Source organism: Paenibacillus alba, from assembly GCF_013204855.1.
Taxonomy (GTDB): Bacteria; Bacillota; Bacilli; order Paenibacillales; family NBRC-103111; genus Paenibacillus_E; species Paenibacillus_E alba.
Genome location: NZ_JABMKZ010000016.1, coordinates 57,672 through 155,673, shown reverse-complemented (window position 1 = coordinate 155,673; position 98,002 = coordinate 57,672). Strand labels below are relative to the sequence as shown.

Annotated in this window: 105 protein-coding genes and 1 pseudogene (1 of these 106 running past the window's edge); 16 read left to right on the top strand and 90 right to left on the bottom strand. The window is 44.7% G+C overall.

The features are described 5' to 3' along the window. Positions 1-225 precede the first annotated feature (225 nt). The 8 genes from HQN90_RS20500 to HQN90_RS20465 all read right to left on the bottom strand — a co-directional run bounded on the left by HQN90_RS20500 (position 226) and on the right by HQN90_RS20465 (position 6,178). Positions 226-990, bottom strand: coding sequence for a DUF4367 domain-containing protein (locus HQN90_RS20500; RefSeq protein ID WP_246362666.1), 765 nt, complete (start codon positions 988-990; stop codon positions 226-228). Further along, positions 983-1,564: a sigma-70 family RNA polymerase sigma factor gene (locus tag HQN90_RS20495; RefSeq protein ID WP_216855389.1), complete on the bottom strand. Its 582-nt coding sequence runs from the start codon at positions 1,562-1,564 to the stop codon at positions 983-985. The genes HQN90_RS20500 and HQN90_RS20495 overlap by 8 nt, the downstream gene beginning before the upstream one ends. An 88-nt stretch (positions 1,565-1,652) precedes the next feature. Further along, complete coding sequence (locus tag HQN90_RS20490; RefSeq protein ID WP_173222065.1) at positions 1,653-2,141, bottom strand: VanZ family protein; 489 nt, start codon at positions 2,139-2,141, stop codon at positions 1,653-1,655. A 36-nt stretch (positions 2,142-2,177) separates the two neighbouring features. Continuing rightward, positions 2,178-3,044 carry a VanY-A/VanY-F/VanY-M family D-Ala-D-Ala carboxypeptidase gene (vanY, locus tag HQN90_RS20485; protein WP_173222063.1) on the bottom strand — a complete coding sequence of 289 codons (867 nt, stop codon included), beginning with the start codon at positions 3,042-3,044 and terminating at the stop codon, positions 2,178-2,180. Between the two features lie 81 nt (positions 3,045-3,125). Beyond that, the gene (locus tag HQN90_RS20480; RefSeq protein WP_173222061.1) at positions 3,126-4,217 is read right to left on the bottom strand and encodes a HAMP domain-containing sensor histidine kinase; all 1,092 of its coding nucleotides are present in this window, start codon (positions 4,215-4,217) and stop codon (positions 3,126-3,128) included. Further along, positions 4,210-4,905 (bottom strand): response regulator transcription factor, encoded by a 696-nt coding sequence (locus HQN90_RS20475; protein ID WP_173222059.1) that lies wholly within the window; start codon positions 4,903-4,905, stop codon positions 4,210-4,212. Before HQN90_RS20475 ends, HQN90_RS20480 begins: the two co-directional genes overlap by 8 nt. A gap of 58 nt (positions 4,906-4,963) precedes the next feature. Next, positions 4,964-5,332, bottom strand: a complete 369-nt coding sequence (locus HQN90_RS20470) for a LytR/AlgR family response regulator transcription factor (protein ID WP_173222057.1) — start codon at positions 5,330-5,332, stop codon at positions 4,964-4,966. Positions 5,333-5,830: 498 nt separating this feature from the next. After that, on the bottom strand, positions 5,831-6,178 hold the full coding sequence (locus HQN90_RS20465) for a winged helix-turn-helix transcriptional regulator (protein WP_079415640.1): 348 nt from the start codon (positions 6,176-6,178) through the stop codon (positions 5,831-5,833). Positions 6,179-6,346: 168 nt separating this feature from the next. Between HQN90_RS20465 and HQN90_RS20460 the strand changes: the two genes are divergently transcribed. After that, positions 6,347-7,075 carry an SDR family oxidoreductase gene (locus tag HQN90_RS20460; RefSeq protein ID WP_173222055.1) on the top strand — a complete coding sequence of 243 codons (729 nt, stop codon included), beginning with the start codon at positions 6,347-6,349 and terminating at the stop codon, positions 7,073-7,075. Between the two features lie 29 nt (positions 7,076-7,104). Here HQN90_RS20460 and HQN90_RS20455 read toward each other — a convergent pair whose 3' ends face one another. From HQN90_RS20455 to HQN90_RS20425, 7 genes are all read right to left on the bottom strand, one after another. Next, complete coding sequence (locus HQN90_RS20455) at positions 7,105-8,778, bottom strand: methyl-accepting chemotaxis protein (protein ID WP_173222052.1); 1,674 nt, start codon at positions 8,776-8,778, stop codon at positions 7,105-7,107. 84 nt (positions 8,779-8,862) lie between these two features. Continuing rightward, complete coding sequence (locus HQN90_RS20450) at positions 8,863-9,630, bottom strand: polysaccharide deacetylase family protein (protein ID WP_173222050.1); 768 nt, start codon at positions 9,628-9,630, stop codon at positions 8,863-8,865. After that, positions 9,627-10,256 carry a YkoP family protein gene (locus tag HQN90_RS20445; protein WP_173222048.1) on the bottom strand — a complete coding sequence of 210 codons (630 nt, stop codon included), beginning with the start codon at positions 10,254-10,256 and terminating at the stop codon, positions 9,627-9,629. Before HQN90_RS20445 ends, HQN90_RS20450 begins: the two co-directional genes overlap by 4 nt. A gap of 61 nt (positions 10,257-10,317) precedes the next feature. Continuing rightward, positions 10,318-10,908: a sensor domain-containing protein gene (locus HQN90_RS20440; RefSeq protein WP_216855388.1), complete on the bottom strand. Its 591-nt coding sequence runs from the start codon at positions 10,906-10,908 to the stop codon at positions 10,318-10,320. Positions 10,909-11,133: 225 nt separating this feature from the next. Next, positions 11,134-12,921 (bottom strand): helix-turn-helix transcriptional regulator, encoded by a 1,788-nt coding sequence (locus tag HQN90_RS20435; protein ID WP_173222046.1) that lies wholly within the window; start codon positions 12,919-12,921, stop codon positions 11,134-11,136. Between the two features lie 151 nt (positions 12,922-13,072). Then, positions 13,073-13,513 (bottom strand): hypothetical protein, encoded by a 441-nt coding sequence (locus HQN90_RS20430; RefSeq protein WP_173222044.1) that lies wholly within the window; start codon positions 13,511-13,513, stop codon positions 13,073-13,075. Positions 13,514-14,074: 561 nt separating this feature from the next. After that, a complete protein-coding gene (locus tag HQN90_RS20425) occupies positions 14,075-15,019 on the bottom strand; it encodes a helix-turn-helix transcriptional regulator (RefSeq protein ID WP_173222042.1) in 945 nt (314 codons plus the stop codon). Positions 15,020-15,129: 110 nt separating this feature from the next. Here HQN90_RS20425 and HQN90_RS20420 point away from each other — a divergent pair, with 110 nt between their 5' ends. Continuing rightward, a complete protein-coding gene (locus tag HQN90_RS20420; RefSeq protein ID WP_173222040.1) occupies positions 15,130-16,323 on the top strand; it encodes an MFS transporter in 1,194 nt (397 codons plus the stop codon). On the opposite strand, the gene HQN90_RS20415 is transcribed toward HQN90_RS20420, so the two are convergent. After that, entirely contained in the window at positions 16,246-16,725 is a 480-nt protein-coding gene (locus HQN90_RS20415; RefSeq protein WP_173222038.1) for a hypothetical protein, read from the bottom strand. The two genes, HQN90_RS20420 and HQN90_RS20415, sit on opposite strands and share 78 nt — an antisense overlap. Before the next feature lie 133 nt (positions 16,726-16,858). Here HQN90_RS20415 and HQN90_RS20410 point away from each other — a divergent pair, with 133 nt between their 5' ends. From HQN90_RS20410 to HQN90_RS20400, 3 genes are all read left to right on the top strand, one after another. Then, positions 16,859-19,978: a hybrid sensor histidine kinase/response regulator gene (locus tag HQN90_RS20410; protein ID WP_173222097.1), complete on the top strand. Its 3,120-nt coding sequence runs from the start codon at positions 16,859-16,861 to the stop codon at positions 19,976-19,978. Positions 19,979-20,161: 183 nt separating this feature from the next. Then, positions 20,162-21,145, top strand: a complete 984-nt coding sequence (locus HQN90_RS20405) for an iron-hydroxamate ABC transporter substrate-binding protein (protein WP_173222036.1) — start codon at positions 20,162-20,164, stop codon at positions 21,143-21,145. Positions 21,146-21,298: 153 nt separating this feature from the next. Further along, a complete protein-coding gene (locus HQN90_RS20400) occupies positions 21,299-22,186 on the top strand; it encodes a hypothetical protein (RefSeq protein WP_173222034.1) in 888 nt (295 codons plus the stop codon). A gap of 78 nt (positions 22,187-22,264) precedes the next feature. Here HQN90_RS20400 and HQN90_RS20395 read toward each other — a convergent pair whose 3' ends face one another. The 14 genes from HQN90_RS20395 to adh form a co-directional block, all read right to left on the bottom strand. Continuing rightward, a complete protein-coding gene (locus HQN90_RS20395) occupies positions 22,265-24,832 on the bottom strand; it encodes an ABC transporter permease (RefSeq protein WP_173222032.1) in 2,568 nt (855 codons plus the stop codon). Next, the gene (locus HQN90_RS20390; protein ID WP_173222030.1) at positions 24,829-25,512 is read right to left on the bottom strand and encodes an ABC transporter ATP-binding protein; all 684 of its coding nucleotides are present in this window, start codon (positions 25,510-25,512) and stop codon (positions 24,829-24,831) included. Before HQN90_RS20390 ends, HQN90_RS20395 begins: the two co-directional genes overlap by 4 nt. A 95-nt stretch (positions 25,513-25,607) precedes the next feature. Beyond that, complete coding sequence (locus HQN90_RS20385; RefSeq protein WP_173222028.1) at positions 25,608-26,609, bottom strand: sensor histidine kinase; 1,002 nt, start codon at positions 26,607-26,609, stop codon at positions 25,608-25,610. Position 26,610: 1 nt separating this feature from the next. Then, entirely contained in the window at positions 26,611-27,294 is a 684-nt protein-coding gene (locus HQN90_RS20380; protein WP_173222026.1) for a response regulator transcription factor, read from the bottom strand. Between the two features lie 186 nt (positions 27,295-27,480). Beyond that, positions 27,481-28,632: a hypothetical protein gene (locus HQN90_RS20375; protein WP_173222024.1), complete on the bottom strand. Its 1,152-nt coding sequence runs from the start codon at positions 28,630-28,632 to the stop codon at positions 27,481-27,483. Between the two features lie 15 nt (positions 28,633-28,647). Continuing rightward, positions 28,648-29,274, bottom strand: a complete 627-nt coding sequence (locus tag HQN90_RS20370; RefSeq protein ID WP_173222022.1) for a hypothetical protein — start codon at positions 29,272-29,274, stop codon at positions 28,648-28,650. 10 nt (positions 29,275-29,284) lie between these two features. Further along, positions 29,285-30,097 (bottom strand): hypothetical protein, encoded by an 813-nt coding sequence (locus tag HQN90_RS20365; protein ID WP_173222020.1) that lies wholly within the window; start codon positions 30,095-30,097, stop codon positions 29,285-29,287. Positions 30,098-30,109: 12 nt separating this feature from the next. Further along, positions 30,110-31,264, bottom strand: a complete 1,155-nt coding sequence (locus HQN90_RS20360; RefSeq protein ID WP_173222018.1) for an SPFH domain-containing protein — start codon at positions 31,262-31,264, stop codon at positions 30,110-30,112. 193 nt (positions 31,265-31,457) lie between these two features. After that, positions 31,458-33,236 (bottom strand): RCC1 domain-containing protein, encoded by a 1,779-nt coding sequence (locus HQN90_RS20355; RefSeq protein WP_173222016.1) that lies wholly within the window; start codon positions 33,234-33,236, stop codon positions 31,458-31,460. A 53-nt stretch (positions 33,237-33,289) separates the two neighbouring features. Continuing rightward, positions 33,290-35,515, bottom strand: a complete 2,226-nt coding sequence (locus tag HQN90_RS39375) for an exosporium glycoprotein BclB-related protein (RefSeq protein ID WP_173222014.1) — start codon at positions 35,513-35,515, stop codon at positions 33,290-33,292. A gap of 13 nt (positions 35,516-35,528) precedes the next feature. After that, complete coding sequence (locus tag HQN90_RS20345) at positions 35,529-37,349, bottom strand: glycosyltransferase (protein ID WP_173222012.1); 1,821 nt, start codon at positions 37,347-37,349, stop codon at positions 35,529-35,531. Between the two features lie 481 nt (positions 37,350-37,830). Further along, positions 37,831-39,135: an RNA polymerase factor sigma-54 gene (gene rpoN / locus HQN90_RS20340; protein ID WP_173222010.1), complete on the bottom strand. Its 1,305-nt coding sequence runs from the start codon at positions 39,133-39,135 to the stop codon at positions 37,831-37,833. A 141-nt stretch (positions 39,136-39,276) separates the two neighbouring features. Beyond that, a complete protein-coding gene (locus tag HQN90_RS20335) occupies positions 39,277-39,642 on the bottom strand; it encodes a DUF779 domain-containing protein (protein WP_173222008.1) in 366 nt (121 codons plus the stop codon). Positions 39,643-39,657: 15 nt separating this feature from the next. After that, positions 39,658-41,178 (bottom strand): aldehyde dehydrogenase, encoded by a 1,521-nt coding sequence (gene adh, locus HQN90_RS20330; RefSeq protein ID WP_173222006.1) that lies wholly within the window; start codon positions 41,176-41,178, stop codon positions 39,658-39,660. A gap of 227 nt (positions 41,179-41,405) precedes the next feature. On the opposite strand from adh, the gene HQN90_RS20325 reads away from it, so the two are divergent. Continuing rightward, a complete protein-coding gene (locus HQN90_RS20325; RefSeq protein ID WP_216855387.1) occupies positions 41,406-43,166 on the top strand; it encodes a sigma-54-dependent Fis family transcriptional regulator in 1,761 nt (586 codons plus the stop codon). A gap of 362 nt (positions 43,167-43,528) precedes the next feature. Here HQN90_RS20325 and HQN90_RS20320 read toward each other — a convergent pair whose 3' ends face one another. Continuing rightward, entirely contained in the window at positions 43,529-43,990 is a 462-nt protein-coding gene (locus HQN90_RS20320; protein ID WP_173222004.1) for a phage tail protein, read from the bottom strand. Between the two features lie 516 nt (positions 43,991-44,506). Between HQN90_RS20320 and HQN90_RS20315 the strand changes: the two genes are divergently transcribed. Both HQN90_RS20315 and HQN90_RS20310 read left to right on the top strand, forming a co-directional pair. Further along, on the top strand, positions 44,507-45,397 hold the full coding sequence (locus HQN90_RS20315; RefSeq protein WP_173222002.1) for a hypothetical protein: 891 nt from the start codon (positions 44,507-44,509) through the stop codon (positions 45,395-45,397). A gap of 502 nt (positions 45,398-45,899) precedes the next feature. Next, a complete protein-coding gene (locus HQN90_RS20310; RefSeq protein ID WP_173222000.1) occupies positions 45,900-46,604 on the top strand; it encodes a DUF421 domain-containing protein in 705 nt (234 codons plus the stop codon). 258 nt (positions 46,605-46,862) lie between these two features. On the opposite strand, the gene HQN90_RS20305 is transcribed toward HQN90_RS20310, so the two are convergent. Then, complete coding sequence (locus tag HQN90_RS20305) at positions 46,863-47,276, bottom strand: winged helix-turn-helix transcriptional regulator (RefSeq protein ID WP_173221998.1); 414 nt, start codon at positions 47,274-47,276, stop codon at positions 46,863-46,865. A gap of 112 nt (positions 47,277-47,388) precedes the next feature. Between HQN90_RS20305 and HQN90_RS20300 the strand changes: the two genes are divergently transcribed. Further along, complete coding sequence (locus HQN90_RS20300; protein ID WP_173221996.1) at positions 47,389-47,862, top strand: SRPBCC family protein; 474 nt, start codon at positions 47,389-47,391, stop codon at positions 47,860-47,862. 168 nt (positions 47,863-48,030) lie between these two features. Here the strand turns inward: HQN90_RS20300 and HQN90_RS20295 are convergent, their stop codons facing one another. Next, entirely contained in the window at positions 48,031-49,770 is a 1,740-nt protein-coding gene (locus HQN90_RS20295) for an ABC-F family ATP-binding cassette domain-containing protein (RefSeq protein ID WP_173221994.1), read from the bottom strand. A gap of 510 nt (positions 49,771-50,280) precedes the next feature. Continuing rightward, the gene (locus tag HQN90_RS20290) at positions 50,281-50,781 is read right to left on the bottom strand and encodes a MarR family transcriptional regulator (RefSeq protein WP_173221992.1); all 501 of its coding nucleotides are present in this window, start codon (positions 50,779-50,781) and stop codon (positions 50,281-50,283) included. A 357-nt stretch (positions 50,782-51,138) separates the two neighbouring features. Here HQN90_RS20290 and HQN90_RS20285 point away from each other — a divergent pair, with 357 nt between their 5' ends. Next, positions 51,139-52,161, top strand: coding sequence for a nitroreductase family protein (locus tag HQN90_RS20285; protein ID WP_173221989.1), 1,023 nt, complete (start codon positions 51,139-51,141; stop codon positions 52,159-52,161). A 380-nt stretch (positions 52,162-52,541) separates the two neighbouring features. Here the strand turns inward: HQN90_RS20285 and HQN90_RS20280 are convergent, their stop codons facing one another. From HQN90_RS20280 to HQN90_RS20270, 3 genes and pseudogenes are all read right to left on the bottom strand, one after another. Then, positions 52,542-52,784 carry a hypothetical protein gene (locus HQN90_RS20280; RefSeq protein ID WP_173221978.1) on the bottom strand — a complete coding sequence of 81 codons (243 nt, stop codon included), beginning with the start codon at positions 52,782-52,784 and terminating at the stop codon, positions 52,542-52,544. Between the two features lie 183 nt (positions 52,785-52,967). Then, a complete protein-coding gene (locus HQN90_RS20275; RefSeq protein ID WP_173222093.1) occupies positions 52,968-54,641 on the bottom strand; it encodes a DUF6138 family protein in 1,674 nt (557 codons plus the stop codon). A gap of 675 nt (positions 54,642-55,316) precedes the next feature. Beyond that, positions 55,317-55,391, bottom strand: a pseudogene (locus tag HQN90_RS20270) (23S rRNA (pseudouridine(1915)-N(3))-methyltransferase RlmH); the annotation flags it as partial. Between the two features lie 276 nt (positions 55,392-55,667). On the opposite strand from HQN90_RS20270, the gene HQN90_RS20265 reads away from it, so the two are divergent. Further along, positions 55,668-55,949 (top strand): hypothetical protein, encoded by a 282-nt coding sequence (locus HQN90_RS20265; RefSeq protein ID WP_173221976.1) that lies wholly within the window; start codon positions 55,668-55,670, stop codon positions 55,947-55,949. A 51-nt stretch (positions 55,950-56,000) separates the two neighbouring features. Here the strand turns inward: HQN90_RS20265 and HQN90_RS20260 are convergent, their stop codons facing one another. Further along, the gene (locus tag HQN90_RS20260; RefSeq protein ID WP_173221974.1) at positions 56,001-58,274 is read right to left on the bottom strand and encodes a S8 family peptidase; all 2,274 of its coding nucleotides are present in this window, start codon (positions 58,272-58,274) and stop codon (positions 56,001-56,003) included. Continuing rightward, positions 58,267-59,448: an AAA family ATPase gene (locus HQN90_RS20255; RefSeq protein WP_246362664.1), complete on the bottom strand. Its 1,182-nt coding sequence runs from the start codon at positions 59,446-59,448 to the stop codon at positions 58,267-58,269. Before HQN90_RS20255 ends, HQN90_RS20260 begins: the two co-directional genes overlap by 8 nt. A 506-nt stretch (positions 59,449-59,954) precedes the next feature. Between HQN90_RS20255 and HQN90_RS20250 the strand changes: the two genes are divergently transcribed. Further along, positions 59,955-60,158 (top strand): hypothetical protein, encoded by a 204-nt coding sequence (locus HQN90_RS20250; RefSeq protein ID WP_173221972.1) that lies wholly within the window; start codon positions 59,955-59,957, stop codon positions 60,156-60,158. Positions 60,159-60,212: 54 nt separating this feature from the next. Here HQN90_RS20250 and HQN90_RS20245 read toward each other — a convergent pair whose 3' ends face one another. The 42 genes from HQN90_RS20245 to HQN90_RS20040 all read right to left on the bottom strand — a co-directional run bounded on the left by HQN90_RS20245 (position 60,213) and on the right by HQN90_RS20040 (position 86,839). Continuing rightward, complete coding sequence (locus tag HQN90_RS20245; protein ID WP_173221970.1) at positions 60,213-61,019, bottom strand: peptidoglycan recognition protein family protein; 807 nt, start codon at positions 61,017-61,019, stop codon at positions 60,213-60,215. Beyond that, the gene (locus HQN90_RS20240) at positions 61,016-61,516 is read right to left on the bottom strand and encodes a phage holin family protein (RefSeq protein WP_246362662.1); all 501 of its coding nucleotides are present in this window, start codon (positions 61,514-61,516) and stop codon (positions 61,016-61,018) included. The genes HQN90_RS20245 and HQN90_RS20240 overlap by 4 nt, the downstream gene beginning before the upstream one ends. Before the next feature lie 66 nt (positions 61,517-61,582). After that, on the bottom strand, positions 61,583-61,741 hold the full coding sequence (locus HQN90_RS20235) for a hypothetical protein (protein ID WP_173221968.1): 159 nt from the start codon (positions 61,739-61,741) through the stop codon (positions 61,583-61,585). Then, positions 61,738-61,953: a hypothetical protein gene (locus HQN90_RS20230; protein ID WP_173221036.1), complete on the bottom strand. Its 216-nt coding sequence runs from the start codon at positions 61,951-61,953 to the stop codon at positions 61,738-61,740. The genes HQN90_RS20235 and HQN90_RS20230 overlap by 4 nt, the downstream gene beginning before the upstream one ends. Beyond that, a complete protein-coding gene (locus HQN90_RS20225; RefSeq protein WP_173221966.1) occupies positions 61,953-63,356 on the bottom strand; it encodes a hypothetical protein in 1,404 nt (467 codons plus the stop codon). Before HQN90_RS20225 ends, HQN90_RS20230 begins: the two co-directional genes overlap by 1 nt. Positions 63,357-63,371: 15 nt before the next feature. Further along, positions 63,372-64,013: a hypothetical protein gene (locus HQN90_RS20220; protein ID WP_173221964.1), complete on the bottom strand. Its 642-nt coding sequence runs from the start codon at positions 64,011-64,013 to the stop codon at positions 63,372-63,374. Beyond that, entirely contained in the window at positions 64,010-65,188 is a 1,179-nt protein-coding gene (locus HQN90_RS20215; protein ID WP_338042357.1) for a baseplate J/gp47 family protein, read from the bottom strand. The genes HQN90_RS20220 and HQN90_RS20215 overlap by 4 nt, the downstream gene beginning before the upstream one ends. Further along, a complete protein-coding gene (locus HQN90_RS20210) occupies positions 65,175-65,522 on the bottom strand; it encodes a contractile injection system sheath initiator (RefSeq protein ID WP_173221962.1) in 348 nt (115 codons plus the stop codon). The genes HQN90_RS20215 and HQN90_RS20210 overlap by 14 nt, the downstream gene beginning before the upstream one ends. Then, on the bottom strand, positions 65,504-65,896 hold the full coding sequence (locus tag HQN90_RS20205; RefSeq protein ID WP_173221960.1) for a Gp138 family membrane-puncturing spike protein: 393 nt from the start codon (positions 65,894-65,896) through the stop codon (positions 65,504-65,506). The genes HQN90_RS20210 and HQN90_RS20205 overlap by 19 nt, the downstream gene beginning before the upstream one ends. Continuing rightward, entirely contained in the window at positions 65,893-66,681 is a 789-nt protein-coding gene (locus HQN90_RS20200) for a phage protein (protein WP_173221958.1), read from the bottom strand. The genes HQN90_RS20205 and HQN90_RS20200 overlap by 4 nt, the downstream gene beginning before the upstream one ends. Then, on the bottom strand, positions 66,674-66,991 hold the full coding sequence (locus HQN90_RS20195; protein ID WP_173221956.1) for a phage baseplate plug family protein: 318 nt from the start codon (positions 66,989-66,991) through the stop codon (positions 66,674-66,676). The genes HQN90_RS20200 and HQN90_RS20195 overlap by 8 nt, the downstream gene beginning before the upstream one ends. A gap of 12 nt (positions 66,992-67,003) precedes the next feature. Beyond that, the gene (locus HQN90_RS20190) at positions 67,004-67,492 is read right to left on the bottom strand and encodes a phage baseplate protein (protein ID WP_173221954.1); all 489 of its coding nucleotides are present in this window, start codon (positions 67,490-67,492) and stop codon (positions 67,004-67,006) included. Beyond that, positions 67,479-69,623, bottom strand: coding sequence for a phage tail tape measure protein (locus tag HQN90_RS20185; protein ID WP_173221952.1), 2,145 nt, complete (start codon positions 69,621-69,623; stop codon positions 67,479-67,481). The genes HQN90_RS20190 and HQN90_RS20185 overlap by 14 nt, the downstream gene beginning before the upstream one ends. A 51-nt stretch (positions 69,624-69,674) precedes the next feature. Next, positions 69,675-69,860 (bottom strand): hypothetical protein, encoded by a 186-nt coding sequence (locus tag HQN90_RS20180; protein ID WP_173221802.1) that lies wholly within the window; start codon positions 69,858-69,860, stop codon positions 69,675-69,677. After that, positions 69,841-70,131 carry a hypothetical protein gene (locus tag HQN90_RS20175; RefSeq protein ID WP_173221950.1) on the bottom strand — a complete coding sequence of 97 codons (291 nt, stop codon included), beginning with the start codon at positions 70,129-70,131 and terminating at the stop codon, positions 69,841-69,843. Before HQN90_RS20175 ends, HQN90_RS20180 begins: the two co-directional genes overlap by 20 nt. 13 nt (positions 70,132-70,144) lie before the next feature. Beyond that, a complete protein-coding gene (locus HQN90_RS20170; protein WP_173221948.1) occupies positions 70,145-70,540 on the bottom strand; it encodes a phage structural protein in 396 nt (131 codons plus the stop codon). A gap of 13 nt (positions 70,541-70,553) precedes the next feature. Continuing rightward, the gene (locus tag HQN90_RS20165) at positions 70,554-71,564 is read right to left on the bottom strand and encodes a DUF3383 family protein (RefSeq protein ID WP_173221946.1); all 1,011 of its coding nucleotides are present in this window, start codon (positions 71,562-71,564) and stop codon (positions 70,554-70,556) included. A gap of 5 nt (positions 71,565-71,569) precedes the next feature. Continuing rightward, on the bottom strand, positions 71,570-72,049 hold the full coding sequence (locus HQN90_RS20160; protein ID WP_173221944.1) for a phage neck terminator protein: 480 nt from the start codon (positions 72,047-72,049) through the stop codon (positions 71,570-71,572). Further along, positions 72,033-72,380 (bottom strand): hypothetical protein, encoded by a 348-nt coding sequence (locus tag HQN90_RS20155; protein WP_173221942.1) that lies wholly within the window; start codon positions 72,378-72,380, stop codon positions 72,033-72,035. The genes HQN90_RS20160 and HQN90_RS20155 overlap by 17 nt, the downstream gene beginning before the upstream one ends. A 5-nt stretch (positions 72,381-72,385) precedes the next feature. Further along, positions 72,386-72,859 (bottom strand): phage virion morphogenesis protein, encoded by a 474-nt coding sequence (locus HQN90_RS20150; RefSeq protein WP_173221940.1) that lies wholly within the window; start codon positions 72,857-72,859, stop codon positions 72,386-72,388. Then, positions 72,859-73,428: a phage gp6-like head-tail connector protein gene (locus HQN90_RS20145; RefSeq protein WP_173221938.1), complete on the bottom strand. Its 570-nt coding sequence runs from the start codon at positions 73,426-73,428 to the stop codon at positions 72,859-72,861. The genes HQN90_RS20150 and HQN90_RS20145 overlap by 1 nt, the downstream gene beginning before the upstream one ends. Continuing rightward, positions 73,403-73,783, bottom strand: a complete 381-nt coding sequence (locus tag HQN90_RS20140) for a hypothetical protein (RefSeq protein ID WP_173221936.1) — start codon at positions 73,781-73,783, stop codon at positions 73,403-73,405. The genes HQN90_RS20145 and HQN90_RS20140 overlap by 26 nt, the downstream gene beginning before the upstream one ends. Positions 73,784-73,834: 51 nt before the next feature. Beyond that, complete coding sequence (locus HQN90_RS20135) at positions 73,835-75,085, bottom strand: phage major capsid protein (protein WP_173221934.1); 1,251 nt, start codon at positions 75,083-75,085, stop codon at positions 73,835-73,837. Positions 75,086-75,089: 4 nt separating this feature from the next. Continuing rightward, positions 75,090-75,737, bottom strand: a complete 648-nt coding sequence (locus HQN90_RS20130; RefSeq protein ID WP_173221932.1) for an HK97 family phage prohead protease — start codon at positions 75,735-75,737, stop codon at positions 75,090-75,092. Continuing rightward, a complete protein-coding gene (locus HQN90_RS20125) occupies positions 75,679-76,935 on the bottom strand; it encodes a phage portal protein (RefSeq protein WP_173221930.1) in 1,257 nt (418 codons plus the stop codon). The genes HQN90_RS20130 and HQN90_RS20125 overlap by 59 nt, the downstream gene beginning before the upstream one ends. 13 nt (positions 76,936-76,948) lie before the next feature. Beyond that, positions 76,949-78,700, bottom strand: coding sequence for a terminase large subunit (locus HQN90_RS20120; RefSeq protein WP_338042356.1), 1,752 nt, complete (start codon positions 78,698-78,700; stop codon positions 76,949-76,951). Continuing rightward, positions 78,693-79,289 carry a P27 family phage terminase small subunit gene (locus HQN90_RS20115; protein WP_173221926.1) on the bottom strand — a complete coding sequence of 199 codons (597 nt, stop codon included), beginning with the start codon at positions 79,287-79,289 and terminating at the stop codon, positions 78,693-78,695. Before HQN90_RS20115 ends, HQN90_RS20120 begins: the two co-directional genes overlap by 8 nt. Positions 79,290-79,542: 253 nt before the next feature. Further along, complete coding sequence (locus HQN90_RS20110) at positions 79,543-79,893, bottom strand: HNH endonuclease signature motif containing protein (RefSeq protein WP_173221924.1); 351 nt, start codon at positions 79,891-79,893, stop codon at positions 79,543-79,545. 275 nt (positions 79,894-80,168) lie between these two features. Continuing rightward, the gene (locus HQN90_RS20105) at positions 80,169-80,711 is read right to left on the bottom strand and encodes a tyrosine-type recombinase/integrase (protein ID WP_173221922.1); all 543 of its coding nucleotides are present in this window, start codon (positions 80,709-80,711) and stop codon (positions 80,169-80,171) included. 688 nt (positions 80,712-81,399) lie between these two features. Then, on the bottom strand, positions 81,400-81,786 hold the full coding sequence (locus HQN90_RS20100) for a hypothetical protein (protein ID WP_246362660.1): 387 nt from the start codon (positions 81,784-81,786) through the stop codon (positions 81,400-81,402). A 93-nt stretch (positions 81,787-81,879) separates the two neighbouring features. Further along, complete coding sequence (locus tag HQN90_RS20095) at positions 81,880-82,107, bottom strand: hypothetical protein (protein WP_173221920.1); 228 nt, start codon at positions 82,105-82,107, stop codon at positions 81,880-81,882. 2 nt (positions 82,108-82,109) lie between these two features. Next, positions 82,110-82,367, bottom strand: coding sequence for a hypothetical protein (locus HQN90_RS20090; RefSeq protein WP_173221918.1), 258 nt, complete (start codon positions 82,365-82,367; stop codon positions 82,110-82,112). A 113-nt stretch (positions 82,368-82,480) separates the two neighbouring features. Next, positions 82,481-82,888, bottom strand: a complete 408-nt coding sequence (locus HQN90_RS20085; RefSeq protein ID WP_173221916.1) for a helix-turn-helix transcriptional regulator — start codon at positions 82,886-82,888, stop codon at positions 82,481-82,483. A 16-nt stretch (positions 82,889-82,904) separates the two neighbouring features. Beyond that, complete coding sequence (locus HQN90_RS20080; protein WP_173221914.1) at positions 82,905-83,063, bottom strand: DUF6906 family protein; 159 nt, start codon at positions 83,061-83,063, stop codon at positions 82,905-82,907. Further along, the gene (locus tag HQN90_RS20075; RefSeq protein WP_173221912.1) at positions 83,060-83,395 is read right to left on the bottom strand and encodes a hypothetical protein; all 336 of its coding nucleotides are present in this window, start codon (positions 83,393-83,395) and stop codon (positions 83,060-83,062) included. Before HQN90_RS20075 ends, HQN90_RS20080 begins: the two co-directional genes overlap by 4 nt. Next, positions 83,388-84,395 (bottom strand): DUF4373 domain-containing protein, encoded by a 1,008-nt coding sequence (locus tag HQN90_RS20070; protein WP_173221910.1) that lies wholly within the window; start codon positions 84,393-84,395, stop codon positions 83,388-83,390. Before HQN90_RS20070 ends, HQN90_RS20075 begins: the two co-directional genes overlap by 8 nt. A 327-nt stretch (positions 84,396-84,722) precedes the next feature. Further along, complete coding sequence (locus HQN90_RS20065; RefSeq protein WP_173221908.1) at positions 84,723-85,172, bottom strand: hypothetical protein; 450 nt, start codon at positions 85,170-85,172, stop codon at positions 84,723-84,725. Then, complete coding sequence (locus HQN90_RS20060; protein ID WP_173221906.1) at positions 85,169-85,525, bottom strand: hypothetical protein; 357 nt, start codon at positions 85,523-85,525, stop codon at positions 85,169-85,171. Before HQN90_RS20060 ends, HQN90_RS20065 begins: the two co-directional genes overlap by 4 nt. Then, complete coding sequence (locus HQN90_RS20055; protein ID WP_173221904.1) at positions 85,526-85,798, bottom strand: hypothetical protein; 273 nt, start codon at positions 85,796-85,798, stop codon at positions 85,526-85,528. Between the two features lie 22 nt (positions 85,799-85,820). Beyond that, positions 85,821-86,069, bottom strand: coding sequence for a helix-turn-helix domain-containing protein (locus HQN90_RS20050; protein WP_173221902.1), 249 nt, complete (start codon positions 86,067-86,069; stop codon positions 85,821-85,823). 144 nt (positions 86,070-86,213) lie between these two features. Then, a complete protein-coding gene (locus HQN90_RS20045; RefSeq protein ID WP_246362658.1) occupies positions 86,214-86,555 on the bottom strand; it encodes a hypothetical protein in 342 nt (113 codons plus the stop codon). 56 nt (positions 86,556-86,611) lie between these two features. Then, positions 86,612-86,839 carry a helix-turn-helix transcriptional regulator gene (locus HQN90_RS20040; RefSeq protein ID WP_173221898.1) on the bottom strand — a complete coding sequence of 76 codons (228 nt, stop codon included), beginning with the start codon at positions 86,837-86,839 and terminating at the stop codon, positions 86,612-86,614. A gap of 171 nt (positions 86,840-87,010) precedes the next feature. On the opposite strand from HQN90_RS20040, the gene HQN90_RS20035 reads away from it, so the two are divergent. The 3 genes from HQN90_RS20035 to HQN90_RS20025 all read left to right on the top strand — a co-directional run bounded on the left by HQN90_RS20035 (position 87,011) and on the right by HQN90_RS20025 (position 89,262). Continuing rightward, on the top strand, positions 87,011-87,400 hold the full coding sequence (locus tag HQN90_RS20035) for a helix-turn-helix domain-containing protein (protein ID WP_246362656.1): 390 nt from the start codon (positions 87,011-87,013) through the stop codon (positions 87,398-87,400). Between the two features lie 141 nt (positions 87,401-87,541). Continuing rightward, the gene (locus HQN90_RS20030) at positions 87,542-88,048 is read left to right on the top strand and encodes an ImmA/IrrE family metallo-endopeptidase (RefSeq protein WP_173221896.1); all 507 of its coding nucleotides are present in this window, start codon (positions 87,542-87,544) and stop codon (positions 88,046-88,048) included. A gap of 62 nt (positions 88,049-88,110) precedes the next feature. Beyond that, positions 88,111-89,262, top strand: coding sequence for a site-specific integrase (locus HQN90_RS20025; protein ID WP_173221894.1), 1,152 nt, complete (start codon positions 88,111-88,113; stop codon positions 89,260-89,262). Positions 89,263-89,349: 87 nt separating this feature from the next. Here HQN90_RS20025 and rlmH read toward each other — a convergent pair whose 3' ends face one another. From rlmH to HQN90_RS20010, 3 genes are all read right to left on the bottom strand, one after another. Then, on the bottom strand, positions 89,350-89,829 hold the full coding sequence (gene rlmH, locus HQN90_RS20020; protein ID WP_079415778.1) for a 23S rRNA (pseudouridine(1915)-N(3))-methyltransferase RlmH: 480 nt from the start codon (positions 89,827-89,829) through the stop codon (positions 89,350-89,352). 294 nt (positions 89,830-90,123) lie between these two features. Continuing rightward, the gene (locus HQN90_RS20015; protein WP_079415780.1) at positions 90,124-90,291 is read right to left on the bottom strand and encodes a CxxH/CxxC protein; all 168 of its coding nucleotides are present in this window, start codon (positions 90,289-90,291) and stop codon (positions 90,124-90,126) included. A 136-nt stretch (positions 90,292-90,427) separates the two neighbouring features. Then, entirely contained in the window at positions 90,428-91,651 is a 1,224-nt protein-coding gene (locus HQN90_RS20010; protein WP_173221892.1) for a S1C family serine protease, read from the bottom strand. 191 nt (positions 91,652-91,842) lie between these two features. Between HQN90_RS20010 and HQN90_RS20005 the strand changes: the two genes are divergently transcribed. Beyond that, positions 91,843-92,052 carry a hypothetical protein gene (locus tag HQN90_RS20005; RefSeq protein WP_173221890.1) on the top strand — a complete coding sequence of 70 codons (210 nt, stop codon included), beginning with the start codon at positions 91,843-91,845 and terminating at the stop codon, positions 92,050-92,052. Here HQN90_RS20005 and HQN90_RS20000 read toward each other — a convergent pair. The 6 genes from HQN90_RS20000 to HQN90_RS19975 form a co-directional block, all read right to left on the bottom strand. Continuing rightward, positions 92,021-92,821 (bottom strand): MBL fold metallo-hydrolase, encoded by an 801-nt coding sequence (locus HQN90_RS20000; RefSeq protein WP_173221888.1) that lies wholly within the window; start codon positions 92,819-92,821, stop codon positions 92,021-92,023. The genes HQN90_RS20005 and HQN90_RS20000 overlap by 32 nt on opposite strands. A gap of 60 nt (positions 92,822-92,881) precedes the next feature. Further along, positions 92,882-93,724, bottom strand: a complete 843-nt coding sequence (gene yycI, locus HQN90_RS19995) for a two-component system regulatory protein YycI (RefSeq protein ID WP_246362654.1) — start codon at positions 93,722-93,724, stop codon at positions 92,882-92,884. A gap of 18 nt (positions 93,725-93,742) precedes the next feature. Next, positions 93,743-95,032, bottom strand: coding sequence for a YycH family regulatory protein (locus tag HQN90_RS19990; protein WP_173221886.1), 1,290 nt, complete (start codon positions 95,030-95,032; stop codon positions 93,743-93,745). Beyond that, positions 95,029-96,861, bottom strand: coding sequence for a cell wall metabolism sensor histidine kinase WalK (gene walK, locus HQN90_RS19985; protein ID WP_173221884.1), 1,833 nt, complete (start codon positions 96,859-96,861; stop codon positions 95,029-95,031). Before walK ends, HQN90_RS19990 begins: the two co-directional genes overlap by 4 nt. 2 nt (positions 96,862-96,863) lie before the next feature. Then, the gene (gene yycF, locus HQN90_RS19980) at positions 96,864-97,583 is read right to left on the bottom strand and encodes a response regulator YycF (protein ID WP_173221883.1); all 720 of its coding nucleotides are present in this window, start codon (positions 97,581-97,583) and stop codon (positions 96,864-96,866) included. Positions 97,584-97,733: 150 nt separating this feature from the next. Then, on the bottom strand, positions 97,734-98,002 hold the end of the coding sequence (locus HQN90_RS19975) for a M23 family metallopeptidase (protein ID WP_173221881.1). 1,276 nt of this gene lie beyond the right edge of the window; the window shows 269 of its 1,545 coding nt (coding positions 1,277-1,545); its start codon lies beyond the right edge, outside the window — the gene reads right to left on this strand; it ends in the stop codon at positions 97,734-97,736.

Sequence of the window (98,002 nt, the reverse complement as noted above, 5' to 3'; positions counted from 1 at the left end):
TGGGGTATAGTAGTCATTGAGTAGGGCTCCTTCTTGGTGGTGTGGTAATCCCGAGAATACCCTACTTTTTTGTCATTTGCCTATACTCCAAATGTTGGTACACAAACTATTTTACTTCATCGATGAGCGGCCGAAAAAGATAAAAATGCCTGCACAATTGCAGGCATTTCCACTTTTTAACCGAATTCGCTCGGTAATTCCTGTATTTTCGCAGGCTTTTACGGATTATTTGCCTTTCGTCGATAAGGAGCCGATGATTTTACTCATGGCTTCAACATCGAAATCAATTCCTGAGTACAATTCGTAGGTAAACCCTTTATATTCCCAAATCACAATGCCATTCGCATAATAGACCTTTGTCCCTTTGATTGTTTCTGTTTTAACCTCATCTGTGGTGCTGATCCCATTATTTGCGCCCTTTGAAATCAGCAGTGAAATCAGATTTTTATCCTTCTCCTCATACTGCACCTCAACCATACTTTTGCCTTGAGATACTACGTTCATGAATGTATAGGTATCGGATAACCAGGTTGGCGCCGGAAAGTCAATTCCCATAACTTCACGGGCTTTGTCCAACGTCATGGCTGGCGGTGCTTCTCTTTCAATTCGCTCTGTTTCCTTGGCAGATTCGGGGGAAGGGTCTCCTACCTTCGAAACCGGCAGCTCTTTATCGTATTGTGTAATTTCCATATTCCCAACTTGAAAGCGTGCCATTATCGTATGAATCATATCCTGTGCGTAGGAGGTCGTCGAAAATACGCCACCCACACAAACTAATGCAGCGGCAGCTACAGCAATAGACTTCCACGAATTCTTTTTCATAGATATCCCATCCTTTTGTAGGTCAAATAATTGAATTTTTCCTGTTTCCATTTTATATTTTAAGCGATTAAAGATTCGCTCTTTATGAACGTTGTCCCCATCCATCTCGGCATGCGAAAGCAAGGCCGTTACCTTCTCAAATTCCTTTAAATTCCGTGTTTTATTCAAATTGGGCCCCTCCTGTATCTAATTCTTTATGCAGTTTGTTCAAACTTCGGTAGAGAACGACACCAATATTTGATGCACTTACACCCAGTAAGTCGGCAATTTCCGAATTTTTCAAGCCTGCTGCATATTTCATTGCAATGATGTTGCGTTCCCTGTCATTTAGCTTGGCTAATGCTACAAACAGGGCTTGATTATTATCATCTCGTATCACAATTTCTTCTGGAGAGGACTTGGGTAAAAACATATTCATAATTGAATCTAGTGAAAAAGCAGCTCTTTTTTTCTGTGATCGGAAATAGTCTGTCACTGCGTTTCTCGCAATCGCAAACAACCATACCTCGAAATTGGATTTCTCCGGTGAGAAGCTCTGGTATTTGGATATGATGACTTCAAATACATGACTGCATATATCCTCTGCCGCATAGTGATTGTTGATTCGATAGCAGATATACTTATAGACACGACTATAGTACGTCTCATATATTTGAGTAAATCGATCTGTCGTCATGATCCCATCATGTAGATGGCTTTTTTTATTTGGATAAACGCCTGCCTTCAACTGCGCAATCTCCAATGCTTTGCCCTCCCTTCACTTTCTTGATTTACTTTTGTGGGCCTCACATTAGTTAATACGTAAAAAGGTTGAAAGTATTAACAAGGAACTACCCATCTTTCTTTCTCGAACTTTTCCTAAAGATCATATAGCCTAGCAAGCCCCCGCTAACATTTAAAATGAGATCATCCACATCGAAGCTTCCAATCGACAAAACGAGCTGTGAGCATTCCAAGCATAAGCTTAGGCCCAAAGCTCGCATGAATACGCCTAGAAGTGATATTTGATGTTTTTGATCCATCCATACAAGAAATATCCCATACGGCATGAATATCGCAATATTCCCTAATAAGTTAATCAGATCATGGTTGGAGAGACTCTGAATATTACTGGATATGGATGCAAAGGGAACCACATTGGCCGTTTCCCAACGATCCTTGATGTAGCCAAGGTTGCCCAAGTTTCTCAGCAGCTGATGCCAGAGGAAGGGGATATCCATAGAGCTGAACTTAAATAGAATAATTTTGAATACGGCATACATATATACCGCATATAGAGCTGGCACTATGCTGTCTTTCACTCGTATCGCTGCTTTCATTCTGTATCCTCACCTTCTTGATCATCTTGTCTGCCATCATGGAAGTAGTGTCACAATGACACCATCTATATTGTTACCTGACATCTCATAGCGTTGATTGCTAGGCACATGGATGGTCGTACTCTTGGAAACAGGATAATACGTAATCTCGTATTTCTGGACTTTCACTGTCGTCGAAATGGTCTTCTGCTCTTTGATGAAATCCAAGTACTGTTCCAAGGTGAAATTCTTTTGCTGCATAATCAGGCTGTGCGGCAAACCTACATAGCGGAAATGCCAAGGTTCATACTGAATGCCCGTGATGGCCGTTTTGTCCTTGGGATAGCGCAAAATAAACCCATAGGTCCAAGCATTCTTTTTCAACCATTTCCCTTCAGGCGCTTGGTCCATTTCCTTCTGTGTAGATCCGATATCAAGAGCTAGTCCTAGATTATGCTCGCTATAGCCCGCTGGCAATGCGTAGTCCGATCCCATTTCTTTATACAGCTGACCTTGCTCCTTCTTATCTCGATAACCGCTATTGATCATAAAATGATCAATACCGTCTTTGTCAGCTGCCTGAATCATCTTCGTAAAGGGTTGCATAACACTCTGTGATAATCGAATCGTATCGTCCAGCAAGCCAAATCCTTTTATCAACTCTTTATGCTGAAAGAGATTTACCACATCCGTCGTTGTGCCTGCTTGATGGACCGGGTAATCCTTATTAATTAACACTAGATTTCCTTGATAAATCTGGTCTGGTGTTACCTTTATCGTTAGATCGCTCCCTTGAGAGGTCACCGCTTGTACCTCATTGTTAGTCTTGTCTGAATCCCCATTTATGACAACTTCCGCTTTCTGTTGAAAGGCTTCATAGCCCAAAAGCAAGCAGATAACAAGCCAAAAAACCCACTTCTTCATTTTTCGTTTCCTCCCTAACCTTGCTTCATTCAGGATAAGGAAAACTTTTTAAAAAGAAGTGGGCTAATCTTAAAATTTTTCTTAAATTTTCTGCGGTAAACGTACTTCAAAGAGGGTTCGAATCACGCTGCTTTGCACGGAAATCGTTCCACTATGCTGCTCTACAATATTTTTCGCTATAAATAATCCCAGACCTGTACTTCCCCCTTGATGCGTGCGAGCTTGGTCCCCGGTATAGAACATATCAAAGAGATGAGGCAGCTCATCTTCGGGAATACTATTCCCGTAATTGATGACTTGAACGACCACATCCCCTGCATCCAAATGGCCGTTAATATCTACGAATTGACCCTCTTTCCCATAACGGTTGGCATTCGTCAGCAGATTTTCAAATACACGCGCCAACAGCTCTCCGTCCCCCCAAATAGTCATAAGCGGCGTTATATGCAATCTCGCGATCAAATGATTATTCTCGAAAATGGGATACAACTCCTCATTTAATTGAATGAGAAGCTCGCTTAGATCAATTGGTTTCTTATCAATCGTCAGCATGCCATAATTCATTCTAGTAATTTCAAATAATTCATCAATCAACTTTTCGAGGCGTCGAGACTTCGTAAAAGCAATCGTCGTATAATGCTTCACTTGCTCTTTCGTTAATTGATCGTCTTGAAGAATAAAATCCAGATACCCGAGTACAGATGTCAGCGGCGTACGCAAATCATGGGCTAAATTCAAGACCAGCTGATCTTTGCTGCTTTCTGCAAAATCTCCCCGTTCTACCGCCTTTTGCAGCTTCTCGCTCGCCATGTTGATGTCTTCGGCAATATCCTTGAACTCGTCATTGGATGAAATTTGCACACGACTTTGGAAATCGCCATTGGCAAGGCGATGAATTCCCCTCGATATCTCATTAAAATACGCCGCATAGGGCTTAGTCAGGAAAAAGAAAAACAAAATCGCAAGCGGGATAAAAACAATCATAAAAAAGTTGAAATCCCCGATGTTGTATATCACTTGGCGTACTTTGGCTAATGGATTTTCTAACCGAACGCCTGCATAATAGAGCTGCAGAACCTTATAGATGATAAAAGTGACGCCGCCTGACAACAGCATGCTTAAACCTAATAATGCGATCATTTTAGATCGAAAGCTGCGCATCATGTTAACCATTGAACGTGTATCCCACCCCCCAAACGGTTTTGATTAATTTATTTTTATTCGTATCCTCACCAAGTTTCTTCCGAAGAGTACGGATATGCACCATAACCGTGTTCCCGCTCTCGTAATAAGCTTCGCCCCACACTTGCTGGAAAATATGTTCCGCACTAAAAACTTTCTTGGAATGACTAACTAACAGGTACAGAATATCAAATTCTTTGGGCGTTAACTCGATGTTAGCGCCATACAGAGTAACGGTCCGCTGATCGGCATCCAGACTTAATCCCCCTGCTTCCAATACGGCCTTATTGCCTGTCGTTGATTGGTTCAATTGCATGGACCGCCGCAGCTGAGCATTCACCCTGGCGACAAGCTCCATGGGGTTAAACGGTTTGGTCATATAATCATCCGCCCCCATGACCAAGCCCGTTATCTTATCCAAATCTGACGATTTAGCACTCAAAAAAATAATCGGGAGATGATATTGCTCGCGAATTTGCCGAGTCACTTCATGTCCATCCAGCTTAGGCATCATAATATCTAGAATCGCCAAATCAATGGGATGCGATCGAATCGCATGTACCGCCTCTTGGCCGTCCGCGACCTTAATCAGATGGTAACCCTCTTTTTCCAAATGCAAGGCTATCAAATCCGCGATCTCCGGCTCATCATCAGCGATTAGTATCGTCGTACGCTTCATCCAAATCCCGCTCCTGTATATATAGTCTGACCTGTCTTATATGGGTTTCATTCTTATTCTACCCGATTCCACCTTCGGAAAGTACCCTCTGCACCGTTTTGCGAAGTCGATCCGGCTCAACGGGCTTCACGATATAATCATAAGCATACACCTCAAACGCAGCTGAGGCATATTCCTTATAAGAAGTAACAAACACAAGTTTCTTCAGGCTGCCGCTCTCTCTTAATCGCTTGGCAAACTCAATGCCATTCTCTCGCGGCATATTAACATCAATAAATATCAAATCCACCTCATGCTTCTCCAAATACGAATATGCCGCCGTGGTCTCCTGGAAGCTTCCTACGATTTCGATCCCACTCAACTTAGCTAGCATTCGTTCCATAATCAAATGCATAGCCCATTCGTCATCAATAATAATTACCTTCAACTCATGCCCCTCTCCTGCCCCTGCTGCAAGAACATCTGAATTTGATTACATCAAGTATAAACTACCCCAATGATGGCAAAATGACAGATTTCTAGCTTGCTTCGCGAGCGGAGACTGTTTTTTTCGCCGGCTCAGAGCGGGGTGGAGGTTTGGCTGCCTCGGAGACTGCCTTTTTGGCTCACTCATCGCATCTTTTGCGCAGTTTCGCTCCTTTTTACGCCCGAGACTGCCTTTTCGGCAGGCTCAGGGACGGTTCACTGCTTTTCTGCCTCTGAGTCAGCCTTTTCGGCAGGCTCATCGCAGCTTTTGCGCAGTTTCGCTCCTTTTCACGCTCGAGACTGCCTTTTCGGCAGACTCAGGGGCGGTTCACTGCTTCTCTGCCTATGAGACTGCCTTTTCGGCAGGCTCATCACAGCTTTTGCGCAGTTTCGCTCCTTTTCACGCCCGAGACTGCCTCCGACAAATAAAGCAAGCCAAACATCCTTTAGGACAAATCACCTAAAGAACGTTTGGCTCGCTTGCATGAACATAGTCCTGATGCTTTCTGCCCCAGCCGCACATGCTGTCAAGAACGGCGGTCAGCGTTTTGCCATGCTCCGAAATACTATACTCGACTTTGGGGGGGATGTCGGGATACACAACGCGATCAATGAGCCGCGCATCCTCAAGCTCCCGCAATTGCTTCGCAAGCGTTCCTTGGGAGACATCCGGAATGAGGCGCCGCAGTTCGCCGAATCGTTTGGTTCCATCTATCAATAAAATAAACAAGATAAGCGGCTTCCATTTCCCTCCGATCATGTCCAGCGTCGTTAGGACTCCTCTAAGTCGTGGTTCCATTAAATCCATCGTCTTCTTCTCACCTCTACTGTTATCATACCCGCTCACCCGTCTCTTTCCTACCAATAAGTACGAAACTTCGTACCAAGTACGAATGAAGTGCGTACTTGGCAGTGCTCCATTTATATCGAATAATAAAGACACGAATCCTATCCAGTATGAAAGGGGACTGCATCCATGTCCACAATTTCTTTGAAAAACCAGCGTATCGTTATTATCGGGGGAAGCTCCGGGATCGGTCTAGCGACTGCCCAGCAAGCAATCGAACAAGGAGCCACCGTCGTCCTGGCAGGCCGCTCGAAAGAGAAACTGCTCCAAGCTCAGCAGCACCTTGGAAGCGATGCTGTCGAGATTTATCCATTAGACAATCGCGATGAGCAACAGCTGCAAGCATTTTTCGAGCATGTAGGCAGCTTCGACCATTTATTTACGCCGGGAGCCTCCTATGTCAGAGGTCCCATCTCATCCTCATCCGAGATCGCGCACAGCTGCTTCAATGCCAAGTTCTGGCCGCAATATAATGCGGTAAAATATGCATCTCCGCACATCAACCCAACTGGCTCGATAGTGCTTATGTCCGGTGCCTTTGGTCAGCGCCCTTTGGCGGATGGAGCCTCCTATGCGGCCTGCAACGGAGCTATTGAGAGCCTCGGCAAGGCGCTGGCCGTAGAACTGTCCCCGATTCGGGTCAATGTGATTTCCCCAGGAACCATACGCACTTCCTTCAACTGGGAAGGTGCGAAGCAAGAAGTCAGAGACGAGTCCTATGACCATTATACCAAAATCAATATTGTCGGTAGAGTGGGTACAGCCGCCGAAGCCGCGCATACGACTATTTATTTGATGACCAACAACTACACAACCGGAAGCACCTTGTTTCCTGATGGCGGTTATATATTGCGGTAGTGATCTATTTTAAGAGGTGCTGATCTATTTTAAATCGTAAAAATTCCAACCTCACGCTTCAATACCGCGGATAGCTGACGCAGCTCTCTCAGCTTCGTTGTCATTTCATCGACTGTCGCCAACTGTTCCTCCGTGGAAGCTGCTACTTCCTGCGAAGCGGATGCAGATTCATCAATGAGCTTCGAAGACTGCATGAGCGCTTTCAGGGAGTTATGGGACATGGTCGACAGCTCGTTGAATATACTTTGAATGCGCAAGGTGCTTTCGGCGGTTAAGTCCACCTTCTGTACGATCACTTCAAGTGATTCTTGGCCTTGTATCACCAAATCATTCTGCACGATGACCACCTCTTGGCTTGCTTTCATCGTCTTAACAGCTGTATTCGTCTCTTCTTGAATCTTGCGGACAAGCTCTGAAATCTGCTCAGCCGTTCGGCCCGAGCCTTCAGCAAGCTTACGGATCTCGCTTGCAACTACAGCAAAGCCTTTCCCTTCTTCCCCAGCGCGAGCCGCTTCAATCGCCGCATTCAGCGCGAGCAAATGAGTCTGGTTGGCTAATTCGGAAATCATGGTACTCATTTCGCCGATTTCGTTGGATCGGCTGTTCAGCTGTACCATGGCCTCGGTTGAGCTTTGGATCGAGCTAACCATTTTTTCCAAATTATCAACAGAGGCTCTATTGGCTTTCTGGCCAGATTGCACAGCTTCAATTAAAAGATGGGAATCTAGAACCGTTTTCACCGTTTCCAACTTCACTTCCTCGGAAATTTCCCCTGTCCGTTCCATCATCGCAAGAACTTGCCGAACATGTTCGGCTTGTTGTGTCGACCGATCGGCCATATCCGTAATAATCGTTGTGATCTGCTTCGATGATTCATTCGTTTGCTCTGCCGCCACCTGCAGCGTGCCTGCATGGCTGCTCAGATGGTTAGCTTCCATCGTAACATTCCCTACAATTGCTCTTAAGTTATCTAGAAACTGATTCATAGAAGAAGCTAATCTGCCAATTTCGTCCTTGCGTTTCATATGCAGCTTCTGCGTCAAATCACCGCCGTGCGCAACGAGCTCCTCAACATGGTTGTTGATTACACGCAAAGGCCGAACAATACGCCGAGTTAACAAAATAAAGAGCAACACCGTAAAGATAACCATAGCGATAATAAAACCGCCTATAATTAAATAGAGATTTTTCTTCATTGGGCTATTAATCTGGTTGAAAGACGTCGCCAAAACCAGCTTATATCCCGTATCACCAATCATCGTGAAGGCATAAACGTTCTCCATGTCCCCAGTCCCGCTAGTTTCCCCCGTTCGCATAATAAGCTGCCCTACTTGCTGCAATTGGGAGTCCGAATCCTCCATCATTGATTGCCCTATAACGAATTTAGGATTCTCACTTGCCGCATACCGACCTTCTTTATCTAAAATAAAGTAATATTCGCCAGCATGTTCTTTTACTTTTGCGAATACCTCATGGAATTCTCTACTTTGCAGTACTTGCTTAGTATCACTGTTATTCAGAAGTAAATTGTTTAATTTCGCGGAGGCAAGCTCCACTTGGTAATTTAATTTTTGTTCCACTTCATGGCCAACAATTTCATTAAACCTCGAAAATGTATATTGACATAGACCTGCGAAAATAAACACCATGTACACGATAACAGTGATCATAACGATCGTTCGAACTGATTTTTTCTTTTGCATGAATGCCTTTCCTTCCAATCTGGTATGAGATATCTTCTAGTCGTTTTGCGCTTTTGCAATCTTATCTCATTGACTGTTGTGAGCCTAAGAATGAATTTGGCCAGGTTGCTTGGTTCTAGCTCCAACCTCTCTCCTGCAGCGGGTTTCCTTGTTCAGCAGCTCATCCGCTCGCAAGCAGTCCAAGCCCTTGCTGCGAATTTCTTTCAGTACTTCCCTCAATCCGGTTATCATGTGCCGCGGCGCCTCTTCATCTGCTCCAAGCGTATCGCCGCTATCGTGAAGAACGATGATGGACCCGGGTTTAATCCTTTTCAACAACGTACGTTTCAATTGTTCCACGCTGACCGCTGGTTTCCAATCTCCGACCATGACCGACCACAGCACGATCCGATAAGACTTTCTCATCAGAAGGAGGTCGCCTAAATTAAGAAGCCCCCACGGAGGTCGGTAAAAGATGGGCCGCTCTCCAGTTAACCGCTCGACAATATTAGCCGTACGATCCGCTTGCTCCCTCCTATTCGTCCATGGGAACAAGAACCAATTAGAGATATGAACATAGTTATGAATGCCGATTTGGTGCCCTTCCCGGTGCATTCGCTGAATCAGTTCCGGGTATTTCTCGGCCTTGCTGCCCAGTACGAAGAAGGTGCCCTTTACTCCCTGTTCTTTTAATAAGTCCAGCACCTCAGGTGTATAATTAGGATGAGGCCCATCATCGAAAGTAAAGGCAATTCCTTTGGCTGCTTTTCCTTTGGAGAGGACACCCCATCCACATATTCGAGTAAGGATAAACGGAACAATCATATAGAGGATCATCACATCCATAGATAAAATCATTAACATTCGTATCATGAAATCGCCTCTTTCTTCCTTCGATTGTGCAAATCTTGCAAGTCATTATCCCGTAACGCAAAACGCTCCTTCAATGACTGCTTGCTGATTATCAGCATCAAGGGAGCCAGCTTCTCGCTGCTGTATTGGACTCGTTCTTTCCCCTCCGGATGCAGAATACGCAGGAGGAGGCGAAGATACGCCGCATAGAATCGTTGCTGCCATCTAGACTCAATAGGATGCTGCTCAAAGCCTATTCCATGAGTGATTCCCCGGTGAAGCAGCGTAATTCCCGTGATCGCCCGAACTTCCGATAGGTCGGTGTTGCTGTCGAGCTCTTTGCTAATTTGCTTCATGGCATCGCGAAGCATGCGGACCGTCTTCAACCCGGCACGGTCTGCCCCGAACGTGCGTGAAAGCCCCATGACCTGCCGATTATCCAGGTGAAGCTCCCCCACCCAATCTCCGGCCTGTATGCCATGCCCATCCTGACAAGCAATTCTCTTGCCGTGATGCTGCCTGACTACTAATTTACATATCCCATATCTCAACACAGACTTGCTTCGAAATCGGGTGATGAGATCAAACACGTTCTCCCACATCATCCAAAGAGACTGCAAAGGTATTTTCATAAGTGATGCTGCCATGTCATCTATTCCCACTCTCTATTTGGTTTGAATCATCGTACCCGCTAGAAACTTCCGGTTCTCATACTTTGTCAGTTAAACCTTTAGCCATACAGCGTGTATAGCCACCTATCATTTTTACTAAGCCATTGCCCAAATAATGACCAACCCCCATAAGTATTACGCCTACAAGCATTATGAGGAGTGCTTCTTTCAATGTTTGAATTGTCATCCCCATAATGGTTACGTCAATAAAGGAGTATAAAAATGGCGTTAACATGAACATCAGCGGCGCCACATAGAACAGAACGGCACAAAGGATACTGGCAATTCCAATCACGAATTTCAGCATCAGCCAGAAAATCGTTCTCCAATTACGCACATCCGACAATTCCGCTCTAACCTGCTCCCATAAGCTCCCTTCGCCCCTTCGGCTTGAGACCATGGCAATCGAGATATCAGTATAGACCTTGGTTTGCGTCCGTTCATACTGCACGAATGTCCGAGTGGAACGCAGCACATAATGGAGGATCGGAAGCCCCACTAAGGTGAAAGCCATCCCGATACCGAAGGTGATTCCCACCAAATAAAAGCAAAAGTAAAAAATTCCTGTCACAAAAGTAAGCAATAGAAATCTGAAGTTTCTCATGTACTTGCTAATGATTTGATTCATATCGTCTCTTCCTCTCAACTTGAATGATTCTTGCACCCTTACAACTGCTATGCTAGTGCTTATCGTGTCAAAACAGCTAGTGCCATAATGTCATGTGACATGAATTTTCGATCAGATAGCAAAAAACACCCTATCGTCCACTTCCGGGAAGGAAGGGAGAAGACAGAGTGCTTGCGTGGTGGTCTTGCTTTTATATGGTTATAGGTAATCAGTTATTAGTATCTGTCATTCCTCAGGTCCAAGTACTTTCTGTACCGCCTCTTCACGGTTGCGCACGCCCAGCTTCGCGTAGATCGTGGAGGCATAGTTTCTTACAGTGCCATCGGATAAATATAATTTGGCGGCAATGGATTTGTAGCGCAATCCTTTCGAGAGGCATTCCAGAATTTCGATTTCCCGCGGATTAAGACCATACTCGTTATTCTTTTCTTTGGACACCTGCGAAATCGGATGAATGTCATAGTTATCAATCAATACATTCGTAATATCCGGTGTAATTACTTTAGCGCCGCGATGCACGAGACGAATCGTTTCGAATAGCTCCTGCGGCTCCGTAGATTTAAGCAAATAGCCATCTGCTCCGTTACGCAAAGTTTCAACGGCCCTCTCCGTTTCTTGGAACGTTGTCAGGATCAATACGCGGACATCTGGCCACCTCAACTTCATTTGTTTGGTTGCCTCCACACCATCCATGTTGGGCATATGGAGGTCCATCAGCACCACGTGAGGTTGAATCTGCTCGCAGATATCAAGGGCAGCAACACCATCTTCAGCCATACCTACAATTTCGAAATCTTTTTCTCTTTCCAAAATAATTCGAAGACTCTCCCGGATATAGGGCTGATCGTCCACCAGCAATATCCGAACCTTGCCCTCCGGAATTTCCACAAGCCGTGGCAAAAGGCACGTCACCATCGTTCCTTCTCCCGGCTTCGAATAGATATGAACCTGCCCTTGCAGGTTGGAGGCCCGCTCCTTCATAGCACTTACGCCAAAGCCTGCTTGCAAGTCTTCTTTGCCTAATCCATTATCCTGCACTTCCAGCCTAATCTGCTTCTCCTCATAGTGCAGGTTCACCATAATGTCACTGGATTGCCCATGACGCACAGCATTGGTTAACGACTCCTGCAAGCATCTGTATAAGGTCATCTTCGTTTGCTTCGAAACCGAGTACGCCTCCCCGAACGTTCTGATGCGAACCTTCACCTTCGAGAGCGCTTGGAATTCATCCACTAAGTTCCCCAAAGATTGTATCAGAGGCAATGTATCCTGAGGCGCGCCGACTTGATGCAAGTATCGCCGGACTTCCTCCAGGCTATTGCGAGTCAACGCTAGCAAGGAGCCCACCTTACGCTCACCTTCAGGTGTGTTCACCTCGGAACGCAGCGTTTCCAACCCCATCATAATGGAAGTAAACGAATGACCCATCGTATCGTGCAGATCTTTGGATAAGCGATTCCTTTCTTCCAGCAGTGTCATTTGCTCCATTTGGGAGATATACTGCTCTAAGACAGCGTATTGATCTCTAATAATGTTATTTTGCCGATGATTCACCATGAGTAAATGAAAAGCAAACCCAAGCACGTAAGCCAAGCCAAAATCCAGGATCAAATTCACGGCATATTCTTGCTGCGACAACTCGGCTAACAAGAATGGAATCAAAACAATCGTAATAGGACCAGCCCAACGATAAGACTTCTGAGCGCTATTACTAGCGATCATAAAAGCGGGTGCCATAAAAACGAGATAAGAGTCCGGAAACAGATAAGCCAAATACAAGCAGAGACCTCCGGTAAGAAGCATCTCTGCGATAAGGTAATACATGTAATGGAGCTGCAGACAGATCCAGGGAGCTGAGAAAGCGATAATTCCCCATACAATAATAGCCCAGAAGATTATAGTGATATGCTCCGACACCAGTCCTACGGTAACTAGTATAGAAGCAAAGAATAAAATACGAATCAGGAACATCATCCAATCATACCAAAACCACATCTTAACAAGGTTAAACAATCCATTTCCCCCTAAACCCTTCGCTGACTTATCCCTTATTATATGGCAACCCTTTGAAGCCTACTAGTTACAAAAAGTCATAATAAGAGGTGACATTTATGCTTACGGCCTCGTTTTTGTATTTATTGCTATGAAGTCGTTCCTTCTCCTATCATTTCGGCGGTACTCTAGAAACATCCAACCTTAGCAATTCACCTGTCGTTGTATCAATGTAGGCGTAGCCCATAAAGAAACGGAAACACAAAAAGCCATCGCACGATTTCTCTGATAGATCCACTTCATTGTAGAAATATGGCTTCATAAAACGAATGTAATACAATTTAACCTTATCCCCATTTTTTAATTTGTTCATGAATACGGTTTTGGAACCATCTTTACGGCTTAAATTGTCCATTGCTGCTTGTGCGGTTTCGTCTGTGAACAGTGAGGGTATCGTTCTGTTTTCTGTCTTCACAATTTTGAGTTTAGTATCAGGAAGGTATAATGAAATGGCTTTAACAACCGTATAGTTGACATAATACCTATATCCTCCATAACCAATGAAAGTTAGTGCGAGAATGCCCAAGATGAGTAGTGTTTTTTGGTGTTTCACAATTCAGCTCCCCCAAAGAACAGCCGCATTCATTTGCTTTAGCCCTGGTTGTTCAATCGGGAAGTGCCCGGCCCCCTCTAACATTACATATTCTTTTTCACCTATATCCTATATTTACATTTTAGTCCAAATATAGCAGAACGCAAAAAAAAGCATCAAAGACATCGATATGCCCTTGATACTTCTCTTCAATACTCATCCAAATGACGAAACGATTGCATATAGGTGTGGATGTCCTCTTGGTCCAAACATCCGCAGATTGTGCAACTGCTGTCTGGTAAAACCTGCAATTGTGCATCTTTTTGCATGATAAAATGGCATCTAGCCTTAAATTCCTGCGATTGTGCAGGCTTTTCCAGCCAAATCCTGATTTCAGGCCAGAAACACTTCAAAAACCTGCATAATCGCAGGAATTTCCACTATTTACACGATTTCCTTGAAAAAGCCTGCATTTTCGCAGGTTTTATAGATTTCCAGACTCAGCAAGCAATAAGATTTGGTCAAGATAAGCCCATTATCCCAACCCACGCGGAGCCCCAATGACGTGTAGACATGCGTCTTTTATGAATACAATGCCAACAGCTCATGAAGCCTCTTCCGAATCGCTTCTTTCAATTCTGCCGGCCCTTCCAGGACCACTTCGTCTCCTAATCCAATTAGAAACTCCGTATAAAAAGGGATGTCACTGCGTGACACATCCCTATCAATCGACCCGCTTCCGTCTTCGCGCACATGCAGCATCGGAGCAAGCCACAGCTCAGCTTCGCAGCGCTGGATGCCGCCTCGGCTCAGCTCTGCGCGCAGCCGAACAGGCTCTCTCGGCGCGGCAGCCTCGCGCCGGCTGAGGCGGACGTCGCCTAGATCGAGCGGCTCCGTGCCGAACGGATCATCTACCGCCCCGCGAATCCGGTCGCACCGGAAAACGCGAAAGCCCTGACGCAGGAAGCAGTAGGCTGTGCAATACCAAAAACCGTTGTTTGCGTATAGGCAAACAGGCTGAATCCGGCGGCTGCCCGCCCCCTCCTCCTTCGACTCGTAGTCCACGACGAGCACCTTCTGGTGTACGGCCGCATCAAGAAGAATGGCCAAACAGGGGGCATCGCCCCGCCTTGTCGGTGTAATGAAGTCGACCCGGTCCTTCATACCGTCGATCCGGTCCCGGATGTCACCGGGCATATGAAGGTAGAACTTGCTCAGCGCCGCAGCGGATTCCGTTTCGAACGGCAGCGAGGAGTAATGACGCAGGGCGTGCACCGCAAAGAACATCGCTACGGCCTCCTCCTCCGTGAATGCGATGGGAGGCAGAACCCTCTCCCTGATCACCTGATAGCCTCCGTGCGGACCCACCTCAGAGTATAGCGGCACTCCCAGCTCGCTCAGCTCCTGCAAATCCCTTAAAATCGTGCGTGTAGAGACCCCGAACTCGTCGGCAAGCTCCTGAACCTTGAACCGCCTCTTCCGGTTGACCGTCATCATCAGTTCCATCAATCTTTTGGACTTGGGCATCCGGCTCAGCCCCTTTTATAGGAATATTTAAGTTTATGACAAGTTTTGTCACTATTATAGCTTACGATAGAAAATGTAAGCAACATTAAACCGTTTAGGAGGGGTCAACCATGCGTAAATATACTGTTCTCTTCTTCCTCATCATGTTCATGATTGGAACGGATACGTTCCTCATCTCGCCCTTGCTGCCGACGCTGCAGGTGCAATTCGGCGTGTCGACATCAATTGCCGGATGGATGCTAGGCGCCTACACACTCGGCTCAGCCGTCTTCGCCTTGATCGCCGGGCCTCTGTCCGACGGCTGGAACCGAAGAACCGTTCTGCTGAGCGGCCTGCTCGGATTCTCCGTCTCGACGATCCTGTGCGGCTTCGCGGATAGCTTCTGGACGATGTGCCTGTTCCGCCTCCTCGCCGGCATTAGCGCCGCATTCACGGCTCCGCAGGTATGGGCCTCCATTCCTGCCGTCATGCCAGCACCCAAAATATCGAAGACGATGGGCATCGCCTTCGCAGGACTTGCGGCTGCTCAAGCGCTTGGCGTGCCGATCGGGAGCTGGCTCGCGACCGCCCATTGGTCGGTTCCGTTTTGGACAATTGGCATTGCTTCGCTGCTGCTAGCCCCTGCCGCCTTCTACTTGCTGCCCGATATCAGGCCTGCCGCACGCTTAGGTGGTGAGCAGGTGTCCATCCTTCGCCGCTACATCCCTCTTATTCGGAGCGGCAAGGCAAGAAGCGGCTTCCTCGCTTACCTGCTCCTTCACTTGGGGAGCGGTACCGCTTTTGCTTTCGCCGGCAAATGGATCTATGACCGCTTCGAACTTCCGATCGGGCAGCTCGGCACCGTGATGATGTTCCTTGGTTTCGGCAGTCTCCTGGGAAGCATGGTTAGCTCTTACGCGGCCCGAAAGCTAGGAAATGCGAACACGGTTACGCTTGGGATGGCGATGCTCATGGTGCTATATGCGGTTATGCCTCATTTGCCAGGCCTTTCTGTTGTAACAATTGTCTATCTGATCATCTTCGCCACGCTTGGCGTGATCTTCCCGATTGTTATGGGGGCACTTACCTCCCTGAACGCCTCGATTCGAGGGACGATCTCCAGCCTAGCCAACTCGACCATGAACGGCGCGAACACGCTTGGTGCGTGGATTGCCGGCATGCTCTATGTCCAGTTCAGCGGATATGCCTCAATCGGCATTTTCTCAGCAGTTTGCTTGGCGCTCTCGCTAGGAATGTTCCTTATCGGAGGCGTCTTGGGGAAAGAAACAACCCGTAAACCCGAACAATCCGTACCCTCTTCCTAAACGCAGCAGGCAAAAAGCAGTCCGCAACGGCCATACGCCAACAGTGGACTGCTTTCTCGCTTTCTCTTTTGCTTGCTGTTTTGCTTGCTGTTTTGCTTGCTGTTTTGCTTGCTCTTTTGCCTTGTGCTCGCCTTGCTGTTTTGCCTTCTCTTTTGCCTTCTGTTTTGCTTGCTGTTTTGCTTTGCGCTTTGCCTTGCTGTTTTGCTTTGCGCTTTGCCTTGCTGTTTTACCTTCTGCTTTACCTTTCTGCTTTACCTTCTCTTTTGCTGCGATCTTGCCCTGTGCTCTGCCTTGCGATCTTGCCTTGTGCTCTGCGCTGTTCTGCCTTCTGTTCTGCCTTGTGCTCTGCCTTACTGTTCTGCCTTCTCCTTCACCTGCTCCTTCGCCTATTTTTGTCTCCATCTTTACCCGCTTTCCCCCGCGCCTCCCCCTCCTTTTCCCCCTGTCTCACTACCTTTTTTCGCGAAAATGGTATGAAGCCCTGCAAACCCCTGAATAAAGGAATAACACTATTGATGTCGAATTTTCGTGTATGATGATACGAATAAAAAACAAAACCACCCTAACCCATATAGCCACAATTGTCATATTTCTAAGCGTTCTCTTCGGCCTGCGAATGGTATGGTCAGAAATTTTCACGACAGCGAACCAGCCGGTTGTTGTCAATGGCGTGCTCGACCTGCGCGGCAAGAACTTAGACCAATCCCCTCCCATCGCGTTGAATGGCGATTGGCAATTCTACCCTGCGAAATTTCTATCTCATGAGGACGTACAATCAGCTGTTGACACCCCCCAGCTTCTTAAAGTTCCCGGAGACTGGAGACATGCCCTAACGAATAGCTCAGGTTCCTCGTATGGGTACGGAACGTATAAACTGCGTATTCTAATCGATCCCCCGAAGCAGCCCGTTGGCTTCTGGTTCCAAAGCATTCAGGCTTCATCTGAAGTCGAAATTAACGGAACTTTCTTAGGCGGTCTCGGTAAGATTGCCACGAATGCGGAGGAATACATCCCTCATAATGTTTCCTACACAGCTTCCTACTCTGTAGAAGGAACAACGGAGATCGAATTGCTGATTCGCGCAGCCAACTTCGATGAACCTTTTAACGGCGGAATTACACGCTCCATTCGTTTCAGTTCTCAAGCCGCGATTGACTATGTACGCTGGTATTCCATCGGCTTTCAACTGGTTACGTTTGTTGTTTTGCTGCTTCATGGTTTATATTCTTGCATTCTTTATGTATTCAATCCTAAAGAACGGATTTTACTCATTACCAGTCTGTTAACCCTGTCTGTCGGAATTGCCGTGATGGCGGGTCATGACAACATACTCATGCTATGGCTGCCAATTAATTATACATGGGCGATGAAGATCAGACTCTTTTTTCTCCTGTGGCAAAATGTATTTATCCTTCTTATGTTCAGAAGATTTACTTCGGCTCCCCCACGGAATAAATGGCTGCAAGCATACACCTTGGCACTTATCTGCCTGTCGGGAATCCTGCTAGCCGCTCCCGCTTCATGGGTGAATGGAATGGTCGATCTACGATTATTTATTGTCTTTTATATGTTTCCATTCGCTTGGTTTATTTATATCGTAGGAACGATGATCTTCAAAAAACAGACCGATCAAGACGTTTTCTTCTTATTGCTAACCGCCGTTGGCATAATATCCAACTTAATTTGGAGTATCGTGGAGTCGATTACGGACATAACCACCGTTTATTATCCTATTGATATTATTGCCGCTATCATCGGATTTTCGGCCTATTGGTTCAAGAAATACTTCCGACATTCCAGGGAAAACACCCAGTTAAACGAACAGTTAAAACAAGCCGATAAACGGAAGGACCAATTTCTCGCCAATACGTCGCATGAACTGAGAACGCCGCTGCATGGCATTATGAATATCGCACAAACTGTTGTGACCAAAGAGAAAGAGAAGTTGAATGAGAGCAGCCTTAAAGATATGGAACTGCTTATCACAATAAGCCGCCGTATGTCGCATATGCTTGGGGATCTTCTGGATGTCGCACGGCTTCAGGAACACCGCATTGTGCTGCAGCAGGAGCCCTTGCAGATTCAGTCGATCGTTCCTGGCGTTATCAGCATGTTGAAATTTATGGTAGAAGGCAAGCTCATCCAACTGAATACGGATATCATGGAATCGATGCCGCTGGTCATGGCCGATGAGAAAAGACTCGTGCAAGTTTTATACAACCTCTTGCATAACGCCCTCAAATTCACGGAAACAGGAACAATCTCAGTGTCCGCTGAGGTTCAGGAAGGACGTGCCCTCATCCATATTTCGGACACCGGAGTTGGCATGAATAAGGAAACACAAGCTCGAGTGTTTCTCCCTTATGAACAGGGCACAAGCGATGGGCAAGGCATCGGGCTTGGCTTAAGCATATGCAAGCAGTTGGTAGAATTGCATGGTGGTACGCTAACCGTTCGCTCCGAGCTGAATAAAGGCTCCGTATTCAGCTTTGATCTGCCCTTAGCAACGGTGTCGAATCTTTCATTGTCGCAGCACCCTCTTCCTAGCAGCCACACCGTGGATGGAACGGCTGATGGGCTTGCTGGGTTGATTTTTCAGGGCACCGCTATGGGCGAATTGGCCGCCTCCGTACTGATCCCGCCGCTTTTGAACGACAAGCAGATGAATATTCTTGCCGTTGACGACGACCCCGTCAATCTGAATGTGCTCGTTGGCATCCTTTCATCGGAACCATATACCATCACGACTGCTCATTCAGCTCGTGAAGTGTTGGAATTGCTCGGTACCCAGCAGTGGGATCTGCTGATTGCCGATGTCATGATGCCGCACATGTCTGGCTACGAGTTGACACAGCGAGTACGGGAACATTACTCCGTATCAGAGCTTCCGGTCTTGCTGCTTACCGCGCGTAGTCAGCCTGCTGACATCTACACCGGATTCACAGCGGGAGCCAACGATTATGTGACCAAGCCTGTAGACGCCCTTGAACTGAAATACCGAATCCGGGCGTTGACCACGCTGAAGCAATCTATCAATGAACGCTTGCGTATGGAAGCCGCCTATCTTCAAGCACAAATTCATCCGCATTTTCTGTTTAATACGCTGAATTCAATTATGGCACTCAGTGATATAGACACGGAGAAAATGCGAGATCTAGGCGTTGCTTTTGCAGCTTATTTACGAATCAGCTTTGATTTCCTGAATACAGGAGAACTCGTTGAACTATCCCATGAGTTGGAGCTTGCCAAAGCCTATTTATATATCGAAAAAGAGCGGTTTGAGGACAGATTGTCTATCGTCTGGGAGGTTGAAACGAACATCAACTTGCTTCTCCCCCCGCTTTCCATCCAACCGCTGATTGAAAATGCTGTCAAACACGGCCTCCTTAGTCAGAATAAAGGCGGTACCGTTCATATTCGAGTTACACGCCAGGACAACTTCACGCTTATTGAAGTGAAGGATAATGGCAAAGGGATGGAGCAGGACAAGGTCATTCAGCTGTTGAGCCCAACCATGAAGGGCAAGAGTGGAATTGGTCTCTCCAATACGAACCGGCGATTAATACAATTGTATGGCCAGGGCTTATTTATTTTCAGCAAGCCCAATGAAGGAACAACCGTTTCGTTCGTCATCCCTGATAAGAGAATGAAGTAGACTAATGCTGATATAAGACGACTCTTAAATTCATTAGGAGTCGTCTTATTCGTGTTGTTAGAGGTTGACAGCTATTCCCCCCACCTTTATAATGATCAATGGTATGATTATGATAATCATTATCAATATTCGTTTATCAATCAATCATCATTATTAGCACAAGATCCTAAAGGAGAGTCATCTATGAAAAAACTATTCATTCCGTTAACATTAGCTTCTGTCCTTCTACTTAGCGCATGCGGTGCCAACTCTACGAACACTGCTAACCATACAAGTAGCCCATCTTCGGCCGCACCTGCAAATTCGGCATCTCCATCGGCCTCCACCACGCCAGCTTCGAAATCCGGCACTTTGATCTACCAGTCTGAGGAAGGACCGGTTGAGGTTCCGAGCAATCCCCAGCGTGTCGTTGTCATTACTAGATTTCTAACAGGCAATGTTATGGCGCTTGGCGTGCCGGTAGTCGGCGTGGATGAAATGTCCAAAACCAATCCGAAATTTGAAGAGAAGCTGAAAAACGTTCAGGCCATTACAGACGAAAGTGTTGAGAAAATTATCGAGCTGCAGCCGGATCTGATTATTGGTCTCTCCGACATCAAGAATATTGACAAATTCAAGAAGATCGCCCCTACAGTCACATATACTTATGGAAAAGTTGATTACTTAACACAGCAGCTGGAAATCGGCAAATTGCTGAACAAAGAGAAAGAAGCGAAAGCTTGGGCTGACGATTTTAAAGCGCGAGTTAAAACGGCTGGAGAAAAGATCAAGGCGAAGATCGGTGAAAATGCCACCGTTTCCGTCATTGAAACATTCAATAAACAGCTCTATGTTTATGGCGATAACTTCGGCCGTGGCACCGAAATCCTCTATCAAGGAGGCTTCGGGCTTGCTAAACCGGAGAAGGTCCAAACAGCGACGCAGAAAGAAGGCTACTTTGCCGTATCGTCAGAAGTTCTGAAGGATTACTTTGGCGACTACGTCATTTTCAGCAAAAATGCCGATGAGGATAATTCGTTCCAGAATACCGAAACGTACAAAAACATTCCAGCAGTCAAAAATCAACGTGTCTATGAAGCCAACGCGAAGGCTTTCTACTTCAACGATCCGCTGAGCATGGAGTATCAGTTGGACTTCTTCATTCAGAGCTTTCTCGGCAAACAATAAATAATCGACTCAAATTACGAAAACAGAGCATGGCATTCAATTCGCCTTGCTCTGTTTTTTAGTTTAAGGTTACCTATAAACCTAAAAATATTGTCATATTTTGAAAGGTGCTGTAAGATGTAACTTACAACCGGACAAAGGAGAGAGTAATACATGAGAAAAAGCACACAACGAACATCCGTTATCTTAGCACTAGTTCTGCTCGTTGCCGTATTCGCATCCTTCACAGCTTTCGCAGCAAATGAAAAACGTTTCGATTTGAAAAATGGTAATTATGTAACGATTTCAAACGTTATTGAAACAAAAAAAACAAAAGACGTCGGCTATGGAGATACCTTGTACGTTGTGACTGCACCCGTAACCATTACCTTCCATGGCGAAATTACGGAAGAGGCATCCATTGCTAAATGGGTTGACGATGAAAGCCTTGACTATGTGGACATCAAGGATAACAAAGCTGAGCTCACCGAAGCTGTTAGATATGGCGTTTTCCCTGTGTTCAAGAATGAGACCCGCGATGATAATGCCCCTATTCTTCTTCAAGTTGTTGCTGGCACTGCGGAAACTACAAAACCGGTTACCAACCCTCCTATTGAAACAACGTCCCAATCTTTGCTTGCAGCTCCAACAGCAGCCAAAGTTTTGGTCAATGGCAAGAGCGTATCCTTTGAAGCCTACAACATTAACGACAATAACTATTTCAAATTGCGGGACCTGGCTTTTGCTGTCAATGGTACCGAAAAGAACTTTGAAGTGAGCTGGGACGCTGCCAAGAACGCAATCGCTCTCCTTTCCCAAAAAGCCTATACGCCAGAAGGCACTGAATTAGCTGTTTCTGGACAGCAAACCAGCAAAACCGTAACGGAAACAAAGGCCAACGTTACACTCGATGGCAAAGATATCAAATTTATTGCCTACAACATCGATGGCAACAACTACTTTAAGCTGAGAGATGTCGCTCAATTGATGAATATCGGCGTTACATGGGATGCGAAAGCTGGTTCAATCGGCATCGACACCAAAGCCGCTTATACCGAATAAGCCTTCCTAGAGGCAACTCATAAACAAAAGCAGATCTGTCCGCGTATCCGGCAGATCTGCTTTTTTAATGAACAAAATCTATAGATTCTCCTGTTTCAAAGCATCAATAATATTGGCTTTTTTCACTTTTGAACTCGCGTATAACATGGATAAGCTTACGATAACAAAGACAGCAGCAATCACATACAGAATGCTAGTCCAAGGCACTATGAAACCGTACGAGAAACTATGCATGAAGGATCGGTAGATCAGCACCATGATCACTCCGCTGATTGGAAGCCCATAGGTTAGGGCTTTGATTCCATAAAATATACTTTCATAGTTCATCATTTTGTTAAAGCTTTTGGGCGTCATTCCCACCGATCTGAGCATCGCGAACTCTCGTTTGCGAAGGGCAATACTCGTCGTAATCGTATTAAGAATATTTGCCATCGAAACCGCCGTAATCAACGCTACAAAACCATAAACAAATACGGATAATAATAAAATCTTTTGTTCCGAGCGCTGTCTATCTTGGAATAAGTTCATGACAGACAGATTATTCTTCATTTCTTCGATATCCTGCTGTGTTTTCAAAGGATCGTTACTATTCAAATAGAGTCCTGAATACGCTTTGGCATCCTTGCTCCTTTTCATTAACTGATCCAAGACCGGTTCGGAAACAACTAAATTAACTTGAAAGGTGCTTTGAATAATCCCCATTGGGAATTGATCTGTTACCGCGGCTACCTCCAGCTTGTTGATCGTTTCCTTTTCATCGAGATCTGTGGAGACAAGATCTAACATTTCCCCTGCTCGGCCATTGATCCCTTTCGTTTCGATAAACTTGCCCTTTTCATCTTTATAGGTCATGACATCAATCAATATGGCGGCTGGGCGATCGAGATTCGTTAGCTTCGTATAATCGATACCAACTTTTTGGGCATAGTCTTTCAGCTTCTCTTCACTCAAGGCATTTACGCCTATATAGTATTTATACAGACCATTATCATGAGGCAAATAGGTTTGCACGCTTTGAGGAATGACCCCCTCTTTCACCCAGGTGAAGGCACCAAATTGTTTGATCAGGCTGTACTCCGTAATGCCCTCCATCGAAACAATAGACGTCAACAAACGCTCGTCAATCGTTGACTCTTCGCCCTCCTTGTGAACCCCGACATCATAATTGTAGCCCTTTTGCGAAAGATCAAGCGATCTCTGCAGGTTGGAAGTGAAAAAAGACACGGATAGAAACAGCACAATACTAATAACAAGTGAAAAGACAGTGGCATAATATCTGCGCTTGTTTCTTTTTAAATTTTTCAAGCCAAACTCGGCTTCAATGCCGAATATAAGGTGGATCAGCCTCGATGTTTTCACCGTTTTACCCGTAAGCTTAATATCCATGGTTTGCCGAATCGCGTCGATGGCAGAAATTTTAGATGCTTTTTGGGCTGGAAGATAGGTTGAGACAAAAATAGTAATGATCGAGACCACACAGGTCGTGAGCAGCGACAAAGGTGTCACAACCAACGTTAACTTTTGGGTGACGTCTAGCGCATCTTCGAGTATCGAATTAATGAAGCGAAAAGTAATGCCGATGCCAATCATCCCGCAGATGAGACCTAAGGGAATGCTAATGACGCCAATCACCGCACCCTCGAAAAATACCGAGTTCCTCTTCTGCCTCCGCGTTGCTCCAACACTTGATAGCATCCCTAGATAACGCGACCGTTCCGAAACAGAAATCGCAAAAGCATTGTAGATTAAAGAGATAGAGCCAATGACAATAACCAGTACAACAATGACGAATAGTGAGCTATAGGTTTTGCTTAAGCCACCGCCCATTACCCCATAATAACGCAATAAAGAATCATTCGTTTTAAACGAACTGATGTTGTTTTTATTGGATAAGTCATTGGCATGGTCAAATACCGTGCTATCGACTTTCTTCACAACCACACTCGCATCAACCGTTTTGTTGGTATCCACCATACTTTCGTCTACATACGTAAGGGCCGTATAACCCGGCGCCCATGTCTGCTCCCACGCAGGACGCTTAATAAAACCTACAACCGTATATGTTTCAGTTGTTGTATGAATTAAAGTTTCCGTGCTAGCACCATTATTGAATCTTAATTGATCATTTTGATAAAGCTCTGTATCGTTAGGATCAGCAAGATTAGCGCGCTGCCCGACATCGAGGGTTAACCGATCGCCAATCTGGTAGGCGACTTTGGCATTCGTAGCAACAGCTTCCGAAAGAACGACCTCATTCGCTTGTTGCGGCAAACGCCCTTGACTCAATGCAATAGGGAAATTTGTAAAGCCTTGGGCATTAAACGCTTTGATGAACAAATAAGGCTTGTTGGTATTTTGACTTCCTGGCAGCAAGGCAAAGCCAAGTTCCTTGGATGTAATGAGCTGTTTGGTTACTTCATCCTGCTTGATCGCTTCGAGTTGATCTTTGTCGACGTCTTTGTAAATGACGTGCCATTCTCCTGTGTATTCAATCGTTTGCTTTTGCATCAATACCAAATACGAGGAGCCAAGCGTTATCACAGCCGTCACCATAGCCACGGAAATAATGACCCCGATCACGGTCACAAGCGTTTGTTTCTTATTTTTCAATAAATGTCTGAGCGTTAGCTTATGGATGATGTTCATGGTCGAATGACCTCATCTTTGGCAATCTTGCCATCTTCAATGGCGATAATTCGGTCAGCTTGCAGAGCAATGCGTTCATCATGCGTAATCATAATCAGCGTCTGATGAAAGCCTTTGTTGAACATCTTCAATAAGTCAATGATTTCGCCGCCATTTTTACTGTCCAAATTACCCGTAGGTTCGTCTGCCAGTAGGATAGCTGGTTGATTCATCAATGCTCTTCCAATTGAAACCCGCTGCTGTTGGCCGCCAGAAAGCTGGTTAGGCAAATGATTCAACCGGTCTTGTAAATTTAGCATCCGGACAATATGCTCAAATTGTTTTTGATCCACCTTATGTTCATCGAGCAAGAGCGGCAGCTGTATATTTTCTTCCACCGTTAGAATCGGCAGAAGATTGTAGAACTGATAAATCAAACCGATTTGTCTCCGTCTAAAAATGGCCAGCTGCGTCTCATTCAAGCTATACATGTCCGTCCTATCCACAAACACTTTGCCGCTAGTTGGTCGATCTACACCGCCTAGCATATGCAAAAGCGTTGATTTCCCCGAACCCGACGGGCCGATGATGGCGACGAACTCCCCCTTTTCCACTGAAAAGGATATATCGTCAAGCGCTTTTACCGCCGTGTCACCTTTGCCATACACTTTAGACAGATGTTCAATTCTTAGAATTTCCATGTTGAAACCTCCATAAGTTTGTCGATGGATGTAGTATATCTGCCTGAAGTGACTTTACAGTGACTTGAAAGTGACAGTCTAGTCACTTAACGCTGTTAGACGATTCGCTTATAGAATCGGATCCGAAATTGTGATCCCTTATCGACCTCACTCTGAACGTCTATATCGCCATTTTGCTTGGTAATAATGCTGTGAGCCATCGAGAGACCAATTCCACTGCTGCCCTCGCCAGCACCCTTGCCTTTATAAAAACGTTTAAAAATCGAAGTTATCTCCTCCTTGGAGATGCCTTTACCATTATCCTGGATACTAATCTCAGTAAATAGCGGGTTTTCTGAAAAGGAAATCACGATGGTTCCACCCACTTGCGTATGTTCCACACCATTCTTTAAAACATTGATGATAGCTTCCGTTGTCCAATTGAGATCACCTAGAAAAGAGACGTTGTCTTCGCCCGTTATGGAAATCGTTTGTTCCTTGATGTCTATCGGAATTAGAACGGGTTGCAGCGCTTTTTCAATAAGCTTGGCCACTATGACTTGATCTTTCTTGAACTGCACGGTGCCTGCATCGATCTTCGAAAGCTTTAAAAGGGAAGAAACAAGCCAATCCAGCCGTTCGAGTTGGATCCGAATATTGCGCGTGAACTCCGCTCTTTTGGCTTCTGGCAGTTGGGGGTCGTCTAACAGGTCGGCCATGACCATCATGGAGGTTAGCGGCGCTTTGAGCTGATGTGAGATGTCCGAAATGGCATCTGTGAGATGGATTTTGTCTTTATGCAAAAGGGCGCTTTGCTCCGACAGCATGACGGTTACTTTATAGATCGTATTTTTCAAAATACTGATTTCGCCTTCACGATTATCGCGGACATCCAGGGAATAGTCGCCTCCGCTAATTTGCCGTAAATAGCCAGACAGCTTCTCAATCTCGTGATATCTCACTCTTGTAAATAGGAGGCTGCATCCAATGAGCAAAATGGAAGTGATTAGAACGAGGACCACGGCAGCTAGGGACAAGAAAGCCGCGGCTATCAGCATAACCAGACTTATCGTAGACATCGACAAGAGTACGAGGCGGATCTCGTGATTACGCAGCATGCTACTCACCCACCTTATAGCCTAAACCGCGTACGGTTTTAATGAACGTTGGATCCTTGGGATCATCCTCTAGCTTTTCCCGCAACCTTTTGATGTAAACCGTTAACGTATTGTCATTGACGAAATCCCCGGCAACATCCCAAATTTGTTCTAAAAGCTGATTTCTGGAGAGGATCTGCCCGATATGGTTAACGAAAATCAGCAACAAGCGGTACTCCAATGCCGTCACTGGGATTTCATCCCCATGTTTATATACCTTGCCTTCCAATGTATTAATTCGAATATGATCTAATTCAATGATTGCTTTGGCTTGCGGCTGCTTCTGATATCTTCGCAACACCGTCTTAATTCGTGAGAGCAGCTCGCGAATGCGAAAAGGCTTGGTAATATAGTCGTCCGCTCCCATATCAAGCCCCATCACGACATTGACTTCATCATCCACGGCCGTCAGGAAAATGACAGGAATGTCGCTTTGCCCCTTCACCATTTTACACAACTCATACCCGCTTCCATCCGGCAGTGATAAATCGAACAGGCATAAAGCAAACTGCTCCAACTGCTCGGCTATCACCTTTTTCGCAGAGGCAACGTCATGGCACAGAACCGTGGAAAACTGGTCTTGCTGCAACGAATATTCGAGTCCAGACGCAATGGTCTTATCATCTTCCACCAATAAAATGTTCATTGGATCCTCATCCTAATTTAATATTTTCCAAAAATGACTCGTGACTTATGATTGTATCATATTAAAAAGGTTGCGGATTAGCAAAGTAGCAGGCTTTCGGCAAGCCTTTAATACAAAAACGCCTTTCCTGAAATACAAGAAGGGCGTTTCTGTTATATATTCTATGCACTTGCGGATACTCTCTCATCACATGCTGCTTTCTCGAATCTTACGATTTACAGCTCTTTCTATAATCAGCTTAACTTTTTTGAAATTTTCTACGTCTTTTTCGGTTTCCGTCATTTCTTTTTTAAACTCGTAGTTGATACAGCTTAGATTTTTAATCATTTTCACGGCATCTTCAAACTGATCATAAGATAGAGGAGTATTTATATATGGACTGGTCTGACGGCGTGCCTCTATAAGTTGATTATGCTGCATGCTGCTTTTATTTATGGTATTCCAAGTAATTGATTGAATAAAATATTTGACTTGTGGTCTAAGATTGCTAGATGGAACATGCATGACATCACTTTCACTTCCATCATTATTGCTCGTTGTAATCGTATAAAAGTTCAGACAATTATAGTTATTATGTCTTTCCTCCGAACTTTTAATCTTCGAATAAAGAATTCTCGATGTTGCGTAGTTGCTGATTTCATCACTCAGCAGATCCAAGTTCCCATTCATTTCATACAGCTCATTATCTGTCATGTAAATATACTGAACCTGAAAAGAAGCATATACTTCATGATCACCAAATTTTTTCGAAGTGTTCTTTGCATTGGGTGTTGAAATGAAATGCAGCGCAACAAGCTCCGACTCGTCAACCCCTAGATGTGTCCTGCAAAATTTCACGCCATGGTAGTGCATGGCCTGCTCCACTGTACTGGAAGCCTGCTCATACGAAAGTTCCATCGCATTGTATTCACTCAATTCGGCTTCGTGCATCGTAAGATCGGACTGATAGACAGTCAGCTTCTGTTCATGCTCTTGTATGAATTTCTTCGTCAACTTCCCATTTATAAGGTTGAAAAAAGCATCCACTTTCTTCTTCCACACAAAATAGGCAACCAGCATTAGAAAGACGACGCTCCAAAGAATGATAGAAACCACATCGGAAATACTGCTAGTGATCTTGAATCCCCAGATGATGACACTCATGACAAAAGCCAGGCTCATCCAACATCTCACCGGCTTCTTCGCTAAATTATCAAAGAAGCGGTTCCTCTTAACCTCAGGCTCCTTCTGGTTGAAGACAGGAACCTGTGTTGTCAAACTATTCTTAAGATAGGAAAGCTTGTCCGTTATAGACAGATCGTCGAATGAAACATCGGCTAAATGTTTTAATGTGCTCATAGAATCTCCTTCCGTCTAAATGGCTAACAAAGAATCAAAGTAACTTCTATCGCTTTCATCTAACTTCACAATTTTTAAAATCTGATGTATCTCTTCCACGTCAAGTTGAAAATTGTTCGCTTTCTCAAGAAGCAGCTTGCTGCTGCCACCTTGATGCATATTGAAAAGGTAGTACTCATAATAGTCTCGCTTAATTACAGCTTGCATAATATAATACAAACCTGTTCCACTGGATAAGACTTGAGCACTGTTTAAATAAGACTCTACCTTACGGACTTTATCGATGTGGAGTACACGCGGTTTTTTTCCTTCCAACATAGCAAGAGCCATATAATAAAAGACATTGGGATCTGTACAGTCATTTTCGGCCAGCTTCTTTAGAATATCGAATGAAAACTCATAATTCTGCGCATCGATATGACACATCGCCAGGGAAATCGCAATGGGAATATTGCCTTTATTATCCTCTAATTTCTCCTTATAGGAGGTGATGTAATTGTGCTTTGTTTGACTATCCATCTTCGCCAAAGCAGCCAAATTCTTGGGGATATAGGCGGTGCCACAAAATTCACAAACCTGATTAATGTCTATCGGCAGGTTTGCCCCACAATTGGGACAAGTATTTACAATAATCTTCGCCATAGGGTACCTCCTATTGAATTCTAACTTTATCCAATGCCACAATTTCGTTTAGAATGCGAGACGTCTTCTGGTAGATTTCATTGACGTTCTCTTGTTCGAGGTGATTTTGACCTTGTAAAACTTTAAGCCGGTCTCTCAATTCGTCGCAAGAAAAAACAACATCCCATTCTACCTCAGGCTTACCACTGCGTCCAAATACGCCCAGCGCCCTTGATTTAATCGTTAACTTATCATACAAAATCTTAGTTTTGCTGAAATCAAGGCTCTGATACTGCTCAGCCAATTGGTTGTAAGATAAAATGATATGGGATAACGTTGTCGCAACATCTCGGGTATTCGCCTTTTGCAACTGTTCATTGTCCAATTCGTTTGTTGAATGATCGGCTGCGTAAAGTATCGAAGCGTAAGCTATAACATACAAGGCGACACCTAACAATGCTAATACACTATACGTCGCGCTTATTTTTAATTGGGTCGTTTCTATAGCTGCGGGTAACTTGCGTACAAAATGATCCAGAGCACTACTCAAAGCGAATCTTGCATATATCCCTATTAACGTCAATTCAATAGCAGCAAACAACTGCGTCGTGGTTACAAGCGCTAGCTTATAAGGGAACCGGATGGATGAGGTGCTTCTCGCTATAAAGGCTTGATAGAAACCAAATACTTCAGCTGCACCTATGAAAATAACAACGAGCATGATGAGGTAGGTAGCAAATGAATTTAACGCCAATCCTACGACAATAATAAGGAAAAACACGAGTAATAATACGCAGGCTGCAACAACACTTGCCAGTATCTTAAAATACTTATCCTTACTCAATTCAACCACTCCTTATACTAAAGATGTGCCGCATTCAGGGCAAAACCTTGAGCCGGCCGTCAGTTCGTGACTACAACTTGGGCAGGAAATAATCCCGATTGCGGTTCCGCATTCTGAACAAAATTTAGCATTTTCCTTGTTCTCCGCGTTACATTTATAGCATGGTTTGGTCGATTGCATTTTTTGTCCGCAATCCGCGCAAAATTTGGCATCGGCTGAGTTAGCCGAATTGCAATGTTTGCAAGGAACACTTGTCTCTGCGGGTGATGGCACAGGCTGTCTTATCGTATTATTCGATATATTCGAAATTGCGCCTCCGAGCTGGCCCATCATGCCAAAACCTAAACCCATTCCGATACCCGCATTAGCCATTCCCGAGGTACCCTCATTTTTGGAGAAATTGCCCATAATCTCAAATTGTTTTTGCGTGGCATATCTAGCATCACCAAGAATATCAAACTCGGCTTTACGCTGGAGAATGCCATTAATAACTTCCATATCTTCATCCGGAAAATTAATAGAATTGACAAAAAAGTTAACCAATTCTATTCCGAACGTTAAGAAACCATCCTTCATATCATCCATACATAGCTGTGCGATTTCTCTTTGTTTGGTACGGATATCTAAGACCGATACTTTTTTCTCAATGATGTATTGCGCTAGAATCGTATCTACGCTATTAAGGACGATACCTTTGAAATTCGGCAGCAAATTTTGCACCGTGATGGTCGTCCCACCCTTTTGCGTGCCTATAATTTGGGTCAGAAATATGCTGTAGTCATTCACTCTCATGGTGTACTGTCCATTAGCTCTTGCATTAATTCTTACATGGTAAACCGGATCTACGATCTGAATCGGCGACTCCGTTCCCCACTTTAAATTCATATTCAACGTTGTGTTAATATAATAAATTTCCGCGGTAAAAGGAGTTTCATTACCAAATGGCAAATTGACCAGTTGGTTTAACAGCGGAATGTTTCCCGTTGACAAGGTATGGGTACCAGGCCCAAACAAGTCCAGCGCTCTTCCTTCTTTGACGAATATAGCAAGCTGGCCTTCACCGACGACTAGCTGCGCTCCCATGGTTAAATCTTCACTAGGATATTTGTAAACCAACCAATTCCCGTCCGCAGCTCCATCATACTTAATTCTATCAATTAGTGCCAAGCTAACCACCCCAATAATCAGCAAAATTTAACAAAAAGCAACAAATTTATACTATCATAATAACTACTAAAGTACCAGATTATAACAGTAGATAGTCCTACACTAAGCAAACAACCGGAATAGGCGTTAGCCATTCCGGTTGTTCTAATTCCCCTTATTTATCTGCGAGTACATACTTCTCACAATTGCAGATTTACTTGGATATTTCTTTTAATTGAATGCTGACTGGAGTTGCTGCATCGGTTTGTGTATCGTCGCCAAGCTGGCCGTACCCGTTATAGCCCCATGTCAAGAAGTTCCCTTCCTCGCTGACTGCACTGCTGCTCATAAAGCCTGCACTTATAAAGGCTATACGACCGCTGATCGCCAGTTCAGATGGGATCGAACTCTCGGAGTTAACGCCAAGCTGGCCTGCATTATTGGCTCCCCAAGTCCATACAGTACCGTCATCTTTCAGCGCCATACTATGTAGTGCGCCTGCGGACACACGTACCACCGAGCTAAGGTTTGCTGTTTGTATTGGCGTAAATCGGTCGGTGGATGTACCATCGCCCAATAAGCCCTTCACGTTGGTTCCCCAGCTCCATACGGTACCGTCATTCTTTACAGCCATGCTGTGATAAAACCCGGCTGATACCGAAGTAACACCACGCAGCTCTGCAAGGTGCACAGGGCTTAGGCGGTTCGTCTTAGTGTTATCGCCAAGCTGACCATACACATTAAAGCCCCAGGAGAACACTTCTCCATCATGGTTAATAGCTAGATTATGGAAGGCACCTGCAGAAATTGCAGCGATAGAATTCAAGCCTGCAACCTGTACGGGCAACGCTCTATTCTCCGTCGATCCGTCTCCGAGCTGCCCATACACGTTAAGGCCCCAGGCCCATACCGTTCCATCAGCCAACAAAGCCAAAGAATGTTGTTCGCCCGCTTGAACCGCTACAACATTGGTCAATCCTGGCACTCTTGCTGGAACAACTGTTGGGTCCAATGTGCCATTACCCAATTGTCCGGCATTATTGCCTCCCCAAGCCCATACCGAACCGTCTTTGGCAAGTGCTAAGGAGTGATCCTGTCCGACAGTCACGGCGCTGATCGTCGGCAGCCCCATGATTTGAATCGGCTTCTGACGATAAATCTCTTTGTTATCGCCAAGCTGGCCCTTATAATTATTTCCCCAAGCCCAAACGGAGCCATCTGGCTGTACCGCTAACGTATGGAGGGCATTGCCGCTGCCCATACTCATAGTCGAGCTGGTTTTTCCTTCGGTAAGTGTAGTAACCTTCAACTCATTACTCATTTTAGATACATTCCCTAACTGATCTTTAGCTTGTACCGTAAAGGTGTAATGCTGCCCCGCAAGCAATCCTTGAACGGTAAAAGCAGTTGTGCCATAAGTGACTTCCGTCACCAGAGCAGCGTCCTTGTAGATAGCATAAGCTGTAACTCCTGCATTATCTACCGACGGAGTCCACCCCAATCCAATGCTGTCTGACGTACGATGGGTAAGACGCAGTTCCGGAGTACTGGGTGTTTCCAGAGTGACCACTGGGAGCGTGCTAGCCATTATTGCGCTGCTTGGCATTGACACCGGCCCCCACGCATTCATGGCTTGCACCGTGAACGTGTAGCGTTGGCCTGCATTTAACCCTTTAACCGTATAATGAGTAAATCCAGCTGCGTTGAAGCTGTAAACATTTTCGTATACACTTGAGCCCACTGTATCGACCATCTTTACCTGATAACTGACATCCGCGTCAGAAGATCCCGCCACTGCACGCCAGGTCAAACTGATACTCGTGGAGGTAGTGCTGCTGACCGCCAAATGATCCGGTGCTTCCACAAGATCATGTCCTTCACTGTAGACACCCTCCGCATAGCTAGCAGCAATGAACGGACTGACAGTTTGAAGTATAAGAGCCAAGACGATAATTAAACACTTTTTCCCTATTGGAATCAGATTCCTTGCCATATTTAATCACTTCCTTTGGAACAAAATGGTATGTTCAGATTACTTCTCTCTATTTACTGAATCGTAATTCCGGCACTCGCATAACCTGCCACTGTATTTATCAAAGTCAGACCTGAAGCAGACGAACTAAACACTAACAATAAGCGTTCACCGGCAACAACCGGGATTGCTAACCCAGTGACTGTGCCATTGCTTATTGTTCCAAGAGCTACGATTCCAGTCAAAGAAGGGGCTAATGTGGACTGTGCCCCTGGAATAGCTGTAAAGGTGTTGCTATTTGCAGGCGCTTTATAGAGTTGTGCAGCAACTGTTACGGTAGTACCAACTAAGGACATGGCTGCCGTTGAACTAAAAAATCCGCTTACTGAAGTAATAGTACCTGAACGTGGAACAATAAACGCCTGATTCATTGCAGTTCCCGGACTTCCGGTAATATCTATTAATCCTCCTGTGACTGGGACCCCTGAGTATGAATTACCAAATCCGAGCAGCGCCATCTCGCCAGGTAATCCTCCTGCAACGGTTTTCATTGTAATCGGTATTCCTGAGGAGAATGGAATAATACTTGCTGCTCCTGCTGCTCCTGCTGCTCCGGTCGCTCCAGTCGCTCCCATTGCCCCCATTAACCCGGTTGCGCCGGTTGCTCCGGTTGCGCCTGTGACTCCTGCGCCGGTTGCCCCAGTTGCTCCTGCTGCTCCAGTTGCTCCAGTCACTCCCATTGCTCCCATTGCTCCGGTTGCTCCTGTCACTCCTGTGACCCCTGCTGCTCCAGTCGCTCCAGTCGCTCCCATTGACCCGGTTGCTCCGGTTGCGCCTGTGACTCCTGCTGCTCCGGTCGCTCCGGTTGCCCCGACTGCACCTGTTGCTCCGGTTGCCCCAATTGCTCCAGTTGCTCCGTTAGACCCTGTGGCCCCTATTGCTCCGTCGGCTCCCGTCGCCCCGTTGGCTCCAATTGCCCCCGTTGCTCCAGTTGCACCTGTAGCTCCAGTTGCTCCTTTAGAAACAATCAAAGTATAGTCCGTCAAATTGGATGGCAATCCCGTTGGATTGGTTACTGTAACGATGTAGATGCTGCCGTCATAAGCTACTGCTTGCCCTATGGCATACGCAGACGCCTGCAATGGATTGAACACTACTACTCCGTCAAAGCCAACTCCTGTAGCTCCAGTTGCGCCAGTTGCTCCTATAGCACCTGCAGCTCCAGCAGCTCCTGTTGGCCCTTGTGACCCATCGGACCCTCTTGAACCGGATTCCCCTTTCTCGCCTGGCTCACCCTTCTCACCTTTTTCTCCCTTATCTCCTTTTTCGCCATTCTCGCCCTTAGGACCGGCAGCTCCAACCTCCCCAGTCTTCGGGACACCACCACCTAGCACTTCTATGAAGGATGCTGTCTCTCCATTATGAATAACCGTCACCAACTGCCCAGTTGGTATAATTCCTTTACCTTCGTCTCCAAAGAAAACAGAATTACTATTCGTAGTGAATTTAACCTTTTGTCCGTTGCTGCTTAATACTTCAATTGCGCCGTTCGTCATGGAGACCACAGAGCCGCGAGTAATACGATCGGATACTGCACTATTGAATATTTCGGCATTGGATAAAATGACCGCAAATTGAGCGCGAGTGGTTACTTGTTTTGGTTTAAAGGTATTATCTGGGAATCCAGTTATTACTTTTCGGTTAACAGCAGCATTGATGTAGCCTGTTGCCCAGTCCGAAACATCTGCCGCGTCCGAGAATCCAACAGCTGTACCCTTCAGACCGTTTGCTTCTGCTTCCTTACCTGTAGCACGTATAACTAGACGGGTAATCCATTCACGATTTGCCCGCTCCCTCCCCCAAATGACACCGCTCGGCTTGACCTCTTCGCTGGCAATCACCAGACCATCGTCAATGGCTTGCTGTACCCAGGAAGTAGCCCATGAATCGACGGTGAATGGCAGGCTGCCGCTGCTAGCTTTAGGCTGCTCATACCCTATAAAACGAAGTACCATCAACACCGCTTCCTGATTCGTGATCGGACTATCCGGATTGAAGTTGCCCGACTCATCTCCGATGGCTACACCAAGCGCTGAAATTTTGGAGATATACTTATACGCCCATGAAGACTTGTCAATATCGCTATACGTAGCGGCGCTCGCCCGAGATGCAACACCGCCTAGAGATGGCAACAACGGTGTAATCAGTTGACTCATCAGCATGAAAGCTACCGAACTTTTATACACCAACTGCCTGCCATTCTTCTTGCCATTTGTTTGTTTGTTTCTCATTTTTTTCATACCATCCTGCCTCCTAATAAATTAAGTATTGCTGTAAATAGTTTCGATTGGCTGTGACACTCGGATTATCTGGCACATAACCACCCGCTATCTCATTGTGATAGTGGGCCTGTTCATAGAGACCCAGCCGGTCGTAGCAAACACACAGCTGTAAATGTGGCAACCATGTCCAGGAAGGTATATCCAGCCTGGCATTAGGCTCAATCGGCTTAGCAACTTCCGTAGCAAGCTTGTACCAAAAAACAGCGTTCTCCAACCGCTGCTCTGACAGCTCGTAATACCCTAGCTGGCAGCACGATTCCGCGCGGGGAAGTGCGTAAGCAAAGCCTTGAAGCACTTTATGCCTGGCTTCTTGTAGCCGACCTAGTTGCGCATAAGCTTCACCTGCACGTCGGCTAGCCAATATCTTGTCCTCGACCCAACCATCTGGCGATGCAATGAAGGTGTCATACTGCTCAATCGCTCGTTCCCATTGGCCGTGATCGTACAGCTCATTAGAAAAATAAAATAAATCCCGCGGAGAAAAGACCGCTTTCGCTTCCTTCATGTCCTCATAAATGAGAAGATTTCGTGTGGACTGCGTATGCTTCCGATCATGTGTTACGCCCATTTCGGCGTATAACACAATACCAGCTACATCCAAATATTCATGAACGAATCCAATCCAGCGAAATCCACAACTACGCTTTACTAGACGATTGCGCCGCAAACTTGCGGTTACACGCCCGTGTAGATCATGATCCAGATAATAGTGCATAGATACGGCATCAATATCCCATGAAAGCTCGGATATGATGGACTGAAGCGCTGCAGCATCTTCGGGCAGCAGATAATCATCTGCATCCATCCATAGTATGTATTCCTGAGTGGCAAGACTGAACGCATGATTCCTTGCTTTGGAGAAGTCATTCACCCACTCAAAATCATAAACCTGGCTGCCATACGAGGCTGCAATTTCTTTCGTCGCATCCTCCGAACCTGTATCCACAATAACAATCTCATCCACCAGGCCGCGTACGCTGGACAAGCAGCGATCCAGAGTTTTCTCTTCATTTTTCACAATCATACACAAGCTGACCGTGACCTTTCGTTTATAGCTGTACAAGGCTTTAGTTACATCAAAACCCCATTTGCTTATCGCCACAGCTCGATTCAACGTCAGTCGGTTATTGTACCAGTCCGGATCACCAAGAACTGCATGCGGTGGCTGCACCCAAAAAACAATACAGCCCTCAGCTATGTAAATATCGCTATTCATGGATAAGGCCCGATAACAAAGATCGTCATCCTCAAAAGACTCCACCTCGAACCTTTCATCAAAGCCTCCAGCCTTCTCAAAAAAATGACGCGGCATCATCATTAGCAAACTAACGAGTCTCGGAGTTCTGGTCCAGGTCATAGATTTGCCAATTGCCAGTAGATCCCCCATTTGATAGAGATGCTCGTAATTTTGATAAACAATTGGAATTCCCTGGGCACCGCTAACATCATTCATCATCGGGCCAACGATTGACGCATTCGGATGTTGGTCCAGACAGCCTGACAACTGCTCTAGCCATCCCTCATTAACCATGATCTGATCTCGCATGAAAACAAACCGGTCTCCTGAAGATGCGACCGCACCCTGATTATAAGCGGCAGCTACTCCCCTGCTTTTACGGTTATGGATGACATGCACGTTGTAGTCATGCTCAATATAGCGCGACACTTCCACGGACTCATACTCCGTAACAACAATTAGCTCATATGGGATCGACGTATACTGCTTAATTCGATCCACACATTTTAAGGTCAAATTAAAGTGTTGAGCCAGCACTATAATGCTAATTTTCATTCGCTTAGCACCATCCAATAATGTGAAGTAGTCTATCTAACTTACTCAGTATCTTTTTCCCAGGATAACGGGCCCTAAAGCAAATTTTCGCAAAAAGTAAGTTATATGGATTCTATCAAATCGTTCTCTCAAAAAACTCACATAAACTCAGTTTTTGATGAAAAATGTTCGCCTCTGATAATATGGAGGGATTATTTTTAGTTCATTACTCTTAACTGGTCAAGATTATCACACTCCAATGACTAAATAATGACAAACTTCGATACCATAAACGGTATTTACCTAGTTACTCGACAAAAAGTGAGCCTAAAGACACGTAATTTTGATCATGTTTTGTTGTGTATGGGGTTTGAAACTCAACCTAAATAAAGAAGATGAGATGCAGGGTTAAATACCTACATCACATCTTCTTCGATTTGTGTATGACTTTTGAGTAGTGGCAGCTCGACGCCTGATTTAGGCACCCTTTCTGTCTCACTCATCAAACTCGCGACTGATGATTTCTTCTCCTCATAGAGGACTGCAAGTTCATTTGCTCTCTATACTTGGTCACCGTTCTACGTGAGATCAGTAACCCCTCGCTTGCCAGAAGGGATGCAATTTGTTGATCAGATAACGGCGAAGCCGGCTTCTCTGATGAGATGCATGCCCGAATTCGCTCCTTGATGTAGATCGCCGAAACCGTTGTTCCGTCAGCCTGTTTAATAGAGGACGAGAAGAAATGCTTTAGCTCAAAAAGTCCCCACGGCGTTCGAATATACTTATGGCTAACAGTGCGGCTAATTGTTGACTCATGCACGCGCAGCGCTTCGGCAACCTGCTTCATGGACATCGGCCGAATAGAAGAGGAGCCTTTCTCGCAAAACCCCGCCTGCAACTGAAAAATAACGCCAGCCACCTTGAGCAGCGTCACCTTTCTTCGCTCAATACTATCGATCAGCCCTCTCGCCGCTTGCCAGTTTTTCTTCAAATAACGGTGGACATCCCCTGGGGCTATCTGCTCCATCATACTAAAGTAGGAACCACTCAGAGTGATGGCTGGCAGAAAACTGCTCTCAAGGAACACTTCGTACTTCCCTTCAACCTGCTTAAGCTGAAGATCAGGTATGATATAAGGCGTCTTACCCCTACTATATAAAGCCCCTGGCTTGGGTTTGAGCGAGCTTATTTTCTGTATGGCTGCTTTAATTTTCGCAAGGTCTGTTTCGTACTTCTCCGCTAGCTGTCGGAACCTTCCTTCTGCGATGCTAAGCAAATCATACTGGACTAGGTTAAAAACTAAAGGATCTCCCTCCAGCTCCTGCCGCAATTGAAGAATAAGGCACTCCTCTAATGTTGAAGCCCCCACACCATATGGCTCTAAGCCTTGAACGACGCCGACAGCCTCACGCACCCGACTTAAAGAAGCACCCTTAAAGTCAGAGATTTCCTCTATGGAATGGAGGAGATAGCCCTTATCGTCCAGATTGCCGATGATCCATTTGCACAGAGCTAGGAGAGCAGGATCAAGCTTCATATAGGTTAGCTGCTCAAGCAATACCGATTCTAATGTTGTCTCGCTTGAAAGATCGACATTGAGCCACCAATCTTGTTCAGAGCTGCCTGCATGGCGTATTATGGGGATATTCTTAACGGGTTGAAGCTCAATAAAAGGATTATCCATCGCTTGCTGCTTAATAAATTCATTCAAATCCATGGAGGACATATGCAGGATTTCCATAGACTGCCGCATCTGGGGCGTAAGCTGCAGCTTTTGTTCCTGCTCAGCGGTCAATAAGATTTCCATATGCATTCTCCTCCTTGGTTTTTGATTGCAAGAGCTTAACACTATTATATTCACTGGTTTCTGACAGAAGCTATAAGAAAATAAACCCTGCCCCTTCGCCATGGAAGGAAACAGGGAACTTGATCCTTGCAAATATAAAGCTTAGAAACCTAGCACACGCCGCTCCTCATCCGTGAACATCCTCGAGCGGGTCAGAAAACGCTGGCCTTCCGGCCCTTCAAGCGAGAACATCCCGCCTCTGCCAGGTACGACATCGATGATGAGTTGCGTATTCCGCCAATACTCGTATTGGGCCTTGCTCATGTAGAAAGGTGCGTCACCTATGTCCCCTAGCCATACATCGCTCTCGCCGATCAGAAACTCCCCTTGCGCGTAACACATCGGAGAGCTGCCGTCGCAGCAACCCCCAGATTGATGGAACATGACGGGGCCATGCTTCGCCTTTACCTTTTCGATTAGCGCTAGCGCTGTATCGGTAGCAACAACCTTGCTCACTTCCGTTGTCATCGTATCGCTCTCCTCTTAGAAGAAGCCAAGAGCGTCAGGGCTGTAGCTGACGAGCAGATTTTTCGTTTGCTGGTAATGCGAGAGCATCATCTTGTGATTCTCGCGGCCAATACCAGAGGTCTTATAGCCGCCGAAGGCAGCATGAGCAGGATAAGCATGGTAGCAGTTCGTCCATACGCGGCCAGCTTGAATGCCGCGCCCCATTCGGTAAGCCGTGTTCATATCGCGCGTCCATACGCCGGATCCAAGTCCATAGAGCGTGTCATTAGCGAGCGCCAACGCCTCCTCCTGATCCTTGAACGTCGTGACGGAGAGGACCGGTCCGAATATCTCCTCCTGGAAGATTCTCATTTTGTTGTGACCCTTCAGAACGGTTGGCTGAATATAGTAGCCTTCGGATAGATCACCTTCAACCGTTGCCCGTTTACCGCCGATTAGGCATTCCGCGCCTTCCTGCCCGCCAATATCGATATAGCTCATAATTTTCTCAACCTGCTCGGTGGAGGCCTGAGCCCCAATCATCGTTTCCGTATCGAGAGGGTTGCCCTGTTTGATCGCAGCGACGCGCTTTAAGGCTCTTTCCATAAATTGATCATAGATCGATTCCTGAATCAACGCGCGAGACGGACTGGTACAGACTTCTCCTTGATTCAGGGCGAACATTGCAAAGCCTTCGAGCGCTTTATTGAAGAAGGCGTCATCGCGCGCAACCACATCCTCGAAGAAAATATTCGGCGACTTTCCACCCAGCTCCAAGGTGACCGGTATTAGGTTTTGCGAAGCATACTGCATAATTAAACGGCCTGTCGTTGTCTCGCCGGTGAAGGCGATCTTCGAAATCCGGGTACTCGAGGCAAGCGGTTTGCCGGCTTCAAGTCCAAAACCGTTGACGATATTGAGTACACCCGGGGGCAGCAGATCTTGGATAAGCTCCATCAGCACCAGAATGGATGCCGGCGTCTGCTCAGCGGGCTTCAGGACGATTGCATTCCCGGCCGCAAGAGCCGGAGCAAGCTTCCATGTCGCCATCAGCAGCGGGAAGTTCCACGGTATAATCTGGCCGACGACTCCCAGCGGCTCATGGAAATGATACGCCACCATATGATCATCCAATTGGCTGAGCGAGCCTTCCTGAGCGCGAATGCTCCCTGCAAAATAGCGGAAGTGATCAATCGCCAGCGGCAGGTCGGCTGCCAGCGTTTCCCGAACCGGCTTGCCGTTATCCCAGGTTTCGGCCACCGCCAGCATTTCCAAATTAGCTTCCATACGATCGGCAATTTTGTTCAGAATAACAGCACGCTCGGCAACGGACGTACGGCCCCATGCGTCCTTCGCAGCATGCGCCGCGTCTAAGGCCAGCTCGATATCCTCGGATGTAGATCGTGGAACCTCGCAAAAAATGCGGTTATTAACAGGAGACGGATTCTCGAAGTATTCACCCTTAACAGGCGCGACCCACTGTCCTCCGATAAAGTTTTCGTAGCGTTTTTTGAATGTAACCTTTGATCCGTTTTGTCCAGGTTGTGCATAAATCATAAAGCTCAGCCTCCTTAAAATGGATTACATTAAATTAATAAGCAAGAATCGTGCCAACTTATTGAATGCCGTTATATCGGGTTATATTGGAAGCGCTTTATTCCAATTGTTCCTTTCTGATACAATGAAAGTGTTCCATTTCGGAACATTCTATTTCCACTTCTCCACTAATATAAGCGACTATGGTATGATCGGATTAGGAGACCGTTTACAGTGGAGGTGATCTTTTGCTACCCATAGAAAATAAATTTCTATCCGAAGCAGCGTCATTATCTTGGAAGCGCTGTCACGAACTTGGTTTAAAGCCAAATGACCCTGTTGACGATGACATCTTAACTGGAAGCCACATACACACTTTATTAAGACAGAACGAGCAAACCATACATTACGCAGAGCAAATATTCGAGCAAATGAACGTCGGCATCAAGCAATCCGGCCAGATGGCGCTGCTTATCGATTCGGAAGGAACCATCATTCACACAGTCGGCGATGTCGATTTCTCTCGCCGTGCGTTAGCGGTTCAATTGCAGGTAGGAGCTAATTGGGCTGAGAAAAGAAAGGGAACGAATGCCATTGGAGTCGCCCTCGCAGACAAAAAGCCCGTACGCGTACATGCCGAAGAGCATTATTTCAGCTCCAATCGCTTCTTAACCTGCGCCTCGGCCCCCATCTTCAACTCCATCGGCGAGCTGATCGGCGTCATCAATATTAGCGGCAAACAGGAGCATTACCACGCGTATACGTCTACGCTTGCGTGCATGGCAGCATTTTCCCTGCAAAACAAACTACTGCTAGAAGAGTCAAAGAAAGAACATCTCATTACCCTAAGAGAACTCGAGCATACCGCATTAAATCATCCATTGCCGCTGCTCTCTCTCAGCCAGGATAACCGAATCCTTCGTGCCAACAATGCGGCCATCCGCATCGTCGGCAGTGACGCCATCGGCAAGGAGCTTACGAAGCTGGACGGCTTCTCGGTAGAAACGATTCATAATGAGCATCCGAAGCTATGGCAGTCCGTCTCCATTGCCAAGCAGACTGCAAACGGACAGCGCTTATACACATTTAGAGATATCGTCGGGACATGTCCCACGATCATCCAAAAGATTGAGCTTGCGAAGAAAGCGGCCGTGACCGACTTCCCTGTCTTATTGCTGGGTGAAAGCGGCGTGGGGAAGGAACTGTTCGCACAATCCATTCATACCGCAAGCCCCCGTTCGGCAGAGCCGTTCATTGCACTGAATTGCAGTGCTATTCCGGACAGCCTGATCGAGAGCGAATTGTTCGGATATGCTCGCGGCGCATTCACGGGAGCGAACAAGGACGGCAATGTCGGCAAATTCGAGGCCGCGCACAAGGGCACTATTTTCTTGGATGAAATAGGCGACATGCCTCTTCGAGCTCAAGCCGCTTTATTAAGAGTGCTCCAAGAAGGCACGATTACACCGATTGGAAGCTCGAAGAACAAGGCGATTGATGCGAGAGTCATTGCGGCAACGAATAAAGATTTGGCCGCAGAGGTGAAAGCTGGCCGATTCCGCGCCGATCTGTATTACCGGCTGAAGGGTATACACCTTACGCTGCCGGCATTACGGGAGAGAAGCGATATTCTCGCCTTAGCCGTTCATTTCCTCCAGAAGCAGCCTTTCCCATGTCCATTCCTGACGGAAAAAGCACAGCATAAGCTGTTAACTTACAGCTGGCCAGGCAATATAAGAGAGCTTAACGGCGTTCTTATGCAAGCGATCTTCCTAGCTGGAGAACAGGCGATTGACGCTGAGCATCTAACGTTAGAAGAGCCCGAAGAAGCCGTGCAGCCAAAGTCCGGCGAAGATCAGCCATCCACTTTGAAGGATGCGGAAATCACCGCGATTAAGAAGGCGCTGAAGGCCTCGGAATGGAACCTCAGTAAGGCGGCCGGGCAACTCAGGATCGGAAGAACGACTTTATATCGTAAAATCGAGGAGTATGGCATCACGTTATTTTAACGCAGCAGAAAAAAAGAGGGTGTCCCCAGTCATTTCTATGACTTATGGGACACCCTCTTTTAACAAAATCATCTGAAAAGAAGAAAAGCCTGCGAATGTGCATCTTTTTAGGCTGGATTTCATCTGTTGGAGGCAAATTCCTGCGATAATGCATCTTTTTCTGATTTATTTTCCATTTCAGGATAAAGATGTCTAAAGAGCCTGCACAATTGCATCTTTTTTAACATTTCAAGGGATTATTGCAGAGAAAGCCTGCATTTTTGCAGGTTTTTACTACCAGGTGGCCGACGCTAAACACAATCTTGGCTTTTGGGACAGCCTCTTTGATGCCGTAGATTCGTCCACTTGCGCATTAGCTTACTTTAATATTGTCCCTTAATCACAAAATACGAGCCCCGAATTGTTCCAGCTAGTTTAGACTTCTGTCTAGCAAACTTAAACTTCCCTTCCAACTCCTGTGGTACCTCCATCCCCTCAGAAAGCTTAAAACCAACAGCCCGCTTCTTAGGGTCATCAACCGTATACATGACATTGATCCCAAGACCATCCTCATAAAAGACGTAGGTAAATTGGATATTTTCCACTTGAAAACGCGACGTTTCCAAAGGTTTGGCCGCAAATGCAATATCACGTTCTTTCAAAACTCGGTTCACATAATCAAGATTGTCCTGACTGTCGCTAGCTAGTACAACCGTAAATTCATGTTTGTATTTATTCATGAAGTAACGGGCTTCATTAGCACGTAAACCAGCAAGCGCATCTGCTACAGGTGAAGACTCTAAACCTATTGTAGATACATTTTTAAAATCGACGATATATGACATTTTCATCTCTCCTTTTATTTCATTATTTTCTAAAAACAGAAATTTAATCTTCTTTCTCTACCAAGTATTATACCAAAAATGATTCGATATAAACGTTCGTGTTTTGGTTATGATACACCCCGTTGTTTCCACTCAATAAAATTCGCCTCACTTGTGATACGGTTCAGTTTAACGATACTATCAGCGAAAAATGCGAAAGGAATTGCTGCTGCGCGGTGATCTGCTTGTTCCGTTCAACTATCGTACCTGTTAGTTGCTCACGCCATGTTGAAATTCATGTGACTTTGGGAGTATTTACAGCGGACAATCTTATAGTGGTAAAATATAGATATGAAATATCGGGGGGGTGAAGTTGTGTATGGCTGAGTACAAAGATAATAGGAAGTTGAATTTTCTATTACCGCACCTAGAATATCATAACACCTACAAAAAACCGTTCAATAATGAGGAAGAAAAAGGGAAGAAACCCCCTCCGCCGCTCAGGGAGCGAGTATCTTCCTCGGGAGGACGATGCCAATGAGGGATGCTGGGGAGGGTAAGCAGAAGCACGGGCAGCAAGAACATATCGAGACGCTGCCGCTCTTCTCCACCACGGATAAGAACGGACGAATGACTATGCTCCGGCCGGGACGTCGCGTCGGACGCGCTGCTCCGCTGATACCGTGGCTGATTACAGCCGCTGCACTGTGGGCGCTGACAGGTTCCGTCCCGTTCGGCGCACTGCTCGGCATGGCGCCGACACCGGCGATCAACATGCTCCTCGGTCATCCGGTCACAGTGGGCGTCGCCGTTTTGCTGCTGTTCGTCGCGATCGTTATGACCGGTGCAGTGTACTCGCTATCGATGGAGCAGTTCGGACAGACCAGGGTAGCGGGCCTTTTCTCGACGCTATCGGTAACAGGAGGGCTCGCAGCAGTCGCGGGAGTCCTCCTGCTCTGGACGCTGACAAGCAACCCATCGCGCCCCTTTGACCTCGAGGCCATAGCGACATCGCCGACGATCCCGCTTGAACTCGGCGCCGTCGTCGGAGCTAGCTTCGCCCTCTGGGCCGCCATCGCGCTCCTGCGGTTGCCCGGCTCTATCGCCCACGCCCGGCGGCGTCAGGCGGACATCGAGCGACTCCGCGTGGAGGGTTCGTCATACACCGGGGCGTTGACCGCCGTGAATTTTACTAACAGTTGGCTCTTTAATTTGCCGATTTTCACGGTTGAGGTAAATTATATCGTTGACGGTGCTCCACGTGTCGTACCAGCACACATGCGCACCAGCGACGACCGCGTTCCCGTCGTCGGGTCGCGAATGATCGTGCTGACCGACGATCGCGGAACCACCCACGTGGAGCTGGACCTGGCGAGTGGAGCGGCATTCGAGCCGGACGTGGGTAAGTACGCCCCGTCGGACGGTTGATTTTACGGCCCTGATGCAACATGGTTATTAACCATCACTTTCCAAAGTCTTATAACCACAACATGGGCAAGTGTAATTTTGCAATATTAATCCTCCCTTTACTTTTATAAATAAAATCGTGCTTTAATAATGTTTTATCCCCTCCTATAGAAATCTTTTCCAATAAAATCAACTACTACTTCTACTCTCTGCTTTACCACTACTTGTGGTAAGGTTCAGCTTAACAGGGGAGCACAAAATGCGAAAGGAGCTTGCCGCGCAAGCTCCTTCGTTTTAAGATCAACTATCAAAACTCATTCTAAACTCAGTTACATCCACAAATATTTTAATTTAAGGTACTTCGCGCCGTCTATAAAGGCAAGTCTAAGGCCATTCTTATGATATGACCTTTCCTTTGCATCCCGAAACAATGTTAAAGAGTTATAACACCGACTGCAACCGTTAATAGTGTATTATCGAGCCACACGACAGTTTCCAGAAATTAAAAGAAGGAGCCCAACCATTGCAAGCATACGTGGAAGTTATCTTTCGAACGATCGCCGCTTTTATCCTCCTCATGATCACGTCGAGAATTCTCGGCAAGCAGACGATATCCAATATGACCTTCCATGACTTCGTGAGCGGCATCACGCTGGGCGCTATTGCGGCGAATTTGGCGTTTAATGATAAGCTCAACCATTGGCTCATCGTCGTATCGCTGCTGATATTCTTCGGCATCTCTTTCCTAGTGTCCAAGATCGCGATCAAAAACCGGGCATGGAACCGATTGGTATCCGGCACTCCGACCGTCGTTATCGAGAATGGCAAAATTCTCGAGGACAACATGCGACAAATCCGTTACACGTTGGACTCCCTGGCCCAATCTTTGCGCGAAAAAGATATTTTTAATATGGAGGAGGTCGAGTACGCTTGCTTGGAGGATCACGGAAAGCTGTCCGTCAAGAAGAAAAGCGAGTATGAGTGGGTGACGCGCAAGGATCTGAAGCTACACGCCGCTACCGTTCAATCGTTCCCTGTCGAGCTGATTATGGACGGCATAATCATGGAAGACAATCTCGCTCACAACGGGCTGACCGCCCAATGGCTGGAGCAGGTGCTGCGGCAGCGGAGCAAGTCCGTATCCGATGTATTTTATGCCGTGAGAGGTACACAAAATCAGTTGTATTTTGACTACTATCGGGACCACATTGACAAACCTATCGATTAGCCCCGGCATCGTTCAGCCACTTCATCAGCTTCCCCCGTTTGCAGTCCATTTCAATGCTCCGCGCTGTCTATCGTCCATATAAAGACAAAATACTGACCGCTTTTTCAATTAAATATTCTCTAATATGCGAAGGGCTCAAACATTCACAGTGATTGGTAAACCTTCCTCTCCATAAAAATCTATCATCGTCTTTTTAATATTCTCATTAAATCTGGTTTGAACATTTATCCAAGAAACTTCTTTGGAGAAACGATTTTTTTATGATGTAATATCGTCGAAATTCTGCAAAAGGCGCAGCTCCAGCCCTTTTTCGTCTGTTATTAGTTCTTGCATGATCGGAATAGTCATATCGGTATTGGGGTTGTATTTCAGACCCCAGTGCATAATGGCAAAAACGACCGGAAACAGGTCAAGTGCCTTTTGTGTTGGTCGGTACATGGTTTGTGCGCGGTTTGAATCCCCTTCTATCTTGACGAGCAGGCCTGCTTCAACGAGTGATTGGAGCCGTGCGCTCAAAATATTAGTTGAGATTTGCTCGCGTGAAGCAAGAAACTCGCGGTAATGCCGCTTGTTATGGATAAGGACGTCACGAAGTATGACTAGGCTCCAGGGATCACCCCATATGTCGAGCGCATATACGATTGGACAAACTGTGGAAGATCGCTTTTTCATGAGATTGATTATACAATTCGTGCTTGCATTTTGCAAGTTTGTGCTTGCGTTTTGCAAGTACAGAATTTATACTCAGTGTGTAGTCAACAATTAACGAGGGGAGATAACTTGCATGAATCAAAGTTACAGCACTTTTTTTAAGGTAGACCAAAGCCCCGAAGAAGTCTTCGCCGCCATCAATAACGTCCGCGGATGGTGGTCAGAGGAAATTGAGGGCATTACCGACGAACTCGGTGAATTTAAATACCACTACCAAGATATTCACCGCTGCACCATCCAAATCACCGAGCTTGTTCCAGGTAAAAAGGTCGTTTGGCACATCACAGACAACTACTTTAACTTCGTAAAGGACAAGAGCGAGTGGAAGGATACCGACATTGTCTTTGAAATCGCCAAGAAGGACGGCAAAACAGAAGTTCGATTTACGCACGTAGGCCTCGTTCCCGCGTATGAGTGTTACGCTGTCTGTACGGACTCCTGGGGTATCTACATAAGCGGCAGCCTTCGCGACTTGATCAGCAAGGGTAAGGGAAAGCCCAACCAAAGCGAGCAAATTGTAAACAAACACGGCATTGAGAGCTCTTAGAAACCCCATGCCATAGACCAAAGCTCGGCGCTTAGCAACCGAGGCTTTGCCAAGAGATTACGCTGCCTCTTCCTAAAGCGTCGAGCAAAGTGTTAGCAAGAGTCAACTCAGACCCCTGCGGGTTTCTCCCCAAAAATCTTGCCACCATTTCAATCAGAGTGTTGTAATTTAAAGCAACTTAATCAGCTCTTCTAGCTCATCAACCAATACTTTTGCAAGTTCAAAATTAGTCTCTTTTAAAGCCAATTCTATTTTCATTTCAACTGATTTTTTATTTTGTTCAGCTTCTAAATAGTCTCTATCAAAATGACTAGCATAAATCATCTGTCTAAATTTTCGCATACTCATTTTTCTAATCGTCTTATCGTCAATGATTAGAACATAATCCATACCATTTACAACAGAATAGAAATCATGAGAAATCATGAGAATCGCACCTTTATAGTCTTCAATCGCTTTCTCCAGTGCTATTTGTGTATAGGTGTCTAAATGGCTAGTCGGTTCATCAAGAAGCAATACGTTTGCTTTACTGGCAGAAACTTTAGCTAATTGAAGCATATTTTTTTCTCCACCAGATAAAGATGCTATCTTTTGATTAACGATTTCTCCTTCAAAGCCATAGTTTGAAATATACAATCTAACTTCATCATACGTTTTAAACCCAGCATCGATGAATTCTTCTAGAATTGTATTAGAATCCTTTAGCACTTCGCCTTGATTCTGAGATAAATAAGCCACTTTAGCATCAGCATTTATTTCAATTGAATCATGATTATTTGCAAAAATATCGCGGAGTAACGTCGTTTTCCCGGTACCGTTTGGACCAATAATAGCTACTTTATCGGTAGATTTTATCTCAAAATTTACATTGTCTAAAAGCAACTCATCAAAGGCAACACGATAATTATTAACATTTACAACAATGGTGTCTTCAATTTCATTATCAATACCGAAACTGATAGTCGGCTGCTTAATATCAACAAATGGCGCTTTAATTCTACGCGCTTCCAATCTCTCTTGAAACCTAACTCTAGCTTTTAACGCTCTACCTCTAGAGGCTTCTGAATTATACGTTGCGATAGCTCTAAGATTATCAATAATGTTATCGTATCTCTCAATTTCTTCTTGTTCAGCGACTGCGATTTCTTGCAACTCAATTTTTGTCTGAAGTAATGAGAAATTATACTCCATATACCGCCCATCAAACTCTTGGATCTCCATGTTTTCAAGGTGAATAATTTTGTTGAAACAATGATTCAATAGATATCGGTTGTGCGTAACAACTAGCAGTATGCCTTTGTGAGAATTAATAAGATTTTTAAGCGCATTTAAGTTTTCAAAGTCTAAAAATACATCTGGTTCGTCCATAATCATTAAGTCTGGATTACTAAGCATTTCCTTCATCACTTGAATAAGTTTGAATTCCCCGCCACTCAGATCGGATACCCTAAGATCTTTTAGCTTCATGAGGTTTGCTAGATTTAGTTTCTTATTAATGTTGCTTTCAAAATCAGCCCCACCGATTGAATCAAATGCGTCTAAAGCTAATTGATACTTTTCTAATAACGACTCAATATCCGATGATGTTTCCATTTCCGTACAAATAGCTGTTATTTCATTTTGTATCTTAATAAATTCTTCCCCTATATATTCAAAAACTGTTGTTTCTTTCGTTTTGTCGAATTGTGGGAATTGGCTTACATGCCTAATTTTGCAAGTCGGATCTATTTCTAACATGCCCTCGAACAAATATCTTTCTGGATCCATCAGTATATCGATCAATGTACTTTTCCCACTGCCGCTTGTTCCTATAAAAGCGCAATGTTGTGCCTCTTCAAGCGTAAATGAAATGTTCGTATATAGTTCTTTTTGCGGAAATGAGAAGGATAAGTTATCAACTTTTATCATAGTATTACCTTTCTTTATAACTAAAATAGTGACTATTGTGGATGAATGGCATAACGTAGATTATGAGTTTACCGTTGTAAGAGTAACACTGTTTACAATCAACTACAATCCCATTGTATCCCATCCCTTGGGGACTTGATTCTAGTTGTACACTAAAAACGTTGCCGCTACTTATGATACGGCTCCCCGTAACGGGTCTGCCGCAAAAATATCACTCAATAAATAGGCGCTGCCTACCGGCAAAAAAAGTGAACCACTGACCACGGCAACAGTTATCAGGAAATCCATGCAGTAAAAAGACACTGAGATTCAATCCATCAGTGTCTTTGTTATTGTTGCTTTTCTACCAATCTTGGAAATAATCTTCTCCTTCATGCAGGTCGACTTCGCTCAGCCTGCGAATATTAGGATTTTCAGCAAAATAAACCCCTGCCAGTAAAACTCCCCTTCGTAAAATAAAGCTGATTGAGTTATAAAAATGAGTTCACAGTAACTTGTTCACTCATTACGTCATTTCTTTCCATCTGCTTTGACGACGTTATCATTTTGATTAATTATCGTTTGGAAAAATTTAAGCGAAGCCTGCAGTTCTGATTCCGAAAATGAGTTCAAATCATCGAAAAATTTGCGTTTCATTTTTTCATGCATCATCGTGTGCGCTTCGAAGACTTGCCTGCCTTTGGGCGAAAGGCTAAAATACACTTCTTTCTTGTTGTCGTTCATCTGGCTTCGCTTAATGAAACCTTCTGTATGCAGTTGAGTACTGACTTTTGTAATATTAGCCTTGGATAAATTCATTTTTTCCGCGATTGACGTGTTATTTATTGGTTCGTTGTTGCCGATGCAATCAATTACGTGTATGCCTGTCAAATTCGGAAACGAGGCAAGTCCTTGCAGCCTTGCGAGATTAGCAAACTCTTCAATCTCGGTTGTGGAAATATCCTCTGTCAAATGCAAAAAATGAAGAAATCGGTCATATAAAAATTGCTTAAGTCCCTCGGATGGATTCACTATGCTCCCCCCTTTATATTACAAAGTTATATTAATGAACCAGTCACATATGGATAACACCTATCGAAATTGTTAACACGTAAACTAAATTACCACATCCATATCAATTAATCAATTGCTGAACCTCTATCCAATTTGATGACCAAAATTCATAGCCAACCCTGTTTGTTCGATTTTTTTAAACATTTTTCGCAAACCTCACATGATATCCACTCTCAATTATAAGTTTGACAAAAGCCATTTTCACATTATATAGTTTACTAGTGAACAAAAAATGATATTTAAACTTCTTGATTCTTTGATTTCAAATTAAAATTATTGTTTATGTATTAACAAAAAATGAAAAAGGTGATCTTTTTGGACTTCTCCAAGGCGATAAAAGAACGTAGATCCATAAGGAAATTTACTGCAACACCGATAGAAAAAGAACTGATTATTTCCTTGCTGAATAACGCTGCAAGCTTGTACGAATCCGAGGAGACGCCACACTGGCGTTGTGTTCATTTCAACACGCTCGATTCGCGTCAAAGGCTAGCCAACAGCATGGTTGCCAAGGTAAAGGAAAGCAGGCTGGGAAAGCTTATCCCCTCCCCAATGACGGATTTTTTCGCGAAACAATTATCGAATACTCCTGCCAACTTGGTCTTTATTGCAGAAGCAGCCGATAACAAGCAGCAAAGTGACGAAAATTATGCAGCAGTATGCAGCATCATGCAAAACTTTCAGTTGCTAGGGTGGGATCACTCGTTGGGCATGCTGTGGTACACAGACCCAATGATTCAAAGCGAGTCCTTCTTTAAGGAAATAGGCCTGCGAAAAGGAGAGAAATTTGCCGGGATATTGCATATAGGGCACTTCGAAAAAACCCCAAGATCCTGGCGGAAAAGAACGCCGGCAGAAAAGAAGTGGATTTCAATTGGTGAGGACAATAGGCTGCATTCGGATAACCTTCAAATAAATTCACAAAGTATTCTAGAGGTTCTTAATGAGGCGGTCTGGGCACCAAACGACGGATTACGAGAACCGTGGCGATTTGTTTATGTGACTGATAAAGATATGGTCAGCCAACTAGCAACCTCATATGAGGATGCTTCCCCTTCGTTGCTTCTGGTCGTGGCAAAGGAAGAAGCGGATCTCCACAAGCAAGAAGAGGATTACGCAGCGGTTTGCTGCTTAATTCAGAATTTTCAATTGTTGACCAAAACAAAACCATGGAACGTGCGACGCATGATTCCGGATTGGATTTATGACCGCGAACGATGTAAGCCATTTGGGATTCTTCCTCAGGAACGAATTGTGGCGGTGCTGGAGCTCGGGGGGAACAATCGATACTCGAATTCCGCATCAACCTCCCCATTGCTGAATATTACCCATCTTTGACTATTGTGACTTTTAAACGCCCGACGCTTGCTATAGTTTTCGTCCAAATTAATTCCGTGAATGATACCTCTCGCAGTCTCATAGGCGTTGCACGTACTGTCAGCCGTCGCGGGTCTATTTAACACTAAATTCGGAGAGCTCACCGTTATCGTGTACGCAACCTTATTCGTTCCGGCTTCGCGAGGTTACGATGATCTTCATACCTGTCTCTAACGTCGCTGGTTTCGTTTTTCCGTCCGCATTGTAGATCTCGAACGTTGCATTCTGTGACGGCGTGATCGCTGCCTCAACACAATGTTACATTTATTTTTATTTTAAGGTAACAAGATGTTACAATTTTAGTAAATCAAATTGAAGATTGGTGGCGTTATTAGGGGGCTTCAGAGACAAGAACCGAAGACTATTATAATAATTAATATAATAACAACTATACAACCAATTCCTGCCCATTTGCTTATAACTGCTTCATTATTTGGAATAGTTGTATTTTCAAGATTTGTATATGAAGCATTTTGAACTTGGATTTTTTTCGTTTTTTTTACTTCATCAATTTTCTTTTTTTTAGCAACTAACTCGATTGCATTTTTTAATTTTAGTACAGATAGATATTTCTCCTTGTCCATTCCGTTGACTTTAATTCATTTCCACAGCTTCTACAGAACAATGCCATACTTATTCACCAATCAAAAATGGCAGGGGTCCTGGAATCCTTCTGCAGGTGATACCATTACAGCAACCACTCAGACCATTCATATTGAGTTTCAAGTTTCTTTCGAATCAAAAGAAATTCCGCCCCTGGCGTACCGTCAGGCTTTACCCGCCGCCTTTAGCAGACGAAGCAGCAGCTCCTTGCGCGGTTCCTGCGCCTTGCGAGCCAATGCAGCCAGCTTCTCCGCCTTGCCCCAGATCGGGTACAGCACCCGCTCGGCCTCGTAATCCGTCAGGGCCTCTACATGCTGCACCAACAGCGACAGCTTGTCTTCGCTTTCCAGTTCCGGCTGAATCTTCAGCTTTAGCGAATTGTGAGAGCGCCGCAGGCAGGCGACCAAGGCGGGAATCGAACGTTCCGTTACGCCATGGGTGTCGGCAAAAACGGCAGTGTACTTGTCCTGCACCAACTGATGCTCATCGTCCACAAGGGCCATGTAAGCTTCGACCAACGGAAAATACCGCTCGGCCGAAAGTCCCAGCCCGAATACGGCATAACTGCCCGGCATTACGCTTTTTTCGCCTTCCGTATCCTCGTACCATTCAAACTCTTCCATCGCCTCACGAGCGTATTCCTCCAATAACGGATGCAGCTCGGAATAAGCCAGCGCATTCGCAAAAAAACGGTGCGTATCCGATTTGGCAAGCCCCTTGACGGGCAATACCTCTCCCACGCTGGATTGTAGCTTGATTTTGTAGCTTTTCGGGAAGCCCTTTCGGAGCAGGGAGAGAATAAACGAAATCGCCCGTTCGTACGCCCCGGCTTCTTCCTTGCAAATAACGACCGTAATGAGGGAAAAAACATCGTTAGCCTTGCATTCGGCCAACTCATGACACATATGGACATCTTCTTGCGAGAAACTGTCGCTGCCCTCCTTCAGCATGCGCTCGGCCTTGCCGCTGCCAAGTTGCGTCGCCAGCTCCAGAAAAGTCTGGCCCTTGAATTTGCTGTAGCTGGGCTCGTAACGAAGGATCATCACCGCGCCGTACAACAGCAAGTCGACAGGCTGATTCAGCTCATCCTTGTTCTCCAGAGCAGCATCCGGCTTGATTTTATAATTATTGATCCTGTATTCGGAACGGGTGAAATCGTAGTAACGTCGCAGGAAGACATTCTCGGCCCAGCCGGTCAAGGCCCGGATGATATTTCTTCGATGATCCGCCAGCGCTTGCGTCCGTTCTTTGTTCAGCTCCTGAATCCGACCAAATAAAGCAGTCATCCTTGCCACTTCCGGTTCGTGAAACAAATATGTGTCCAGCAGATGACGCATCAAAAAGAAGGTTTCCAGTGGCTTTGTCGGGTAAGAGCCCTTCTCTAATTTTTTCTCGATATAGGACTGAATTCGTTCCAAAAGCTGCCGCTTTTTCTCTTCATATACGATTTCCAGCACCGTTAATTTCACGCGCCCGTCTGTCGTTGCGAAGGTTCCTTGCAAGGTAAACCGGTAGTCGATCAAAGGCGACGTCTCCAGCTTGTCCAGCTTCTCTTTTACGAATTCCGCCAGCAGGGGCTGAACCTCATGCAAGACCTGCTCCCTCGTAAATGGTGTGGCCTTTATTGACTTGCTGCCTGCAGCATTCCGTCCAGAATTCAAACTGTCAACGCGGGTCCTGCCCGGCCGGTAATCCAGCATAACGCCGCTAAATATGCCCATTTGCAGCGTGGTTCGCTTGACCGCTTCCTCCACGTCCTTCCGATTTTCCTGTTCGTCAAACCATTCATGAATCGCCGTTTTCATCTCTTCCAGCGCTTCTTCCTGCAATGTGTTCATCGTCTCCCGCCTTTCCATGTGTTTCAACAGCTGCTCTCGCCATGCCGTCAACGTATCTATTTTAAAAATAAGGATTAACGTTCGCATGTTCCTATTATTTTACATGCCGGCACGTTCCAGAACAATGAGCCTAACGTCCGGTTGCGGAAAGAAAAAACCGGATTCAGACGTATACACGCCCAAATCCGGTTGTATAACGAAATCCTGTGCACGGCTGCCGAAGGATAGCGTAAGCTCTTGTCTTTTTGGTTCTAATAACACTGGCTTATAAATGGAAAAATAAGTGGGTAACCCAGCAATCTCTGTAATCAAAGACTGAATAAATCACTTCAAAGCTGTGGAATGTACCGAGATACCTATGAAATTCGACGTCTACACAATACAATGGTCGAACTTGCACCTCATGATGAGAAATTTGAATAACCGCTTATAGAGCGAAATGAAAGGCGACTGATCCATCTAATCGTGCTGCAATTCGACGATACTGACTGAGGAGTCGAAGTATGCTGCGCAATCCCAGCTCGAAAAAGTCCGAACGATCATGAAAAAAGCCGCTTAAAAAGCACTAAAACGTGCCTTTTAAGCAGCGGCTGTATGTAATAAGAACCCTTTCAGTTCTTATGAAATATTGAGATGCAAAGAATTCTCTATATAAAAGAGCGAATTTTTTTCGCCCTACTTGTGATATGGCTCCCCCCGATTTATCCGCATCGCGCGATAAATCTGCTCCACCAGCACCAGCCTCATCATACAAGGCATCGGCTTTATCCTGTAGTATTACATTCATATTACCGCATTAATTATAGGTTTTAATAAAATGTATAGTGTCCTATTGTAGCCTGATTGTTAGCATTTGCGTTAGCAATATAATGCATTGGATTGCTATGATATTGAAAACCATATAAGACAATCTTCACACTATATGTTTGAAGTACCCGAGAGATTGGCGGTTACTTTTTTTGACAATATCTTACTTAAAAAGATATATTATTAATTGATACTTTAATAGAAGGGATGGTCATAAGTATGGAAAAAGAAAATGTTGTAATAATGGTGCCATTAATTGAAAATCAACAAGAGCAAGCTTTTACTCCTTCATCAGGTGCGACCCAGGCCTTGCTAGGAGCTGTTCCACTTACAATGGAACAAATCGGAGGGCTAATCGAGGGTTTTCCAAAATTTTCACTCGATACAATTGAATTACACGTTAAGGGGGCTGCAAAAACTGGCGGTATAACACAGTTAGTTGTTGGTCTATCTGGGGAAGCTGGCATTAAACTTGTTTTAAAAAGGGATAAGGACGAGTAATAGAAAAGCGATTTCTATCAGGTCGAACTCCTGATTAGAAATCGCTTTTTATTAACCAGCATCCTCAACACTAGCGTCAACGTGTACCTCAGTAAGGGTACTGAATCTGTTCTCTGCCTCTACTTCTATCCCGCCGTATACATCTACATCTGTTTCGGTTAAGTTTTCGATAGTGACTACAAGAGCATATTCAATATCCTCTACAACCTCAGGCTTAGTTAATATTTTCAGCCAAATCTGCCAATCACCTGGATTAAATACACTAAATACTTGAGAAAAATGATGCAAATGATGCCATGATTTTCTTCCTTTTTTTGAACCCGGGTTCTTTGTTACTGAGGTATTATTTGAATTAATCGCGTGCAATGATGTTTCAATATATCCACGGAGATACTCTGATCCCATATTCTTATCAACAGGAGGCAAACAATAGCAGGTTACTGTCACTTTTGCAACCCTTGCCTTACGCTTCGCTTCTCCAGCTAATACACTTGGCATCCAAAATTGAATGCGCTGCTTTATTAGGCGTGACATCTTACCTCTACGAATAAAAGTAGCTCTATTTCGATGAGAGTTTTTTGCATCTTCAAAACTACCTAAACCACGACCATACATTTTTTCATTAACTTCATCAACTTCAATTATTGTTCCATCACCAACTTTTGCATGATGTATTAATAAAGCTTTAGCAGTCAATGGATCCTTATTCGGTACCGTTTCTGTTAATAATGCAAGATCAGCGGCAGCTATCGGAGCGGAAAAGCTTGTCCCAAATTCTTGAACTAGATATCCCTCTTTATTTATTACATATGCCGCCGAGTTAGCAGCAATATATGTTTTTCCATCTTCTAGTTTATACACGTTGCCACCCGGATAAACTAGGTCAGGCTTATAGGAGCCGCAGAAACCATATCCAATTCGGCTGAAGGGCGATAAATCATTTTTCTGGGATAAACTATGTATATGGTTTTCCCTCGAAACTGATCCAACAGATAGACCAAAGAACGCCTCTGCTGGTGATTCCAACCGAGAGGAAGAGTCATCTGTAATCTCGTCTAGCGTAGAATATACAGTCCAAAGCCGGTGGTTGCCTGTAGGAAGTGAAAAATTCACCCCTTTTCTTGATAGGCAATCCAGTTCATATGCCAGATTACCTACATTAGAATCGTCAATCTGGTTCCCATTAAACGCAAAACAAAAAACAGAAGTTATACCTTTAATGTCATGTACCGCTTTTTGAATACGTCTAATTAGAGTCCCTTCATAAAGTGTACTGACCCCATCACTAATAACAGCATTAATAACTCTAACTCTCGGCTCCAAACTTTGATTAAGAACCTGTTGATCCAATGTATCTCCAAATATTGCTCTACTCGCTACTTTTGTCCCATGTTCTTTTGTGCTAGTAATGATGTCATCTGCACTCCAAGTACCGGCAATACAATCGCTCATATTTTCAGGTAATTCAATCCCATCATCAAGAATACATACAATAGGAAGTTCCTTTGGATCAACATTAAACTTAAGGGGAATATCCTTTACATCCATCTTGCTTTCCTTAGGTTGAGAGCTAATGTCGAAAAAAGGCGATGGTTCTACCTTTAAAACAATTTCTTGGTCAATTAATGAATCGATTCCACTAGAAGGTAGAATAACGCGGAGAACCGGTGTATTATCTGAAAGACGATACATTCCATCCTCACCAATACGACCATTTTTTGCCTTAATTTGCTCAAGCAAAAAAACCATCATTTTATCATATAATTGTTCTTCAAGTTTTGGTACTAATGTAATTTGGATATCCATTAATTCAGTAGTCTTTGTCTTTTCTTCAAGTAATTTAGCAGTTTGTTTGTCACTAACCTCTAAGTTCGAAATTGAGTTAATATACTGAAAGAACTTCTGAGCCTGACCATTTTTATCAATATACTTTCTGAGCTTTGAACCTAGTGCTTTTAAATTTTGTGGTGAAGTAGAAACAATTGCTTCGTTAGACTTAGTTATTGCATTTATTTTCAATTTATTGTCTTCAAAAATAGTTTTATGGTCACCGCGCGCATCAGCTTGTTCTCCTTCTTCTAATTGGATTTTAAAGATTACCAATTGATCTGAAATGGGGGATTTTTCCTTTCTATGTCTTTGTTGAATTATCTCAATCCCTTTAGCCAATATCTCTCCATGTGCAACGTGATCAATATCCAAATATTGAGGGATGACTCTCGGCTTATCTTGAACATTTAAAACTTCAGTATCTGGAATCCAAAAATGTGACTTTGGGTCGTTCTTTTTATTTTTTTCATCTCTGCCTCTTTTATTATCAGCCATTTTCAACTTCCTCCTTTTTTAGCCAATCAGATAAGGTAGTTCTTGGTATATTTAACAACTCAGATATTGATTTCAAAGTTAGTCCTTTCTCACGAAGTTTTCGGATTTTTGAAATATCAATATTTTGAAAATTGTTGTTATACATTAGAGTAACTTCGATAATCGATTTGGCAAAATCCTCAGTCGTTAAGCTTTTACTCTCATGAAATACAGCTTTTTTTAATGTCTTTAATAAAAGTTCTTCAATTTCTGAAAAGTTAAGACCAGATGTATAATCAACAACTTTTTCAACGTCAATATCATCTATGGGCATATTTTCTTTAAATGCTTGAAGCTTGTTTCGTATAAATTTACTTCTCATATTGTTATCTGGGAGTTCAAGCGATAAAACAGTGTTAAATCTTCTCCAAACAGCTGGATCGAGCAAATTTTGATGATTTGTAGCAGCTATGAGAAAAACATCATTAGATAGCATATCTATATTCTGGAGTAATGTATTGACAACTCTTTTTAATTCCCCTAACTCATGCTTATCATCTCTTGCCTTTGCAATTGCATCAAATTCATCCAAAAAAAGAACTACTTCTTTTCCATTAACTGATTCAAATATTTTACGTAAATTTGCACCTGTTTGGCCAAGTAGTGATGAAATTAGTGAATCAAGTCGAACATAGGCAAGTGGAAGACCTAACTGTTTCGCTATCACATATGCCGTTGACGTTTTACCACAACCGGGGGGACCACATAATAATAATCGGTTCTCAAAAGGTAAACCCAAATCAATTAACCTTTGTTTTTGTGAATACTCGTTAAGGATAGAAGATACTTTATCTTGGATCTGATTTGATAGAACAATGGAGTCATCTTTAATATTGGGATAAAACAATTCAAACAGGTCAAAATTGTTAGCCTTATCTTTGGGAGAAACAACAGTTGTAGGCTCTCGCATTACTAATCCAGATGAGGGACTAAAGACAGCTGAACTACTGAAAGAATTATTACTACTCTTTCCATCATCATGTTTCAATTTCATTGCCTCAGTAATTTTGTTTACAAATTGTTGATTCCCTTTAAGTGTTTCTTCGTGAACAATTATTTCGATAGTCTCTTTAAACTTTTGATTATCTTTTGAATAATGCGCATTAACCAAGTTCAACACATGTTCTGTTCTCATTTTCTTTTTACCTCCGAATCCGTAAATATCCGTCTTCATATTTCATTATACCATATTATAGCGCACTTTTTGTGAATTTATACTTTATAATTTCGTACAAATCCGTCACACTTAATTTATATTATTAGTTTATGCGAACAAAGCATCAAAAAAGTGAAATCTGCCTTGATAACCCTTTGCAGACTTCACCTTCTCTATTCAGAGATATCTATTTAGCTTAACAACTCAACTTAAGATACTGTAGCCCCTACTCCCACTAATAATTCCAAAAACATTGGATATGCTAGAAAAACGGAGGAAAACGAAGAGAAATAGAATTTGTAATTTTGATTAATGTACACAGAAAAGTTTTCGGGACTTATTCACAAAAGATTTAATTTTGTACATATATACATCACTTTAAAGCGATAAAGTAATCAGGGACTTTAAGTTAAGATATATACTTTGACTAGACTTTTATGGTAAACTTTGGATAATTACAGGATATTATGAGTGGGGTTGATCCTATGAAATTTGGTTTTCGAACGCCTAGTTTAAAAAAGCGTATAGCGGCAAGAACTAGCTTAAAAAGGCAGGTTGTGCACCGCCTTGGCGTTAAGATGCCGCGCGGCTATGGATGGCTTAGAAGCCCTAAGAAAGCCGTATACAATAAAGTATATAACCGAACGACTTTTGACATCTTCAGTTTGATTAAAAAATTGTTCAAATAAAAAAAGCCCTCAATCCCGTTTATTCGGGAAAGAGGGCTTTCGCTTTTTTTATGACTAGATGAGTCCTTTGCGGTGGAACACAGCAAGCAGGCTATAGAAGTCATAGCTGCGTCCTTCAGGTGTATCAATTAATCCTTTTGATACAGCGGAGGTGACAGCGTCTTTCGCCCAATCAGGCACCGACATGCTCGCCTTGGCCTCTAGGTCATTAATTTTTTTAATGTGTACATCTGCCGTGTTCAGTAGCGTTTGAAATTTCCCTTTTAGTTCTTCAATTTCTTTTGACATATCGTCTTCCTCCATGCATTCGTTATATTCTAAAACCACATCAGCAATAAGATTGTCAAACGTTTTACCAAGCAACTTTAAAGCATTCATTGGGTCCGTTTTTCTCTTGGGGTCAAGGATGTGATGTCCCGTGATTGCTTGCGCTGGGTCAAGCGCATATTTCCAGCAGCTGTACGCAAGTACCCATACATACCGTTTGTATGCTTCTGTTAGGTTGACATTACCGCCGTAACAGAGCTCTACGCCGCCTGCGGCATCGTTCGCGTCAGCGCCATAGCGTTGATTATCAGTTGTTACGTTATAGATGACGTGCCAAGCTTTCTCAGGCGCGTCCGTCAAAAACGGAATACACTCAATGATTTGCTTGTCATCGACGAAGATTTGGGCACTTGCCTCCATGTCATTGCGACTGTTTTCGTAATATCCGACATTTCCGGAAGCTGTTGATCCTGGATTGCCCGTATCATGCGCAACCATAAAAATGACGCTCTGCATGGGTATGCAAGGGCGTCGTTTGCTTGGGCCAGATAGATATCGCGGTACAATCTCGTATTTCATTTTAAAATTACTCATTTTTCCTCACCTTTCTGTTTCATTGCCCTGTCTATCTTGGCCTTTATCTCAGAACTGACAAATGCAGTCACACTTTTTGGAATCCATTTTTCCCAACCTGCGCGATAAGCGTTGGCCGTCATGCTCTCCCAAGTGTGATAGGCAAGCATGATTGTAATTGCGAAAAAGGCATAGCCTGGTTGATTAATACCAAACACTGTCAATGTGACCTTATCCAACAACCAGCCGATAACAGGTATCCAAAGCATTAACAACGTGCGGAGCGCACCGGAAATGCCGTACTCCGAAGAATATGTGTCATCTTTTTTAGCTGCCGCTATACCTGTGATCCAGTCAGCTCCAATTATGGCCAAAAATAAAATGAAGGCCCAAAACTTCCCGTTGCCAAATGCCTCCATAATGAACGGCCCGATAAATGCTCCGACGAAGCCAGCTCCAACATTTGTTGGCTTTATGATCGATTCTAAACTCACGATTGATTGAAAATAACGATTCATGTATCCCTCTTCCTGCCTAAAATTGGCGTAAATTATTTTAACCACGGTGATTCCCACAGGTCTTGCTCATATCTGCGGAGAAACTGTAGCAATGTAATCAATTACAGCTTGCTTGTATTGCTCGTTGGTGATCTCATCTAAAGTGTAGACTCCAGCAGTTTTTGGGTTTATTCCGCCATTCATGATGCGCTCTGCTATTACCTGAACCACTAAAGGATTGGTCATAGGATACCTCCGCTTAATTCGTCTGATAGAAGAAGTAGTTGGTCTTCCAAACTCTTGATATATTTCTCTTGGGCATTATCATTAAATACTAGGGATTTATTTTCCGGCAGGTCATAATCGCCTACTAGAATCTTATCTTGGTTCGCTGCTATAATTTGATTACGTTCTTCCGGAGTTCTAAATGTGAAGGTAATTAATGTATTCTGGATCATTATCTACCACCCTCTCTGAGATTTGAAGCATTTGTAGGAGATGTCAATGTGTTTGTGATAAGAAAGTTACCTACGGTAGCTCCTCCTGAGGAACTCGCGGCTTTGGCCCAGACCTCAATTACGTCCCCTGAGTTTACTGTTACTGCTAAACCTACTGAAAGGCCTGGATAAGGTTGATTCGTGTAATAACCATCAGTATTGCCAATTGGTGAACCATTTTTATAAAGCCACAGGGTTGCATATACTCCATTGTTAAATGTGTTACCGAGGTTCATGGAGATTGATATCTGTCCAGTTATGTTAATTTGGGCAGCTTTCACGAGCCCGGAGGTGCCGTCGAAGTTTTGTATATATTTGGGAGTAGGTAAAGACACATAGACGGGCTTTGTCAGGTTTCCAGTAACCCCGAAGATGGCTGTACCAGCTGCAATATTTGCAGCATTCAGATTTGGATCACCATACACAACACCACCTCCACTATGCGCACCCCATGGTACATATTGATTTACCGTCGAGGGCATAAAATTCTGTGATCCCCTATTTGGTAATGATCCGGCCTTTCCTGCAATAACATTTCCTTCAACTACGGCATTAGCGTCAAATACTACTCCTTGAACTGTCGTTGTTGGGCCGTAATAGCCGGCTGCCAAAGTTATATTGCTACTTGTTGGAACAATTGTGGGTGTTCCGTTATTTGTCATTGTCCCTGTCCGTTTTGTTTTGAAATCAGTATTATAGTACGTTACTCCCGCTAACACTTGCGAATCAGCCGCTGTTCCAGATCCTTGTAGTGTACCTGTGATTTTCGATCCTGCATACGCCGTCTTCCCGACATATATGTCTCCAGCGGTGGCTGTTGCATCTGTACTGATTGCACTTATTTTCGCTGCCATTTGTGTAAACGTATCACTGCCGGTTGAAGCTTGATTCTTGCCAGTAATGGCGGCAGCGACCGCATTCTTTCCGCTACTGACAGAGGACTTTAAACCGTCTATTTCCGCTTGAACGCTAGACCCGCCAATGAACGCAATTTCATTGGCATTGTGAGAATGAGAAGACGGTGGGAACGTACTCGGTTTGCCCGTGATGTTGGCCCATGTCGGCGCGGTAGGTGCGGGTATAGCGTCTACAGCAGCTTTCAGGGCTTTCATTGTTGCGATTTGATCCGTATTCGTACCTGCTGCCGCTGTTGGAGCCTTTGGAATTCCGGTAAATTCTGGCGAGTTAAATATCCCTGCCAATTTTGTTCTTAATTCTAAAATCGACTTATAAGTACGATTAAAAAGCCAATTGAAGTAACTCGCTGGCGGCTTGTCTTCTGGTTGCCATCCTGTCGTTTTCTTGGACGCAGGTGGTTCGGTACCGACTTCCAGCCACTCGGGAAGTTGTTCATTAAAATCCATGTTTTATCATCCTCTCTAAACTGGCAAATCAGGATCGTCTCCCGGTGTGAATGCAGCTCCAAAATAACCGCCTGTGGTGCTTAAGTCATTGCTGAATCCAGCAATTGGACTGCTTTCGGTAATGGGACCGGAAGCAAACTGAAATGTCCCGGTCATCTCTATGGCTCCAACTTTAACTCCTGCAGCAACCGTTTGTTGAATGATGCGGGCGAATTGGATAGGCGACATTCCAGCTTCATTGACCGCTTGAAGGGGCAGCTTGATAAGCGATATCGTAGCAGGTTCAGGATCGACTTGATCGGCATAAAGTTCCTTGATTTCAATCTCGGATGGTTCACAATCCAGCGCCGTAGACAAAACACCAATAATCGTATTAATGTCCCCTGTGCTAAGGTTACGGGCAATCTTGGACTTAATGAGAATGCGATACACCTCATCAGTAGCCACCCCACGTGATTGGTTGACAATCGTCCCGATCTTATCAAGCGTGCTGCCCTCAGCAACATCGATGTCCCGCCAATCCCTGATTCGTTCAAACGTTTGTTCAACATTTCTTAGCTGATCAGCCAAAATGGAAAGTAGCTTCCCGATGTTGCTCTCAGGATTCTTTGTGAATTTATCCGAAAGGCGCTTGAGCATGGATTCAACGGTAATCACGGTGTAACCACCACCGTTATGAGCGTATGGGTTGTTTGGGCGACTTCATTCGGCGCGATTGCCAGATTGTTCTCTGACCAGGTAGTTCCATTCTTGCTAATCTCCACTTTAATATCCGCAATGCCTTCGACGGAATAAGCGGCGGAAACGAGGCGGGACTGTACAACATCGTCACCCATATTCAGGCCGATATACAGCATGCCGTCTATATCCAATCCGCCAATGTATTTAATTGCAGAGGCTTTAAGCAATGCAATCCCATCCACCGGAAAGCGAGTATCTTGAGTAATAGTGAATTTGATATGAACATTAATTTCGCTGGCGTATGAAAATTTCATGATGTGATTAAATCCGGCGTCATCCTTGACGGTCACTGATTGGCTCCCATGGGGTTCGATTCCTGTAGCCTTTGTGTCAATAATAGCTTGACCAATATCACTAGCTAATCCACCAAGAACATAGCATTCAAATGATTTACTAGGCCTTCCAGCGGAATCTGTTGTACTTGTGTAATTTTCAATGACTGTAGCCGCTCGGACACCAGATACTTTCAGCAAGGCAGACCTAAGCGAGCCCAAAGTCGCCTTTCCCCGCCCTTCACTGGATATGGCAAATCGACCTCGAAACTCTGTATCTGTCTCATCTTCCCGCCCACCCGTGGTTGCAGCAGCATTTGTTGCTGCCGTAATGTTGGCATTCGGGTTCACGATTTCATTAATCGCCCCTGCAGCGACGTTCCCCGTTTTCCCTGTTTTGACAGCTCGTATGGCTCCAGTTCCGGTGCCTCCGCTTAATATAATGGGTTCCGTTGTTTCGAAAACAACTTCATCGGAAGTCTGGACACGGAAGCCAGCTGCTTGCGTGTACCCAGCTGCACCCGATAACGTGATCGAACCTATCGCCTGCAGCGGCGGCAAAGATTTAATCCCGGCATAAGGGCCAAGCTTTTTCAAGCTCGTTCCATTTGCTGTATTTGGGTATCCGCTATTGTAAACATCTTCCGCTAGTTGCCAAACGAAAGACAGGAACCAGGCGAAGATCCTTAGCAATATCCCCAAGACCGCACGCTCGGATGTATTGATTTTCTGACCGTATACGTCTTTGGCCTTCACTTCCATTTCTGCGAAAAGATCGGCAAAGCGTTTACGTTTGAAGCCGTTTCTATCTAGTGCCACCAGTTATCACCTGCCCTTCCGCACTTGTGGCCTTAAATGTGATGAGGCTTTCTCGGGACTTCGTGTCCAATTCAACCCTAATTTCATCAACAGTTTTAATCCGGCTCTCTTGTCGAAGTCCTTTTCGTATTTCTTCTTTGGCTTCTTCCGGGCTGATTTTCTTTCCATTCAATTTGGAAAAGTCGATACCAAGTAAAGGGTTCAAGAACCATTCGCCTTGGTTGGTCCCGAGAACAATCTCACAACACTGGGCCAGTTCTTCTGCTCCATCTAGGAGTACCAGATCATTGTTTTCAATTAGTAAATCGCCATTATTTAACTTTGGAGACTGCACGGCAGCACCCCCACAATAACAGCATCGTTATGATCGTGACTCCGCTGGCTGCTAGTGCCAGTTATTTGACCAGTTAACGTATTCTTCAATTCATGATCGGTACAGACCACCAAAACGGCGTCTCCCGCGCGAAGGGCAGGTCTGTACTCATGTTCCACACCCTCTAGGGTAAATCGATGACCAAGCGCTGGAACGTTCTGAATGGGAGCGGAATCGTTCTCTGTCGCTCGTACCAAGGGTTGTATGGTTGCCATGCCAGAGCTTGAATCATAGGCAAGGACGCGGCACACAAATGAGACGCAAAGAGAACGTGCCATCATATCGAAAGCACCCGTGATAAGCGTTCCTATCGCGCCAGCTGGATCGTTCTTCATGGGAGAATCGCCTCAACTTCCGTTGTGAAATTTCCTGTATTACTGAATTTATGGGAACCCGAACGCACATGAACCCTTCCCTCGAAAATAGAACTGGTCAAATCAATAACGGAAGCAGTCGTTATCCGATATTGTAATTGAGTGTGGATTGAAAACCCTTTGAATCCCTCTTCCTCAAATGGCTCGGGCGAGCCAATAAGCCCAGTATTCACGGAAAGAGCAAAAACATCGTCCGCACCCATTCGCAAGTTTCGGATAAATAGCTTCCCCTTGTTTACATAGGCCGATGTCCCACAGTCTGCAGCGACATCACTGATAATTTTTGTAACCTCGCCCTTGGCTGTATACCCTTCTTCGTACCGATAATCTTGATTTAATTCAAATTGTCCGAGAGGTAGCCCAAGCTGCCCGGCCATATCCTTTAAAATGTAGCTGGCTAGGGTATTATTTTTATAAGCAATATCGACTTTTCGTTTGGTGATATCATCTGAGTCCAGTACGTATATGCTCGTTATTCGATCAACGCCTTCTCGTTTCGTAACGACCTTGGACACGAATCCATGTAGTATTAACCCCATATCGCCACGGTACCCAGCGTTTACCATGGCAGTTTGGCCGCGCTGCAATTGTGCGATCGTTTCAGAAGATAAATTCCAAATTTTTATTTCACTTTCGTTCGGTAGTGGATCATTGTCAAAGGGAATGGACCCTTCCATCGTCAAATCGCTATTGGAAAACCGTTTATTCCCGATAAGAATTTCCACTACACGGCCAAAATTAGGCATTCACTTCACCGCCCAGATATAGAAATACGTTGACGCTAAGAGTTTCCCAAATGACTGACTCGCTATTTCCCGAGACATCGAACGGCGTGATTATCATTTTGGGATACCGAATGTCCCGAATATCTTGGAATAACGGGGTTCCATAGACCAGCTTTTCTCCAAGTGCAAGAACTTCGGAACCTTTCGATAAATCAATCGTGAAGAAGTCGTAATCCGCGTTATAGTGGACTTCGAACGTAAACACTTCACTGGATATGGAGATGTCAAAACGATACGGGATCAAATTCTTTTCAATGTCTATATATTTCAATGGAGTCCTCCTTTACGTGGCCCAAGGACTGCCCGCCTTAAATGTTACCTTTTGGACGCTATCTTCTTCCTTTTTGTCTTTGCTTTTGGTTTGTTTGGTGCCGGAGCTGATAATTGGAGCAGCCTGAGCACGGATCGGTGTTGGCAACGTTTCGACATAGGAGCTTTCAGCGGTCCTAACCTCTTTTAAAGTCATGGAAAACGAAAACCCGTTTGCTGTACTTCGGTCATGTTTAGGCGAAAAATTCTGAATCAGACCAGTAAAATAGTTTCTTCCGTCATAGTTCACAATTTCGCCGGAGTCCATGGAATTTAACAGGGATTGCCGAATTTCATCGGCGTTCTCTCCGAGTATGAACCCTGAAATAGACATTGAAACAGCTTTGCGTTGGACATGGTCTGTCAGGTTAACACCTTTTTCTACAGGTTCCTCGGTAATTTCAACCTCGAACTGCGGATCTTCGCTTTCAACCGTGACATAGTAGCCTTTAATTAGGGCCAACGACGTTCACCCCCATGCGGCGAGCTGAGCTTTCAACGATATCTTGAAACAACAAAGAAAGCTGATTGATGATATCCTGTGATAACGGCGAAGCACTAGAAGTACTCGAGTCACCTGTTAATTCAACCTTCAAAGCAATTTCTAATCGTTGTGTCCCTCCTGCTGCTGCAGCACTCGATGATCCGGATGAACGCGCAGGAGACAAGGAAGATGAATTTTGATATGGCGCTGTCACTTCTCCCGCTAAGTCAGAGGAAGCATCGTTGACCATGCCTTCCGTCCCGGTGATTCCTTCCGCAAGCCCAGCTCCTGTGTAATAACCAACTTCCATCATGACGCGAGAAGGCGAATGAATATCTAATACTTTTTTAAACCCGTCCGCAATACCGGAGGCAATGCCCTTTACCTTGTCCCATACAGCAGAAGCCATGCTGCCGATCCCGTTAATTAAACCTTCAATGACGTTTTTGCCAACATCAAATAAGTTGAGGCTTGAATAGAAGGAAACAATCCCATTCCACAGGTTCGTAAAGAAGTCGCCAATCGATGTAAACACGTTTACCGTAAAGGATTTAATTTGATCCCAATACGCAATAATGAGCATGACGAACGGTGCAATCGGTCCTGTTAGAAGTGCTAAAGCATACGGCCAATAGGTTGAAAAGAAATCACCAATTGATTGAAAAATACCTACAACCCAGCCTTTAAAGGCGTTCCATTTTTCAACAAGCCATTTACTTATTTCACCCCAGTGCTTAAAGGCGTACACGATACCAACAATGGCAGCAACAACAGCAACACCAATTGCGATAAATGGAAGCCACGGAGCCACCGCCGCCCATCCAGCAACAGCAGCGCCCCACATGGATATTCCCCAAGCAATGAACGACGGAATAAGGGCATACCCGATTACGGCAGCGAATCCGGCGAGAGCAGGTCCAATATAGTCGAATTTGTCAATTAAGAATGAGACACTCGATGCTACTATATCAATAGCTCCTCCAAGTGTGTTCCCCAGCGCTGCACCTACTGCTTCAATCTCAGGTTTATGAGTGGACATCCATTGCCCAAACTGAGTGAAATATGGAAGCAGCTTCTCGCCAAAGGGTATTAAGATTCCGACTTCCAGTTGACGGCCGAACATTTCAAAGGCTTGTCCCGGTGAATCGAATCTAATTTGATTGACCTCATCCAGACTCTTCTTCGTCATATCGAATTGACTTTTTGTCGCTCCCAAAGAACCTATCACCGTGGCTTCCAAGTCCTCAAACTGCGAACCCATGAGCGACACGCCTACGGTATTTCTGGCAACAGGATCTTCAATATCCGCAATCATTTGCATAATTTGGGTAAACGATTGTTTCGCTTGTGGCCCGCCTGCTGCGAAGGTCTGCATCATCTTTTCTGCATCAAGTCCCAGCATCTTGTACGCATCGGATGAAGCTTTCGATCCGTCCTTTGAACGAATGTTAAATTCTTTGACGGCATCCCCGATTTTATCCAGGTTAAATGCTCCGGCTTCGAGTCCAGACGAGAAGGTATCAAACATTTCATTGGCCGTGAACCCTAGTGATTTAAATTGCGGTGAATACTCATTCGCCGAATCGAGCAGCTCCCCCGATTTATCAAGTCCCTGCTGAGCTCCCTGAGTAAAAAGTGAAAAAGAGTCTGAGGCACTTATGCCAAAATTCTTCATCATCGTGTCCGCTGTTTTCGTTGCCTCGGTAACCTCATACCCGAATCCATCGCGTAACAATAAGGCCTCTTTTGTCGTTTGTTTTAATTCCTCGCCTGTTTGCTTGGTGAACTGCTGGACAGTGGCGATAGTAGATCCTAAGTCCTGCCAATTCTCGCCGAAATTGTTGGCATAAAGATCCTTGGCAATTTCTTTTGTCCCTTTCATTTGCTCCTGAGTGGAGCCCGTTGACATCTGAACTTTTGACATCGCTCTCTCAAACTCTGACGCTGCGTGAATGGATGCAGTGGCAAAACCAGCAAATGCAGCAACCGCAGCTGCACCAAGTCCGAATACGCTTTTCTTTAATGAATCAACTTGACTATCAGCGTCACGTAAAGCGCGATCACCTATTTTGAATCCTACGGCAAACATGAGATTGCTAATAACACCCACTACATGACACCCACCTTCCTAGCAATAAAAAAAGCACCCTGCGTGAGAGTGCTATTTCTTCGATTTATTTTTTTGTTGTTCGATATGGATGTCCAGAGCAGCATTAGCTTCCATGATATCGTCATCATCCATGCTATCAAGATCCTTGTACGTAATGTTCATATCCGACAAAAGCAGCCGCCACATACGCCAGTTCTCGATTGCACGCCTCTTAGCTTCACTCTGGTTGATCGTCATCGGCTTCTTCTTCGATGCCATACATAAAGTTGACAGCAGCAGCAATGACCTCGTTGAATTCTCCAATGTCATTGAAATCTTCAATCTTCATCTTAGGTTCCACGATGACATGAGCAAGAACCTCATCAGCCACTTTTTCGTCCTGCAAAATGCCATATTTATTTTTGACGCGGTCTTTAATTTTTGTAACAGCGCGGATACCAGGGAATTGAAATGTATACACGTTACCTAGTTTCTTGGAAGTGTACTGCTTTTGTTTAAAGTTGCTCATTACTTATCGTCTCCTATTCCATTTTAAGGTCCATACATTTAACTTCATATTCCCGATCTTCGGCAGCGTTGCCGTACTTACGTGCGGCAGGCTTACCGATGAAGGCTTCTGTCGCGGAGGATGTTTCCCGAGTCGTTCCCGCGCTGATTACCGTTATAGGAAACATTTTTCCACTGTTCGCGAGCCCATCCAAGTAGGAAATTTGAGGGCTTGTTTGCTGCAAGGTTATTTTAATTGTTCCTAAATTATTGTTGATTTTGGCTCGGGTTGTATCACCCTGAGCGCCAACTTTCACCTCGAAACTATCTTCATCCTTCTCTATTTCAACCATGTCCTCGGAGAACCCGGTTAGATAAATACCGTCAATGATGACGGACACGCTTTTGGGATCATAGGTTTTTGTACTCAATGTCTACCCCTCCTTACAATTTAATAGTGCCGCGAATGGTTGTTTGATGAATCGCCCCGGCTAATTCGAAGATAAACGATCCATCGTTGTAGGTCCGCGCTGCTCGGTCCGCTGCATCGACATCTGATCGACTTTTAAAATTAGTGCTATATAGGCCAATTCCATCGGCATCCGCTGCGATAATCCCTTGATTAAAGGCACGCTGCAGCTCTGTTTTTACAACACTTTCAAGCTGGGCAATACCGTTATAGTCGTAACTAATCTTTGGTGATTTGTTCAGTAGCTTTTGAACAGCAAATTGGATGGTGGAAATGACATAATCCTTCGCATGAATGATATCAATGTATTCTCCGCTGACAACTTTCCCTTCGCTGGTTACATCATCGCCAGCTTTCGTAACGTATGTGTTGGCAGCTAGACCATGAATCTCATTTAGCTCCGTTGCGTTCAAGTTTACGGGGGAAATCCCTGTCAGTGTCTTAAACTTCCACGTAACTGATCCCACTGGCGCGGACCCAGTTTCACCTATCCATGCCGCTTCTGGATAATTCGTAATGGTCGGGTGGTAACCAACTGTCGTTCTTGTCCATTTTTTAGCCTTATAGATAGCAAGATCCGTTTTGCTATCCGAGCGAGAGAAGAATTGACGTGTCCCATTTAATTCCACCGCATCACCGATCACAAGCACGTCAGCAGAGGCCGCACTAGTTGAAATGAGGAAATACCAGTCCAATAGCATTAGAGCCGCTAAGGCATCGCTAAGCACCTCAGGCGTCGCGCCTGTTTTTCGAGAATAGATAGCAATTTCAGCAGGCGCGTTATCTCCCTGCGAAAATATTGCCAATGCTGCTTTGTATTCCTCGGTGCTTGCCGCATAATCCGACTTCACCGCATCAATATCCGCATAGTTCTTATATGGTTTTCCGGCTGTGCTAGCACCGAGAATTAAAGGTTTTCCGAAGCCTAACCTTGGTGTAGGTTTTTGAATATCAATAATGACCGTTACGTCATTGTTTGTAGCCAATAGAATCAACCCCTTTTGATTTCTGCCGTTTCAATCGGCATTTCATTTGTGATTACAAAATTAACTGTTCGAAAATCTACGTCGAAACCATTTCGCCGTTCCCATTCATCACCAATTCGAACATCTCGATTTTGAACGGGGCCAGCGCTGACAACGATCACATTAACCGTATCCTTTAACAACTGATGTCCAGTTGTCAGAAACCAATCCCGCAATCTCATCGCATTTTCGATGCTCTCGTCCTTTGAATTGGCATAGGATTGAAACGAGATGGAGAATTCCACGGTTTCCGTATGTGTTTTATGGCTGCCATCAAACGTGACAGCAGCAAACCCGGCTGCAGCATCCGGCATCTCAGTAAAATCATAGGTGATATACGGATATGGCGGCGCTTTCCCTGAGTTGTTCATTTCAATTAGCTTGATACCTATATCAGCGGACGAAGATTTAACGACAGCAGAACGAATGTTACGGAATGGGATCATGCGTACTCACTCTTTTCAACATAAATTTATAGGTATCACAGTAATCGGCCCGGTCATCGCCATCATTTACCGTGTATTGGTGGCCTTTATAGAGAATGATTTCGCCATTTTCATGGGCATATGTGGTATATAAGGCCCGATCATCTTCGGTGTACCGCCCACCTTCCAATTGCAAAAGACGAGCGCCTACGGGCTGTATACTTCCACGCAACGGAATGCTTTCAGGCGCTCCTTTGTGGTAAACACCGTCATCATCATAATTACCGTCGTTAGCACGAATCAGTGTATAACTGACAGAATAGCGACGAACCGTAGAAGCAAAACGAAACATGTATCTTAACCTCCTTTATTCACTACGATGAAGGTTATCGAATCTCGAAGGGCCTTTTCCAAGACCATGATCTTTTTCGATCCTTTTCGCTTCGCGTATATGGGACTCAGTGGTGGCTTACGAATCTTGTCAAAGTTTTTTAGGGTTCGTTCTTTGCCCAATTCCCCTATCTCTTTAAGAAATGCATTAACACTAATTCGATCATAGGCAATGTCATTAACCCCTTGGCGGACAAGTTTGGATATGGGAGTAGTCGACTTCTTTTTCCCTGTTCCGATAAACGACCGGGCAGGAATTTTCATCTTCTGTGACCCATGCTCGAGCACGCCTGCGATCATCGCCAGTTCTTCATCCCCCTGTGCACCGATATGAACCTCTTGTTTAGCTAGCTTACGAAGTTTAGCAATGATAGCAGGTAAAAGGGTACTCTCTGTGACTTCAACGTTCGCACGGCGGCCTCTCGATCTTCTAGGCGGCATTACACCCTCCTACTTACATACGGACCTATAAGCGCCTTCACGGCGGGCGGGAGACTGTCTCCATCGCTTTGATATGTCAGGGCTATGTCGCCGACACGTTCAGAGGTAACACTTGGCGCCCTCATTAAAGTTTGTGCAAGCAAAATGCAAGCCATCTCAAGTGATCTTGGTAAGTTTGTAGGTTCTGCTTCCGTTGCGATGTCCGGCGTAATAAACCCCGCTGTATACATTGTCTCAATGATGAATTCACCTCTAGGCCATCCGTTTTTCCGGAATAAAATGCCCTCATCAGGTAGGAGCTCATAATCCGTTGTGTTCTCCCCTGAAACGGTGAATGTATCTATAGATAGAATCGGATACTGACGAAGAACGAGCTTTGTATACAGTTGACTTGGCGCCTGATAGGGCTCCTGTATGGTGCTGATCTTTTCTGTATAGGACCTTTTCGTAAATAATCGCTTACAGTGGGTTTCGATAATACTAGAGGCCATTTCAAGAGCAAGCGCTAGCGGAAGCACATCCTCTTGATCTGCTATAAATGATTTAGCTCTGGCTAGGGTCGTCAGCATGCGTGCCGCCTTCTTTCGTGTTCCCTAAATCGGTTCCATCTGTAATATCGTGCGGCTGCTGCAATTGATCCAAATACTCTTGGAGTGCTTCTTCCGCTTTCTTTTTTCCATGAATTACTTCACCATTTGGAAGGCGGTACACACCTTTAGACACTTGTTCTAATCCTTCAATAGGTTCGGCCTGTTTGTTATTCATTTCTAAATTAGCGACTTTAACGGGAACTTCTTCGTACAATTTGGCATATCCAGCCTCGATCCAAGCCTCCGCGACTTCGTCAGATACTTTTACAAGATCATCAGGTTGATAACTATCAGTGGCAGAAGCCATGGAAACGAGCATGATTATAAGTTTCAAACAAAACACCTCCGAGAAAAGTAGAGAGGGCTTGAAGCCCTCTAGGAAAAATTAGGTTGCACTATTGGCATAGTACGAAACTGGATTCACACCCGCACTAATAAAGCGACCATCTTGACGAAAGAATAGGACAAAGCCAACTTGGAAGGCGTCCATATACTTTTCACCAAAGCGAACCATGATCGGGTTACGCACACGTCGAACCATGTACGTTTTAAAATCACCAAATAGAATGGACTTTGCAGCTGCCGCCATTTGAGCCATATCGTTATTGATGGAATACCCGTATCCGTTTATTAAATCAGGTTCTTTATAGGCGATGCCTGGCAGCCATAGCGGGCGTCCTTGTGAATCTTTTAATTTTTTGAGCGCCTTCAAGGTATTGTCGTGGAACTGAAACTTTGATCTTGCCCGATAAGCGATGTCTACAGAATGAATCAAATCAACCAAATCATCATAAACGACGGTCGAAGTTTGGCCCACGATGCCCGTTTTACCGAGAGCTGCCTGACCGACAATACCTTCCGGTTGACCTGTACCAGTCCCCGTAGTGAAATGGGCATTTGCTGCGCGTGCAATTCGCTCCGCAAGCTTATCGCGCAACCATGTTTCAAGGTCAAAAGCGCTATCTTGGAGTAAACCAACAGGAACCAAAACCACATCCGATGTGTAAATAAAGGAGCCTACGGATTTTTGTCCAAAAGATGGATCAATATTGGTATTTGCTGCGACATTTTCACCAATGATCCGGCCTACGTTGCCTGTATCATTTCCTGTAGGGATGAGGAGTGTATTTCCTGATGTCGTATCAATGACATTCGCGTCTTCGTAGAAGCTACTGAAATATTTCATAGCTGTGATCAAGCTATCATAAAAATCAGTTGGCACCGTATTTCCTCCAGCTGTAGCAGTCCCTGCAGCCAAAGCACGCTCCTCCTGTTCAAGAGGTCGATACCCTGCTTGTAATGCTTGACGCTCTTCTTGCGTCATCTCATGCATACCCACCTGTAAGAAGCGTTGAAATGCTTTACGGTATTCGGGGTTTAGCTTGTTTTCTTCAGCAGCAGCGGCATGTCTATTTTCGTGACCATCCAATGAACGCTGCATATCCTCAAGCTTTTCAAAGCGTTCAATTTTACCGCGCAGTTCGACCTCATCAGCAATAATTTTGTCAGCCTGAGCATTTTCTTCTGGTGTTAATCCACGTTTTTCATTCGTACCGCGGTCGAGAATTTCTTGCAGCTTTGTGACCAGGTTTGCTCTATCTCTTCGTAATTCAATAACTGTGTGCATATGTGCCATTTTTTTAAACCTCCATGGATTGTAGGATTTTTAGATAATCAAAAAAGCGCTGTTCCGGCTTATCCTGAGTGGATTCTGCCGAATTGCGCTCTTCGTCTAACGTTTTTAATTTGTCTTTGCTTCTCTGTGATAATACAGCTTCTGTATCAGGGTAAGCCGGGGTAGTCACAACGGATACATCATAGAGTGTTCCAATCCGTTTGATTGTGCGCTCGTATGCTCCCCGGTCCTTGTTGTAAGACCACTCTTCGGAATCTTCACCCTCTGCCAACGAAAAGGCAAAGCTACATTGATTAATCACGCCACTACGCATATTTTCCATTAAATCGCGACTATATGTAGTATCTGTGGGTGTGCATCGCCATTTAAGGCCAATACCATCGGTTTCGAGTGTAACGGAACCTTTTCCGCTGGAAACGGTGTTTCGTCCCAAAACAAGATTGCTGTCGTGGTTAAAAAGAGCAACCACATTCCCCATATCGGCATCATCGAGAGCCTTGCTATCAATTTTTTCGAAAACAGGTGTCAGCCAGCCTAAATTATCACTTTCGCGATTAAATTTGAGGGCATATGCTTCGATATACTCTGTTCCGTCACTCGCTGTTCGGATTTCCATCGGGGCCGTTAGGGTTCGGCGTTCCGTTCTTGACATTTTCTTCACCTCCCTTCAGTAATACGGAAACAGGCTGCATGGCTGTGTTCACCATGTACGTATCGCCGCCCTGTTCGACGGGAATTGGATTTTGATTTTCTTTTCTCAGTATATCGTTGGGACTCATCCAGCCATTTTGCCTTGCAATTTGGTAGGACTCATAGCGAGCTTTGGTATCGCTTCGAAGTAGCGCTTCTACCAAATGCTCTGCATAATACTTTTGTCTCTCTTTACCAACCAAAAGCCGCATGGTGATGGCTTGCTCCCAGCGGATCATCCACGGCTGCAAGCTATCTGTTAGAAATTCCATGCTCTGATGCTCGATGTTGCTAAATGTGGCCTTGTCCAAGTCCGCGATCTTATGCGGCGGCACACGGAAGATTCGAGCAATTTCACCTAATTGAAATTTTCTCGTTTCCAAAAACTGAGCATCTTCAGGTGGGAATGAAATCTGATGATACTTCATGCCTTCCTCTAAGATGGCAACGCGATGTGCGTTTTCAAGGCCGCCATGTGCGGCATGCCAAGATGCTTTTAAGCGTGTGGCGCTCTCATCGGTTAGAGAGCCTGGATGTTCGAGAACACCACTAGGCCGAGCGCCGTTTGTAAAAAACTTGTTTCCATAACTTTCGGTCGCTTTAGCTAAACCGAGCGCCTCAGCATGAAGACGGATCAAGGATTTACCACCAAGCGGCCCTTTAATGACGAAAACACGATAGGCAGGAAGCTTATATCCTACGCCGTTAATGAACGTTACATACTCGATAGTTCGTTTCTGTTCATCGTAATATTCCGTCGTGTTCTCAGCACGTAGCGGCCAAAGTGCTTTCAATTGACCAGCGGCATCCCACTCGATTTCCGCAAATCCCATCCCTCTTGTAATCGCATCAACGGTGATCCATTCTCGAAACTCCATAGCCGACATGAGCTCGTTAGGCGTATCGTGGAGAAGTGAATAGAGGGGATGCTCTTCAGCGCGGCCTCTTCCGTCTTTCACACGCTTGTAAAGCACAAGAGGAAGTGAAGAAATTGGTTCAGCGATGGCTCGGATGGCTGCTGAAACGGCTGTCTGTTGTACAGCGGTTCTTTCCGTGATACCAGTACCAGTGGTTTGCGTAATGTCCGCAAATGTTGAACTGTTGCCGTTATACGTAACGGCGGCTTGCCGTTTTTCCCAGAACCTAAAATTAAAACGCATGTATGAACCTCCTTTAAAGAAAGACTATCCCTCTGGCCTCATATACAGATTTTGTTTTCTTGCTACCTAAGGCCAGCTTATGGGCATCGATCACGGCATCGACGGGGTCAATACGTTTGGTTTGTGCATGCTTTTCGATTTTGATTTCACCGAAACTATTTGAATCGGTTTTTGCATTGACCATCGACCAAGTTAAGAGGCGGCTGCCTTTGTTATAGAGGACATTTCCGGCTTCGACTTCCAGACGGAAATCGACGGTAGCATCATTTAAACTTCGCGCACTTTGAACAATCTCGACACAATCCACACCAAATACTTCATCGAGATCATGCAAAAAGGCATCCGCGTTATGAGGGTCATAACCGATGCCTTTAAGTTTGAGATTATAGGTTTTAATGAGGCCCTTATAATAAGCAAGAATATACTTATAATCTGTCTTCACACCGCCTAGCGTTTCCGTGACTGTGAGAAGCTTCTCCTTAATCCACATATCATAAGGTGCGTTGTCACTTTTAATATGTTCGGCTACGCGTGCTTTAGGAATGAAACTGTGCGAATGAATGTAATACTTTCGGCTGGCTCCTTCATCGAATGGGAATTCGAGAGCGCCGGACGTAAGGTCACCGCCACTTGATAAATCAAGGCCCAAGTAACACTCCTTACCCCGCATGTCTTCAAGTGTCAATTCACTTTCGCAGTTTTTCCAGTGTTCCATGTTCATGTATTGGTTGTCTGCAAACTGCACCCAAATATTTAGGGATTTCGTCATGAAATTCCGGAGTTCGCTGCCCTGCATTTCCTTCGCTTTTATCGCATCAGCTCGAAGGCTTACCAGGGTTTCTGGCGTCCAAAGTGGATTAGCCTTCGGCCAGTTCTCTTCATCCCATATATCGTCGTCTTTATCCAGTTCACAGATAAAAACAAACTGTGTTTCATCTACAAAGACCCCTGCAAGGATTTGCTTGCAATAATTATAGAGTTCATAACAGGGACTGTTTAATTCAAATCCTGCTGTCGTAATAACCGAAATTAGGAATTGCTTGAGCTTCTTCGTACCGTCTACCAACAACTTGTACATCTGGTTGTCCTTGTGCAAATGGTACTCATCTACGCTAGCAAAGTAAGGCCGAAAACCATCAATTGATTTTGTGTCCCGCCCTAGAGCTTTAATTATTCCTTTGGTTATTTCACAGAGTATCTCGCCTTTGTATTCCTTAACATCGAACAGGCCCGTTTCATACTCGCTACCACAAAGTTCAGTATCTGCATCAATAAACTTAATGCATTCCTTCAGTACGATTTTAGCCTGTAATTCCTTCGTAGCTGCACAGTAGATTTGCGGGTACTGATATCCATCAAAATTCCCATAATAAATGGCTGGTACTGCATTACCGAGTGACTTTCCGTTCTGTCTAGCCACCTGGATGTAAGAAGTTCGAAAGCGTCGATATCCTTCAAGTGTACGCCAACCATGCCAACTACCAAAAATGAAATCCTGAAATCCCCAAAGCTCGAGCGGTTTTGGTTCCTCACCTTCTGCTAGAGTTAGTGTTTCTGCGAAATCGATCAATTCATGTGCACGGTCAGGATTCCAAACATAAGGGAAACTATCAGTTCCCTGCCGATCTAAATCGTTCAGGTGACGTTGGCATGCTTGAATTTCTGATTTACCTACCCGGCGAGATACATTCCCGGAAACTACATCGAGTGCATATCTTGTCGCTCGATCATCTCTAGCCAAAACATTTAATGGGTAATTAGCCACCGCGACCTGCTCCAAACTGAGCAAATTTGCTTGGTGCCTTCTTATCATCCTTCTTAGGCTGCTTGAGAACGTTTTTCACTCTAGCCAAAGGATTGAGGAACAATCGGTCTTGCATTTTTAACAGCATATCCATTTTTTTATTGATAGCCGTCTCAATACGCAAATGTCCTTCAATGGAAATCAGGTTGGTGAGATACATCCATGCCTTTTGCCTAGATTCATTTTCGTCCTCATCTATAAAATTCTCCAGAGGCCCCATATCTGCCGCTATGCTGTCAATTCGTTGATAGGATCGAAGCAGTCTTTCATATTCCGCATAGGTCTGACAGTAGAGGGACAAGATTGTTACGTCAGAGGTAGTAATTAATTCAATACCTTGCTCTGCAGCATCTTTATACTCTTTCATGTTCTGTTTCCAACAACCATAAGCAATGGCATCATTTTTCACAAACGCCGGGGGCTTGATCTTATCTAAATCTTTCTTACCAAGTTTTATTTCTGCAGCTTTTCTACTTTGTATTTCTTCTTTTGTTAGATGCTTTCTACCATTAGCGACGACTAAATCAATCGGTTGTCCTCGGCGAGTCATTTTGACCACCTCCTATCAAAAAATTCATATGGGGAGTTTTTACGCGAATAAAGGGACGCGCGGTCTACATTGCAAAATTTTCTGGAAATTTTACCCCCCCTACCCTATCTCTGGAGAAAAATTAAACCACTTGCAAAACAGAGGACATAAAGCACGACGCATAACACGCCTACCACAGTCTCATACCACTTAATTGTTCGTGTGTCTGGCCTATTCTTGGCGTTCCTTCTATTGGCTGTTGGTTTGTTAATACTCATCTGCCAAAGCCTCCATCCTCAGTAGCTGTTTTAATATCGTGGTGTCTCTTGCATAGGGGCTGCCAATTGGCTCGCTCCCAGAACAAACCCTTGTCACCCTTGTGGGGCTTGATATGATCGACTACCGTAGCGGCGCCTATGCTGCCCTCATTGTCACAGTGCACACACAAGGGATGCTTCTTAAGGAAGTGTAGACGGGCCTTCCTCCAAGCGCTGTCATAGCCCCGCTGTGCTGCTGATCCACGTTCGCGTTCTTTGACCAGGTCTTGGCCGATATGCTCTGTGCAATACTTTGCCTCTGTCAGCTCGCGGCATCCACTCTTTCTGCAAAATTTCTTTAGAGCCATTACTATTTCACTCCTATCTCTTGCCGTGGAACAATTATGAATATTATTCAGGAGCCAATCAACAAAAGTAACCCTTTTAAAATAAGGGTTTTTCCGACTTGTTAACATACTATTCACATAAAAAACTATGACTTTATTCATGATTTTGCATAAATGGTCTAGTTCCTCATATCTTAATAGAGAGCATAACTCAGAAGGAGGCTTCATCCTCAGTCCTGATAAGGGTTCATAGCATTTTCTGAAAATGAGTTACACACTCACCAAATGAATGGAACTCATAATCCGAATCCTCTCATGGCTTCGTTCATGGCGTCCTGATCAAGACCGATGTATCTCATCGTAATAGCCTTATCAGAGTGGTTGAGGAGCTTCTGGACGAGCGTGATATCCTTTTTCATTTGGTACATGTGGTAACCAAAAGTTTTGCGAAGCGTGTGCGTTCCAATATCCTTTAATTTGAACTTCTTTGCTGCGGCTTTCATGATCTTGTAAGCCATGTCTCGTTTAATAGGATCGCCGTCGCCTTGTCTTGACGGAAACAAGAAATCTTCTTCCTTCATACTTGACGCATAACGCTTAATCTCACGTTTCAAGGTTGGATTGATTTCAATGATTTTTCTTTTTCCGGTCTTCATTTCATTCATGAATAAATGGTCACCGGATACGTCTTTTACTCTCATCTTTAAAATGTCTTGGATACGAAGGCCAGTGTTGATGCCAAACACGAACATCATGTAATTACGATGACTTCGCTTCATCAAATATTCTTTAATTGCCTCAATTGTCTCTTTCTCGCGTATGGGCTGGACAAAGTTCATTTCACATCACCGCGTTCGCATACAATTTTTGAACAGAATTGCTTAGACTCTTCCCAACGGCCCCATACACAGCCCTTACAATGTGCAGGCTGCTTTGGAGTACTATCTTTGTTCGTCATGTCCCTCCCTCCTAACAGTGAGAGCAATCTATTTTTTCTGTTTTTCCCAGCTATCACGCCACTTCCTCCGTCTTTCGGACCTAATAAGAGTCTTGGATGGTTCTTGATTATTTTTATTGAATAGGGATTTAATTTTCTTAAACATTGACCAAACCTCCTCATTTGAATAAAAGCAAAGAGAGCCACGTTAAGCAGCTCCCCTTTTTTGTCTCTGTCTGAAAAATAGAATCATATATTTTTTCTCTTGTTCAAGGTAGCCGAATGAACAAAAGGAACTGGACGCCTGGACACAGACATACACTTCGTCTTGTTCATTAAAATTATTTTGAGTCGCTTCTCAGAGCAAGGCATCTGAATATCGTGTAACTTACGAACCTCCGAGATCCCCCCGGATACCGCGCCTACTTTCCCCGACTACTTCGTCCTTCGGACTTTTCATACGACCTATTAAAGTTTCAAGGTACAGCATTCCAAAAGTCGTAATGACCTTCTGTTTATACTGTACCTTGAGGGTGTAGACACTTTGTGGACTCGCATTAGACATGGATTGGACATGTAGTGGACATTTTTTACTCGAGATATAACAATGTGTTCGCAACACTGGTAATTCCTTCGAAAATCTTCCGGTCTATTGTTTTATCGCAATAGTTCCATCCGGAAAATCTCAAAATTGTTGCTGCGCGGGAAAAGCCCTTAATAAATCGGTACTCCGTAATCTCTCTGACATCTTGTTCTAGGATCTGGCCAACGGCACGTTCAAGGTTGGAGCAAACCTTAACCCATGTTTGATAATATTGAAGCTGCTTTTCGGAAACAGGTGGATTTCGTTCGAAATTGATTACCGCCTGCTTCATTTTTATAAAATCGGTTAAATTGACCTTTGTTCGCTCTATATCTTTCTGCGTTGCTATAGGAAATAATGAAAATTGATCTGTTTCAATTTCGGCTACCATCATATTCCGCACACCCCTATTATGTTATAATTGGTGTGAAGAATAGACCAATCCTCTGCGGACCCGTCCAAGGTTTACACGCAGAGGATTTTTTTATTAGCAAACTCTCTCTAGTATTTGCTGTTTAATTTCTTTATACATACGAACAAGCTCGTTATCACCACAATTGAGTATCTGCTCTTCACTTCCTGCTCCATAGAAGCCGACCAAAACTTCTATTGCTTCATTAGCTTGCTTCGGTGAAAGTTGTCCATATTCTACAATTTTAGCGAGGACATGAAGCGATGCTGCCGAATCAAATTTATCTACTGAATTTTCTTTCAACCTTATTCCCTCCTTTCCTTTCTTATAACCCACCCAAAAACACTCCCCTTACTGACCTCTTCCATGATGTATGCACAACCCTTTTGGAGCCAGTTATTTGAATCTAAAACTAAAACCCCATATTTTGTCTCGATGTAACCTTGTTCAAGAAGTGGTGAATTAGGAGTTACATACATTACCATTTTATTGATGTCTCGTTTTTCAACTTCAATAAAGGGTTTCAAAATACATTCAATCAGTACCAGTGCTCTTGTATTCAACTTCAACACCTTCCCTTATGTATTTCCTTATTCATTCAGATACATCGGCCTTAATATAATCATCAATAGTGGCTTGGTTTTCCTCGTTGTATTCTTCCAAGGGCCTCCCTCCCTCAAAGCCTGTCCATTGCAATATTTAGATGCAATTTAGGTATTTGTAGCTTTGCTGCCAGAGCTGATCTAGAAAGATTATCCCTATGTTTAGCAACATCTAGTTTCTGTTCATCTGTGAGTTGAAAGGTAATTAACTCTTCCAGCAAAGTATCTGGTCCCACATTACCGTGAGTATTCCAGCAATCTTTATTTCGCCTTTTTACTACTTCGTATGGCAGATCAACTGCCGAATACACATACCTTTTGGGATTTCCAGTTCGCTTCACGGCCCCGAAATCCATCATCCGATTTAAACGTTCTATAGTATCTGGTTTCTTAATTCCTAACTCCAAAGATATTTGTTGGTAAGTCATTCCAGCGCGTAATAATTCGAATATCTTTAATTCGCCTGGTGTTAACTGCAGCATTTACAAAACCTCCACTCTAAAGTGATTTTTTAAATATAACCAGCTTGCCCGTAGCAAGAGCGATAAGCACAATTTCGTCCGCTGTCTCGCTATTTGCCAAGTACTTCTTGGGGTCCCATCCAGCAGCTTTGAGACTTATTACTTGAGGTGGGGATAGTTCAAAACCCTGATTCATTCGATTGCCTCCCTGTATGCTGTTTCAAGTAGCTGCCTCACAGTGAAGGCGTAAGGCTTAAGGTAAGTAGCTGCCATTTCGTCAAAAAATTGCTTGTCCGGCCAGCCTCCGTCACTTGGAGAAATAACTCCATACGGCTCGATTAGAGGAACAAGCTTTACATCATTGGTGCTCCACTGGATGACCGTCCCGATGCTTCGGATCGTCCATAATCGTTTTTGCAGTAGAAGTGATATTTCTTTATGTTCAGCATCAAGAATGATGAGAAGCAGCTTCCGCCAAATACGATGGTCGGGGAGGTAGGGACGCGGATCGGAGAACAAATCAAACATCAGTTGATCCCGTCCTATTCAATCTTTCATCCAGCTTAGCGGCCATTTCACGCGCCCTTTTCAAATCATCCTCCGATAAACGTTCAACATTGCCAGCATCGGGGAGAATACCTTGTACGATGGGCTTATTGCTTCTGCCGGATCGGTTACCCGAATTAATAGGGATGACTTGAGCGTTCTTCTTCGCTTTGTCCATTTCCATTGCCAGCCTAACGAATTTCTCTCGAAGTTTGGCAGCACTAAGGATATTCGTCTTCCAAAAGTCATCTTCTGTAGCCCAATCAATGACTTTTCGTGCCGTATCCTTATCAACCTTGTCTTTCTCTAGCAATAAACGGCAATCGTTGGCCCAGCTCTGCATATCTGAATCTCTTAGTAAATGTGCAACCTTTGCCTCTTCTGCATTCACTTTCACTTTCTCAAATAGATAAACAGCCATTTTATAAAAAGTGCTGTCCTCGGCATACGTTTTTAGTTGCCGAGGGGAAGATTTCTTAGGTTCTTTATTTTTACTTTCCTTTCCTTTACTTTCCTTTACTTTACTTTGTGTACTTTTTGATGGTGGTTTGTCATCAATAACAGGCTTTTTGTCATCAATAACCGAGTTTTTGCTATCAGAAACTAGCAAAAGATACTCGGAGAGTATGCTATTCTTTGCTCTCCGATATGTTGCTGTAAGATATCTTTTTTGGAACCCTGCAGACGTTAATATTCCATGATCTTCATATAGTTTTTGATGGAAAAAACCCCACTTTATGCACTCAGAAACTACATCAAGAACTGTCTTAACGTCTACAGAAATGCGGCTACTGAATGTATAGTGCTCCCGTTCAGTCCATGGATAGTAATAGCCATTCTTATATATTTCAGCCATTAATCTGACTATTATTCCAAAACCTAAAGTTCCGAATTTCCCAATAACAACAAGAAGTTTGTCATCGCTCTCAATACCAATTTCTAAAGGGAAATATTCCAAACCTTCCTTGGTTGGTCTTGCCAAGCAAACCCGACCTCCTTCCCTGCAAATCTTTATCTAATCTCCAAAGGCAGGACATTCCTGAGCCGCCAAATCATCAATTACGAGATTCAAAAGCTCAATTGGTAGACGCTCTATAACCACGGCTCCCACGGCATTACGGTATAAGTCAATCATTCCATTGCCTGCATCTCTGTAGGCCCATACCGGAACTGGAAACAGTCCAAGAACGGTATACTCGTATCCTTCATATTCAATTTTTTTATGAATCGCGCTGCCACCTCCGCGAAATAATATTGATGCTTAGCAGCATCGGAGGAGACACGACGTATCATGTCCTCCACGACAACGCTAAACCGCAGTAGAAGCCTCATTTGACCGTTTGACAATACTCTTGATCATATGTCCATTGCCCTCTTGAATCTCGCCATCCTGAACGCGCTTGACCTTGTAATGAATCCAAGAAGACATTCGACGGATGTCCATAACAACTGCTTCCACTAGTTGCTTCCCGTCTGTCCTGTAGCCCCCCAACAATGGGTTTGGTACCAATTTAGCCACTCGGACCGTATCCCCGATTTCAGGGGCTCGTAACTCAAGCTTCATATCCTTAACTCGCTTTGTTACATCCCTTTTTAGTGAAGCAAGATGCCTTTGGGTCATGCTGGATAAATTGATGCAGTAATTATGAAGCAGAATCCCTTTGATAGCCTGGTCAAACTTTGCATCTCGCTCAACGCAGAATGTTGCCAAAGCAATTACACAAGCGTTGCGGTCGTTCCATTGAAAGTTTGATTTCAATTCTCTCCCCCCTCTAACCAATTCAAAGAATCCCTAAGTGTAAACATCCCCAAATGAATTGGCGGTTTAAATGTTTTTCTTCTTTTTGAGAACTCATACTCCAACATCATAACTTGAGGGTCTAGCCCATCATTCCAATACACTACATAGGCCAATTGAAAATATAAGGCGTAGTCGCTATCGTGTGTGACACGAAATTTTGTAATCTCTTTTTTTCTATCATCCGATATGATTTTTACAGAGACCTTTACATCCTCCACAAGATCAGGACTCGTCATCTCAGATAATTTTTCAAAATCAAACATGCGGACGCCATCAACGACTTTAAACATATCCAAAGTTAAATTAGGCATTCACCAACCACCATTGCCTTCCGATGTCATGAGAGGTATACTTAAGTCACAATTTGTTTTTAAAGCTTTGAAATAGTCATCGTGTCCAGCGGTGGCTATTTCTTCGTTTACTGATACTCCGTTTTCAATGAGAATCCGCTGAGTCATTTCACTGATTGACTCTTGTGCTCGGCAGTCCGCTACCATCTGCATCACTTCCGCTGCTTTCATAACCCCGCTTGCGTAAACTGATCCAGAGTTTAATCCATATTCTTTGAGCATCGTAATGAACATGTAAGCCAACTCCTTCTATGTATTAGCTGCCCGCAACTTGCATTAGATTTTGCATGATGGATATTCCGTCCATGCCATACATAAATGACACAACAACTTCTCTAGCGCCTGTAATATCCGCCCAACGCATCATCGTTGGCAAATCTGGCGTTTTCATGTCATTTTCAAGCTTGCTGATACAACTGCGCGATTTGTGCAATTTATCTGCAATTTGTTCTTGAGTTAGACCAGCGCGCTCTCGGCACGCTTGCATAATAGCACCGAATTTCATCTTTCTCCCCTCACCTCCCTCGCAAAATGTTCCATATTGGAACAGACAACTCTTAACGATTTTATTATGATGAAAATACATGTTGGTTCTGTTGGCTACCAGGATCACCACCCTCTACCCGCCGCAAATATTGTGCGGCGGTCTTTATATAGCATGGGAATCATCTATGTAGTCCCTCTTTAGCCAAGTAAACAATTCTGATTTCCGAACACAAATAATTTCACCCTTTTTCCTTCGCTTATTGAGGACAGGGAATGATGGATCTCTTGTCCATTCTGATACTTTTGATAGACTCACTCGCATGAGTTGCGATATTTCTGCAGGGCGTAGTACCTCCGGGTAGTCACCGTTCGACAAAAGCTCAGAGATTTGCCGTTCTAGCTCTTCAACCTTTTTTGATTGCTCATAGGCTACTAACAAAGCTTCGGAAACAGTCAAGGGTCTTGCTGGGACGTTGCTTCCTTTTAGTAATTGAATTTTGTTCAAAATCATCTACCTCCAATCATAGTTTCTACTAGCTCTTGCGCTTCCTATCCAATAATTTATTTAGTTGATAGTAACATTTCGTTACCTTTTGTAGCAAAAAAAATAGTCCAGTTAAAACCTAGGACATTTGCTATTTTTTTAGCAACTTTAACACTCGGATTACGATAACCTGTTTCAATCATTGTGTAATATGGTCTTTTAATTTCAGTAGAATCGGCTACTTGTTCTTGAGTAAAGCCCTTCTCGATCCTAATTTTAATAAGCCATTCAAGTTTTTCTGTCATAATAATTACTCACCACCTTGATGTATCGATTCGTTACGTTCGATATTTTCATTATACGTATCGATTTGTTACATGTCAACAAAATAGTTTCATATTGTTACATTTATTTTAAGGTAACAAGATGTTACAATTTCAGTAAATCAAATTGAAGATTGGTGGCGTTAATCCTCCATGTTCATGTTCCCAAAAAGACTATTATTGATGAGGAACAAATATAAAAAGACACAACAAGAAATGGCAGATCATTTAGGTATAACTCGGCCAGCTTATACTGCATATGAAAGCGGAAATAGAAAACCTGATTATGATACGTTAGATAAATTAGCCAGTTACTTTCATACCAGCACTGATTATTTGCTAGGTCGAACAGAAAATGAGGTACCAATAGAAACGTCTCCAGAAACACTTGTTAATCCAGACGATGATCCCCTCAAAGATCCAAAGCTTAATATATTTTTCAAAGATTGGGATAAACTGTCACCAGAACGACAGGATGAAGTGAAAGCCTTTATTCGTGCGCAACTTCTGATTGAAGATATGGATAGAAAGAATAAAAATTAGTATTTCAATACGAAAAATGATGATCTAAACCAAATGGCCCTTTATCAAGAACACATGTACCGAAATGGTTACATGTAAAGGGCTATTATTTTTAGCCAATTATACGAACATACATTCTAAAATTAACATCTGAGGTGTTGCATGGATTATACGTTGTATCAAACTACTCATCTTGAGGATTTCGTAGATCAATTATATAAACAACATAGCATTTGGCAGCCCGCGCAATTAACCATTCATTGTGTGGCTGCTGCAATGGGAATACGTGTCCATCCTGCCCCAATTAGTTACATTATTCAGAGGGAATGCAGAATTACCATACATATCAATGAAAACTTAGATTCTCGCGAGCAATGGCAAGATTTCCTACATGAACTTTGCCATGCATTACGCCATGCCGGAAATCAACTAGATATGCCTCCTTTAATGCGAGAATGGCAAGAAATAGATGCTTTCAATTTTGCGATTTACGCAAGCATACCGTACTTCATGATCCGTCGGATGAAGCTTCCAGATAACCATTTGGCTGCAATACATTTGTTAACTTCCACTTTTCATGTTACTGAAGAAATGGCTTATACTAGACTGTTGCAAATCCAGCGCCGTATTATGCAAGGGGTATGGGACAAAAACATGGTGGAAGCTTAATAGGCGCCTGATACGAAAGTCCATGAAATTGTTTTTTATTTTTATAATCTGGAGGGATTCTTATGAAAGGCCATACTTATCAAAGGGGTAAATCTTGGACATACGTAATTGACCTACCCCCAGATCCTATAACTGGAGTAAGGAGACAAAAATCAAAGGGGGGATTTAAAAAAGAAAAAGACGCTGAGGCTGCTTGTGCTGAAGCGATAACAAAAATAAATCAAGGTAACTATGTTGAAGGTAATAATATTACTCTTGGGGGCTTCTTGGAGCTTTGGTTAAAGGAATATGCTAAACCTCACTATAAGCCAAATGTATACGATGTTGAAGAATCAATAGTACGCAAGCGTATTATCCCAGTTATAGGACTGCACAAATTACAGCAAATTAAGCCACTAACAATAACACGCTTTTACAACCAATTACAAGAAAACTATTCGAGTGATTATTCTCGCCATATTCATGTTGTTCTTCGCAATGCTTTTATGATGGCTGAAAAATGGGAAATGTTACTGGACAACCCGATTAAAAAAGTAATACCTCCGAGAATAAAGAAAAAAGAAATGAAAGTCTGGACTGTAGAACAATGCATGAAATTTTTAATAGAAGCAGAAGGACATGCACATTACATTGCTTTTTCGCTAGCTATTCATACTGGTATGCGACGTGGAGAGATTCTTGGACTTCGATGGAAGGATATTAATTATAAAACAAAAACACTCCGCGTCCGACAAAATGTTGTCTGGACGCCTAGTGAAGGGATAATAGTTCAAGAACCTAAAACTGAAAGCTCAAAACGAACCATCGCAATATCCGATTTATTGATAAAGGATTTAGAATACAGACGATCCCAAATAGAAGATGATATACTACATAACCCTGATTTATATTGCGATAATGATCTCATTTGCTGCTATACAAATGGAAATGCAGTCCAGCCAAGGAGAATAAATGACAGGTTTGAATATTTGATAAAGAAATCCGGGCTTCCAAAAATAAGGTTTCATGATCTGCGACATTCACATGCTACTATGCTTCTTGAAAACAATATTAATCCTAAGGTGGCAGCTGAACGACTAGGACATAGCAGTGTAAAAATGTTCTTGGATCGATACTCCCATTTACTCCCGAGCATGCAAGATGAAGCCGCCTCGGCAATAGAACTCGCTATGAATAATGCTAAGAGAACTGTAGATAAAGCTGTGGATAAGTAATTTTCGTTAGCAAATACGTTAGCAGATGCATTCATTATATACTTTCATTTGCTGTGAAATTGTTCTAATTTTCCTAAAAAACCATTACTACTTGTGATATGGCTCCCCCCGATTTATCCGCATCGCGCGATAAATCTGCTCCACCAGCACCAGCCTCATCAGCTGGTGAGGCAGCGTCATGCGGCCAAAAGACAGCCGCATATCCGCACGGCGCAGCAGCTCGCCAGATAGCCCCAGCGAGCCGCCGATCACGAAGGCCACCTGGCTCCGCCCGTAGGTGGCCAACTTGTCGAGCGAGCCTGCCAGCTGCTCGCTCGACCACATCTCGCCGTCGATGGCCAGCGCCACGACGTACACATCCGGGGCGAGCTTGGCCAACAGCCGCTCGCCCTCCTTAGCCCGCACCTGCTGCTCCTCCGCAGGGCTCATGTTCTCCGGTGCCTTCTCATCAGGCACCTCTATCATCTGCACCTTGGCATACGGCCCAAGGCGCTTCACATACTCCGCTATCCCATCCACAAGATAGCGCTCCTTCAATTTCCCAACCGTTAAGATCTGTATATGCATAACCGATGTTCTCCCCTCAATGACTCCATTGGATATCTTACATTCAAATCGAGCATAATTCTCTTCGTTGCACGGAACAATGGAGTTTATCCAATCAATTGCTCCAAATCTGCAACTTTCAAACCGTTTCATCAAATTTCACTGTATATTATCCATTGAACCTGTCCCCAATCATTCGCCTCACAAGATTCCATTGGACTAACTCCAATGAAATCGCTGCACCCAGCGGCTTAATCCAACTCCGCCTACCTCAACCACCCAAACCAAAACAAAAAAGGAAGGCTTCCGCCCTCCTCAAACAACTAGAAATCGCGCTAACTCCTTGCAATGCTCGCAATGCGTCGGTGGCTCCCAATTCGCGAAGTGGGTCTTCGCCAAATCCACGATATCTGGGGCTTCCTCATACTCATCAACAAATTCATCTATTGCGATTTCTACGTGATCTTTACAAACAACATACATGCAAGTACCTCTCATCCGCCATGAATCTTTATCTTTTACTCTTTACTCTTTACTCTTTACTCTTTACTCTTTACCTCTTACTCTGTACTTGTTACTATCTTCCTTTTGTCCTTCTCTTGCCAGGCTTACACCCAAATCACTTATCCGCAGCTTCCACCAAGGTAACCACCGCACTAAGCTTCTTCCCGCCGCGGTAATACATCACATTCACTTTATCGCCAATCTTCTTCTCGTTATATAAATATTTCCGGAGCGCGATCGTACTGTCGATCTTGCGATCATCCAGCTGCACGATAACGTCCTGCGCTTTGAGACCCGCTTCCTTGGCAGGGCCGGATACCTCGAAGACGATAACTCCAGTTTTCACATCAGCAGGCAGCTTTAATACATCCGTTCCTTTAAAAGCCTGCAATTCTTGTGTCGACACACCCATGAGTGGTCTTTTTACTTTATGATCCGTAATCAAGCTCTCCAGGATCGGCTTTACGCTATTAATCGGAATCGCAAAACCTAGCCCTTCCACACCCATATCGGAGATCTTCATCGAATTGATGCCAACCACCTTGCCCTCGATGTTGACCAGTGGTCCGCCGCTGTTTCCTTGGTTAATGGCTGCATCCGTTTGGATGACATCCATTTCCCAGTCGTAGTCCGTGCCTTCCCGCGAGAGTGAAACCGGTATTGTCCGCTTCGGTGATGAGATAATGCCCTGTGTCACAGTCGGGGAGAAACCAAGTCCCAGCGGGTTGCCTACGGCAATCGCCATTTCGCCTGCACGCAGCGTTTCGGAGTCGCCGAATTCAGCGAGAACTTTAATATCTTTGCCGTCTGCTTCAAGAACAGCCAAGTCGGTAATCTTATCCCGTCCTATCAAAGTCGCTTTCCGATGCTCCCCTTGGAAGTTGACGATTTCGAATTGGTTCCCGTTCTCCACCACATGGCTGTTTGTGACAATGCGGACTTTATCGCCCGACTTCGCGAACATGACGCCAGAACCGATGCCAATCCCGGTCTCTTGGCCTTTATCATCCCTCTTGGCAGAGATGACACTAACGACCGCAGGCTTAATTTTCTCCGTTGCCGCTACGACAGAGTCGTTGACGTTCATTGGACGCGTTTCTGCTTTGGTCGCAGCGGCTGGTACGGCTGCCGTTTCGGCATGTGTTCCGCTTTTGCTTAAGCCGCCTAATAAGCCAACTAGCAGCAGCATCGCCAGTGCCCCGCCTACCCCTGCGATCAAGGCGACATTTCGCCTACGAACGGTGAAGCCCGTGAATGCTCCTGACCCTTTAGGACGCCATGGCGTCTCCCGCTGTCTGGACCTTTTCGTGGAATAAAAATCATCATCAAACAAACTCATCTCGGGTCCCTCCTCGCTAACGGGTTCAGCCGTTCCACACTCGCATTGGTTGTATATCAACATTGTTTTTTTCAAAAAATTAGGAATGTTTCCTTGAGTTCTTGCCTACAATAATAGTAAACCAAATCTCTTAACGAATTACTAGAGTTTACTAGAACTTTAAATCAGAAATATAAAGGAGACTGACCCTTATGAATCGTATTCCTTCCCATTTTGACGAAATCAATATGATCGGTAAACTCGCTGACCTCAAGGAAAGCCACTATCACCAGTCCCTTGTACTTTCATCGCTCATTCAAACCTTGATTGATAAAGGCATCATCACCGCGCAGGAGCTTCAGCTGAAGTCTCAAGAAATCGACGCTGCGCTTACTCCGAATCCAGCACATCCCATTTCGTAGATCGGTCAAAATACGTATCCATCAGCCGCAATTGTTTGGACTCCGGGGCACGCTCTTGTACTATGTTATTCACCGTTAGCCTGGCCAAATCCATTAAATTATGGTCACGGCTTAAATGCGCCATATAGACCGACTTCGTCTTGTTGGTCATCACATCACAGAGCGCTTCCCCAGCGGCTTCATTGGATAAATGACCTTTGTCTCCGAGAATACGACGCTTAATACTCCATGGATAATGTCCTACACGCAGCATGTCTACATCATGATTCGTTTCCAGCACCATAGCGTCTGAATCCGTGATCTTCTCTTTCACCTTTTCACTCATGTAGCCCAAATCCGTCACAACGCTTAGCTTCTGCTCCCCTTCGTACAAGCAGTACCCCACCGGCTCTGCTGCATCATGGGATATTCCGAAGGACTCTACCCGCATTGTGCCGAATTCCGCCACACCTCCGGTTTCCATAACCCGTTTATTGCCTTCCGCAATGACACCGATCTGTCGGTCTAACTCTTCCCACGTCTTCTCATTCGCATAAATAGGCAAGTCATATTTTCGGGCAAAAGCACCTAACCCTTTAATATGATCGGAGTGTTCGTGCGTAACCAGGATCGCATCTATGCTGCTTGCCGCGAGCTCGCGTTCCTTCATTAACAGCTCCATCTTCTTGGCGCTAAAGCCCACATCGATCAGTACCTTGGTCTCCCCATTATCGACCACCGTTGCATTGCCCGTCGATCCGCTCGACAGCACTGTAAATCTCATTCCCATCTTCCCTACTCCTCTATGCCTGCCATTCATCTTCCTTGTTATCCTGGCCTTCATGCTCTGTTATTTCTTATCTTTGCTCTTATCATCAGGTTTGGCCGTACTCGGGGCCTTCTCACCCTCAGGCTGCGTACCAAAGGGCGCCAATTCAGACCCTTTCTGCGGAGACTCCACAGCGCCATTGAACGCTTGCACATAATAAATATCTCCGTTATCGATCGTAATCCGCCAATGCGGAAACATCGGTTGCGTTTGTGAGTTATAGGGCTGTCCGTGATACCCTAGTCGAACCTCCGTAATAATGGAGCCTTCGCTCAAATAATTGTCCACTAAGCTGCGCACCGCTAACTGTGCGGGAATCAGCTTAGTCTCGGTTTGCTCTACACCTGATTCTACTTCAACGTACGCTTGACGGTAACTGGTAATTTCTCCATTTTTCTCATTAAGCTCCACTTTCACATCGAAGAGCGGGAGCTTGTCATACAACTGCGTGAACACATAGACCCTTTTCCCATCTTTGCTCTGCGTAGAATCTAGTTGATATAGGCTGAAATTAGGAATATCCGATTGGGCTTGCACTTCTTTACTCGCGCCTTTACCTAGCAAATTGCTCATGTTAATCGGCGTTTTCAATGGCTTCTCTTCACCTGGCTTGATACTATCGTCATATTTCACCGTGATGACCTTCATCTTCAAAATATCCGTCGGCAGCTCATCCATTAACCGAATATTCTTATTGCGGAGTGCCCGATTCAGCTCCTCTACCGTACCCGAAGTGTCTAGTGATACTTCTATCTGATTGGAACGATTGGTGGACCACAATTGGAAACCAAGAATCATATTCAACAGCAGAAAAGAACATATCAAAATCGTTTTAGCCCGGCTCCAATTCATGATCTCACCCATCTTCCATCCATATATAATTTATTCAATAAAATCGTAAGTGCCGTCTCGCAGCTCCAGTGCCCATGAGGGAGTGAGCGTAAGCGTCTTATCCGAAATAACAGGACGGTACGCCGGGAAAATCGCTACAATACTCGTGCGGCGCTGATAATATTGCAGTCTTTCTTCCAAGGCATCTCCGGATATCAACTCGGCATCCCGCCGCTGAGCAGACTTGAGATCAGGTACGACCATCGACCGTTCGAAGCCGGAAATAATCCCTTTTTGCACCTGCATCTTCATCGTTCCGAAGCCTTCCAGCTGTGCGGTCAGAATCGGCAAGGATTCATAATATTGTCGGAATACAAATGTTTGATTGTTGAATAACTGTTTTTCCGGCGTATGCGCGACCAAATATTTGCCATCCCAACCAATATGCTGATTAATAAATTTGACGCCTGCCAGCAAATTCTCCAAAATTTCGCTCTTGCTTTCCACAGGTGCCACAGGATCGGAATACGTAATCCACTTGAGATCTCGATTGAGCTGGAAACCTCGCTTGCTGTCTGTATATATCTCAGAACCATCGCGCTCTTTGAGATAACGGGTTATCCCCGGATCAACGAAAAAGCTTTGTTTGAGCTGGTCCGCCGTCAGCAAGCTGTACGTAAATACATAACTCGGCAGGCGCAAGGGTTTAAGCGGAAGGTAGTAATCTCCACCATTTGTTGTTTTGTATAAATTCGTTACATCTCCGAAAGCAGCGAAATTCTCCACGTCTTTACTCGTAAAATCGGCCCCAATCACTTCATAGCCAACCCCCGGGGAGTCCGTGAAAAAGAAAGCCCGCACATCTTCATTCGTGCCTTTGGAGTAAATCCAAATACGTGTCACCTTGTCATTATCAGGCGGAAGCTCGCCTTCAATTCGAAGCAGCTGCTGAAGAACAGTGAAAGGAATGCCGTCATGGAAACGAATTTCCACTCCCTGCTGCTTCGAGCGAATCTCTTCCCAATTGACATTGACCAGGTACATGGAAGTTTTGCGAAAGCCCTTGAAGCTCCGCTGTTTGATATTGTCTAACAATCTGGTGTAGTAATAGTTGCTCGGGTATAAAACAGAGTGCTGCTGATTCCCCATATGTACAATGATCTGATCAGGAAAAAGCATATCCTGCAGCTCCGCCTGCTTGCCCAGCGTCTCGGTTTGAATATAATTGCTTTGCTGAATCGGTTCAATCTTCGGTGGATTGTAGGAAGCTAGCAAGAAGCTTTGATACAAGCTGGACCCGATAAGGACAACAAGAAAGATCGATTTCAAACTCTCAATCATAGCTCATCCTCCTCTTCTTGCTGAATCGGCAGCGTGAATACAACACGCGTTCCATGACCCAATTCGGATTCCAAATTGATGGAGCCGCCGTGCGCTTTTACTATTTCCCGGGCAATAGACAATCCTAGCCCTGTACCGCCCATATTGCGGGAACGTGCTTTATCTACGCGATAAAACCGGTCAAAAATCCGAGACAGATCCTTCTTCGGAATACCGATGCCATTATCCTGAACCGTAATCTCCAGCGTATCTTTCTCGAGCTTCTTCGCTTCTAGGCGAATAGCTCCTTCATCACCGGTATATTTGATCGCATTGGATACCAAATTATCGAGTACTTGATCAATTTTATCCCGATCCAGCCTTAAGCTGGTTACGCCGGGCTCCACTTGGATAACGATGTTAATCTTGCGCTGCTGCAGCTGAAAAGAAAACCGGTCCGCAACCTCTTCCAGCATCTCACTCACCAATGTCGTGGATTTGCTCATCATCGATTGCTTCGAATCAAGCCGTGACAGATGCAGCAGATCCGTCACCAAGCGGATCATCCGCTCTGTCTCGCTGCGTGTCACACTGATGAAGCGCGAGGCGAGCTGCGGCTCTTCGATCGCGCCGTCGTCCAGCGCCTCCAGATAGCTCTTGATCGTCGTCAGCGGCGTGCGCAGCTCATGCGACACGTTCGCCACGAATTCGCGTCTGGCTTGCTCCAGCTTCTCCTGATCCGTGACATCCTGAAGCACCGCAATAATCCCATTCTGTCCTTCGCCACGACGATGAATCGGTGTAAAAATAATTCGCACGGACAGCTGATCGTCCTCATCCGGCAGTTCAATATCGAGGAGCGTCGTGTTCACTTGTCCCTGAATGAAACCCCGAATAGCCTCCATCGGAATGCCCAGCACCTCCGAAATATCCAAGCCGAGCGTCATCGCTTCTTCCGTTTGCAGAATTTGCTTCGCCCTGCGATTCAGCACGATGATTTGACCGCGATCATCCGTCGCAATAATGCCGTCGTTCATATTCGTCAAGATCGAAGCCAGCTTCTCCTTCTCCTCTTCATTCAAGGTGAGCGCTTCTTTGAGCCGATTCATCATGAAATTGAAAGTATGGCCCAGCTGTCCAATTTCATCGGTCCCTTGAATAATGAGCTGCTGATCAAATTTCCCCTCAGCAACAGCCGTTGCTTGCTTGGTAATTTCTTTGATCGGATTCGTAATGGTGCTGGTGAGCAGCACCCCCAGAATTGCCGTAAGTCCCAGAGCAATCAACGTACCAGAGATGAGAATCCGGTTAATCGAGCGGATCGTCTTATAGACATCTTCCATCGAAGCGATGATGTAAACGGCTCCCAAAACACGCACACCGCTGCCTACAGGCTTCGCAATGATAACCTTCCGATAACCGTCTTCGTCCGTGAAGATCCGCTGGTTATCCTTAATGCCTTGCAACGCCCGGATGACCTCCGGCTGTGTGTTTTTCTGCTTCAAATGATTCGGAACCGACGTGCTGATAACATTCCCGTTCGCATCGATAATTTGAATTTCTGCATTATTAATTGAAAATAAATTGCTGACGAATTCGTTCAAATCCGCGTACGTCTTCTTGCCTTCGGCCGCATTCTTGCTGTCTTGGTCGCCAGTCAGGTAGGAACCCACGAAACCGGCGAGCAGCGTCACCTGACTGTTGCGCGAAGCCAAAAAGTCATTCTTGAAATACGTCTCCACCGTCTTATAGAAATAGACGCCAATTAGCTGCATCGCAATTAGGATGAGCAGGACATAGATAATAATCAGCTTCGCTTGAATCGATTGAAAAAAGCGGATGCCCTTCATGCTTAGAAGCCTCCGGCCTTAGGACTGCGCATCAAATAGCCAAGCCCCCGGCGCGTCATAATGTATTCCGGACGGCTCGGGTCCGTCTCCAGCTTCTCGCGCAGCCGCCGGATCGTCACATCGACGGTTCGTACGTCGCCGAAATATTCAAAGCCCCACACCGCTTGCAGCAGGTGTTCACGCGTCATGACTTTGCCCGAATTTTTGGCCAAATATTGAATCAACTCGAACTCCCGATGGGTCAAATCGAGGGGCGTGCCATCCTTATACACCATGTACATGTCGTTATCGATGAAAAGCGCATGAATCCGCATGCCATTGCGCTGCGTGTCCGACTCGCTCGGAGCCGACTGCGCTTTGGTCTGTCTGCGCAAATGCGCCTTCACGCGAGCGAGCAGCTCTCGTGTCCCGAATGGCTTGGTCACATAGTCGTCTGCGCCCATCTCCAGTCCAAGCACCTTATCCAGTTCTGTATCTTTAGCTGTCAGCATAATGATAGGTGTATTCAGCTTTGAGCGGACCTCTCGGCACACATCCATGCCATCCTTCACAGGCAGCATGAGATCCAGCAGAATCAGATCCGGCCGCTCCGAGAAGGCCAGCTCTACCGCGCTTCCGCCATCATAGGCACAGATCACCTGATAGCCCTCTTTTTCCAAATTAAACTTCAAAATATCTGCAATCGGTTGTTCGTCATCCACCACAAGAATTTTGCCAAACAAACCTACCACCGCCTACTCAAGGATCAAACCTCTTTGCTTTCGCTGTCCCATGGGACGAGCGTGCATACTTCCCTATATTTTATCATATATTCAAATAAAAAGAGACAAGGCCTCCCGAGTTGTCCGGTTTGACCTTGCCTCTATGTAAACTTAGCGATTTAGATACTTAAGTGGGTTCTCCAAATTGCCGTTCTTATGAATTTCCAAATGTAAATGGACGCCTGTGGAATCGCCCGTGCTTCCCATAATACCGATTTTGTCACCCTTCTCAACGATGGTGCCTTCGGTAGTTGTAACCTTGCTCATATGACCATATAACGTCTCGTAGCCATTCAAATGATTAATAATAACATAATTGCCGTAATCGGATTTGTAGCCCGTTTCGATCACTTTGCCGTTATCAGCAGCCATGATGCTCT

Coding starts and splice junctions, on each gene's coding strand:
- HQN90_RS20225 (WP_173221966.1), bottom strand. CDS start 63,356: ATGGATTTTAATGAACAACTTCCCGAGTGGCTGGAAGTCGGTACCGAA.
- HQN90_RS20405 (WP_173222036.1), top strand. CDS start 20,162: ATGAAAAAACTATTCATTCCGTTAACATTAGCTTCTGTCCTTCTACTT.
- HQN90_RS20180 (WP_173221802.1), bottom strand. CDS start 69,860: ATGACGATCAACCAGAGTGAAGCTAAGAGGCGTGCAATCGAGAACTGG.
- HQN90_RS20230 (WP_173221036.1), bottom strand. CDS start 61,953: ATGATCCAGAATACATTAATTACCTTCACATTTAGAACTCCGGAAGAA.
- HQN90_RS20300 (WP_173221996.1), top strand. CDS start 47,389: ATGAATCAAAGTTACAGCACTTTTTTTAAGGTAGACCAAAGCCCCGAA.
- HQN90_RS20370 (WP_173222022.1), bottom strand. CDS start 29,274: ATGGCGAAGATTATTGTAAATACTTGTCCCAATTGTGGGGCAAACCTG.
- adh (WP_173222006.1), bottom strand. CDS start 41,178: ATGATTTATGCACAACCTGGACAAAACGGATCAAAGGTTACATTCAAA.
- HQN90_RS20450 (WP_173222050.1), bottom strand. CDS start 9,630: ATGATACGAATGTTAATGATTTTATCTATGGATGTGATGATCCTCTAT.
- HQN90_RS20355 (WP_173222016.1), bottom strand. CDS start 33,236: ATGGCAAGGAATCTGATTCCAATAGGGAAAAAGTGTTTAATTATCGTC.
- vanY (WP_173222063.1), bottom strand. CDS start 3,044: ATGAAGAAGTGGGTTTTTTGGCTTGTTATCTGCTTGCTTTTGGGCTAT.
- HQN90_RS20055 (WP_173221904.1), bottom strand. CDS start 85,798: ATGTTCATTACGATGCTCAAAGAATATGGATTAAACTCTGGATCAGTT.
- HQN90_RS20345 (WP_173222012.1), bottom strand. CDS start 37,349: ATGAAAATTAGCATTATAGTGCTGGCTCAACACTTTAATTTGACCTTA.
- HQN90_RS20135 (WP_173221934.1), bottom strand. CDS start 75,085: ATGGCACATATGCACACAGTTATTGAATTACGAAGAGATAGAGCAAAC.
- HQN90_RS20125 (WP_173221930.1), bottom strand. CDS start 76,935: ATGCGTTTTAATTTTAGGTTCTGGGAAAAACGGCAAGCCGCCGTTACG.
- HQN90_RS20420 (WP_173222040.1), top strand. CDS start 15,130: ATGCGTAAATATACTGTTCTCTTCTTCCTCATCATGTTCATGATTGGA.
- HQN90_RS20425 (WP_173222042.1), bottom strand. CDS start 15,019: ATGCCCAAGTCCAAAAGATTGATGGAACTGATGATGACGGTCAACCGG.
- HQN90_RS20160 (WP_173221944.1), bottom strand. CDS start 72,049: ATGATCCCATTCCGTAACATTCGTTCTGCTGTCGTTAAATCTTCGTCC.
- HQN90_RS20145 (WP_173221938.1), bottom strand. CDS start 73,428: ATGCTGACGACCCTAGCCAGAGCTAAATCATTTATAGCAGATCAAGAG.
- HQN90_RS20410 (WP_173222097.1), top strand. CDS start 16,859: ATGATACGAATAAAAAACAAAACCACCCTAACCCATATAGCCACAATT.
- HQN90_RS20400 (WP_173222034.1), top strand. CDS start 21,299: ATGAGAAAAAGCACACAACGAACATCCGTTATCTTAGCACTAGTTCTG.
- HQN90_RS20395 (WP_173222032.1), bottom strand. CDS start 24,832: ATGAACATCATCCATAAGCTAACGCTCAGACATTTATTGAAAAATAAG.
- HQN90_RS20380 (WP_173222026.1), bottom strand. CDS start 27,294: ATGAACATTTTATTGGTGGAAGATGATAAGACCATTGCGTCTGGACTC.
- HQN90_RS20025 (WP_173221894.1), top strand. CDS start 88,111: ATGAAAGGCCATACTTATCAAAGGGGTAAATCTTGGACATACGTAATT.
- HQN90_RS20455 (WP_173222052.1), bottom strand. CDS start 8,778: ATGCAAAAGAAAAAATCAGTTCGAACGATCGTTATGATCACTGTTATC.
- HQN90_RS20010 (WP_173221892.1), bottom strand. CDS start 91,651: ATGAGTTTGTTTGATGATGATTTTTATTCCACGAAAAGGTCCAGACAG.
- HQN90_RS20320 (WP_173222004.1), bottom strand. CDS start 43,990: ATGTCATATATCGTCGATTTTAAAAATGTATCTACAATAGGTTTAGAG.
- HQN90_RS20075 (WP_173221912.1), bottom strand. CDS start 83,395: ATGTTTGATTTGTTCTCCGATCCGCGTCCCTACCTCCCCGACCATCGT.
- HQN90_RS20275 (WP_173222093.1), bottom strand. CDS start 54,641: ATGAACACATTGCAGGAAGAAGCGCTGGAAGAGATGAAAACGGCGATT.
- HQN90_RS20105 (WP_173221922.1), bottom strand. CDS start 80,711: ATGAACTTTGTCCAGCCCATACGCGAGAAAGAGACAATTGAGGCAATT.
- HQN90_RS20295 (WP_173221994.1), bottom strand. CDS start 49,770: ATGATAAAAGTTGATAACTTATCCTTCTCATTTCCGCAAAAAGAACTA.
- HQN90_RS20000 (WP_173221888.1), bottom strand. CDS start 92,821: ATGGGAATGAGATTTACAGTGCTGTCGAGCGGATCGACGGGCAATGCA.
- HQN90_RS39375 (WP_173222014.1), bottom strand. CDS start 35,515: ATGAAAAAAATGAGAAACAAACAAACAAATGGCAAGAAGAATGGCAGG.
- HQN90_RS20385 (WP_173222028.1), bottom strand. CDS start 26,609: ATGCTGCGTAATCACGAGATCCGCCTCGTACTCTTGTCGATGTCTACG.
- HQN90_RS20150 (WP_173221940.1), bottom strand. CDS start 72,859: ATGCCGCCTAGAAGATCGAGAGGCCGCCGTGCGAACGTTGAAGTCACA.
- HQN90_RS20175 (WP_173221950.1), bottom strand. CDS start 70,131: ATGAGCAACTTTAAACAAAAGCAGTACACTTCCAAGAAACTAGGTAAC.
- HQN90_RS20255 (WP_246362664.1), bottom strand. CDS start 59,448: ATGAGAACAGAACATGTGTTGAACTTGGTTAATGCGCATTATTCAAAA.
- HQN90_RS20490 (WP_173222065.1), bottom strand. CDS start 2,141: ATGAAAGCAGCGATACGAGTGAAAGACAGCATAGTGCCAGCTCTATAT.
- HQN90_RS20115 (WP_173221926.1), bottom strand. CDS start 79,289: ATGACTCGCCGAGGACAACCGATTGATTTAGTCGTCGCTAATGGTAGA.
- HQN90_RS20205 (WP_173221960.1), bottom strand. CDS start 65,896: ATGAAGAACGATCCAGCTGGCGCGATAGGAACGCTTATCACGGGTGCT.
- walK (WP_173221884.1), bottom strand. CDS start 96,861: ATGAAGGGCATCCGCTTTTTTCAATCGATTCAAGCGAAGCTGATTATT.
- HQN90_RS20460 (WP_173222055.1), top strand. CDS start 6,347: ATGTCCACAATTTCTTTGAAAAACCAGCGTATCGTTATTATCGGGGGA.
- HQN90_RS20305 (WP_173221998.1), bottom strand. CDS start 47,276: ATGAAAAAGCGATCTTCCACAGTTTGTCCAATCGTATATGCGCTCGAC.
- HQN90_RS20260 (WP_173221974.1), bottom strand. CDS start 58,274: ATGGCTGATAATAAAAGAGGCAGAGATGAAAAAAATAAAAAGAACGAC.
- HQN90_RS20265 (WP_173221976.1), top strand. CDS start 55,668: ATGGAAAAAGAAAATGTTGTAATAATGGTGCCATTAATTGAAAATCAA.
- HQN90_RS20480 (WP_173222061.1), bottom strand. CDS start 4,217: ATGGTTAACATGATGCGCAGCTTTCGATCTAAAATGATCGCATTATTA.
- rlmH (WP_079415778.1), bottom strand. CDS start 89,829: ATGCATATACAGATCTTAACGGTTGGGAAATTGAAGGAGCGCTATCTT.
- yycI (WP_246362654.1), bottom strand. CDS start 93,724: ATGGGTGAGATCATGAATTGGAGCCGGGCTAAAACGATTTTGATATGT.
- HQN90_RS20100 (WP_246362660.1), bottom strand. CDS start 81,786: ATGATGGTAGCCGAAATTGAAACAGATCAATTTTCATTATTTCCTATA.
- HQN90_RS20475 (WP_173222059.1), bottom strand. CDS start 4,905: ATGAAGCGTACGACGATACTAATCGCTGATGATGAGCCGGAGATCGCG.
- HQN90_RS20040 (WP_173221898.1), bottom strand. CDS start 86,839: ATGACAGAAAAACTTGAATGGCTTATTAAAATTAGGATCGAGAAGGGC.
- HQN90_RS20155 (WP_173221942.1), bottom strand. CDS start 72,380: ATGTTTCGTTTTGCTTCTACGGTTCGTCGCTATTCTGTCAGTTATACA.
- HQN90_RS20375 (WP_173222024.1), bottom strand. CDS start 28,632: ATGAGCACATTAAAACATTTAGCCGATGTTTCATTCGACGATCTGTCT.
- HQN90_RS20445 (WP_173222048.1), bottom strand. CDS start 10,256: ATGGCAGCATCACTTATGAAAATACCTTTGCAGTCTCTTTGGATGATG.
- HQN90_RS19990 (WP_173221886.1), bottom strand. CDS start 95,032: ATGATTGAGAGTTTGAAATCGATCTTTCTTGTTGTCCTTATCGGGTCC.
- HQN90_RS20415 (WP_173222038.1), bottom strand. CDS start 16,725: ATGGAGACAAAAATAGGCGAAGGAGCAGGTGAAGGAGAAGGCAGAACA.
- HQN90_RS20250 (WP_173221972.1), top strand. CDS start 59,955: ATGAAATTTGGTTTTCGAACGCCTAGTTTAAAAAAGCGTATAGCGGCA.
- HQN90_RS20465 (WP_079415640.1), bottom strand. CDS start 6,178: ATGGATTTAATGGAACCACGACTTAGAGGAGTCCTAACGACGCTGGAC.
- HQN90_RS20060 (WP_173221906.1), bottom strand. CDS start 85,525: ATGCCTAATTTAACTTTGGATATGTTTAAAGTCGTTGATGGCGTCCGC.
- HQN90_RS20030 (WP_173221896.1), top strand. CDS start 87,542: ATGGATTATACGTTGTATCAAACTACTCATCTTGAGGATTTCGTAGAT.
- HQN90_RS20130 (WP_173221932.1), bottom strand. CDS start 75,737: ATGTCAAGAACGGAACGCCGAACCCTAACGGCCCCGATGGAAATCCGA.
- HQN90_RS20005 (WP_173221890.1), top strand. CDS start 91,843: ATGAATCGTATTCCTTCCCATTTTGACGAAATCAATATGATCGGTAAA.
- HQN90_RS20035 (WP_246362656.1), top strand. CDS start 87,011: ATGTTCATGTTCCCAAAAAGACTATTATTGATGAGGAACAAATATAAA.
- HQN90_RS20235 (WP_173221968.1), bottom strand. CDS start 61,741: ATGACCAATCCTTTAGTGGTTCAGGTAATAGCAGAGCGCATCATGAAT.
- HQN90_RS20200 (WP_173221958.1), bottom strand. CDS start 66,681: ATGCCTAATTTTGGCCGTGTAGTGGAAATTCTTATCGGGAATAAACGG.
- HQN90_RS20240 (WP_246362662.1), bottom strand. CDS start 61,516: ATGAATCGTTATTTTCAATCAATCGTGAGTTTAGAATCGATCATAAAG.
- HQN90_RS20015 (WP_079415780.1), bottom strand. CDS start 90,291: ATGTATGTTGTTTGTAAAGATCACGTAGAAATCGCAATAGATGAATTT.
- HQN90_RS20335 (WP_173222008.1), bottom strand. CDS start 39,642: ATGACAACGGAAGTGAGCAAGGTTGTTGCTACCGATACAGCGCTAGCG.
- rpoN (WP_173222010.1), bottom strand. CDS start 39,135: ATGGAAATCTTATTGACCGCTGAGCAGGAACAAAAGCTGCAGCTTACG.
- HQN90_RS20050 (WP_173221902.1), bottom strand. CDS start 86,069: ATGAAATTCGGTGCTATTATGCAAGCGTGCCGAGAGCGCGCTGGTCTA.
- HQN90_RS20085 (WP_173221916.1), bottom strand. CDS start 82,888: ATGCTGCAGTTAACACCAGGCGAATTAAAGATATTCGAATTATTACGC.
- HQN90_RS20110 (WP_173221924.1), bottom strand. CDS start 79,893: ATGGCTCTAAAGAAATTTTGCAGAAAGAGTGGATGCCGCGAGCTGACA.
- HQN90_RS20080 (WP_173221914.1), bottom strand. CDS start 83,063: ATGAATCAGGGTTTTGAACTATCCCCACCTCAAGTAATAAGTCTCAAA.
- HQN90_RS20390 (WP_173222030.1), bottom strand. CDS start 25,512: ATGGAAATTCTAAGAATTGAACATCTGTCTAAAGTGTATGGCAAAGGT.
- HQN90_RS20440 (WP_216855388.1), bottom strand. CDS start 10,908: ATGAATCAAATCATTAGCAAGTACATGAGAAACTTCAGATTTCTATTG.
- HQN90_RS20315 (WP_173222002.1), top strand. CDS start 44,507: ATGAGGGATGCTGGGGAGGGTAAGCAGAAGCACGGGCAGCAAGAACAT.
- HQN90_RS20280 (WP_173221978.1), bottom strand. CDS start 52,784: ATGGACAAGGAGAAATATCTATCTGTACTAAAATTAAAAAATGCAATC.
- HQN90_RS20245 (WP_173221970.1), bottom strand. CDS start 61,019: ATGAGTAATTTTAAAATGAAATACGAGATTGTACCGCGATATCTATCT.